Origin of the sequence: Agrobacterium sp. DE0009 (genome assembly GCF_007680755.1) — a bacterium.
Taxonomy (GTDB): domain Bacteria; phylum Pseudomonadota; class Alphaproteobacteria; order Rhizobiales; family Rhizobiaceae; genus Agrobacterium; species Agrobacterium tumefaciens_B.
The window spans coordinates 1,640,808-1,752,897 of record NZ_VEIU01000001.1 but is presented as its reverse complement, the minus strand read 5'-3'; the positions used below and the strand labels follow the sequence as shown (position 1 = coordinate 1,752,897).

The 112,090-nt window shown below is 58.5% G+C and carries 119 protein-coding genes and 1 tRNA gene (2 of these 120 only partly in view); 59 read left to right on the top strand and 61 right to left on the bottom strand.

The features are described 5' to 3' along the window. The 4 genes from dapB to mepA form a co-directional block, all read right to left on the bottom strand. On the bottom strand, window positions 1–586 hold the 5' portion of the coding sequence (dapB, locus tag FS804_RS08860; RefSeq protein WP_144576199.1) for a 4-hydroxy-tetrahydrodipicolinate reductase. 242 nt of this gene lie to the left of the window's left edge; 586 of the gene's 828 nt are visible here — the first part of the coding sequence; it begins with the start codon at window positions 584–586; its stop codon lies beyond the left edge, outside the window. 129 nt (window positions 587–715) lie between these two features. Further along, window positions 716–1,738 carry a glucokinase gene (locus FS804_RS08855; RefSeq protein WP_144576198.1) on the bottom strand — a complete coding sequence of 341 codons (1,023 nt, stop codon included), beginning with the start codon at window positions 1,736–1,738 and terminating at the stop codon, window positions 716–718. Between the two features lie 22 nt (window positions 1,739–1,760). Next, on the bottom strand, window positions 1,761–2,144 hold the full coding sequence (locus tag FS804_RS08850) for a methylglyoxal synthase (protein ID WP_063949794.1): 384 nt from the start codon (window positions 2,142–2,144) through the stop codon (window positions 1,761–1,763). Between the two features lie 99 nt (window positions 2,145–2,243). After that, window positions 2,244–3,299: a penicillin-insensitive murein endopeptidase gene (gene mepA, locus FS804_RS08845; RefSeq protein ID WP_144576197.1), complete on the bottom strand. Its 1,056-nt coding sequence runs from the start codon at window positions 3,297–3,299 to the stop codon at window positions 2,244–2,246. A gap of 201 nt (window positions 3,300–3,500) precedes the next feature. Here mepA and FS804_RS08840 point away from each other — a divergent pair, with 201 nt between their 5' ends. The 7 genes from FS804_RS08840 (at window position 3,501) to FS804_RS08810 (ending at window position 13,559) form a co-directional block, all read left to right on the top strand. Next, window positions 3,501–5,345 carry an extracellular solute-binding protein gene (locus FS804_RS08840; protein WP_144576196.1) on the top strand — a complete coding sequence of 615 codons (1,845 nt, stop codon included), beginning with the start codon at window positions 3,501–3,503 and terminating at the stop codon, window positions 5,343–5,345. Between the two features lie 142 nt (window positions 5,346–5,487). Then, entirely contained in the window at window positions 5,488–6,582 is a 1,095-nt protein-coding gene (locus FS804_RS08835) for a microcin C ABC transporter permease YejB (protein ID WP_144576195.1), read from the top strand. A 29-nt stretch (window positions 6,583–6,611) separates the two neighbouring features. Continuing rightward, window positions 6,612–7,727, top strand: coding sequence for an ABC transporter permease (locus tag FS804_RS08830; RefSeq protein ID WP_371417848.1), 1,116 nt, complete (start codon window positions 6,612–6,614; stop codon window positions 7,725–7,727). A 5-nt stretch (window positions 7,728–7,732) separates the two neighbouring features. Continuing rightward, entirely contained in the window at window positions 7,733–9,373 is a 1,641-nt protein-coding gene (locus FS804_RS08825; RefSeq protein ID WP_144576193.1) for an ABC transporter ATP-binding protein, read from the top strand. A 100-nt stretch (window positions 9,374–9,473) separates the two neighbouring features. Next, complete coding sequence (locus FS804_RS08820) at window positions 9,474–10,721, top strand: FAD-binding oxidoreductase (protein ID WP_144576192.1); 1,248 nt, start codon at window positions 9,474–9,476, stop codon at window positions 10,719–10,721. A 173-nt stretch (window positions 10,722–10,894) separates the two neighbouring features. Then, on the top strand, window positions 10,895–12,256 hold the full coding sequence (locus tag FS804_RS08815) for a glutamine synthetase family protein (protein WP_186376742.1): 1,362 nt from the start codon (window positions 10,895–10,897) through the stop codon (window positions 12,254–12,256). A gap of 1 nt (window position 12,257) precedes the next feature. After that, on the top strand, window positions 12,258–13,559 hold the full coding sequence (locus FS804_RS08810; RefSeq protein WP_186376711.1) for an FAD-binding oxidoreductase: 1,302 nt from the start codon (window positions 12,258–12,260) through the stop codon (window positions 13,557–13,559). Window positions 13,560–13,628: 69 nt separating this feature from the next. Here FS804_RS08810 and FS804_RS08805 read toward each other — a convergent pair whose 3' ends face one another. Then, window positions 13,629–14,117: a gluconokinase gene (locus FS804_RS08805; protein ID WP_186376741.1), complete on the bottom strand. Its 489-nt coding sequence runs from the start codon at window positions 14,115–14,117 to the stop codon at window positions 13,629–13,631. Between the two features lie 222 nt (window positions 14,118–14,339). On the opposite strand from FS804_RS08805, the gene FS804_RS08800 reads away from it, so the two are divergent. Further along, entirely contained in the window at window positions 14,340–15,056 is a 717-nt protein-coding gene (locus FS804_RS08800; RefSeq protein ID WP_144576190.1) for a 2'-5' RNA ligase family protein, read from the top strand. A gap of 195 nt (window positions 15,057–15,251) precedes the next feature. Here FS804_RS08800 and FS804_RS24930 read toward each other — a convergent pair whose 3' ends face one another. Beyond that, complete coding sequence (locus FS804_RS24930) at window positions 15,252–15,419, bottom strand: hypothetical protein (RefSeq protein WP_172801619.1); 168 nt, start codon at window positions 15,417–15,419, stop codon at window positions 15,252–15,254. 237 nt (window positions 15,420–15,656) lie between these two features. Here FS804_RS24930 and FS804_RS08790 point away from each other — a divergent pair, with 237 nt between their 5' ends. From FS804_RS08790 to FS804_RS08780, 3 genes are all read left to right on the top strand, one after another. Beyond that, window positions 15,657–16,004, top strand: coding sequence for an ArsC family reductase (locus FS804_RS08790; RefSeq protein ID WP_144576189.1), 348 nt, complete (start codon window positions 15,657–15,659; stop codon window positions 16,002–16,004). Between the two features lie 12 nt (window positions 16,005–16,016). Next, window positions 16,017–16,493: a Cys-tRNA(Pro) deacylase gene (gene ybaK, locus FS804_RS08785; protein WP_063949420.1), complete on the top strand. Its 477-nt coding sequence runs from the start codon at window positions 16,017–16,019 to the stop codon at window positions 16,491–16,493. Between the two features lie 88 nt (window positions 16,494–16,581). Next, complete coding sequence (locus FS804_RS08780) at window positions 16,582–17,820, top strand: aminopeptidase (RefSeq protein WP_144576188.1); 1,239 nt, start codon at window positions 16,582–16,584, stop codon at window positions 17,818–17,820. A gap of 3 nt (window positions 17,821–17,823) precedes the next feature. Here the strand turns inward: FS804_RS08780 and FS804_RS08775 are convergent, their stop codons facing one another. Then, complete coding sequence (locus FS804_RS08775) at window positions 17,824–18,687, bottom strand: EamA family transporter (RefSeq protein WP_144576187.1); 864 nt, start codon at window positions 18,685–18,687, stop codon at window positions 17,824–17,826. Between the two features lie 81 nt (window positions 18,688–18,768). Here FS804_RS08775 and FS804_RS08770 point away from each other — a divergent pair, with 81 nt between their 5' ends. The 3 genes from FS804_RS08770 (at window position 18,769) to FS804_RS08760 (ending at window position 21,343) form a co-directional block, all read left to right on the top strand. Beyond that, a complete protein-coding gene (locus tag FS804_RS08770) occupies window positions 18,769–19,269 on the top strand; it encodes a MarR family winged helix-turn-helix transcriptional regulator (RefSeq protein ID WP_144576186.1) in 501 nt (166 codons plus the stop codon). Between the two features lie 109 nt (window positions 19,270–19,378). Beyond that, on the top strand, window positions 19,379–20,086 hold the full coding sequence (locus FS804_RS08765; protein WP_144576185.1) for a FadR/GntR family transcriptional regulator: 708 nt from the start codon (window positions 19,379–19,381) through the stop codon (window positions 20,084–20,086). A 54-nt stretch (window positions 20,087–20,140) separates the two neighbouring features. Next, entirely contained in the window at window positions 20,141–21,343 is a 1,203-nt protein-coding gene (locus FS804_RS08760; RefSeq protein WP_144576184.1) for a mandelate racemase/muconate lactonizing enzyme family protein, read from the top strand. Here FS804_RS08760 and xseA read toward each other — a convergent pair whose 3' ends face one another. Beyond that, window positions 21,344–22,942 (bottom strand): exodeoxyribonuclease VII large subunit, encoded by a 1,599-nt coding sequence (xseA, locus tag FS804_RS08755; RefSeq protein ID WP_063949426.1) that lies wholly within the window; start codon window positions 22,940–22,942, stop codon window positions 21,344–21,346. A gap of 188 nt (window positions 22,943–23,130) precedes the next feature. On the opposite strand from xseA, the gene FS804_RS08750 reads away from it, so the two are divergent. Together FS804_RS08750 and FS804_RS08745 are read left to right on the top strand one after the other, a co-directional pair. Next, a complete protein-coding gene (locus FS804_RS08750) occupies window positions 23,131–23,373 on the top strand; it encodes a hypothetical protein (RefSeq protein ID WP_144576183.1) in 243 nt (80 codons plus the stop codon). A 12-nt stretch (window positions 23,374–23,385) separates the two neighbouring features. Further along, window positions 23,386–23,748 carry a hypothetical protein gene (locus FS804_RS08745; RefSeq protein WP_144576182.1) on the top strand — a complete coding sequence of 121 codons (363 nt, stop codon included), beginning with the start codon at window positions 23,386–23,388 and terminating at the stop codon, window positions 23,746–23,748. Here FS804_RS08745 and FS804_RS08740 read toward each other — a convergent pair. Next, window positions 23,745–24,728, bottom strand: a complete 984-nt coding sequence (locus FS804_RS08740) for a Gfo/Idh/MocA family protein (RefSeq protein WP_144576181.1) — start codon at window positions 24,726–24,728, stop codon at window positions 23,745–23,747. The genes FS804_RS08745 and FS804_RS08740 overlap by 4 nt on opposite strands. Before the next feature lie 180 nt (window positions 24,729–24,908). Between FS804_RS08740 and FS804_RS08735 the strand changes: the two genes are divergently transcribed. The 4 genes from FS804_RS08735 to FS804_RS08720 all read left to right on the top strand — a co-directional run bounded on the left by FS804_RS08735 (window position 24,909) and on the right by FS804_RS08720 (window position 27,953). Further along, window positions 24,909–25,469 carry a cysteine hydrolase family protein gene (locus tag FS804_RS08735; RefSeq protein ID WP_144576180.1) on the top strand — a complete coding sequence of 187 codons (561 nt, stop codon included), beginning with the start codon at window positions 24,909–24,911 and terminating at the stop codon, window positions 25,467–25,469. Then, window positions 25,469–26,452 carry a GlxA family transcriptional regulator gene (locus FS804_RS08730; protein WP_144576179.1) on the top strand — a complete coding sequence of 328 codons (984 nt, stop codon included), beginning with the start codon at window positions 25,469–25,471 and terminating at the stop codon, window positions 26,450–26,452. The genes FS804_RS08735 and FS804_RS08730 overlap by 1 nt, the downstream gene beginning before the upstream one ends. Before the next feature lie 105 nt (window positions 26,453–26,557). After that, window positions 26,558–27,508: an aldo/keto reductase gene (locus FS804_RS08725; RefSeq protein ID WP_144576178.1), complete on the top strand. Its 951-nt coding sequence runs from the start codon at window positions 26,558–26,560 to the stop codon at window positions 27,506–27,508. A 1-nt stretch (window position 27,509) separates the two neighbouring features. After that, on the top strand, window positions 27,510–27,953 hold the full coding sequence (locus FS804_RS08720; RefSeq protein ID WP_063949433.1) for a GNAT family N-acetyltransferase: 444 nt from the start codon (window positions 27,510–27,512) through the stop codon (window positions 27,951–27,953). On the opposite strand, the gene FS804_RS08715 is transcribed toward FS804_RS08720, so the two are convergent. Further along, window positions 27,954–28,844, bottom strand: coding sequence for a LysR family transcriptional regulator (locus FS804_RS08715; protein ID WP_144576177.1), 891 nt, complete (start codon window positions 28,842–28,844; stop codon window positions 27,954–27,956). It lies immediately after the preceding gene. Between the two features lie 116 nt (window positions 28,845–28,960). On the opposite strand from FS804_RS08715, the gene FS804_RS08710 reads away from it, so the two are divergent. Continuing rightward, window positions 28,961–29,962 (top strand): aldo/keto reductase, encoded by a 1,002-nt coding sequence (locus FS804_RS08710; protein ID WP_144576176.1) that lies wholly within the window; start codon window positions 28,961–28,963, stop codon window positions 29,960–29,962. Between the two features lie 52 nt (window positions 29,963–30,014). Here FS804_RS08710 and pheT read toward each other — a convergent pair whose 3' ends face one another. The 8 genes from pheT to infC form a co-directional block, all read right to left on the bottom strand. Next, entirely contained in the window at window positions 30,015–32,438 is a 2,424-nt protein-coding gene (gene pheT, locus FS804_RS08705) for a phenylalanine--tRNA ligase subunit beta (protein ID WP_144576175.1), read from the bottom strand. A gap of 47 nt (window positions 32,439–32,485) precedes the next feature. Further along, window positions 32,486–32,761 (bottom strand): DUF2442 domain-containing protein, encoded by a 276-nt coding sequence (locus tag FS804_RS08700; protein ID WP_063949437.1) that lies wholly within the window; start codon window positions 32,759–32,761, stop codon window positions 32,486–32,488. After that, window positions 32,742–32,978 (bottom strand): DUF4160 domain-containing protein, encoded by a 237-nt coding sequence (locus FS804_RS08695; protein WP_063949438.1) that lies wholly within the window; start codon window positions 32,976–32,978, stop codon window positions 32,742–32,744. The genes FS804_RS08700 and FS804_RS08695 overlap by 20 nt, the downstream gene beginning before the upstream one ends. Before the next feature lies 1 nt (window position 32,979). After that, window positions 32,980–34,062 carry a phenylalanine--tRNA ligase subunit alpha gene (gene pheS, locus FS804_RS08690; protein WP_063949439.1) on the bottom strand — a complete coding sequence of 361 codons (1,083 nt, stop codon included), beginning with the start codon at window positions 34,060–34,062 and terminating at the stop codon, window positions 32,980–32,982. Then, the gene (locus tag FS804_RS08685) at window positions 34,055–34,933 is read right to left on the bottom strand and encodes a lipopolysaccharide kinase InaA family protein (protein ID WP_063949796.1); all 879 of its coding nucleotides are present in this window, start codon (window positions 34,931–34,933) and stop codon (window positions 34,055–34,057) included. The genes pheS and FS804_RS08685 overlap by 8 nt, the downstream gene beginning before the upstream one ends. A 173-nt stretch (window positions 34,934–35,106) precedes the next feature. Further along, window positions 35,107–35,511, bottom strand: a complete 405-nt coding sequence (gene rplT / locus FS804_RS08680) for a 50S ribosomal protein L20 (protein WP_003507464.1) — start codon at window positions 35,509–35,511, stop codon at window positions 35,107–35,109. 40 nt (window positions 35,512–35,551) lie between these two features. Next, window positions 35,552–35,755 carry a 50S ribosomal protein L35 gene (gene rpmI / locus FS804_RS08675; RefSeq protein WP_003493355.1) on the bottom strand — a complete coding sequence of 68 codons (204 nt, stop codon included), beginning with the start codon at window positions 35,753–35,755 and terminating at the stop codon, window positions 35,552–35,554. A 189-nt stretch (window positions 35,756–35,944) separates the two neighbouring features. Beyond that, window positions 35,945–36,481 carry a translation initiation factor IF-3 gene (gene infC / locus FS804_RS08670; RefSeq protein ID WP_077224822.1) on the bottom strand — a complete coding sequence of 179 codons (537 nt, stop codon included), beginning with the start codon at window positions 36,479–36,481 and terminating at the stop codon, window positions 35,945–35,947. A 186-nt stretch (window positions 36,482–36,667) separates the two neighbouring features. Here infC and FS804_RS08665 point away from each other — a divergent pair, with 186 nt between their 5' ends. Both FS804_RS08665 and FS804_RS08660 read left to right on the top strand, forming a co-directional pair. Next, window positions 36,668–37,456 (top strand): carboxylesterase, encoded by a 789-nt coding sequence (locus FS804_RS08665; protein WP_144576174.1) that lies wholly within the window; start codon window positions 36,668–36,670, stop codon window positions 37,454–37,456. Window positions 37,457–37,575: 119 nt separating this feature from the next. After that, window positions 37,576–38,190, top strand: a complete 615-nt coding sequence (locus tag FS804_RS08660) for a transglutaminase-like cysteine peptidase (RefSeq protein WP_063949441.1) — start codon at window positions 37,576–37,578, stop codon at window positions 38,188–38,190. A 78-nt stretch (window positions 38,191–38,268) separates the two neighbouring features. On the opposite strand, the gene rirA is transcribed toward FS804_RS08660, so the two are convergent. Then, complete coding sequence (gene rirA, locus FS804_RS08655; protein ID WP_063949442.1) at window positions 38,269–38,739, bottom strand: iron-responsive transcriptional regulator RirA; 471 nt, start codon at window positions 38,737–38,739, stop codon at window positions 38,269–38,271. 218 nt (window positions 38,740–38,957) lie between these two features. Here rirA and FS804_RS08650 point away from each other — a divergent pair, with 218 nt between their 5' ends. Next, window positions 38,958–39,962, top strand: coding sequence for a Fe(3+) ABC transporter substrate-binding protein (locus FS804_RS08650; protein ID WP_246665863.1), 1,005 nt, complete (start codon window positions 38,958–38,960; stop codon window positions 39,960–39,962). 72 nt (window positions 39,963–40,034) lie between these two features. On the opposite strand, the gene FS804_RS08645 is transcribed toward FS804_RS08650, so the two are convergent. After that, window positions 40,035–41,531 carry a CoA-acylating methylmalonate-semialdehyde dehydrogenase gene (locus FS804_RS08645; RefSeq protein WP_006699765.1) on the bottom strand — a complete coding sequence of 499 codons (1,497 nt, stop codon included), beginning with the start codon at window positions 41,529–41,531 and terminating at the stop codon, window positions 40,035–40,037. 106 nt (window positions 41,532–41,637) lie between these two features. Here FS804_RS08645 and FS804_RS08640 point away from each other — a divergent pair, with 106 nt between their 5' ends. From FS804_RS08640 to pncB, 7 genes are all read left to right on the top strand, one after another. Continuing rightward, a complete protein-coding gene (locus tag FS804_RS08640; protein ID WP_144576172.1) occupies window positions 41,638–42,519 on the top strand; it encodes a LysR family transcriptional regulator in 882 nt (293 codons plus the stop codon). Window positions 42,520–42,631: 112 nt separating this feature from the next. Beyond that, window positions 42,632–43,549: a DMT family transporter gene (locus FS804_RS08635; RefSeq protein ID WP_144576379.1), complete on the top strand. Its 918-nt coding sequence runs from the start codon at window positions 42,632–42,634 to the stop codon at window positions 43,547–43,549. Window positions 43,550–43,840: 291 nt separating this feature from the next. Continuing rightward, window positions 43,841–44,947, top strand: a complete 1,107-nt coding sequence (locus FS804_RS08630; RefSeq protein WP_063949448.1) for a DUF475 domain-containing protein — start codon at window positions 43,841–43,843, stop codon at window positions 44,945–44,947. A gap of 356 nt (window positions 44,948–45,303) precedes the next feature. Beyond that, entirely contained in the window at window positions 45,304–45,648 is a 345-nt protein-coding gene (locus FS804_RS08625) for a helix-turn-helix domain-containing protein (RefSeq protein ID WP_063949449.1), read from the top strand. 15 nt (window positions 45,649–45,663) lie between these two features. After that, on the top strand, window positions 45,664–46,515 hold the full coding sequence (locus FS804_RS08620) for a C40 family peptidase (protein WP_144576171.1): 852 nt from the start codon (window positions 45,664–45,666) through the stop codon (window positions 46,513–46,515). Between the two features lie 92 nt (window positions 46,516–46,607). Continuing rightward, on the top strand, window positions 46,608–46,967 hold the full coding sequence (locus FS804_RS08615; RefSeq protein WP_063949450.1) for a hypothetical protein: 360 nt from the start codon (window positions 46,608–46,610) through the stop codon (window positions 46,965–46,967). Window positions 46,968–47,154: 187 nt separating this feature from the next. Beyond that, a complete protein-coding gene (pncB, locus tag FS804_RS08610; protein ID WP_063949451.1) occupies window positions 47,155–48,459 on the top strand; it encodes a nicotinate phosphoribosyltransferase in 1,305 nt (434 codons plus the stop codon). A 96-nt stretch (window positions 48,460–48,555) separates the two neighbouring features. On the opposite strand, the gene FS804_RS08605 is transcribed toward pncB, so the two are convergent. Further along, window positions 48,556–49,950 carry a M17 family metallopeptidase gene (locus FS804_RS08605; RefSeq protein ID WP_144576170.1) on the bottom strand — a complete coding sequence of 465 codons (1,395 nt, stop codon included), beginning with the start codon at window positions 49,948–49,950 and terminating at the stop codon, window positions 48,556–48,558. A 256-nt stretch (window positions 49,951–50,206) separates the two neighbouring features. Here FS804_RS08605 and FS804_RS08600 point away from each other — a divergent pair, with 256 nt between their 5' ends. Continuing rightward, window positions 50,207–50,917 (top strand): tetratricopeptide repeat protein, encoded by a 711-nt coding sequence (locus tag FS804_RS08600; protein WP_186376709.1) that lies wholly within the window; start codon window positions 50,207–50,209, stop codon window positions 50,915–50,917. A gap of 74 nt (window positions 50,918–50,991) precedes the next feature. Here FS804_RS08600 and FS804_RS08595 read toward each other — a convergent pair whose 3' ends face one another. The 9 genes from FS804_RS08595 to FS804_RS08555 all read right to left on the bottom strand — a co-directional run bounded on the left by FS804_RS08595 (window position 50,992) and on the right by FS804_RS08555 (window position 59,904). Then, window positions 50,992–51,978: a type II secretion system F family protein gene (locus tag FS804_RS08595; RefSeq protein WP_144576168.1), complete on the bottom strand. Its 987-nt coding sequence runs from the start codon at window positions 51,976–51,978 to the stop codon at window positions 50,992–50,994. A gap of 9 nt (window positions 51,979–51,987) precedes the next feature. Further along, complete coding sequence (locus tag FS804_RS08590) at window positions 51,988–52,992, bottom strand: type II secretion system F family protein (RefSeq protein WP_144576167.1); 1,005 nt, start codon at window positions 52,990–52,992, stop codon at window positions 51,988–51,990. A gap of 15 nt (window positions 52,993–53,007) precedes the next feature. After that, entirely contained in the window at window positions 53,008–54,480 is a 1,473-nt protein-coding gene (locus tag FS804_RS08585) for a CpaF family protein (RefSeq protein ID WP_063949456.1), read from the bottom strand. Window positions 54,481–54,513: 33 nt separating this feature from the next. Continuing rightward, complete coding sequence (locus tag FS804_RS08580) at window positions 54,514–55,797, bottom strand: CpaE family protein (protein ID WP_144576166.1); 1,284 nt, start codon at window positions 55,795–55,797, stop codon at window positions 54,514–54,516. Window positions 55,798–55,831: 34 nt separating this feature from the next. Further along, window positions 55,832–56,512 carry a CpaD family pilus assembly protein gene (locus FS804_RS08575; RefSeq protein WP_063949799.1) on the bottom strand — a complete coding sequence of 227 codons (681 nt, stop codon included), beginning with the start codon at window positions 56,510–56,512 and terminating at the stop codon, window positions 55,832–55,834. Between the two features lie 62 nt (window positions 56,513–56,574). Beyond that, window positions 56,575–58,164, bottom strand: a complete 1,590-nt coding sequence (locus tag FS804_RS08570) for a type II and III secretion system protein family protein (protein ID WP_144576165.1) — start codon at window positions 58,162–58,164, stop codon at window positions 56,575–56,577. Further along, window positions 58,161–58,967, bottom strand: a complete 807-nt coding sequence (gene cpaB / locus FS804_RS08565; RefSeq protein WP_144576164.1) for a Flp pilus assembly protein CpaB — start codon at window positions 58,965–58,967, stop codon at window positions 58,161–58,163. The genes FS804_RS08570 and cpaB overlap by 4 nt, the downstream gene beginning before the upstream one ends. A gap of 124 nt (window positions 58,968–59,091) precedes the next feature. After that, entirely contained in the window at window positions 59,092–59,604 is a 513-nt protein-coding gene (locus tag FS804_RS08560; RefSeq protein ID WP_144576163.1) for a prepilin peptidase, read from the bottom strand. Window positions 59,605–59,715: 111 nt separating this feature from the next. Then, entirely contained in the window at window positions 59,716–59,904 is a 189-nt protein-coding gene (locus tag FS804_RS08555) for a Flp family type IVb pilin (RefSeq protein ID WP_144576162.1), read from the bottom strand. A 439-nt stretch (window positions 59,905–60,343) separates the two neighbouring features. Between FS804_RS08555 and FS804_RS08545 the strand changes: the two genes are divergently transcribed. After that, window positions 60,344–60,727 (top strand): pilus assembly protein N-terminal domain-containing protein, encoded by a 384-nt coding sequence (locus FS804_RS08545; RefSeq protein WP_144576378.1) that lies wholly within the window; start codon window positions 60,344–60,346, stop codon window positions 60,725–60,727. A gap of 183 nt (window positions 60,728–60,910) precedes the next feature. Here the strand turns inward: FS804_RS08545 and FS804_RS08540 are convergent. Both FS804_RS08540 and FS804_RS08535 read right to left on the bottom strand, forming a co-directional pair. Continuing rightward, window positions 60,911–60,997, bottom strand: a tRNA-Leu gene (locus FS804_RS08540). A gap of 119 nt (window positions 60,998–61,116) precedes the next feature. After that, on the bottom strand, window positions 61,117–61,422 hold the full coding sequence (locus FS804_RS08535) for a SelT/SelW/SelH family protein (protein WP_063949463.1): 306 nt from the start codon (window positions 61,420–61,422) through the stop codon (window positions 61,117–61,119). Window positions 61,423–61,556: 134 nt separating this feature from the next. Here FS804_RS08535 and FS804_RS08530 point away from each other — a divergent pair, with 134 nt between their 5' ends. From FS804_RS08530 to FS804_RS08515, 4 genes are all read left to right on the top strand, one after another. Next, window positions 61,557–62,006, top strand: coding sequence for a DoxX family protein (locus tag FS804_RS08530; protein ID WP_144576161.1), 450 nt, complete (start codon window positions 61,557–61,559; stop codon window positions 62,004–62,006). 105 nt (window positions 62,007–62,111) lie between these two features. Then, a complete protein-coding gene (locus FS804_RS08525) occupies window positions 62,112–62,810 on the top strand; it encodes a type 1 glutamine amidotransferase (RefSeq protein ID WP_186376707.1) in 699 nt (232 codons plus the stop codon). An 86-nt stretch (window positions 62,811–62,896) separates the two neighbouring features. Further along, window positions 62,897–63,085, top strand: coding sequence for a YegP family protein (locus FS804_RS08520; protein ID WP_063949465.1), 189 nt, complete (start codon window positions 62,897–62,899; stop codon window positions 63,083–63,085). A gap of 178 nt (window positions 63,086–63,263) precedes the next feature. Next, window positions 63,264–64,361 carry a GH25 family lysozyme gene (locus FS804_RS08515; RefSeq protein WP_144576160.1) on the top strand — a complete coding sequence of 366 codons (1,098 nt, stop codon included), beginning with the start codon at window positions 63,264–63,266 and terminating at the stop codon, window positions 64,359–64,361. A 3-nt stretch (window positions 64,362–64,364) separates the two neighbouring features. Here FS804_RS08515 and FS804_RS08510 read toward each other — a convergent pair whose 3' ends face one another. Beyond that, window positions 64,365–65,240 carry a DMT family transporter gene (locus tag FS804_RS08510; RefSeq protein ID WP_144576159.1) on the bottom strand — a complete coding sequence of 292 codons (876 nt, stop codon included), beginning with the start codon at window positions 65,238–65,240 and terminating at the stop codon, window positions 64,365–64,367. Window positions 65,241–65,329: 89 nt separating this feature from the next. Between FS804_RS08510 and FS804_RS08505 the strand changes: the two genes are divergently transcribed. Next, on the top strand, window positions 65,330–66,751 hold the full coding sequence (locus tag FS804_RS08505) for a PLP-dependent aminotransferase family protein (protein ID WP_144576376.1): 1,422 nt from the start codon (window positions 65,330–65,332) through the stop codon (window positions 66,749–66,751). An 86-nt stretch (window positions 66,752–66,837) separates the two neighbouring features. Further along, window positions 66,838–67,155, top strand: coding sequence for a hypothetical protein (locus FS804_RS08500; protein WP_144576158.1), 318 nt, complete (start codon window positions 66,838–66,840; stop codon window positions 67,153–67,155). A 67-nt stretch (window positions 67,156–67,222) separates the two neighbouring features. On the opposite strand, the gene FS804_RS08495 is transcribed toward FS804_RS08500, so the two are convergent. Next, the gene (locus FS804_RS08495) at window positions 67,223–67,681 is read right to left on the bottom strand and encodes an Rrf2 family transcriptional regulator (RefSeq protein ID WP_144576375.1); all 459 of its coding nucleotides are present in this window, start codon (window positions 67,679–67,681) and stop codon (window positions 67,223–67,225) included. A gap of 148 nt (window positions 67,682–67,829) precedes the next feature. Between FS804_RS08495 and FS804_RS08490 the strand changes: the two genes are divergently transcribed. Continuing rightward, a complete protein-coding gene (locus FS804_RS08490; protein ID WP_144576157.1) occupies window positions 67,830–68,723 on the top strand; it encodes an NAD(P)/FAD-dependent oxidoreductase in 894 nt (297 codons plus the stop codon). Here the strand turns inward: FS804_RS08490 and FS804_RS08485 are convergent. Beyond that, a complete protein-coding gene (locus FS804_RS08485; protein ID WP_186376705.1) occupies window positions 68,720–69,496 on the bottom strand; it encodes an AraC family transcriptional regulator in 777 nt (258 codons plus the stop codon). The genes FS804_RS08490 and FS804_RS08485 overlap by 4 nt on opposite strands. 94 nt (window positions 69,497–69,590) lie before the next feature. Here FS804_RS08485 and FS804_RS08480 point away from each other — a divergent pair, with 94 nt between their 5' ends. Further along, window positions 69,591–69,998 (top strand): DUF2000 family protein, encoded by a 408-nt coding sequence (locus tag FS804_RS08480; protein ID WP_144576156.1) that lies wholly within the window; start codon window positions 69,591–69,593, stop codon window positions 69,996–69,998. Between the two features lie 60 nt (window positions 69,999–70,058). On the opposite strand, the gene lepA is transcribed toward FS804_RS08480, so the two are convergent. From lepA to FS804_RS08465, 3 genes are all read right to left on the bottom strand, one after another. Next, a complete protein-coding gene (gene lepA, locus FS804_RS08475) occupies window positions 70,059–71,885 on the bottom strand; it encodes a translation elongation factor 4 (RefSeq protein ID WP_144576155.1) in 1,827 nt (608 codons plus the stop codon). 72 nt (window positions 71,886–71,957) lie between these two features. Next, complete coding sequence (locus tag FS804_RS08470; protein ID WP_144576154.1) at window positions 71,958–72,827, bottom strand: carbon-nitrogen hydrolase family protein; 870 nt, start codon at window positions 72,825–72,827, stop codon at window positions 71,958–71,960. Further along, window positions 72,824–73,429 carry a GNAT family N-acetyltransferase gene (locus FS804_RS08465; RefSeq protein ID WP_186376704.1) on the bottom strand — a complete coding sequence of 202 codons (606 nt, stop codon included), beginning with the start codon at window positions 73,427–73,429 and terminating at the stop codon, window positions 72,824–72,826. The genes FS804_RS08470 and FS804_RS08465 overlap by 4 nt, the downstream gene beginning before the upstream one ends. 72 nt (window positions 73,430–73,501) lie before the next feature. Between FS804_RS08465 and FS804_RS08460 the strand changes: the two genes are divergently transcribed. From FS804_RS08460 to FS804_RS08450, 3 genes are all read left to right on the top strand, one after another. Continuing rightward, complete coding sequence (locus FS804_RS08460) at window positions 73,502–73,903, top strand: ketosteroid isomerase-related protein (RefSeq protein ID WP_144576152.1); 402 nt, start codon at window positions 73,502–73,504, stop codon at window positions 73,901–73,903. A gap of 95 nt (window positions 73,904–73,998) precedes the next feature. After that, window positions 73,999–74,580: a helix-turn-helix domain-containing protein gene (locus tag FS804_RS08455; RefSeq protein WP_144576151.1), complete on the top strand. Its 582-nt coding sequence runs from the start codon at window positions 73,999–74,001 to the stop codon at window positions 74,578–74,580. Between the two features lie 18 nt (window positions 74,581–74,598). Beyond that, on the top strand, window positions 74,599–75,117 hold the full coding sequence (locus FS804_RS08450; RefSeq protein WP_144576150.1) for a GNAT family N-acetyltransferase: 519 nt from the start codon (window positions 74,599–74,601) through the stop codon (window positions 75,115–75,117). Between the two features lie 5 nt (window positions 75,118–75,122). On the opposite strand, the gene FS804_RS08445 is transcribed toward FS804_RS08450, so the two are convergent. Further along, complete coding sequence (locus FS804_RS08445; protein ID WP_144576149.1) at window positions 75,123–76,196, bottom strand: alpha/beta fold hydrolase; 1,074 nt, start codon at window positions 76,194–76,196, stop codon at window positions 75,123–75,125. Between the two features lie 144 nt (window positions 76,197–76,340). On the opposite strand from FS804_RS08445, the gene FS804_RS08440 reads away from it, so the two are divergent. Further along, entirely contained in the window at window positions 76,341–77,435 is a 1,095-nt protein-coding gene (locus FS804_RS08440; RefSeq protein ID WP_186376703.1) for a helix-turn-helix transcriptional regulator, read from the top strand. A 7-nt stretch (window positions 77,436–77,442) separates the two neighbouring features. Here FS804_RS08440 and FS804_RS08435 read toward each other — a convergent pair whose 3' ends face one another. Continuing rightward, complete coding sequence (locus tag FS804_RS08435; RefSeq protein ID WP_144576148.1) at window positions 77,443–78,546, bottom strand: TRAP transporter substrate-binding protein; 1,104 nt, start codon at window positions 78,544–78,546, stop codon at window positions 77,443–77,445. A gap of 176 nt (window positions 78,547–78,722) precedes the next feature. Then, window positions 78,723–79,196 carry a group III truncated hemoglobin gene (locus FS804_RS08430; RefSeq protein ID WP_144576147.1) on the bottom strand — a complete coding sequence of 158 codons (474 nt, stop codon included), beginning with the start codon at window positions 79,194–79,196 and terminating at the stop codon, window positions 78,723–78,725. 137 nt (window positions 79,197–79,333) lie between these two features. Between FS804_RS08430 and mbfA the strand changes: the two genes are divergently transcribed. From mbfA to FS804_RS08415, 3 genes are all read left to right on the top strand, one after another. Beyond that, a complete protein-coding gene (gene mbfA / locus FS804_RS08425; protein ID WP_063949482.1) occupies window positions 79,334–80,317 on the top strand; it encodes an iron exporter MbfA in 984 nt (327 codons plus the stop codon). Between the two features lie 154 nt (window positions 80,318–80,471). Further along, on the top strand, window positions 80,472–81,515 hold the full coding sequence (locus tag FS804_RS08420; protein ID WP_144576146.1) for an AbrB family transcriptional regulator: 1,044 nt from the start codon (window positions 80,472–80,474) through the stop codon (window positions 81,513–81,515). Window positions 81,516–81,588: 73 nt separating this feature from the next. Next, on the top strand, window positions 81,589–82,500 hold the full coding sequence (locus FS804_RS08415) for an ABC transporter substrate-binding protein (RefSeq protein WP_144576145.1): 912 nt from the start codon (window positions 81,589–81,591) through the stop codon (window positions 82,498–82,500). Between the two features lie 235 nt (window positions 82,501–82,735). On the opposite strand, the gene guaA is transcribed toward FS804_RS08415, so the two are convergent. From guaA to FS804_RS08350, 13 genes are all read right to left on the bottom strand, one after another. Then, window positions 82,736–84,313 carry a glutamine-hydrolyzing GMP synthase gene (guaA, locus tag FS804_RS08410; protein WP_144576144.1) on the bottom strand — a complete coding sequence of 526 codons (1,578 nt, stop codon included), beginning with the start codon at window positions 84,311–84,313 and terminating at the stop codon, window positions 82,736–82,738. 82 nt (window positions 84,314–84,395) lie between these two features. Next, window positions 84,396–85,034 carry a 5'-methylthioadenosine/S-adenosylhomocysteine nucleosidase gene (locus tag FS804_RS08405; protein WP_063949486.1) on the bottom strand — a complete coding sequence of 213 codons (639 nt, stop codon included), beginning with the start codon at window positions 85,032–85,034 and terminating at the stop codon, window positions 84,396–84,398. Continuing rightward, window positions 85,031–85,480 carry a PaaI family thioesterase gene (locus FS804_RS08400; protein WP_144576143.1) on the bottom strand — a complete coding sequence of 150 codons (450 nt, stop codon included), beginning with the start codon at window positions 85,478–85,480 and terminating at the stop codon, window positions 85,031–85,033. The genes FS804_RS08405 and FS804_RS08400 overlap by 4 nt, the downstream gene beginning before the upstream one ends. A gap of 80 nt (window positions 85,481–85,560) precedes the next feature. Next, window positions 85,561–86,013 carry a TspO/MBR family protein gene (locus FS804_RS08395; RefSeq protein ID WP_144576142.1) on the bottom strand — a complete coding sequence of 151 codons (453 nt, stop codon included), beginning with the start codon at window positions 86,011–86,013 and terminating at the stop codon, window positions 85,561–85,563. Window positions 86,014–86,064: 51 nt separating this feature from the next. Next, window positions 86,065–87,159, bottom strand: a complete 1,095-nt coding sequence (locus FS804_RS08390; RefSeq protein WP_144576141.1) for a DUF1513 domain-containing protein — start codon at window positions 87,157–87,159, stop codon at window positions 86,065–86,067. A 4-nt stretch (window positions 87,160–87,163) separates the two neighbouring features. Then, window positions 87,164–88,285: an imelysin family protein gene (locus FS804_RS08385; protein ID WP_144576140.1), complete on the bottom strand. Its 1,122-nt coding sequence runs from the start codon at window positions 88,283–88,285 to the stop codon at window positions 87,164–87,166. Next, entirely contained in the window at window positions 88,285–89,808 is a 1,524-nt protein-coding gene (locus FS804_RS08380) for a di-heme oxidoredictase family protein (RefSeq protein ID WP_186376738.1), read from the bottom strand. The genes FS804_RS08385 and FS804_RS08380 overlap by 1 nt, the downstream gene beginning before the upstream one ends. A 59-nt stretch (window positions 89,809–89,867) precedes the next feature. Then, window positions 89,868–91,145, bottom strand: a complete 1,278-nt coding sequence (locus FS804_RS08375) for an imelysin family protein (protein ID WP_144576136.1) — start codon at window positions 91,143–91,145, stop codon at window positions 89,868–89,870. A gap of 155 nt (window positions 91,146–91,300) precedes the next feature. Then, on the bottom strand, window positions 91,301–92,590 hold the full coding sequence (locus tag FS804_RS08370) for an RsmB/NOP family class I SAM-dependent RNA methyltransferase (protein WP_144576134.1): 1,290 nt from the start codon (window positions 92,588–92,590) through the stop codon (window positions 91,301–91,303). Window positions 92,591–92,651: 61 nt separating this feature from the next. After that, complete coding sequence (locus FS804_RS08365; RefSeq protein ID WP_063949493.1) at window positions 92,652–93,020, bottom strand: septal ring lytic transglycosylase RlpA family protein; 369 nt, start codon at window positions 93,018–93,020, stop codon at window positions 92,652–92,654. A 425-nt stretch (window positions 93,021–93,445) separates the two neighbouring features. Continuing rightward, complete coding sequence (locus tag FS804_RS08360) at window positions 93,446–94,318, bottom strand: SDR family oxidoreductase (protein WP_144576132.1); 873 nt, start codon at window positions 94,316–94,318, stop codon at window positions 93,446–93,448. 3 nt (window positions 94,319–94,321) lie between these two features. Then, window positions 94,322–95,473 (bottom strand): tRNA epoxyqueuosine(34) reductase QueG, encoded by a 1,152-nt coding sequence (gene queG / locus FS804_RS08355; RefSeq protein ID WP_144576130.1) that lies wholly within the window; start codon window positions 95,471–95,473, stop codon window positions 94,322–94,324. 79 nt (window positions 95,474–95,552) lie between these two features. Beyond that, window positions 95,553–96,245, bottom strand: a complete 693-nt coding sequence (locus FS804_RS08350; protein WP_003520121.1) for a glutathione S-transferase family protein — start codon at window positions 96,243–96,245, stop codon at window positions 95,553–95,555. A 158-nt stretch (window positions 96,246–96,403) separates the two neighbouring features. Here FS804_RS08350 and FS804_RS08345 point away from each other — a divergent pair, with 158 nt between their 5' ends. After that, entirely contained in the window at window positions 96,404–97,210 is an 807-nt protein-coding gene (locus tag FS804_RS08345; RefSeq protein WP_144576128.1) for an undecaprenyl-diphosphate phosphatase, read from the top strand. 75 nt (window positions 97,211–97,285) lie between these two features. Here the strand turns inward: FS804_RS08345 and FS804_RS24925 are convergent, their stop codons facing one another. The 7 genes from FS804_RS24925 to dnaN all read right to left on the bottom strand — a co-directional run bounded on the left by FS804_RS24925 (window position 97,286) and on the right by dnaN (window position 102,494). Next, window positions 97,286–97,441 (bottom strand): hypothetical protein, encoded by a 156-nt coding sequence (locus FS804_RS24925; RefSeq protein ID WP_172801621.1) that lies wholly within the window; start codon window positions 97,439–97,441, stop codon window positions 97,286–97,288. A 333-nt stretch (window positions 97,442–97,774) separates the two neighbouring features. Beyond that, window positions 97,775–98,755, bottom strand: a complete 981-nt coding sequence (locus FS804_RS08335; protein WP_144576126.1) for a complex I NDUFA9 subunit family protein — start codon at window positions 98,753–98,755, stop codon at window positions 97,775–97,777. 121 nt (window positions 98,756–98,876) lie between these two features. After that, the gene (locus FS804_RS08330; protein ID WP_144576124.1) at window positions 98,877–99,164 is read right to left on the bottom strand and encodes a DUF1330 domain-containing protein; all 288 of its coding nucleotides are present in this window, start codon (window positions 99,162–99,164) and stop codon (window positions 98,877–98,879) included. A gap of 18 nt (window positions 99,165–99,182) precedes the next feature. Further along, window positions 99,183–99,890 (bottom strand): orotidine-5'-phosphate decarboxylase, encoded by a 708-nt coding sequence (gene pyrF, locus FS804_RS08325; RefSeq protein WP_063949499.1) that lies wholly within the window; start codon window positions 99,888–99,890, stop codon window positions 99,183–99,185. A gap of 4 nt (window positions 99,891–99,894) precedes the next feature. After that, entirely contained in the window at window positions 99,895–100,491 is a 597-nt protein-coding gene (locus FS804_RS08320) for a histidine phosphatase family protein (protein WP_144576122.1), read from the bottom strand. A 97-nt stretch (window positions 100,492–100,588) separates the two neighbouring features. Then, complete coding sequence (gene pmtA / locus FS804_RS08315; RefSeq protein ID WP_144576120.1) at window positions 100,589–101,182, bottom strand: phospholipid N-methyltransferase PmtA; 594 nt, start codon at window positions 101,180–101,182, stop codon at window positions 100,589–100,591. Window positions 101,183–101,375: 193 nt separating this feature from the next. Next, a complete protein-coding gene (dnaN, locus tag FS804_RS08310) occupies window positions 101,376–102,494 on the bottom strand; it encodes a DNA polymerase III subunit beta (RefSeq protein ID WP_063949502.1) in 1,119 nt (372 codons plus the stop codon). A gap of 315 nt (window positions 102,495–102,809) precedes the next feature. Between dnaN and rsmI the strand changes: the two genes are divergently transcribed. The 10 genes from rsmI to FS804_RS08260 all read left to right on the top strand — a co-directional run. Next, window positions 102,810–103,700 (top strand): 16S rRNA (cytidine(1402)-2'-O)-methyltransferase, encoded by an 891-nt coding sequence (gene rsmI, locus FS804_RS08305; RefSeq protein WP_144576118.1) that lies wholly within the window; start codon window positions 102,810–102,812, stop codon window positions 103,698–103,700. After that, window positions 103,690–104,058 carry a YraN family protein gene (locus tag FS804_RS08300; RefSeq protein ID WP_144576116.1) on the top strand — a complete coding sequence of 123 codons (369 nt, stop codon included), beginning with the start codon at window positions 103,690–103,692 and terminating at the stop codon, window positions 104,056–104,058. Before rsmI ends, FS804_RS08300 begins: the two co-directional genes overlap by 11 nt. A gap of 11 nt (window positions 104,059–104,069) precedes the next feature. Beyond that, entirely contained in the window at window positions 104,070–104,630 is a 561-nt protein-coding gene (locus tag FS804_RS08295; protein WP_144576114.1) for a sugar O-acetyltransferase, read from the top strand. Between the two features lie 107 nt (window positions 104,631–104,737). Then, window positions 104,738–106,036 carry an extracellular solute-binding protein gene (locus tag FS804_RS08290; RefSeq protein ID WP_144576112.1) on the top strand — a complete coding sequence of 433 codons (1,299 nt, stop codon included), beginning with the start codon at window positions 104,738–104,740 and terminating at the stop codon, window positions 106,034–106,036. Between the two features lie 83 nt (window positions 106,037–106,119). Then, window positions 106,120–107,088 (top strand): ABC transporter permease subunit, encoded by a 969-nt coding sequence (locus tag FS804_RS08285; protein ID WP_172801622.1) that lies wholly within the window; start codon window positions 106,120–106,122, stop codon window positions 107,086–107,088. 11 nt (window positions 107,089–107,099) lie between these two features. After that, window positions 107,100–107,942, top strand: coding sequence for a sn-glycerol-3-phosphate ABC transporter permease UgpE (gene ugpE / locus FS804_RS08280; protein WP_063949803.1), 843 nt, complete (start codon window positions 107,100–107,102; stop codon window positions 107,940–107,942). 10 nt (window positions 107,943–107,952) lie between these two features. Continuing rightward, window positions 107,953–109,053, top strand: a complete 1,101-nt coding sequence (locus tag FS804_RS08275) for a sn-glycerol-3-phosphate import ATP-binding protein UgpC (RefSeq protein WP_144576110.1) — start codon at window positions 107,953–107,955, stop codon at window positions 109,051–109,053. 108 nt (window positions 109,054–109,161) lie between these two features. Continuing rightward, window positions 109,162–109,674 (top strand): cupin domain-containing protein, encoded by a 513-nt coding sequence (locus FS804_RS08270; protein WP_144576108.1) that lies wholly within the window; start codon window positions 109,162–109,164, stop codon window positions 109,672–109,674. 242 nt (window positions 109,675–109,916) lie between these two features. After that, complete coding sequence (gshB, locus tag FS804_RS08265; RefSeq protein WP_144576106.1) at window positions 109,917–110,876, top strand: glutathione synthase; 960 nt, start codon at window positions 109,917–109,919, stop codon at window positions 110,874–110,876. A 180-nt stretch (window positions 110,877–111,056) separates the two neighbouring features. Beyond that, on the top strand, window positions 111,057–112,090 hold the 5' portion of the coding sequence (locus FS804_RS08260) for a YifB family Mg chelatase-like AAA ATPase (protein ID WP_144576104.1). The gene runs 499 nt beyond the window's last position; 1,034 of the gene's 1,533 nt are visible here — the first part of the coding sequence; its start codon is at window positions 111,057–111,059; the stop codon falls past the right edge of the window.

The window sequence follows — 112,090 nt, the reverse complement described above, 5'->3', positions numbered from 1 at the left end:
CGCGCACCCGCACGGAAGAGGCAGCGAGATCGACGTTGCGACCGGCGGCGGCCGCTTCGCCGAGCAGCAGTGCTGTGCCAGAGGGCGCATCCACCTTGTGCCTGTGGTGCATTTCGAGAATTTCAATATCCCAGTTCTGTTCGTCCAGCGCCTGCGCCGCCTGCTGGGTGAGAACGCTGAGCAGATTGACGCCGAGGCTCATATTGCCCGACTTGACGATACGGGCATGGCGGGACGCTGCCTTGAATTTTTCGTCGTCTTGCGCTGAGCAGCCCGTGGTGCCGATGACGTGCACGATGCGCGCCTGAGCGGCAAGGCCCGCAAAGGTGACGCTCGTTGCCGGCGAGGTGAAATCGATCACCCCTTCCGCATGGAGAAATGCCTGCAGCGGATCGCTGGTAATTTCGACACCGATTGGTCCGAGACCGGCAATCTCTCCGGCATCGCGTCCCACGAAGGCGGAGCCTTCACGCGCGACGGCGGCGTGCAGCTGAACGCCCGGCGTCTGGTGAATGAGGCGGATCAGCGCCTGTCCCATCCGGCCTGCCGCGCCGACCACCACCAGTTTCATGTCGCTGCCGCTCATGCTGTCACTCACTTCTCATGTCAGACGGATCGAAACCCGCCGGTATCGGATGATGGTTATTTTCCGCCATGACGTTAAAGAGCGCCTCTGCGCTTCGCAAGCATCAAAGCTGGCCGACCCTTGCAACGATCAGGCTCTCCAGCGCCGCCCGTCCAGCGACAGGCCGAAATCCGAAGGCGTTCTGGCGTAGGTGGCAAGACCTGAAAGCGCCGCCTGTGGATGGGTGACGACGAAGGTGGGAATGGTCCGCATCAGCGCGCTGTGCGGCGCCTTGTCTTCGAAAGCGGCGCGGAATTCCGGGCTCTTCAACGCCGGAACGATCTTCTGCGAAATGCCGCCGGCCAGATAAACGCCGCCCTTGGCCATGAAGATCAACGCAAGGTCACCCGCCACGCGGCCGAGATAGGTGCTGAACAGCGACAGCGTTTCTTTCGCCTGTGCATTCTGGCCGGAAAGGCCGTGCGAGGTGATGTCGGCGGGATCGGAGAAGACAGGCCCGATGCCGTCGGCCTTGCAGATGGCCCGATAAAGGTTGACCAGCCCGCGTCCGCATAGAATCTGTTCGCCGGCGACGCGGCCCTCGATGGTTTCGATATGCGGGAAAACCTCATAGTCACGCGCGCTTCTCGGGCCGATATCGATATGGCCACCTTCGCCAGGCACCGGGAACCACATATGGCGCGCATAAACCAGACCCGCCACACCAAGTCCCGTGCCCGGTCCAAGAACCACGCGAGAGGCCAGCACGTCTTTTTTGCCGGAGCCGATGGCGTCGCGGTTGTCGTCGTCAAGAGCCGCAATCGCGAGCGCCTGCGCCTCGAAGTCGTTGATGACGATGACATCCTTGAGCCCGAGATTGGCGAGCATGCCCTTCGGCTTGACGACCCAATGGCAGTTGGTGAGCGGTATCTCGTCACCTTCGATCGGGCCAGCGATGGCAAGAATGGTCGAGACGGGCTGAAGCGAGGTCTTGTCCAGAACCGCCTGCTGGATAGCGTCGTCAATAGTTGGGTATTCCGCCGTCTTCACTGTGGTGAGATGCACGGGCTCCGCAAAGGAATCGATCAGGATGGAAAAACGGGCATTGGTGCCACCGATGTCGCCAAGAAGGATTGGGAAGGACAGATATTCGGTATCGGACGTCTTCGGCATTGCCTGTTCCATGGTGGGAGGGTCAGTTGGCGACGTGGAAGTCGATGAGATTTTCGGCAGTGGCACGGTTGAGCGCCATGGGGATATCGTAGACCGTTGCCAGCCGGGTCAGCGCCTTCACGTCGACGTCATGCGGCATGGCCGTCAGCGGATCGGTAAAGAAGATCAGCATGTCGACTTCGCCTGTCGCGATCATCGCGCCGATCTGCTGGTCGCCGCCGAGCGGCCCGCTTTTAAGCCGAATGACTTCGAGGCCCGGGCAGGCTTCCTGCACGCGCCCGCCGGTGGTGCCAGTGGCGACGATCTTGAACTTGGCAAGCGCCTTCTGATGCTGACGGGCGAAGTCCGCCATATCGTCTTTTTTCTCGTCGTGAGCGATGAGCGCGATACAGCGTAGCCCTTCCATGATCCCAGCCTGTGTCATTAGAATTAAATCGATTTGAAGCCTTCTATAACAGCTTGCCGCCATTTGAAAAGGGAAGCTGTTGAATGCCTCAGTTCTGTTTCAGTTCAATGTCGGACGCTGGGTCGGGAGGGGAATATCGGATGGCGGCTGGATGGCCGGAGCACTCTGAATGACCTGTTCTACATTCTGCTGTCGCACGGCCTGTGCCGGAGAGGCTGAATAGGCCTGAGCCGCAATCCCCTCGGGATTGGCGGACGGCGCTGCCGCAACAGCAGCGCAGGCCGCCGGCAGATCGGAAACCATCACCTGGCGCGGCTTTACCGGCTTGGCATTGGGGTTCTTTTTCGGCGGCGCCCATGGCTCCTTGGTGAACCACCAGGCAAGGGACTTGTCGCAGCCATCGCCCTTGCCGACGGATGCCTGCGGTTTGCAATTGGGCGCGCCGGGCGGGCATTCCAGCCGAATGTGGAAGTGCTCGTCATGGCCGTAAATCGGCCTGATCTTGCCCATGAAGGTCCGGTCGCCAGTCCATGTCTGGCAGAGCTTCTGCTTGATGGCCGGGTTGACGAAGACACGCTCCACCTGCGGGTAACTTGCCGCCATCATCACCAGCCGGGCATTCAGCGGCGACCATTTGCGGTCGTCAACCGTCAGAAACTTGCTCTTGTCCAGCATCGAGATGAAGGGCACCGTCTCTCGCTGCTCCACCGTCAGCCGGGGAGTGGGCATGGGCCGCCACCAGACATCCACATCGAGACCGATCTGGTGCGAGGCATGCCCTGTCAGCATAGGACCGCCGCGTGGCTGGGAAATATCGCCAAGCAGCAGGCCCGGCCAGCCAATCTTCTGGGCATCCTGCGAAAATCGCTCAAGAAAGGAAATCAGCTGCGGCTGGCCCCAGCGCCGGTTGCGGGAAAGGCGCATGGCCTGCCAACCGGGGCCATCGGTAGGCATGGCGATGGCGCCAGCCTGGCAGCCTTTGGCATAAGAGCCGATCGGTTGGGAAGCTGCGGCGGAAGGCAGCGCCATGTGGCCGAACACTTCTTTTGCGGGCCTGTCTTCGGCCGATGCGGTCTCGATCTGCCATTGCAGCGCCGAGACGACCGACATCGTGAGCATCGCTGCCTTGAAAATTCTGGATGATCCCGCCGTCATGTAGCCGTGCCCGCCCGATCAGTTGATTCTCTACCTCTGAGGATAAACTGGAACGGGATTTTGTTGAAACCATGTTTCGCTTGGCCCGCGCAAAGCAGGATAAATACGTCGATAAAGAGCTTGTGAGACAGCGCATCTGTTTTTTGCCAATCTTTCTTTTATGCTCTCTTGAGCAAGTACAAGAACACGGACATTGACCCGATGATATTGGCACCACTGAAATCCCGCTTTCTCATTGCCCTCACGGCCTCCGCCCTGCTGATCCCGGCGGCGGCTTTTTCCCAGTCGGGCGATGTCTGGCGAAAGGGGATTTCGACGGTCGGGGAGCTGAAGCATCCCGATGGCTTCGACCACTTCGATTATGTGAACACCAATGCGCCCAAAGGCGGCACGTTGCGCCTCTCGACATCGGGCACCTTCGATACACTAAACCCGCTGCTGGCGAAGGGCGAGGCGGCAACGGGCCTGTCGCTCGTCTTCGATACGCTGATGAAATCGACGGAAGAGGAACTCTCGGCCTCCTATGGTTTGTTGGCGGAAGGCGTCAGCTATCCCGACGATATTTCCAAAGCCACGTTCCGCCTGCGGCAGGAGGCCAAATGGGCGGACGGCAAGCCTGTGACGCCCGAGGATGTCGTGTTCAGCTTCGAAAAGGCCAAGGACCTGAGCCCGCAGCTTGCGACCTATTACACCCACGTCACCAAGGCGGAAGTGAGCGGTGACAGGGACATCACCTTCACCTTCGATGAAAAGAACAATCGCGAGCTGCCGCAGATCGTCGGTCAATTGATGATCGTTCCCAAGCACTGGTGGGAAGGCACCGGCCCGGACGGGAAGCCGCGTGACATTTCGCGCGGCACGCTGGAGCCCGTCATGGGTTCGGGCCCCTACAAGATCGCTGCCGTCGCCCCCGGATCGACCATCACTTATGAACGCCGTGACGATTATTGGGGTAAGGACGTCAACGTAAACGTGGGGATGAACAACTTCAAAACCATCGCCTACACCTTTTTTGCCGATCAGGACGTGGAATTCCAGGCATTTAAATCGGGCACGATCGATTTCGCGCGGGAAGCTTCCTCCAGCCGCTGGGTCACGGGTTATGATTTTCCCGCTGTCAAAGACGGTCGGGTGAAGAAGGAGGAGCTGCCGAACATCTACCGTTCCGTCGGCATCATGCAGGCTTTTGTGCCGAACATGCGGCGGGAAAAGTTCCAGAACCCGAAACTGCGCAAGGCGCTGAACTATGCCTTCGATTTCGAGGAACTCAACCGCACGCTGGCTTATGGCCAGTTCCAGCGCATCAACAGCTTCTTCATGGGCAGCGAATTGGCTTCATCTGGCCTGCCGACGGGTCGAGAACTGGAACTGCTTCAGGAGCTCAAGGATCAGGTCCCACCTGAGGTCTTCACGACGGAATACAAGAACCCGGTGGCGGGCGATCCGGCCAAGCAGCGCGACAATCTGCGCGAGGCCGTCAAGCTGATGAAGGAGGCCGGTTACGAGTTGCGCGGCAACCGCATGGTCAATGCGATGACCGGTCAGCAACTCGATATGGAATTCCTGATTGATTCCGCCGGCATGGAACGAACGATCCTTCCCTATGTGCAGAGTCTGAAGAAAATCGGCATCAACGCGACGATCCGCACGGTCGATGCCTCGCAATTCACCAACCGCACCCGCAGCTTCGATTACGACATTATCGTCAAGCTCTGGGCGACGTCGGCCAACCCGGGCAACGAGCAAGCCGATTACTGGGGTTCGGCGGCTGCTGATCGTCAGGGATCGAACAACCTCGCCGGCATCAAGAACCCGGCCGTCGATGCTTTGGTGCGCAAGGTCATTTTTGCGCCCAATCGCGATGAGCAGGTCGCTGCTGCCCGTGCGCTCGACCGGGTGCTGCTCGCCAACAGCTATGTCATTCCGCAATTCTACCGTGGCGAGCTGTTCATCGCCTATTGGAACACGATTGTCCGCCCGGAAAACCTGCCCGAATACGGCATCGGATTTCCCGAAGCCTGGTGGTCCAGCCAGGCCGGAAAATGACGCCGGCCTTGCTTTCGCGATCAAGGCTTGATTCACATAGGCCAGGACGAATCGCTTGAAATGCGCACGACGCTGCTTTGAGGAAAGGACCGGGCTTGACCCAGACGAAAGACGCTGACCGAACGGCTGGGAGAAAAGGCTGATGGGCGCCTATATCCTCAGACGTCTGGCGCTGATGATCCCAACCATCATCGGCATCATGGGCATTTCGTTTCTCGTCATCCAGTTCGCCCCGGGCGGTCCGGTGGAACAGGTCGTCGCGCAGCTGACGGGGCAGGGCGACAGCGCTTCCGACCGCCTCTCTGGCGGCGGCGACCTCACGGGGCAGGGGGGCGGCTTCGATGAAAGCGGGTCGAAATATCGCGGCGCGCAGGGGCTCGATCCGGAGCTGATCAAGAAGCTCGAAAAGCAGTTCGGTTTTGACAAACCGCCGCTCACCCGGTTCCTTGAAATGATGTGGAATTACATCCGCTTCGACTTCGGCGACAGCTTCTTCCGCAATTCGTCGGTCATCGATCTCATCATCGACAAGCTGCCGGTCTCGGCCTCGCTCGGCTTCTGGATTCTTATCATTTCTTATGTGATTTCCATTCCGCTCGGCATCAAGAAGGCCGTTTCCGACGGCTCGACCTTCGATGTCTGGACATCGGGCATCATCATCATCGGGTATGCGGTGCCGAGCTTCCTGTTCGGCATCCTGCTCATCGTGCTTTTCGCCGGCGGATCGTTCTTCGACTGGTTTCCGCTCCGCGGCCTGGTGTCGGACAATTTCGACCAGCTGAACTGGTGGCAGAAGATCATCGACTATTTCTGGCACCTCACATTGCCGCTCATCGCGCTCTCGCTCTCTGCCTTCGCGACGACGACGCTTTTGACCAAAAATTCCTTCATCGACGAGATCAAGAAGCAATATGTCATCACCGCCCGAGCCAAGGGTCTTACGGAACGCAAGGTTCTCTACGGCCATGTCTTCCGCAACGCGATGCTGATCGTGATCGCCGGCTTTCCGGGCGCCTTCATCTCGGCCTTCTTCACCGGCTCGCTGCTCATCGAGAATATCTTCTCGCTGGATGGCCTCGGCCGGCTCGGTTATCTCTCGGTCGTCAACCGTGATTACCCGATCGTCTTCGGCACGCTGTTCATCTTTTCGCTGATGGGTCTCGTTGTCGGCCTGCTCTCTGACCTCATCTACACATGGATCGATCCGCGCATCGACTTCGAGCGGAGGGACGTGTGATGTCGCTTGCTCATCCCGCCGGAACAGAGATGCTGGTCAAGCCCAAGCGCCCGTGGTTTTCGCCAACCACAAAGCGCCGTTGGCAGAATTTCAAGGCTAATCGCCGTGGATACTGGTCCTTCTGGCTGTTCCTGATCCTGTTCTTCCTGAGCCTCATGGCGGAATTCATCGCCAACGACAAACCCATCCTCGCCTCCTACAAGGGCGAGATTCTCGTGCCGGTCATGGTCGATTATCCGGAGGAAAAATTTGGCGGTTTTCTCGCCCAGACCGATTACAAATCCTCCTTCATTCAGGACGAGATCAACGCCAATGGCTGGATGATCTGGCCGCCGATCCGGTATTCCTACCAGACGGTCAATTCCAATATTCCGCATTCCGCGCCCACGGCACCTTTCTGGCTGATGGATAAAAAGGAGCGCTGCTCGGCCTACCCGCAGGGCGATGCCGATCCCGGCTGCACGCTTGGCAATCTTAATTGGCTCGGCACCGACAATCAGGCCCGCGACGTCACGGCGCGGATGATCTACGGCTTCCGCATCTCCGTGCTGTTCGGTCTGACGCTGACCATTGCTTCTGCCATTGTCGGCGTCACCGCCGGCGCTATCCAGGGCTATTTCGGTGGCTGGACGGACCTGCTTCTGCAGCGTTTCATCGAAATCTGGTCGTCGATGCCGGTGCTTTACATCCTGCTGATCATCGCGGCCATCCTGCCGCCGGGCTTCTTCGTGCTGCTCGGCATCATGCTGCTGTTTTCATGGGTCGGCTTTGTGGGCATTGTCCGCGCTGAATTCCTGCGCGCCCGAAACTTCGAATATGTCCGGGCGGCCCGCGCACTCGGGGTCGGTAACTGGACGATCATGTTCCGCCACCTTCTGCCCAACGCCATGGTGGCAACGCTGACCTTCCTGCCCTTCATTCTCTCAGGGTCGATCACGACACTCACCTCACTCGACTTCCTCGGTTTTGGAATGCCGCCGGGATCGCCGTCGCTGGGCGAGATGATTGCGCAGGGGAAGAACAACCTCCAGGCTCCCTGGCTAGGCCTGACGGCATTCTTTACGATGTCCATCATGCTGTCGCTCCTGATCTTCATCGGCGAGGCCGTTCGCGACGCCTTCGATCCACGCAAGACGTTCCGGTGATCGCCATGATGGAAACAACTATTCAGCCGCTTCTCTCCGTCCGTGATCTCTCCGTCGCCTTCCATCAGGGCGGCGCGACCAGTGTCGCCGTCGATCACGTCTCCTTTGACCTGATGCCGGGCGAAGTCGTTGCCCTCGTCGGGGAATCCGGCTCCGGGAAGTCGGTCACCGCAAATTCCATTCTCAAACTGCTGCCCTATCCGGCCGCAAGCCACCCCTCCGGCAAAATCCTGTTCGATGGCAAGGATATGCTGACATTGCCGGAGCGCTCCCTGCGTGCGGTGCGCGGCAACGATATCACCATGATCTTCCAGGAGCCGATGACCTCGCTCAACCCGCTCCACACCATCGAGCGGCAGATCGGCGAAATCTTGGAGCTGCATCAGGCAATTACCGGCGCGGAGGCGCGTCAACGCACACTCGAATTGTTGTTGCAGGTCGGCATCCGCGAGCCGGAAAAGCGCCTGAAGGCCTATCCGCACGAATTGTCTGGAGGCCAGCGGCAACGCGTGATGATCGCCATGGCGCTCGCCAACCGGCCGAAACTGCTGATCGCCGACGAGCCGACCACCGCACTCGACGTCACGGTCCAGGCGCAGATCCTCGAACTCTTGAGCGATCTGAAGGCGAAACATGGCATGTCCATGCTGTTCATCACCCACGACCTCGGTATCGTCCGAAAGTTTGCCGACCGTGTCTGCGTCATGACCAAGGGCAAGATTGTCGAGACCGGCACGGTAGAGCAGGTGTTTACCGATCCGCAGCACGCCTATACCCGCCATCTTCTGGCTGCCGAGCCGAAGGGCGAGCCGCCGCACTCCGATGCCAGCAAGCCAGTGGTCATGCAGGGTGAAGACATCAAGGTCTGGTTTCCGATCAAATCCGGGTTGATGCGTCGCGTTGTCGACCATGTGAAGGCGGTTGACGGCATCGACATTACCCTGCGCGCCGGCCAGACCGTTGGCGTGGTGGGCGAGTCCGGCTCCGGCAAGACCACGCTTGGCCTTGCGCTCTCGCGGCTGATCGCGTCTGAGGGGCGTATCAGCTTCGTTGGTCAGTCGATCGACCATTATTCGTATGAGATGATGAAGCCGTTGAGAAATCGGCTTCAGGTGGTATTTCAGGACCCTTACGGCTCTCTCAGCCCGCGCATGTCCGTTGGCGAAATCATTGCCGAAGGCCTGAAGGTGCATGAGCGGTCGCTATCGGCCGTCGAGCGCGATACGCGTGTCGCCACGGCACTGGAGGAGGTGGGCCTTGATCCGGCCACCCGCTGGCGGTATCCGCACGAATTTTCCGGCGGCCAGCGCCAGCGCATCGCCATTGCCCGCGCCATGGTGCTGAAGCCCCGTTTCGTCATGCTTGACGAGCCGACATCCGCGCTTGACATGAGCGTGCAGGCGCAGGTGGTTGATCTGCTGCGGGATCTGCAGGCAAAACACGAATTGGCCTATCTCTTCATCAGCCACGATCTGAAGGTGGTGAAGGCGCTCGCCAACGATCTCATCGTCATGCGTCACGGCAAGGTGGTTGAAAGTGGCCCTGCGGCTGAGGTTTTTGCCAATCCGCAGCAGGACTACACCAAGGCATTGCTCGCCGCCGCCTTCAATATCGAGGCCGTGGAAACGAAAGCGGTGAGCCAGTAAGCCGCATCGGTATTTCGTTCAAGGCGATGACTTCCTGTTGCTTTGCGCAGCAGGCCGACCCATGTTGCGATAAAGGTGACATGGAATTGGATGGATTGCGATGGCAGCGGATGTGATCGTTTTAGGAGCGGGCATCATCGGAGTTTCGGTGGCCCTGCAACTCGCCCGACGGGGCAAGTCGGTGGTGCTGGTGGACCGGCGCGGGCCGGGGGAAGAAACATCCTTTGGCAATGCCGGCCTGATCCAGAGAGAGGGCGTGGTGCCCTACGGTTTTCCGCAGGACCTTGCGCTCTTGCTGCGCTACTCGCTGAACAACAGGATCGATGTCCGTTATCGCCTCTCCGCGCTTCCCAAAATCGCGCCGTTTCTCGGGCGCTACTGGTATAATTCAGCCGCCGCCAGGCACGCCGCAATCGCCCGCGCCTATACGCCTTTGATCGAACATTCGGTGTCCGAGCATAACATCTTGATCGATGAGGCCGGGGCGGGTGAACTGATTGTCAAAAATGGCTGGATGGAAGCCTATCGAACCGCAGAGAGGCGAGATGCCGATTATGCTTTCGCCGAGCGTCTTTCCCGCGAAAACGGCATTTCCCACACCAAACTGGATGCCAAAGAGCTTGCGGCATCCGAACCGCACCTCTCCCGGGATTTTGTTGGTGGACTGAAATGGAATGACCCGTGGTCCGTACTTGATCCGCACGGGCTGACGCTTGCTTATGTAAAGCTGTTCGAAAGCCTCGGCGGCAGCGTCGTGCGGGGCGATGCCTCGACACTGAGCCAGACCACAAGCGGCTGGACGGTGCGCACGGCGACAGGTGCGGTCGAGGGCGAGCAGGCGGTCGCGGCGCTGGGCCCCTGGGCCGATATCGTGACGCAACGACTGGGTTATCGCTTCCCGCTCGGGGTGAAGCGCGGTTATCACATGCATTATGCGCTGCAGGAGGGCGCCAGGCTCAATAACTGGCTGATCGATGCCGAGCGCGGTTATTTTCTTGCGCCCATGCGGAAGGGCATCCGGCTGACGACCGGAGCAGAGTTTGCCGAGCGCGACGCACCGAAATCCCCCGTGCAGATCGACCGCGCGGAGCGTGTGGCGCGCAGCATTTTCCCACTCGGCGGAAGGCTCGATGCTGAGCCATGGATGGGTGCGCGGCCATGCACACCGGACATGATGCCGATCATTGGCAAGGCGCCGCGTCACAAAACATTGTGGTTCGCATTCGGGCACGCCCATCATGGTCTTACCCTCGGGCCGATTACGGGCCGGGTCATAGCCGAAGCCATGCTGGGAGAGAAGCCGGTTATCGCGATCGATGCCTATCGCCCGGAGAGGTTCAATCCGTAAGAAGAGGAAACTGCTGGCCTTCCTGCAACAGGCCACGTAACATGTTCATATACAAAAGGGGAAAAAGGGCGAACGTCATCATGGTGGCGAGGTTTCTCATCTATCAGCAGCAGGACGATTTTCGTTAGCGAAACTCGCTGCGCATGAACGAGATGGAAACGGCTTGCTGGTGCATGATGGATGATATTGAAAACGCAAAGAAATTTTTCGCCGATAATCCCGATATCGAAATTCTCGAAGCTTTCGTCATAGATGCGAATGGCGTTCCGCGCGGCAAATGGATTCCGCGCGAAAGGGCAATCGACGTGCTCGAAAAGGGAATGGCCATCCCGCGCTCCGTCTACGCGCTGGATATCTGGGGCAGGGATGTGCACGCGGCCGGTCTGGCCGAGGGCACCGGGGATCCGGATGGGTTCTGTTTTCCGGTGCCCGGCACACTGTCGCGGGTGACATGGCTTGGCAGGCCGACCGCACAGGTTCTTCTAGCCATGAAAAACCCCGATGGAACCGGTTTTTATGGCGATCCGCGCCATGTTCTGTCGCAGGTTCTGAATGCCTATAACAAGGCCGGTCTAACGCCCGTTGTGGCGACAGAACTCGAATTTTACCTGATCGATCCCGTTCGTTCGGCGCTTGATCCGGTGCGCCCACCGCACAGCCGTGAGGGACGCTGGCACACCGGTCAGACACAGGTTCTGTCGATTTCCGAATTACAGGATTTCGAGGATGTCTTTCATGACATCGCCACCGCCTGCCGCGCACAGGGTGTGCTTGCTGATACCACGCTGCGGGAAAATGGTCCCGGGCAATATGAGATCAACCTCAACCATGTGCCGGATGCCCTGCAGGCCGCAGATTTCGCCGTCTTTCTCAAACGCATCGTCAAGGGCGTCGCACGACGGCACGATCTCGACGCAACTTTCATGGCGAAGCCCTATGGGCTCCAGGCTGGCAATGGAATGCATGTGCATTTCTCCGTTCTCGACAAGAGCGGCAGGAATATCTACTCCGGGGAAGAGGGACCATCGGACGCGCTGATGCATTCGGTCGGCGGTCTCCTGGAAAACATGGGGGAGAGCATGGCGATCTTCGCGCCCCATGCCAATTCCTATCGTCGCCTGACCCCCAGTGAACACGCACCGACCTACGCCTCTTGGGGCATCGATAATCGCTCGGCGGCCGTGCGCGTCATCGTTGCCAGCAAGGTCGCGACACGTATCGAACATCGGGTGGCCGGCGCCGATACCAATCCCTATCTGGTTCTTGCGATGATCCTCAGCGCGGCCCTCGCCGGCATGAAGGAGAAGCGCCAACCGGGTGGCGCGATTTCCGGCGACAGCCATGCGATCAACCACGAGCCGCTGCCTACCAACTGGGACTATGCGCTGCAGCGCTTCACGCGGTCGAGTTTTGCATATGCAACGCTCGGGCAGAAGTACCGCACGCTGTTCTCCGCCTGCAAACAGCAGGAGCTTTCCGAATTTTCCCTGCGTGTAACCGACGTCGAATATGACGCCTATATCAGGACGGTGTGAAATGGCTGAGGTAACCGATATTCCCAATCCCGGCCACACATCGTCGTGGTACGCGGCATCCGCCAATATCAAAACCGTGCGGCCGACGCTTGAGGGCGCGCTGGATGCGGATGTCTGCATCATCGGTGGCGGCTTCACCGGCATTTCAGCGGCGCTGGAACTGAGCGAGCGCGGTTACGCGGTCATCGTGCTGGAAGGTGTGCGGGTTGGCTTCGGCGCGTCGGGCCGCAATGGCGGGCAGATCGTCAATGGTTACAGCCGCGATCTCGAAACCATCGCCGGCCGCTACGGGCATGACAAGGCAGTAAAGCTCGGCGAAATGTCGCTGGAAGGCGGCGCCATCATCCGCAGCCGCGTCGCCAAATACGGGATCGACTGCGATCTCGTCGACGGCGGTATTTTCGCCGCCTTCACGCCGAAGCAGATCCGCGAAATGGAAGCCCATAAGGCCCACTGGGAAAAACACGGCCATGGCGGGCTCGAAATGGTCTCAAAGGCGGATGTCGGGAAATATGTGAAGACCGATCGTTATGCAGGCGGCATGATCGACCGCTTCGGTGGCCACATCCACCCTCTTAATCTTGTTCAGGGGGAAGCGGCGGCAGCCGAAAGCCTCGGTGCGCGCATATTCGAAAACGCGCGTGTCATTGCGGTGGAGCAGGGCGTCAATCCCATCGTGCGCACGGCAACGGGCAGCGTGAAGGCAAAATATGTCCTCGTCTGCGGCAATGCCTATCTCGGCACATTACTGCCGGAAATCGGCGAGCGAATGATGCCGGTCTCGAGCCAGGTCATGGCGACGGAGCCGCTCGATGCCGATCTGATCGAAGCCCTTCTTCCTGCCAATTATTGCGTCGAGGACGCTAATTACATTCTCGATTATTACCGCCGCACGTCTGACAACCGTCTGCTTTACGGCGGCGGCATCGGTTATGGCGGCAGCGACCCGGCCGACCTGACGGGTGTGATCCGGCCGAATATGCTGAAGACATTTCCGCAGCTGGAAAAGGCGAAGATCGACTTCGCCTGGAGCGGCAACTTCGCGCTGACCCTGACGCGCATTCCGCATATGGGCAGGCTCTCGCACAATATCTACTTCTCGCACGGCGACAGCGGTCACGGCGTCACCACGACCCATCTTCTGGGAAAGATATTGGGCGAAGCCGTTGCCGGCCACGCCGAGCGGTTCGATATCTGGAGTTCGCTGCCGAATTACCCGTTCCCGGGTGGAAAGACCTTCCGTGTCCCGCTCACCGTGCTCGGTGCCTGGTGGTACGGCTTAAGGGACAAGCTCGGCCTCTAGCGCATTCGAGTAAAGACGCGGCGTCGTTTACCTCACGCCATGTCTGCTGCTTCCGCAGCCCGGACAGTCCTAGAAGGTCACCGCCTTCAGTCCGGCAAGAGCATTTTTGGTGATCTCATCAGGTGTGGTGTCGATGCTGACGGTGACGACACCCGGTTCGCCGGTTGGCACTTCCAGCGTGGCAAGCTGTGTTTGAAGCAGCGAGAGTGGCATGAAATGGCCCTTGCGTTCGCCCATGCGCCGGCTGAGCAGCTCCAGGCTGCCGTCCAGATAAACGAAAGCAAGTGGACCGCCCGTGGCCTTGCGCAGATGGTCGCGGTAGATTTTCTTGAGCGCCGAGCAGGATACAACGACGCCACCGCTCGCGTTTCCCTTTTGCAACTCAGCACCGATCAGATCGAGCCAGGGCCAGCGGTCGTCGTCCGTCAGGGGAATGCCTTCCGACATTTTCTCGACATTGGATTTGGGGTGCAGCTTGTCGCCTTCAATGAAGGCAATGCCCAGCTTGTCTGCCAGCGCTTCCGCGACCGTGGACTTGCCCGACCCGCTCACTCCCATCACGACGATTGCCTGCGTCACGCCAACCTCTGATATTTCTGTTTCGACAGTGAGCCCCTAACATGTGCGGCAGGTCTCGTGAATACAAAAATGAGGGAGATTGCCTGCAGCCTCCTCCCAAATACTGCTCCGGGTCATCAAGTTCGTTCCGCTTTTGTTCTTTAAATTTTCCGGTGATGATGATAACGTCGAAACCTGGGCAAAACGCCCTGGAGTACCGCGGTGGGGTTCGATTTGGCAGACGCGAGGAATTTGGAGCAGCTATCCTTCGAGGGATGGGAGCCGGGGAAAGTACGGCGTTTTAATTCTCAATATACCACCAAGCTCTTGATCACCGTGAGACCGCCGGCAGCCCTGGCAGCACGGATTTTTGCCGATTCCTCGCACCACGCGGCGAAGCAAACGAAGCGCGAGGCTCATCCAGCAGCCGTTCTGCATATAACATTGCTTTGTGTTGGATGCTTTGAGGTTGTGCCGGAGGGGCTCGTTCATCGGCTGAAGAATACGCTCGGCGAGATCAAGGCCCGGCCCGTTCCGATAACATTCGATAAGAGCTCGCTGTTTGGCAATCGCGGCAGCCTCGCTTTGCACAGCAGCCATGAGATGCTGGAAATGCAGTCTTTATCGACGATGCTCCAACGTGCCCTTTGGCGGGCCAACCTGCCCTTTGTTGCGCCCTCCTCTTTTGCGCCCCATCTCGCGCTGATTACCGGATGTGGAAGAATTGAGCCGATGCCCGTCGAGAAACCATATAGTTGGCTTGCCGGAAGCTTCGAGCTTGTGTGCAGTCACGTGGGCGAACCGCAGCTTGAGTTACTCGCACGCTTCGCGCTTACCCCGAAAGCAGAGTGTTACGAGCGGCCTGAAAGCCAACTGCACTTACCAGGAAAAATAATCGGACACTCTAAACGGTCGATGCAGAGGGCATCGGCGCAATAACGGGTTAAAGGCTTACGAGCCAGGGGTATGCCAGGCTATGTTCACTTCGGTTGGTCCGACGATCGGTTTAATTGATGGGACATTGCAACAACGGCACAGCCTTCTTGTCCATTGGTCCACACTGAGCGCATCAACACCAAAAGGCGTCGATCGTGCAAGCGAGGCGATTTCGCCTCGCTGGAAGCAATGTGCAGCTTAGAGCTGGACCTTGTCAAATGCCTTGCCGTCGATGCCGAGGGCTTCGAGGTCGGCGCGGGCGGGCTTGCGATGTGCGCGAACTGCGGCCGAAACCGAAAGTGCTGCACCGAGAACGGCGAAAGTTTCACCGAAGAAGTGACGCGATGTCTTAGCAACCTGACGCATTTTTTCTCTCCATCTTTGATGCCCAGATAATGGGCATTCCGGCGTCGCTCTACAACGCCTGATGCAGCAGGGAAGCCATGCAGCTTTGCTCGCGCTCGTTTGGATATCAGTCAATTCATTTTTGCATGGCTCGAGAGCTTGAGCGGTATATTTGCGCAGGGCGTCGAGCCGGACGGGTTGAACGAGCCGGATAATTTGTTATGCCGGGATGCTGAGCGCGATGTAGAGGTGGATGGAATGACGGTCACGATTTACGGTATCAAGAACTGCGATACGATGAAAAAGGCCAGAAGCTGGCTTGAAGCCAATGGCGTCGACTATTCCTTTCATGACTACAAGGCCGCCGGCATCGACCGCGCTCATCTTGAGGCATGGTGCGATGCCGCAGGCTGGGAAACCGTCCTTAACCGGGCTGGCACGACGTTCAAAAAACTGGACGACGCGAAGAAGGCCGATCTTTCGCGGGAGAAAGCCATCGCATTGATGGTGGAGCAGCCCTCCATGATCAAGCGACCGGTGCTGGAGACGCGGGGCAAGATCACGGTCGGCTTCAAGCCGGACACTTATCAGGCCCTTTTTGCGTAAGCAGATTTAGCCATGTCGAAAACAACCCGCGCAACGCAAGTGTTGACGAAGGCCGGCATCGCCTTCACCACTGTCACCTATGACTACGACCCGACTGCCGATCGCATCGGTTTGCAGGCGGCGGCAGCGATTGGCGAGCCGCCCCATCTGGTGCTGAAGACGCTGATGGCTGAGCTCGATGGCAAGCCGGTCTGCGTTGTGGTTCCTTCGGATCGGGAAGTGAGCATGAAGAAGCTCGCGACCGCCTTCGGAGGCAAATCGGCCAGCATGATGAAGCCCGCCGAAGCGGAACGGGCAACCGGCTACCACGTCGGCGGTATCAGCCCTTTCGGGCAGAAGAAGCAGGTGCCGACAGCCATCGAATCCACTGCCATGGGCCATGATTACGTCTACATGAATGGTGGGCAGCGCGGCTTGCAACTGCGGCTTTCCCCGCGCGACGCGCAGACGGCATTAAACGCGATCGCCGCGCCGCTGGTCGCCGATTGAAGCGCGAGAGGCAGCGTTGAAAGCATTTGGCTTTCAGTTGGAATGGGCTATGGTCGGCGCCTCCGAATGAAATAGACGAAGGCAGATCATGACTGTTTCTCCCATCGATCCCGTCAAACTCGAAAAACTGGCCGAAGTCGCCATCAAGGTCGGCCTGCAATTGCAGAAGGATCAGGATCTGGTGATCACCGCGCCGCTGGCAGCCCTGCCGCTGGTGCGTTTTCTGACCAAACACGCCTATATGGCCGGTGGCGGGCTGGTCACCACCTTCTATTCCGATGAAGAAACCACGCTTGCCCGCTATCGCCACGCGAGCGACGCCAATTTTGACCGGGCTTCCGGCTGGCTCTATGAAGGCATGGCAAAAGCCTATGCCAATGGCGCAGCGCGGCTGGCGATTGCCGGCGACAACCCGATGCTGCTGGCCGAACAGGATCCGGCCAAGGTGGCGCGCGCCAACAAGGCCAATTCCACCGCCTACAAGCCGGCGCTGGAGAAGATTTCCAACTTCGACATCAACTGGAACATCATCTCTTATCCAAACCCGTCCTGGGCAAAGCAGGTCTTCCCCGATGTATCGGAAGACGACGCTGTCCGCAGGCTCGCGGATGCCATTTTCGCCGCATCGCGCGTGGATGTGGCCGATCCGGTTGCAGCCTGGGCGCAGCATAACGCCAATCTTGCCAAGCGGTCGGCGTGGCTCAATGGCGAGCGTTTTTCGGCACTGCGTTTCACCGGTCCGGGAACGGATGTCACGATCGGGCTTGCGGACGGGCATGAATGGCACGGCGGCGCTTCGGTCGCCAAAAACGGCGTAACCTGCAACCCGAATATCCCCACCGAAGAGGTCTTCACGACGCCGCACGCGTTGCGCGTGGATGGTTATGTTTCCAGCACGAAACCCCTTTCGCATCAGGGTACGCTGATCGACGATATCCAGGTAAAGTTCGAAGCTGGCCGCATCGTCGAAGCCAAGGCTTCGAAGGGCGAAGCCGTATTGAACAAGGTCCTCGACACTGACGAAGGCGCGCGGCGCCTGGGTGAAGTGGCGCTGGTGCCGCATTCCTCGCCGATTTCGGCAAGCGGCATCCTTTTCTACAACACGCTGTTCGATGAAAATGCCTCATGTCACATCGCGCTTGGCCAGTGCTACTCGAAATGCTTCCTTGACGGCGCTTCGCTGTCGCAAGAGCAGATCAAGGCACAGGGCGGCAATTCCAGCTTGATCCATATCGACTGGATGATCGGTTCCGACAAGGTGGACATTGACGGCGTGAAGCCGGATGGCTCCACGGTTCCTGTCATGCGCAAGGGCGAATGGGCCTGACGGCTATTTCGGCAACTGGCTGCGCTGGCTGAGCCAGATGCTGAAAAGCACCGCCATGAAGCCGGCGATCTGCGCTGGCGTGAGGCTTTGACCGAGCGCCAGCCAGCCCAGCAGCGTTGCCACAACAGGACTCAAGAATCCGAGCGAGGCTGCCGCTGAAGGTTCGATGCGGGCCAGCCCACGAAACCAAAGAACATAGGTGAGTGCCGCACCGATGAGCCCGAGATAGGCGATGCCGAGAATATTGGCCGCTGATGGCGTCGGCAGTGCCGGCTCCAGAAGATAGGCGAGCGGTAAAAGAAGAATGCCGCCCGCGGTCAGTTGCCATGCGGTGAAGGTGAGGTTCGAGACCGGCGGGCGCCATTTGCGGCTCAGTACTGTTCCAAAGGCCATGGAGACGGCACCCGCAAGGCCTGCGGCAATGCCGATGCCATCGAGCACCGCGCCCGGCGTCAAGACGAGTAGCGCGACACCGGCGATACCGAGAAAACCGGCGGCGATGGCCAGCGGTCGAATTTGGGTTGCGAGAAACAGTCGCGAAAGGCCGATCACAATGAGAGGCTGGACCGCGCCCACGGTTGCCGCAACGCCGCCGGGCAATCGATAGGCCGAAACGAACAGCATCGCCCAGAAAAACGCAAAATTCAGCGCGCCGAGGATGAAGCTGCGGTGCCACCAGATTCCCTGCGGCAGCCTGTGGACGATTAGCAGCAGCAGGATGCCTGCCGGCAAAGCGCGCAGCATGGCGACATGCAGTGGATATCCCTGCGGCAGGAATTCCGTCGTGACGAAGTAGGTGGTGCCCCAGATGACGGGGGCAAGCGCGGTAACCAGCACGTCGGCTGCAAAAGTCGGATTTTTCTTCATTTCAAGAATCTCTACATCAAGATAAATTGAGTTTAATGGAGTTTGTCTTGACGTCAAGATACCTTTCGCTATGCATAGGCGATGAGCAAGAATCCACCTGATCACGTCGACCATATTCTCGCACAATGGCGCAGGGAGCGATCCGATCTCGATGTCGGGCCCATGGGCTTGCTTGGCCGTTTACACCGGCTGACCACGCACCTCGGCCGCGAGGTTGAGGCGGTGCTCTTGAAGCACGGCCTCTCCTCCTCCGCCTTCGACGTGCTGGCGACCTTACGGCGCGCGGGCTCACCCTATCGGCTCTCTCCCGGCGATCTGCTGTCCATGACCATGGTCAGTTCCGGCACCATGACAAACCGGATTGACCAGCTTGAGAAAGCAGGGATGGTGGAGCGTATCCACAATCCACAGGACCGGCGCAGCGTCTTGATATCGCTGACGGAACGGGGCTTTTGCGTGGTGGAGGCGGCGGTCGCGGCGCATGTCGAAAACCAGCATCGGCTTGTCGCCTGTCTCACCGAAGAAGAACGAACGACTTTAGACGGGCTGTTGAAGCGGTTCCTGCAGGGGTTCGAGGAGTAATATGAAGCGTCACCGCCGGCCCCGCGGCAAGGGGTCTGCGGCGCTTGTTTCCTGAAGAAGAATCCTGTAAGCATTTTTTCATAAACCTGTACGACAGGTTGGAGGAAGAATGTTAAATCCAATTGCGCATGAGGCCGGTCTTGTCAGCAGCACGATCGGCGCGATCACCCGCCACATCAGAGAGAACGAGTTGGCGCCAGGCGCAAAGCTGCCGAGTGAACTTTCGCTCTCGCAACAGCTTGGTGTCTCGCGCACTGTCGTCCGCGAGGCTTTCCGATCGCTTTCGGCGATGCGGCTCATCGATGTCAGCGCCGGCAAGCGCGCCACAGTGGCCACGCTGGATCATGGCGCGATGTCGTTGATGTTCGAACATGGCATTCACACCGAGCAGATCAACATCCAGCAGATCTATGACGTACGACGCACGATCGAAGTTCGCACCGTGACGCTTGCGGCGCTGCGACGCACGGATGCAGAAGCGCTCATCATTCTGGAACATGCCAAGGCCATGGAGAGTGATTTTGGGAAGAACGACAAGGTCATGGAGCATGATCTGGCGTTCCATCTGGCAATCGCCAAGGCTTCCAAGAACCCTGTTTTCGAACTCATTCTTGGCGCGTTCCAGAACGTGACGCGTCAGACCTGGCCGATCGGCTGGAAAAGCCGCACATCCGACGCGCAGCGCCACGCCGCCGGTGAGCTACACATCGCCATCGGGCAGGCCGTTGCCGCGGGCGATCCGCAAACGGCCTCGACGCTGATGGCGCGGCATTTCGATGAAAGCGTGCACGCGCTTCTGGCGGCTGGCATCGCCTGATTTCTCAAACCCAGTTCCAGACGGAACACGACCTGCCTCTGGAGGAGACACTTCATGAAAATCACCAAACTTGAGACCGTTCGTGTGGCGGAACGGGCCAACCTGCTTTGGGTTCTGGTCCACACGGATGAGGGCATCACCGGATTAGGCGAAACCTTCTATGGCGCGGAGACCGTCGAGGCCTATGTGCACGAATACATCGCGCCGCGCGTGATCGGCCGCGACCCGCTGCAGATCGACCTTCTCGCGCAAGACCTTGTGGGCTATCTCGGTTTTCGCTCATCCGGCGCAGAAGTGCGCGGCAACTCCGCCTTTGACATCGCCCTCTGGGATATTTTCGGCAAGGCCACCAACCAGCCCATAGCCCAGCTGCTCGGTGGTTTCAGCCGCAGGGAAATCCGGACTTACAATACCTGTGCGGGCACCGAATATATCAAGAAGGCGACCGGGCAGCAGACGGCCAATTACGGCCTTTCCGGTGGCAAGGACTATGATGACCTGAATGGCTTCCTGCACCGCGCGGACGAACTTGCGCACTCGCTACTTGAGGATGGCATCACGGCCATGAAGATCTGGCCCTTCGATGCGGCGGCGGAAAAGACACGCGGGCAATATATCTCGATGCCGGACCTGAAAAGCGCGCTGGAGCCTTTCGAAAAAATCCGCAAGGCGGTGGGCGATAAGATGGATATCATGGTGGAGTTTCACTCCATGTGGCAGCTTCTGCCCGCCATGCAGATCGCCAAGGTGCTGACCCCCTACCAGACCTTCTGGCACGAAGACCCGATCAAGATGGACAGCCTTTCCAGCCTGACGCGATATGCCGCCGTTTCGCCCGCACCGATTTCGGCATCGGAGACGCTCGGCTCCCGCTGGGCCTTCCGTGATCTCCTGGAAACGGGCGCTGCCGGTGTTGTCATGCTTGACATCAGCTGGTGCGGCGGGCTTTCGGAAGCACGCAAGATCGCCTCCATGGCGGAAGCCTGGCATCTGCCGGTCGCCCCGCATGATTGCACCGGGCCGGTGGTGCTCTGTGCCTCCACCCACCTGTCGCTCAACGCGCCGAATGCGCTGGTGCAGGAAAGCGTGCGCGCCTTCTACAAGACTTGGTATCGTGATCTCGTCACGGCCTTGCCGGAAGTGAAAAACGGCATGATAACGGTGCCGCCGGGCGCCGGGCTCGGCATGGAACTGCATCCCGACATCGAGAAGAGCTTCACCGTCAGCCGCCGTTTTTCGGATGCGGCTTCGATCTGATCAGAACAGGCTGCCCTGGTTGCCCGGGTCCGATGAGGCTGGCTTGACCGGCTTCTTTTTCGGCGCGGCGGTGGCATCCGGGGAAGATGTGCCTTCTCCGGTTGTGATCGCCGAGACGCGGCCATCGGAAAATTCCATCGATACCACGGCACCGGAAGCAATGGCCGCAGCGCGGGTCAAAGGGCGGTTCTCCTCATCGCGGATGACAGCATAACCGCGCTTGAGCACGTTTTTGTACGAGAGCGATTGCAGGATACGGTCATGGGCGGCAAGGCCGGACCGGTTCTGCGCCATCCGGTGCAACACGGCAGTATCGGCCCGGCGCGAGGCAGTGGCAAGGCGCTCCTTTTGCCGCTCAACTTGGCCAAGCAGCCGGGCGGGTAGGGAGCGCAGGGATGAGTCGAAGGAATCGACACGCCCTTTTCCCTGCAGCAGCCGGCGTTCCACCAGCGTCTCCGCCCTGTGCATGCGCTCGGTGATCCTCTGCCTGTGGTGCTTAAGGCCATTCAACAGGGTTTCCGGTCTCAGTCCCGAGGCGGAACGCTCGAATGTCCGCCGCTTGTTCAGCGTCGTCAACTCCAGTCCACGCCCAAGACCACTCGCAGCCTCGTCGAACCGGCGGCGCGGCAAGGCGAGCAGCTGATCGAGCGACGGTAGCGCCCGCACCAGGGCGCGCACGCCTTGCCGGCGATTGTCCATCTGCCGCGAGACAGAGCCGGAAAGGCGGGCAGCGAGGCCGGAAAGCTGCGCCTCGAGTTCCGCCCGCACAGGCACCGCCATTTCGGCGGCTCCCGTCGGCGTCGGTGCACGGACATCGGCGGCGTAATCGATCAGGGTGGTATCGGTCTCATGTCCGACGGCGGAAATCAGCGGAATTTCGCTTTCCGCTGCGGCGCGCACGACGATCTCATCGTTGAAGCTCCAGAGGTCTTCCAGACTGCCGCCACCACGCGCAACGATCAGCACGTCAGGCCGTGCGATCTCGCCACCGGGCTGAAGCGCATTGAAACCGCGAATGGCGTTCGCCACCTCCTCGCCCGAACCTTCTCCCTGCACCTTGACCGGCCAGACAAGCACATGAACGGGAAAGCGATCCGAAATGCGATGGAGAATATCGCGGATCACCGCGCCCGTCGGCGAGGTGACGACGCCAATGACGTGTGGCATGAACGGCAGCCGGCGCTTGCGGGCCGGGTCGAACAGTCCCTCGGCCGCCAGTCGACGGCGCCGGTCTTCGAGAAGCGCCATCAAAGCGCCGGCACCGGCCGGTTCAAGGCTTTCGATAACGATCTGATATTTCGAGGAGCCTGGGAAGGTCGTGACCTTGCCCGTCGCGATCACTTCCATGCCCTCTTCCGGGCGGAACTTCAGCCGAGAGAAGGTTCCTTTCCAGATCACGGCATCGATGCGGGCGCGATCGTCCTTCAGCGAGAAATAGGCGTGGCCGGACGAATGTGGCCCGCGATAACCAGAAATCTCGCCACGCACACGCACCTGATCGAAGGCCGTTTCCACCGTTCGCTTGATGGAACCCGACAGTTCGGACACCGAAAACTCGGCAAGATTGCTCAATGCGGCATGGGAGAAAATATCGCTCATGCCTGCTTTTATCGAAAATGGCTCGATTCGGAAATGCCGGGGAAAGCTCGCAACGATTTAACGGCGGTGAAACCATATCCTCAACTACAGAGTTAGGAAAACGGGAGTTGGAGGTAAAAACAAGGGTTCGTTAGGGAAGACAGCGTTACGTCTGTTCCCGGCCCGGCAACCAAAGAGGAGGCGGCACCATGATTTTTCTCACCGCCACAGTGCTCGGCATCGCTGCCGTTGCATTACGTTCGGTCTTCAGCATCGTGTTCATCTGCATGATGATTATCGGAGCCTATGGCGTTGCGATGGCGCTTTCGTCCGGTGCTGTTCCGCTGACGTCTCTGCTTCAGGCGCTCGCGGGTTATAATTTCGGCGTCGTTGGCGTCGTCATCAGCCTTCTGGTACTGCAGCGCCCGCGGTCCACCCCGCCAACTCTCTAAAAGACCACGGCCTTGAGGCTTCGTTCCGTTGCACTCAGCGAGATTTGCGGTCTGGCGGCCGATATAGCCATCACCTGTCTGCTCATTTTCTTTCTCACGGTCGACCCGATCGCTGCGCGTTTGCCAGGGGCGGTGTCCGGGCTTGCAACAAGCTGGCGGCTGAACCGCTCAATGAGTGGCGCGCCAGGCGCCTTTCCGGCCGATGCCGTCACCCTCATTTCCCGCATTGTGAGCGTCGGACTTTTCTCGCTGCTGCAATGGCGCAACCCGCTGATCCAGCCGGTCGTGCCGCTTGCCTTTTCTGCGCTCGCAGCTCTGGTCCTCGCATGCTGCGGCCATTGGCGCCTTCAGAAACTGCGTCGGGCCAAGGGCTAAACCGTTTCCCAGCCCTCCTTATCCGCAGCGCGATAAATCGCATCGATGAAAAGCTGGTTGTTTTTGGAGCTTTCCAGCGTGACAACCTCTCCCTCACCCGTGACTGCGCGGGCAAAGGCCTCCGCTTCCAGCTTGTACTGGCGGCTATCCTGAAACCTGAAGATTTGCGACTGGTTGTGGGCCTGATTGGTCAGCTCGACTTCTTCCGCACCCCAGCGGTTTGCATTAAACGGCGATTTGACTTCGATGTAACCGTCCGTGCCGTGGAAAACCATCAGCTGGCGGGCGGCAAGCTGCGTTGCAAGATAAAAACTGAGTTCGAAGCTGCCGAAATCCGCCCGCACGCTGGAATAGATATCGGTGCCGAACTCTCTGTCACGCTCCACGGAGGCCTGCACGCGCTTGGGTTCTTCACCGGTGACGACGCGGGTCACGATCGTCGGATAAACGCCGATATCCGGCAAGGCGCCGCCGCCGAGTTCGGGAATGTTGCGCATATTCTGAGGATCGCGGTTGAAATAGCTGAAAGCGCCCTGCACATGTTTCAGCGTTCCGATCGCGCCCGAAGAAAGCAATGCCTTCACCTTGGCCCAGACCGGCGCATAGGTCACCATGAAGGCTTCCGAGATGATGACACCGTTGCGGTCCCGCGCAGCGATAAGTGTGTCGATTTCCTGCGCTTTCAAAGCAATCGGCTTTTCGCAAAGAACATGTTTGCCCGCATCGGCGGCCTTGATCGTCCATTCGACGTGCTGCGACGTTGGAAGTGGAATGTAAACCGCGTCGATGACATCGGACGCCAGCATTTCTTCGTAGGAGCCGAAAGCGTGGGGCGCGGAGAACCGATCTGCGACCGCGCGGGCCCTGGAAAGATCACGACTGGCGATGGCGCTGACCACACAGTTCTCAGCATCCTGTATCGCGGGAATGACGTGGTCCTGAGCGATCTTCGCCGTTGAGATGATTCCGAAGCGCAGCATTTAGTCCTCCCGATCTGACATATGCCGGAAACTTATCATTGTCATGCCGAGTGGCAACCCGTTGCTTCAAGATTAGAGAGATGATGGCTGGATGTGTCCGCTCTTCGTCAGGAAGGTTTCTTTTTTTCCGGGTTTTCATGACGAATTATGCTATGCATCAAGGTAACGGAGAAACATGAAATGTCCTCTTCCCATACAGCTCTAATGGTCATCGATGTGCAGGAATCCTTTCGGCACGCTCCGTATTTCGAGGATAGCGAATTGGCCGCCTATCTCGAGAAACAACAGGCGCTGATTGACGGCGCCAAAGCCGCTGGCATTCCCATCGTTCAGATATTTCATGTTGATGGCGACAGAGCATTTTCGAGCGAAAGCGGCTTTATTCGTCCGCTGGAAGGTGTGCGGATTTCCCCTGACGTGACCTTCCGCAAAAACCGGCATTCCGCCTTCGTGGGAACCGGTCTCGAAATCTGGCTGACGCAGAGGGGCATCAACCGGCTGATTATCTCCGGTATCCGTACCGAACAATGCTGCGAGACCACCACCCGACATGCGTCCGATCTCGGTTACGTCGTCGATTACGTCACCGAAGCAACGCTGACTTTCCCGATGACACATGCATCAGGCACTGTTTTCAGCCCGGATGACATCCGTCAGCGCACCGAGCTGGTACTGGCCGATCGCTTCGCACGGATCGTTGGCGTCGATGACGTGCTGGCGACGATGAAAGAGGCGGCCTGATGAATAAGGGCGACACGCGCGTTGTTCCTTTTTTTACGCTCGTGCCGCCGCATGCGCTTCTGCTGGACATTGCCGGTCCACTGGAGGTGGTTCGTTACGCCAATGCAGAGCAGCAGGATATCCACTTTGAGTGTCGGTACATCGCCGCAAGGAACGAACAACAATCCTCCATCGGCCTTCAGCTTTCCGCATTGGAGACCCTGCCGGCGGCGCTGCCGGAAAACGCTTTCCTTCTGATCTCCGGCAGCACGTCCGGCTTCGACGATGATCCGCAGACGCGACGGGAGCGGCGGGCCCTGGCAGCCTGGCTTCATGCGGCGGTGCGTGCCGACACGACCGTTATCTCCATCTGCTCCGGTGCCCTGCTGGCGGGCGAGGCGGGGCTTTTCGACGGGCGAACCTGCACGACCCATGCCGATTGTATCGAAAGCCTGCGACGCATCGCGCCCTTGGCGCAGGTGGCGGAAAATCGTCTTTTCGTGGAGGATGGCAGGCGTTTCTCGAGCGCCGGCATTTCCACCGGTATCGACCTGATGCTGCATGTAATCTCCGGGATGACATCGCCTGCCGTCGCGGCGCGGATTGCCAAGACAATGGTGGTTTATCTCAGGCGCAGCGGCAACGACGCGCAAATCTCTCCCTGGTTGACGGGCCGCAACCACATCCATCCAGCCATTCACCGGGTCCAGGACCGTGTCATGGCCGAGCCGGCGAAGGACTGGTCGCTCGAAGGGCTGGCCGATATTGCTGCACTGAGCGAAAGGCACCTCTCCCGTCTCTTTCGCGACCATACCGGTCTCAGCGTGATCGACTACGTCAACCTGATGAGGGTCAATCTGGCCCGAGATATTCTCGCCAATAGTCGTCTGGACATGGAGACCGTCGCAGAACGGGCAGGCTTTGCATCTGCACGGCATCTGCGCCGCGTGTGGCAGCAGCACAATCATTTACCTCCCAGCCATTATCGCGGTCTCCAAAGGTGAGTTTCCAACCTCACGGCTGCCTGATGAATGCCATCAAATGAATTCAATGGTTATGCCGGCGGCCAGTTGGTACCCTGTCGCCAGGATAGCAACAGGAGTATTCCCGTGGAAAAACGAAGCCTTGGCCGCACAGGCCTCTCCATCGCCCCGATCGTCTTTGGCGGTAACGTGTTCGGCTGGACAGCGGATGAGAAGACCTCCTTTGCCCTGCTCGATGCCTTTTTCGATGCCGGGTTCAACGCCATCGATACGGCGGATGTCTACTCCGCCTGGGTGGACGGGCATGTGGGTGGCGAGTCGGAGGCGATTATCGGCAAGTGGCTGAAGCAGTCCTCCGTTAAGCGGGAGGATGCAGTGATCGTCACCAAGGTCGGTTTTGACAATCGCGGTCAGAAGACCGGGCTGAGCGCCAAATGGATCGCAGAGGCCGTCGATGCTTCGCTGAAGCGGCTTCAGACCGACTACATCGACCTTTACCTTGCACATAAGCCTGACGCCGACGTGCCGCTGGAGGAAACGCTTGCCGCCTTCGCCAAGTTGAAGGAGCAGGGGAAAATCCGCGCCATCGGCTGCTCCAACTATTCCGCAAGCCAGCTCCAGGAGGCTCTTGATGTGGCTGCCAGGAACAATCTGCCGCGTTACGATGTGCTGCAGCCGGAATATAATCTCTACAACCGGGCAGATTTCGAAGGCCCATTAGCAGACCTCTGTGTGAAACAAGAGATCGGCGTCATCAATTATTATAGCCTCGCCGCCGGGTTCCTCACCGGAAAATACCGTGCCAAGGCAGATACGGAAGGCGTTGCCCGCAGCTATCGCGTGGCTGACTACGTCAATGCCCGCGGCCTCGCCGTTCTCGGCGCAATGGACGCCGTCGCGGTGCAGACCGGGGCAAAGCTCGCCGACATCGCGCTGGCCTGGCTGCTGCGCAAGAAGGCCGTAACAGCGCCGATCGCCAGCGCCACCAGCCTGTCGCAGCTTGAAAGCTTCAAACGCGCCGTCGAGCTGAAACTGACCGACGAGATGATGGCGCTTCTCGACAAGGCGGGGGCGTAAGATGGATCTTGGAATTCGTGATGCCGCACCGTCGGACCGGGCGGAGTGGCTGCGGCTGTGGAATGACTATCTCGCCTTTTATGAGGTCGATCTCGCCGCCGACGTGACCGAATATACCTGGGAACGCATCCTCGATCCCGCGTCCCGCGTCTCCATGCGCGTGGCGATGCTGGGTGAGCGCATGGCGGGCTTTGCCATTTACCACTTCCACGATTCCACTTGGGTGAAGACACCTGACTGCTATCTTGAGGATTTGTATGTCGATGGCGACATCCGCGGCAAGGGCGCGGGGCGGGCATTGATGGATGATCTGATCACTATCTGTAAGAAAATGGGCTGGTCGCGTCTTTACTGGAACACCGGCGAGGACAATCACCGTGCCCAGAAGCTCTATGACAGTTACGTGAAAAGCGACGGTCACATCCGCTACCGCATCACCTTCTGATCAACTCCGGAAACGGAAGAAATCCACGAAAGCCCTCAGCGCCGGACGCATCTGCCGGCGAGAAGGGTAGTAGATATAAAATCCGTCAAAGGGCGCACACCATTCGTCGAGCACGCGGATGAGCCGGCCTTGCCTGATATCATCTTCGACGCGCTGCTCGAAAACGAAGGCAAGTCCTGCTCCATCGATTGCCGCCCTTCGGATAAGGCTCTGGTCCGACAAAATAAGCGGCCCCTGCACATCCACAACGAGCGGCTTGCCGTCCTTTTCCAGCTCCCAGCGATAGATGAGGCCGCTTGCAAACCGCCGGCGTATGCAGCGATGCCGGATGAGGTCCCTCGGATCATGCGGTGGCGGGTTATCAGCGAAATAAGAAGGGGAGCCGACGATAGCCCCGCGCCATTCACCGCTCGCTTTCACCGCGATCATGTCTGCATCGAGATGCTCCCCGAGACGAAGACCTGCATCGAAACCCTTCGCAACGATATCTTCGAAACGATCATCGGTCGAAATCTCGAGAGAGATTTCGGGATAGAGCCGTAGGAACTCCCCCAGTCTGGGTACGATAAGGTCTTCGGCGGCAAGCCTCGGTAACGTAATACGCAAGGGGCCGGCCGGTCTGCCGCCCTGTTCGGCCAAGGTATCGATGACGGCGTCAATGTCGGCAAGGGCGGGGCCTAAGGTTTCAAGAAGGCGCTTTCCCTCCTCTGTCGGAGAAACGCTGCGGGTGGTACGGTGCAGCAGCCGCAAGCCGAGGCTGGCCTCCAGTGAGGAAACCGCGTGGCTGACGGCGGAGGGGGCGATACCGAGTTCGGCCGCGGCCTTGCGAAAGCTGCGGCCTTCCGCAACGGCGGAAAGAACGGCCAATTGGGAGAGCTGTACGCGATTCATTGTTCTAAATTATAGAACAACCCGCACGGATTTGCAGCGATTATTTTCGCCGCCGTCATTCGCTATGTTTCGATCACGCCCTGATGACGGGCGATTCCCGATGGAAGGACGAACTGATGAGAAGCAGAACCCTTGGAAACGATCTGACCGTTTCGGCACTCGGTCTTGGGTGCATGGGGATGACCCATGCCTACAGCCCGACAGGTGATGAAAACAGCGCGATCGCGACGCTTCATCGCGCCGTTGATCTTGGCGTCACTTTTTTCGATACGGCGGAGGTTTATGGGCCTTACACGAATGAAGTTCTCGTCGGCAAGGGGCTGAAGCCCTATCGCGACAAGGTGGTGATTGCCACCAAGTTCGGTTTCAAGATCGATGGTAGCAAACCGGCCGGGCAGATGATGGTAGGGACCGACGGTCGGCCGGAAAATGTCCGCGCTGTCGCCGAAGCGTCTCTCAAGCGTCTCGACGTTGACGCCATCGACCTCTTTTATCAGCACCGCGTCGATCCCGATGTGCCGATCGAAGAAACGGTCGGAGCGATGGCCGAACTGGTGAAACAAGGCAAGGTAAAGCATCTCGGCCTCTCCGAAGCCAGTGCAGAAACGCTTCGCAAGGCCCATGCCACCCACCCGATTGCCGCGATTCAGAGCGAATATTCGCTGTGGACCCGCGACCCGGAAGAAAATGGCGTGCTGGATACCTGCCGTGAGCTCGGCATCGGTTTCGTCCCCTTCAGCCCTCTTGGGCGCGGTGCGCTGACCGGAGCGCTGAAATCGCTGGATGGACTCGCAGCCGATGATTTCCGGCGCGGCTTGCCGCGTTTCCAAGGCGAAAACTTCGACGCCAATCTAGCGCTGGTCAAGCTTCTGGAAGACATGGCGGCAGAAAAAGGCGTGACTGCCGGGCAACTGGCATTGGCCTGGGTGTTGGCGCAGGGCGATTTCATCGTGCCGATCCCCGGCACCACGAAGATTGCCAATCTTGAGAAAAACGTCGCGGCGGCGGACGTATCCCTGACACGGCAAGAAGTCGAAAACCTCGGTTCGTTGCTGGCTCCGTCGAAGGTAGCGGGCAAACGATACCCTGAGCGCATGTCACAGATGGCCAATCGTTAAAAAACAAAAAGCCGCGGTGGTTGCCGCGGCTTTTTTCAATCTGTTTCGGATGTCAGGCGCGCAGAACGCCGCCTGTCGATTTTTCGACATTGCCGACGATCTTAGCCGTGAGCGCTTCGAAATCCTCATCCGTCAGCGTTTTATCGACCGGCTGAATCTGGACTTCGATGGCGACCGACTTGCGATTTTCTCCGAGCGATGCTCCCTCGAAAATATCGAAGACGTTGACACCCGTGATCAGCTTGCGATCCGCGCTGGTTGCCGCTTTGATGATGGCAGCCGCCTCGACCGATTTCTCAACCACGAAAGCGAAGTCGCGCTTCACCGCCTGGAACGGCGAAAGCTCGAGCGCCGGCTTGGTGCGGGTCGCCTTCTTTTTCGGCTCCTGCATGGCGTCGATATAGATCTCAAAACCGCAATAGGCGCCGGATATATCCAGCTCGGACAGCGTTTTCGGATGGAACTCACCGAAATAGCCGAGCACAACTTTCGGACCCATCTTGATGGTGCCGGAGCGGCCTGGGTGATACCAGGCGGGCGCCCCTGCTTCGATCTGGACATTGGCCATGGGCAGACCGCAGGCCTCAAGCACAGCCAGTGCATCGGCCTTGGCGTCATAGACGTCAACCGGCTTGCCACCGCCCTTGGCCGCATTCGACCACATGCGGCCGCTGCCCGCGAGCGAAGCCGTGCCGCGGCGAACACCACCGGCAACACGGCGCTGCGTATCGGGCGTATCGCCCTCATAGGTGCCGGAGACCTCGAAGATCGCGACGTCACCATAACCCTTGTCGGCATTGCGCTGGGCAGCGGTGAGAAGACCGGGCAGAAGCGAGGGCCGCATGTCAGACATATCGGCCGCGATGGGGTTTGCGAGTTTGAGCGCCGGTGAACCGCCGCCGAACAGCTTTGCCTGCGCTTCTGGAATGAAGGACCAGGTGACAGCCTCAAGCATGCCGCGGCTTGCCAGGGCCCGGCGCGCGGTGCGGGTGCGGATCTGCAGCGTGGTCAGGATACGACCATTGACGGCGCCGAGGCTTTCCAGCGGCTCCGGCTTGATATTGTCGACGCCATGGATGCGCATGACTTCTTCGACCAGATCGGCCTTGCCATCGACATCCGGCCGCCAGGAGGGCACGGTAACGGAAACGCGTTCGCCGGTTCCCTCGACACCAAAACCCAGACCCTTGAGAATGGCGAGGCTCTCTTCAGCCGAGACTTCGAGGCCTGTCAGGCGCTTCACTTCCGCAAGCGGGAAGTCGACGACTTTAGGTTCGTAGCCCTTGTAACCAACGACCCTGGCTTCGCCGGGAACGCCGCCGCAGAGCTCGAGAACCAGTTCGGTGGTGCGCTCCAGGCCCGGAACCATATATTCCGGATCGACGCCCCGCTCGAAACGATAACGCGCATCGGTGATGATGCCGAGGGAGCGTCCGGTCTTGGCGATATTGATGGGATCCCAGAGCGCGGATTCAATCAGCACGTCGACGGTGTTTTCATCGCAGCCTGAATGTTCGCCACCCATAACGCCGCCGATGGATTCGATGCCGTTTTCGTCGGCGATGACGACATTGTTCGGGCCGAGCTTATATTCACGCTGGTCGAGCGCGAGGATCGTCTCGCCCTCTACCGCACGGCGCACGGTGAGATCGCCTTTGACCTTCGCGGCGTCGAAGACGTGCATCGGCCGGCCCTGATCGAAGGTCATGTAGTTGGTGATATCAACAAGCGCATTGATTGGGCGCAGGCCGATCGCCAGAAGCCGCTGCTGCATCCACTTGGGGCTGGGGCCATTCTTCACGCCGCGCACGATGCGAAGTGAGAAGCCGGGGCAGAGCGCGGGATCGTCCAGATCCAGCTTCACGTCGACGGGCGTTGCGCCTTCCACCTTGAAGGAGGGTGCAGGCTTCGTCTTCAGCTTGCCGAGACCGGAGGCCGCGAGATCGCGCGCAATGCCGTAGATGGAGGTGCAGTCCGGACGGTTCGGCGTCAGGTTGATCTCGATGACGGGATCGTCCAAGCCGGCATAGCTGGCAAAGGACGTACCGACAGGTGCATCGTCAGGCAGATCGATGATTCCGTCGTGATCGTCGGATATGTTCAGCTCCTTTTCGGAGCACATCATGCCATGGCTTTCGACGCCGCGAATCTTCCCAACAGCGAGCGTCACATCGATGCCCGGAACATAGGTGCCGGGACGTGCCAGCGCACCGACGAGGCCCGCGCGCGCATTCGGTGCACCGCAGACGATCTGCACCGGCTTGCCGTCACCGGCATCCACCATCAGCACCTTCAGGCGGTCTGCCTCGGGGTGCTTTTCAGCGGAAACCACCTTGGCAATGACGAAGGGCTTGTAGGCCGCCTTGTCGTCAACGTCTTCGACCTCAAGGCCAATCGCCGTCAACCGCTCGCAAATCTCGTCCAGCGTCGCATCCGTATCGAGATGGTCTTTGAGCCAGGAAAGAGTGAATTTCATTCGTCTTGTCTCGCACTTAACTATAGGCACAAGGCCACATTGCGTTTCTATGCAGCCTTCTGCGGCGCTTTGGCGCCTGGCGCCTTCCAGCCGAGCAGCATTGATTTTACGGAAACACCCTCATCCATGTCTGGCCACCACACCCCGGAGAATTGCAGCTCCACGTGGGCGCGTTGTTTGGACGAAGCTTTTTCCAGAAATGGATACCACCATAGCGGGGCCCGAATTTGCCGACCATCTGCGAGCGTCACATAGACGAAGCTGGCATCGCATTCGGCTGCCACGGGCATCATGTCTTCGGTTTCAAACTCCAAAGAACTCATTCCACTTCTCCATCCAGCCGTCGCGATTTTCATCGACTTTCGAAAGAAATTCGGCCACTTCGCGACTATTGTAGCCGTGATTATAAGCCATTTCCATGCTCAGAAGCCAGACTTTGGCGGAGCACTTGTCCTTGATGATATGAATATGGGGCGGTTCCGGTCCGTCCGAAGCGTAGAACCGGAACTTGTAACCATGCCATATTAGCAAAGTCGGCATACTAGCTGCTGAGGCCTCCGAACAGCGTCGGCATGTCGAGCGGCCGGAAGCCGTAATGGGTCATCCAGCGGACATCGGCGTTGAAGAAGTCACGCAGGTCAGGCATGCCGTATTTCAGCATGGCGATGCGGTCGAGGCCCATGCCCCAGGCAAAGCCCTGATACTCGTCCGGGTCCAGCCCGCCGGCGCGCAGGACGTTCGGGTGCACCATGCCGCAGCCGAGGATTTCCATCCAGTCCTTGCCTTCGCCGAATTTGACGATAGGGCCGGAACGATCGCACTGGATGTCCACTTCGAAGCTTGGCTCCGTGAAGGGAAAGAAGGACGGGCGGAAGCGCATGACGACGCTGTCGACCTCGAAGAAGGTCTTGCAGAACTCCTCGAGAATCCAGCGCAGATTGCCCACATGCGCCTTCTTGTCGATGACAAGCCCCTCGACCTGATGGAACATGGGCGAATGGGTGGCGTCGGAATCCTGGCGATAGGTCTTGCCGGGAATGACGATGCGGATCGGCGGCTTCTGGCTCTCCATGGTGCGGACCTGTACCGGCGAGGTGTGCGTGCGCAGCACCTTGCGCTCACCCTTTTCATCCGGTGGCAAGAAGAAGGTGTCGTGCATTTCGCGGGCCGGATGGCCTTCCGGGAAGTTCAGAGCCGTGAAGTTGTAATAATCGGTCTCGATATCGGGGCCTTCCGCAATCGAAAAACCCATATCCGCAAATATCGCGGTGATTTCATCAACGATCTGGCTGATCGGATGAATGCGGCCGCGCTCCGTCGGTGACTGACGGACCGGCAGGCTGACATCGACGGTTTCCGCCTTCAGGCGCGCAGCGATGGCAGCATCCTTCAGCGCATTCTTGCGCTCGCCGATCAGATCGGTAATCTCGGTCTTCAGTTGATTGATGGCGGCACCACGGGTCTGGCGCTCTTCCGGGCTCATGCTGCCAAGCGTCTTCAGAAGCTCCGAAACCGAGCCCTTCTTGCCGAGCGCGGAAACACGGACGGCCTCGATGGCCGGCTCATCGGCAGCGGCGGCGATTTCCGACACCAGTTGCGATTTCAAGGTATCAAGTTCAGTCATCTTTTCCTGCCTTGCCGGTTTTTCTAACAGCGGCGTCGGTGTTCACAGCATTCATCAGATAGTCGGTCGCCATGATAAAGCGTCGCAGATCACTACCCATCCGCACGCGCCCGATCAACCGGGCAAGCGGTAAAAAACGCCCGAGAATGCGGGTCAGGCGGCTTAATTCGTCGACTGCCCGCGGCGGGGCGTTTTCGAGCCACCGCGAAAAGGCGGCGTTACGGGTTCCGTCGGCTTCACAGGCACGAGTGGCGACCTGCAAAAACAGCAGCCAGATATCGCGGGCCTGCGCTGTCGCAAGCGGCATCACATCCTGGGGGCGCTCCTCGAAATCCATGAAGCCAACCCGGCCATCGGCCAGAAAGAAGTCGCGGACATGCGGGCGGCCGTGGCAGAGGCCTGCAGCATGCAACTCCCCGAGCGCTTCCGCAGATTTGACCAAAAGGGCGTCATGCTCATGGGGATCGGACGCCTTCAGCGCATCCATTCGCTCCATCAGCGTCGGCCCCACGTCGCCCAGCACCACGGCCGTGCGGGATGAGTAGATCAGCGGCGGAACGGGGAAGCCGCATTGCTGGAACTGCTGCAAGGTTTCCAGTTCCCGCTGCATGAGGCCTGCGCCGTCAAGCGGCTCCGACGGGCGAAGAAAAGCATAGGGCAGTAGCTTCGACAGCAGCTTCTGCATCTTCATCCACCAGGTCACCCGTTCCGTGCCCTGCCGTTTTATCCAGACTGTCAGCTGCGAGAGTTCGAGCTTCTGGATGCGGCGGTCACTGTTCAGCAAAACGCGCATCAGCGCCGCGATATCGGCATCGTCAAGGTGAACGTAAAAACCCTCGGCCTTTTCAGCCTCATTTGCAGTAACCAGCATTTCCATCCACCAGACGATTTTCGGGGCAGAGGGGCTGGATACTCCATTTTTCTAATTTCCTAAATTAAAAACTACGGATTGAATGGACAGGGGACCGCGAGAGTTGAAAAACGAAAAACCCGCGCCGGTTTCCCGACGCGGGTTCGAATGACAACAGATTGTCCGCGCCGTAATCACTTGACGGCGGTTTCAAACTCGTTGGTAGTACCAGCATCCTTGAGGTACTCAAGTGCCTTCTTCGCTGCTTCAACGAGCGCGCCGAATGCTGCCGGCTCATGGATGGCCATGTCGGACAGAACCTTGCGGTCGACTTCGATGCCAGCCTTGTTCAGGCCGTCGATGAAGCGGCCGTAGGTCAGGCCGAATTCGCGAACAGCAGCGTTGATACGCTGGATCCACAGAGCGCGGAAGTTGCGCTTGTTGACCTTGCGGTCGCGGTAAGCGTACTGCTTGGAACGATCCACGGCAGCCTTTGCTGCGCGGATGGTGTTCTTGCGGCGGCCGTAGAAGCCCTTGGCTGCCTTGAGTGTCTTGGTGTGCTTGGCGCGGGAAGTTACGCCACGTTTTACGCGTGCCATGTCATGATCTCCTTAAAGTGTCCAAAAGTGCGGAAAAGTCTCAGAGACCGTTCGGCAGGTAGTTCTTGACGACCTTCTTGCCGTCAGCTTCGGCGAGAACCATGGTTCCACGCGCGTCGCGAATGAACTTGTTGGTACGCTTGATCATGCCGTGGCGCTTGCCGGCGGCGGCTGCAACGACCTTGCCGGTCGCGGTGATCTTGAACCGCTTCTTTGCAGCGGACTTCGTCTTCATCTTGGGCATTTTGCTACTCCGTTTTTGTATCGAAAAAGGCAGACGAGGCCTATTTCAAGCTATTCAGGAACGGCCACGGCATGCCCTGCCGGACCGTTCGGACGCGCGCTTATAACCGCAGTCGGCCAAAAGCGCAACGGGGAATGAAAATTTCCCCTCGCGGATCAGATATGCGCCTGTGATCGGGGCACGTCAGACTTATTTCGGGGCAAGAACCATCATCATCTGACGGCCTTCCAGCTTCGGCTCGGCCTCCACCTTGGCGATCGCCTGGGTGTCTTCCTTCACCTGAAGGAGAAGTTTCATGCCGAGTTCCTGGTGGGCCATTTCGCGGCCGCGGAACTTCAGCGTTACCTTCACCTTGTCACCTTCGTCAAAGAAACGGTTCATCGCCTTCATCTTCACGTCATAGTCATGCGTGTCGATGTTGGGGCGCATCTTGATTTCTTTGACTTCGACGATCTTCTGTTTCTTGCGCGCTTCAGCGGCCTTTTTCTGGGTCGAGTATTTAAGCTTGCCGAGATCGAGGATCTTGCATACCGGCGGCTCTGCGTTCGGCGAAATCTCGACGAGATCGAGACCGGCCTCTTCCGCCATTTTCAAAGCCTGATCCGTCGGCATGCTACCGAGGTTCTGGCCCTCTTCATCGATAAGCTGAACTCTGGGAACCCGAATTTCCCGGTTGGAGCGCGGCCCCTCCTTGACGGGGGCATCGGCTTTGAAAGGTCTGCGAATGGTCGTATTCTCCTGATCTGTTTCTGGATCACGTCAGCAAAAAACAGCTTGTTTAGTACAAGCGGCGGAAATGTCGTTATTGCTGTGGCGAAGTCAATAGCATATCTGGCCGAAAAGATCACCTGTTGTCACGGTTTTTGCAAAATACCGCCGTTATGGCACCAAAATCAGGAGAATTGCATATACATGACCGATCAAGCCGTTGAATTCCTGTCCGTAGGCCCCGACAATGACTGCCGCGAGATTGCTTTCCTCCATCGGCAGGCGACGTCAGTCGAGACCGCGCCGACAATAGTCTGGCTGGGTGGCTACCGCTCCGACATGACGGGAACCAAGGCGGTCGAGCTCGATCGCTTCGCGGCTGAGAACGGGCTTGCGTGCCTGCGGCTGGACTATTCCGGTCACGGCGCCTCCGGCGACGACTTCAGGAAGGGCACGATCTCGCGGTGGCTGGACGAGGCGCTTGCTGTCGTTCGGGCGAAGGCCCCGTCCCGTGTCGTGCTCGTCGGCTCATCCATGGGAGGATGGATTGCCTTGCGCATGGTTGAAGAGTTGCGCAAGGCGTGTGGCGCGCCTACCGTGGCGGGTCTTGTCCTGATCGCGCCGGCTCCCGATTTCACACAGGAACTGATCGAGCCCAGCCTTTCGGAGGCCGAGCGGCTTTCTCTCTCGGAAAAGGGGTATTTTGAGGAGCATTCGGAATATAGCCCCGAACCGAACATCTTCACCCGCGCGCTGATGGAGGATGGAAAGCAGAACCGCGTCTTACAGGGGATCATCACCACGGGGTGCCCGGTTCACATTCTGCAGGGCATGCGGGATCCCGATGTGCCGTATCAGCACGCTCTAAAATTGCTGGAACACCTTCCATCTGACGACGTCGTCCTGACGCTCATCCGCGACGGCGACCACCGGCTGTCGCGTCCACAGGATATAGAGCGAATGCTTGCGGCGGTGAAATCCCTTGCAATATAGGCATTTCCGCAACGGTCTTAACCATATTCAGCGAGTCTTGAGCGCGGCCGTTTGCTAATGATTGACTCGCACCCCCGATCCCTCTTAACTTTTCATTAAGAATTTAAGGGACGGGTTTCATGATGAACGCACCGCTGGCGCGTGCGCTGCTGTTTGCAGTTGCCGCCGGGCTAATGACTGCTGCCTCCGCCACCGCGGAAACCAAGGGAAGCCCCTCCATGGTGACGGGCGGGATTACGTCCCAGCCGATCGGCCATTACGAGTTCTGTCAGAAATATGCCGACGAGTGCAATATTCGCAGCAAGGTGACGCCGCCACCGCGCGTCACCGACTATGGCTGGAATGTCATTCGCGAGGTCAATACGACGGTCAATACCACCATCGTGGCGATGACCGACATGGAAATCTACGGCAAGGACGAAGTCTGGGAATATCCGACGACGGCCGGCGACTGCGAAGATTTCGTACTGCTGAAGCGCAAGAAGCTGGTCGAACGCGGCTTTTCCGTCGCCGATCTGCTGATAACGGTGGTGCGCAAGCCTGACGGTGAGGGGCACGCCGTACTGACGCTTCGCACGACGGATGGCGATTACATTCTCGATAATCTTACCAACGACGTGAAGCTCTGGACCGATACCAACTACACTTATCTGAAGCGACAGGCGTCCTTCAATACCGGCCGCTGGGTCTCCATCGAAGACGGTCGCGACGTTCTGGTCGGCGCGTTGCGCTGATCACGGAGGAAACCGATCTGACAAAAAAGCCCGCGTTTCCGGCGCGGGCATTTTTGTATTCGAATGGTGTCTTTATGATCAGGCAGCCGGAAGCGCGGCAACCTTTGGCATTTCCGTATCGAGACCAAGCAGGAAGTTGATCTGCGGGCGGGCCTTGACGAGATCGTCGATCGAATATTCCGTCAGAACGTCGAAGAATGCATTCAGCGCCTTGCGCAATGCCGAGTTCAGGCCGCAGCTATCCACGAGCGGACATTCAACGGCACCGTCCTCGAAACACTCGGCCATGGCGAAGCTGTCTTCGGTGACCTTCACGACGTCGAACAGGCTGATCTTCTCGGCCGGTTTGCCAAGGCGGACACCGCCATTGCGGCCACGCACGGTTTCAACCAGACCAGCCTTGTTCAGCGGCTGCAGGATTTTGAACAGGAACAGCTCCGATACGCCGTAGGCTCTTGCGATCTCTGGAATTCGGCTGAGCTTGCCTTCATTTGCGGCGCAATACATCAACATGCGAACGGCATAGTTGGTCTGTTTGGTCAAACGCATGCTGGTCTCCTAACTCTCAATGTGGAGTTATATAGTCTCTTTTTCAGTTTAGAACAATTCCAGAAACCGAAAAAACTCGCTTCCATTCGAGATTTCTCAAACAGCCTTGTTGACCGCCCGCATGATTCATGAACAAACAAGTCAAGAATCGGAATGTAATGGAGGCATTCACAATGGCAAGCCTGAAATCCTGCTTTTCCGCTGCCGTTTTCTCCGGGATGACACTGTTTTCCTGCACGCCTGCCGCATGGGCAGAGGGCGAAGTTAACGTCTATTCCTATCGCCAACCTGAATTGATCCAGCCGCTTCTCGATGCCTTTACGAAGGAAACGGGGATCGAGACAAACGTCCTGTTTCTCGACAAAGGTCTGGTGGAGCGTATTCAGGCAGAGGGTGTCAACTCTCCCGCGGATGTGCTTCTGACGGTCGATATCGCTCGCCTTGTTGAGGCGAAAGAAGGCAAGGTCACCCAGCCTGTCCTCAATGATCCCGTGATCGAAAAGGACATTCCAGCGAATCTGCGCGACCCCGACGGCGAATGGTTTGGGCTGACGACGCGTGGCCGGGTCGTCTACGCTTCGAGGGAACGGGTGACCCAGAAGGAGATCACCTATGAGGAGCTTGCCGATCCGAAGTGGAAAGGCAAGATCTGCATTCGTGATGGCCAGCACTCCTATAATATTGCTCTTATCGCCTCCATGATCGCCCATCACGGCGTCGATTACACCCGCACATGGCTGACCGGCCTGAAGAACAATCTCGCCCGCAAGCCTGATGGAACCGACCGCAGCCAGGCGAAATCGATCTTTTCCGGCGAATGCGATATTGCGCTCGGCAATACCTATTATGTCGGCCTGATGCTGACCAATGATCGCGAGCCGGAAGAGCAGGAATGGGCTCGCTCCGTGCGCGTGATCTTCCCCAATGCGGGCGATCGCGGAACGCATGTGAATATCTCGGGCATGTCGCTGACGAAATATGCGCCCAATAAGGACAATGCGCTGAAGCTGATGGAATTTCTGGCCTCCAGGCAAGCGCAGGAAATTTACGCCAAGCAGGTCTTCGAATACCCAGTGCTGCCCGGCGCAGAGCCTTCAGACGTGGTGAAAGGCTTCGGCCCGATCAACCCGGACAAGCTGCCACTGACGGACATTGCCGCCCATCGCAAGGAGGCTTCTGAGCTGGTGGATGAGGTCGGCTTCAACGACGGCCCGACCAACTGATTTTGCGAAGACTGATTGCAAAAGCCCCGCCGTGAAAACACAGCGGGGCATTTTTTTGGCTTATCGACTGGCTTACTTCATCGTCGGCATGACGAATTCTGCACCCGACTTGATGCCGGATGGCCAGCGTGAGGTGATCGTTTTGGTCTTCGTCCAGAACTTGATCGAATCCGTGCCATGCTGGTTGAGATCACCGAAGCTCGAAGCCTTCCAGCCGCCGAAGGAGTGGTAGGCAAGCGGAACCGGGATCGGAACGTTGATGCCGATCATGCCGATATTCACGCGGCTTGCGAAATCGCGGGCCGCATCGCCGTCACGGGTAAAGATGGCGACGCCGTTGCCATATTCATGCTTCATCGGCAGTTCCAGCGCCTCTTCATAGTTTTTGGCGCGAACGACCGACAGAACCGGTCCGAAGATTTCGGTCTTGTAGATGTCCATGTCGGGCGTGACGTGGTCGAACAGGCAGCCACCGACGAAATAGCCGTCTTCATAGCCCTGCAGCTTGAAATCGCGGCCATCAACCAGCAGCTTCGCACCCTGCTCGACACCACTGTCGATCAGCCCCTTGACGCGGGTCTGCGCTTCCTTGGTGACGAGCGGTCCCATATCGGCCTTGTCGTCGGTATAGGGACCGATCTTCAATGCCTCGATCTGCGGAATGAGTTTTTCAACGAGGCGATTTGCCGTCTCTTCGCCGACCGGAACCGCAACGGAAACAGCCATGCAGCGCTCGCCGGCCGAACCGTAACCGGCGCCCATCAGCGCGTTTACAGCCTGATCGAGATCGGCATCCGGCATGATGATCATGTGGTTCTTCGCGCCGCCGAAGCACTGCGCGCGCTTGCCGTTCATGGCGGCGGTGCCATAGACATAGCGTGCGATCGGCGTCGAACCGACGAAGGAGACCGCGCCGATATCGGGATCGGTGAGGATGGCATCGACAGCGCCCTTGTCGCCGTTGACGACGTTGAGGATGCCAGCCGGAAGACCGGCTTCGATCATCAGTTCGGCAAGGCGGATCGGCAGCGACGGATCGCGCTCGGAGGGTTTGAGGATAAAGGCGTTGCCGCAGGCGATCGCCGGCGCAAACATCCACATCGGGATCATGCCGGGGAAGTTGAACGGGGTGATGCCCGCGCCGATGCCGACCGGCTGGCGGATCGAATACATGTCAATCGCAGGGCCGGCGCCTTCGGTGAATTCGCCCTTCTGCAGATGCGGAATGCCGCAGACGAATTCGCAAACTTCGAGGCCACGGACGATGTCGCCCTTGGAATCCTCAACGGTCTTGCCATGTTCGCTGGAAAGCAGAACGGCCAGCTCATTCATGTCGCGGTTCAGAAGTTCGACGAATTTGAAGAAAACGCGCGCACGGCGTTGCGGATTGGTGGCGGCCCATTTGGGCTGTGCCGCCTTTGCGCTTTCAACGGCAGCGCGAAGCTCTGCATCGCTCGCAAGCGCAACGGTCGCCTGCACTTCGCCGGTGGCGGGGTTATAGACATTGGATGTGCGGCCGCTGGTGCCCGCCACATGCTTGCCGTTGATGAAATGACCGATTTCCTTCATGGGTGTTCCTCCAGAATAAGATGGTGCAGCATTACCTTTCGAATTGCACAAATCAATCGCCTCAAATAAGCATCCATTGTGCAAAAATAGGTATAATAGGCTCCTCATGAACTGGGATGATGTGCGTTTGTTTCTAAGCGTGGCGCGAAGCGGCCAGTTTCTTTCCGCCGCCAGAAAGCTTGGCATCAATCATGCGACCCTCAGCCGACGTATCTCCGCGCTTGAAGCGGCGATCGGTACGCAGCTGTTTTTGCGAAGCACCAATGGCTGCGAACTGACGGAGGAAGGGCAGCGGCTGCTTGTGGCGGCTGAGCGCATGGAAACCGAAATGCTGGGCGCCCAGGCCAATCTGGGTCGGGTTGATGCTGCCGTGGCCGGAACGGTTCGCATCGGCGCGCCTGACGGTCTCGGCGTATCCTTCCTCGCGCCAAGGCTTGGCAGGCTGACGGCCCGTTATCCCGAGCTCAAAATCCAGCTCGTGCCGGTGCCACGCTCTTTCTCCCTGTCGCAGCGCGAGGCCGATATCGCCATCACCATCGAGCGACCGGAACAGGGCAGGCTGATGTTTTCGAAGCTCACGGATTACTCGCTTGGGCTGTATGGTTCGGCGGATTATCTGGCTGAATACGGGACGCCTGATGATGTCGAGGCGCTAAAGCGCCACCGCCGGATCGGTTATGTCGAGGATCTGATCTTCTCCCCTTCACTGAACTTTACCGGCGAGATCATGCGCGACTGGGACGCGGCCTTCGAAATCTCGAGCGCCACCGGCCAGACCGAGGCGGTACGTTCAGGCGCAGGTATCGGCATACTGCACAATTACATTGCTGGCCAGTATCCGGAACTTCGGCGAATCCTGCCTGAGATCAGCATTAACCGATCCTACTGGACGGCCTATCATGAATCGGCCCGACAGCTTGTTCGCGTCCGCACGGTCGTTGATTTTCTTCAGGAACTCGTCGCTGACGAACGGCGGATCTTCGCTTGAGGCCTATTAGTAATATTATTTGCGCTAAGGGGCGTTTCCGGGCTTGACAATGGGCCGCCCGGTGGACGACCAATGCAGCTATTGGGAGAAATCGGAATCTGACATGTCGACTATGATGAAGAAGCTATCGCCGACTGGCCTCGGCGTGGCCGTAATGCTGCTTGGAATGCTGCTTTTTGCGTTGAATGACGCCATGGGGAAATGGCTCGTGTCGACTTACAGCCAGGGTCAGGTCATCCTGATCAGAAGCGCTGCCGCGCTTGTCATTCTCGTTCCGATCGTCTGGAGGGGCGGCGTTTCCGGACTCGTAAAAATCGAGCGGCCCGGCCTTCAGGCGGCGCGTGTTTTCTTCTCCACCGCCGAGCTTTTCTGTTTCTACTTCGCCGTCGCCGCCTTGCCGCTGGCTGACGTCATGACCTACTGGCTAGCCGCGCCGATCTACGTTGCCGCGCTGTCGCCATTTCTGCTTGGCGAAAAGGTTGGCTGGCGTCGCTGGACGGCTATTGCCATCGGATTCGTCGGCGTCCTCATTGCGCTGAAGCCCAGCTCGGCAAGCCTCACCTCCGCGGCACTCTTTTCCATTCTCGGCAGTGCAGCTTTCGCCTTCATGATGCTGTCCGGCCGGCAATTGCGCAACACACCGGATACGGTACTGGCATTCTGGCAGATCATTGGCGCGGGTCTGGCGGGTATCGTCGCGGTACTGGTAACACCGGCCGGATGGTTGCCGGTACAGTCCGGCTTTGATCTGGCATTTCTTGGCCTGCTGGGCGTTGTGGCCATGGCGGCCCATGTGCTCGTCAACCGGGCGCTCAAACTTGCCGACGCCGCGACGGTCGCGCCTCTGCAATATACGCTGCTGCTTTGGGCTGTCATTTTCGGCTGGCTGTTTTTTGGTGATGTGCCGCAGACGAGCATCGTTCTCGGTGCCGGCCTGATTGTTCTTTCCGGCCTTTACATCTTCTTCCGCGAAAACGCCCTCAAACGACGCCGCGATACCGCCGCAGGACTGGCTGCGGAGCAGGTTTGATCGTCGCCGTCAGCCAAGCTCACAATCACGGGACTTGACGACGGCGTGATCTTCAGTGAGTAAGAAGGGGCCCTGCGATGATTTGTCTCGCATGGGCAGAGGAAACGAAGGTGCCGGGCCCCTCTGGCGAGAGTTTTACGGCGCTCTCGTGATGTCGGTACCGCCTGCAAAATTGGCCGGCGGATTAAAAACTATGAAAAACCTGAATGTGCTTCGCGCGCGTGCTTTCTGCGTGCGGCCGGACGCCCTGCGTCGGCCCGCGACCGTCCTCGTCACGAATGGTGACCGGACATGAGCGCCGCCCAGAAAACCACGCTCTCCTACTTCAAGTGGGCTTTTATCGTCACTGTCGTCGGTCTGATCCTCGGCGGCTATCTTGGCTGGGAAATGACCGGCACGGTCGGCGGCACGGCCACGATCTTCTTCATCTGCGTCGTTCTGGCGGTGCTGGAAATTTCTCTTTCCTTCGACAATGCCATCGTCAATGCCAACAAGCTGAAGGACATGACGCCGGTCTGGCAGCATCGCTTCCTGACCTGGGGTATTTTGATTGCCGTTTTTGGCATGCGTATCGTCTTTCCGCTGCTGATCGTTGTCGTCGCCGCGAATGTCGGTCCCTGGACGGCGATCGTCATGGCAGCCACCCAGCCGGAACGTTATGCGGAAATCATGCGTGACGCTCACTTGCCGATCGCAGCGTTTGGCGGCACCTTCCTGATGATGGTCGGTCTCAACTTTTTCTTCGACCATGAGAAGGACGTGCATTGGGTGCGCTGGATAGAGGAAAAAGCTGCGACCTATTCTTCCGTCAAGGGCATTGAAATCGCTTTCGTACTTGTCGTGATGCTGATCTTTTCCCGCATCATCGGCGCCAGCGATAATCCTGAACTTGGTCCGGTCGCGGCCAATACCTTCTTCCATTCCGCGATCTGGGGTCTGTTGACCTTCCTTCTGGTGGAAGTGGTCGGCGGCATTCTCGATCGCAGCCAGGAAATGCTGGAAGGGGCGGCAAAGGGCGGCTTCGGTGCGTTTCTTTATCTCGAAGTACTGGATGCCAGCTTCTCCTTCGATGGCGTAATCGGCGCTTTCGCACTGACGCAGAACCTTTTCATCATCGCTATCGGCCTCGGCATCGGCGCCATGTATGTGCGCTCCATGACCATCATGCTGGTGGAGAAGGGGACGCTTGCCGAATACCGCTATCTGGAACACGGCGCCTTCTATGCGATCCTGATCCTGTCCGTCATCATGTACGTGCAGACCATGGTTCATATCCCTGAGGTCATTACCGGCCTTGGCGGCGCGACCCTCATCGGCATCTCGCTGTGGTCGTCCATCCGTTATAACCGGCAACAGAGTGCCGGTGCTGCGGATGCGGCCCGCGGCGCGGAAATCTGATCCGAACTATCGATGCCTTCCGCTGTTGCGGCGGAAGGCAGTATTTAAGCATTGAACCGCTTTTTGCCTGTTTTCACCGCATAATAAATATTGTGCAAAATTTCGCCGCACAGCGATAATGCGGCTAACAGACTGTTTTTACACGCTGTTCCTCCCTGAAATAAAACTGGCACACTTCCTGCTTCTTGCTTGCTAAGTCCAGAGGGGACGCATGGCTCGAAAACGGGTCAACGAACCGCCGCGCCGCGCGATCTTCGGGTCTGCGCCGTGCGGCGGTTCTGTTTGTACGGCATGGTTCTTGAGTTTTTCGTTCGGTTGAATGAAAACGGTGGCATAACGACTGGAAGGGGCAAGGCTTGCCTGCACATTTGTCGCCAACCGAGGCCCTTGGGCTCTGGCACCGCGTCTCCACGGCGCAGGTCATTGACGATCAGCCGGATTTGACCTTGCGTCAGACCGCCATCCTGCTGCAAATTTACCTTGTGACGCCGCCACACACCGTGAGAGGGCTTGCCGCGATCTTCGGGGTTACAAAGCCGGTCATCACGCGGGCGCTCGACAGTCTGGGGGCGCTCGGATTGGTCGATCGGGTTCGCGATGAGCGCGACAGGCGCAACGTCGTGATAAAACGCACCGTTGCCGGTGCGCTTTATCTGGAAAAATTCGGCGATCTGATTATTGATCAGGCACGCAAGATCTAACTTTTGGATGCAATCATGATGCTCGACCGCCGCCTCAACGTCTTCCGCCCCGACCTCGCTGACGAAAAATTGCAGGGTGTCGTCAAGGCCGACCGTTTCGTCAGCGGTTCGCCCGCGCAGATCACCGCACCGGTCATCGGCCTGCGGCCCAATCCCGATCTCGCGACCGGCATCGACACGGAGCTTCTCTGCGGCGAGACGGTGCGCGTTTTCGACAGGGCTGATGGCTGGGCCTGGGTGCAGGCGGATGTCGATGGCTACGCAGGTTATGTGCCGGAAGCGTCTATCGGCGACGTTACTGTAGCCACGCATCAGATCGTCGCGCCGCGCACCTTCCTTTATCCCTCCGCCGAGTTGCGCAAGCCGCCCGTCGCTGCACTCTCCATGGGTAGCCTCGTTCGCATCGTCGGTGAGGCGGAGACGCGGGGCACCCGTTACTTCATGACCGAAAAGGGCGAAGGTATCATCGCCGCCCATTGCCGGGCGGTGGATGCAGCGCTTGACGACGACTATGTGGCGGTGGCGTTGCGCTTTATCGAAACACCTTATCTCTGGGGCGGTCGCTCCGGCTTCGGGATCGATTGTTCCGGCCTCGTGCAGTTGTCCATGGCGATGACGGGCCGTCGCGTTTTGCGCGACACCGATATGCAGGTGAAGTCTCTGGGCGTTGAAATCGAGCGCGACGAATTGCGGCGCGGCGATCTTGTCTTCTGGAAGGGCCATGTCGGCCTGATGGAAAACGAGGAAACGCTGCTGCACGCCAACGGCCACACGATGAATGTCGCGCGCGAAAACCTCGATGCGGCCATTGAGCGCATCGGTTGGCTTTACGACAGGCCGACGGCTTTCCGCCGCCTGGAAGGCTGAGGGTGGTCCTCACGAAATTGTGGCCGCAACGCCTTTGTGTGGACCTTCCCGACAGCCTACATCAATAGAGTGATGGCACGGGACCGGTATCGATGAAGACAAGAACGGCAATACGATTGGCAGCGATCTTCTCGGTTGCATTCTGGGGCGTATCCGCTGAGGCACAGACCGTGTTTCAGAACGGTTTCGCCCCGGCGCCGGATGCCTATGTCAATCTGCCCGGTGTGAAGGATCCGAAGACGCTGCAACCGAAAGTGCGCTATACGTGCCATAGCGAACTGGGCGTGACGGGATATGCGCGCGGGCCCTATCGCACTGTCTTTGGCAGCCGTGGGCTTCCCGTTCAGGGCTACCGCTGCACCGACGAGAATGGCATTTCCAGCTTCGGCGGCAAAAATCCCGTCTCCAAGGACTGGTATCCAGGCATCAATCCGGTTGATCCAACATTCTGAACCGGTTTCACTCCCAAACCTCCGCACAGAACACCGGTCACCGTCAGGCTGCCATCAATTGCCGTTGCCGGTGCTCTGGACTTGTTGTTGCTTTTTCAGATAAATCTTTGGCATGACAGGTTCGCGCCTGCCGGGTGGGGGTGACATCGGCCAGTTCCGTGCGTGGCCGATATTGGGGAATGCAAGTATGACGAAGACCGATATAGCCACCCGCGTCCACAATCATACCTGGAAACTAGACCCGATCGTCCGCAGCCTGATCGATACGGACTTCTACAAGCTTCTGATGCTGCAGATGATCTGGAAGCTTTATCCGGAGGTCGATGCGACTTTTTCGCTGATCAACCGCACGAAAACCGTGCGGCTGGCGGAAGAGATCGACGAGATGGAATTGCGCGAACAGCTCGATCACGCACGCACCCTTCGCCTCTCCAAGAAGGAGAATATCTGGCTCGCGGGTAACACCTTTTACGGCCGCTCGCAGATTTTCGAGCCTGAATTCCTCTCCTGGCTGTCCAGCTATCAATTGCCGGAATACGAGCTTTTCAAGCGTGATGGGCAATATGAGCTGAATTTCCACGGCCGCTGGATGGATACGACGCTGTGGGAAATCCCGGCGCTCGCCATCATCAACGAGCTGCGTTCGCGCAGCGCCATGCGTTCGCTCGGATATTTCACGCTCGATGTCCTCTATGCCCGCGCAAAGGCCAAGATGTGGGAGAAGGTGGAACGGCTGCGGGAACTTCCCGGGCTGCGCATCTCCGATTTCGGGACCCGTCGCCGCCACAGCTTTCTTTGGCAGCGCTGGTGCGTCGAGGCGTTGAAAGAAGGCATCGGCCCAGCCTTTACCGGTACGAGCAACGTCCTGCTCGCTATGGATTCCGATCTGGAAGCTGTCGGTACGAACGCCCATGAGCTGCCGATGGTGGTTGCGGCACTCGCCCAGACGGATGAGGAGCTCGCTGCTGCCCCCTATCAGGTTCTGAAGGACTGGAACCGGCTTTATGGCGGCAACTTGTTGATCGTGCTGCCGGATGCGTTTGGCACCGCTGCATTTCTGCGCAATGCCCCGGAATGGGTTGCAGACTGGACCGGTTTCCGTCCTGATAGCGCGCCGCCGATCGAGGGCGGTGAAAAGATCATCGAGTGGTGGCAGAAGATGGGCCGCGACCCGCGCAAGAAAATGCTGATCTTCTCCGACGGTCTGGATGTCGACGCCATCATCGACACCTACAGGCACTTCGAAGGCCGGGTTCGCATGAGCTTTGGCTGGGGCACGAACCTCACCAACGATTTTGCCGGCTGTGCGCCCAAAACCATTGCCAGCCTCAAGCCGATTTCCATCGTCTGTAAGGTCAGCGACGCCAACGGCCGCCCCGCGGTGAAGCTCTCGGACAATCCGCAGAAGGCAACCGGAGACCCGGCCGAGGTGCAGCGCTATCTCAAGTTCTTCGGCCAGGAAGATCACAAGGAACAAAAAGTTCTGGTTTGACGCTTTCGCTGGAGGGCAAACGCAGCGGGCAGTCGATGCCTCGCGTCGCGATCGGACGCTCCTGATTTGGAGGCGCCCGACGAAGCGTGGATAGGATTACTTCGCGAAGTGTTGCGTGAGGTATCGGAAGAGCGCTCGAATGCCCTGTGCCTCACCGCCGATCGATGAGTGGTGCCGCTCGCTGAGCGACCAGCCGTAAATATCGAAATGGGCCCAGCGCTTTGTATTCGTCACGAAGCGCTTCAGGAACAGGGCGGCGGTGATAGATCCGGCCATGCCGCCGGACGGCGCGTTGGTGATATCGGCCGCCCGAGAGCGAATATCCTTGTCGTAACCCATGTAAAGCGGCATGCGCCAGAGCGGATCATCCGTATCGATGCTGGCTTCCGCGATATCATGCGCCAGATCCTCGTCATCCGTATAGAAGGGTGGCAAATCGGGCCCCAGCGCCACACGCGCCGCACCTGTCAGCGTCGCCATGTCGATCATCAGATCAGGCGCATCTTCGTCCGCATGGGCCAGAGCATCCGCCAAAACGAGGCGGCCTTCGGCGTCGGTATTGTCGATCTGCACGGTCAGCCCCTTGCGGCTCTTATAGATATCGCCGGGACGAAAAGCATTCGAAGAGATCGAGTTTTCAACCGCGGGTACGAGCACACGCAGATCGACCGGCAGTTTCGCATCCATGATCATCAACGCAAGACCAAGAACATTGGCAGCGCCACCCATATCCTTCTTCATCAGCGCCATGGAAGCGGCAGGCTTGATATCGAGACCGCCCGTATCGAAGCACACGCCCTTGCCTACCAGAGTGAGGCGCGGACTGCCCTTCTTGCCCCAGTTCATTTCCAGAAGCCGCGGCGCGCTTTCGCTGGCACGGCCTACGGCATGGATCAGGGGAAAGTTTTCCTTGAGCAGATCGTCGCCGGTGATGACCTTCACCTTCGCCTTGTAATGGGCGGCAAGCGCGCGGAATGCGATCTCAAGCTCATCCGGCCCCATGTCGTTGGCCGGCACGTTGATGAGGTCGCGCGCCATGAAGACACCGGCTAACACGCGTTTGATCTCACCATCTTCAGCGTCCTGCGGAATGAGGAGCTTTGCCCCGTTCGTCTTGGTGGTCTTGTATTTGTCAAAGCGATAGCTGCCGAGGCCGAAGCCGAGCGCGAGGCGATTGGCCGTCAGCGGTGCGGTTTCGATATGCCACTCCCCCTCAGGCAGGTCACGCGCGAGCTTGCCGGTAATGAAGGGTATCTCGGAAGGATTGCCACCCAACCCGAGAAGCGCGCCGCCGAGCGATCCGTCCGCGGAGGGAACGAGCAGGATAGCGCCGGCCTCGGCCTTGAAGCCAGCCTTTTTGGCCCAGTCAAGTGCGACGGGGTCGATGGCGCCCTGTTCGATATGGGCCGGCGTCACGGCAAAAACGGGCAACGTGCTGCCGGCCTTCGAGCTGAAAGAGGTAGCACGTTCGATGAACTGATAAGGCGCCATGGGATGTTTCCGTAACTCTCGTGAATCGGTGCGATTAACGCTCTGTTAGGGTTAACAGATTATTGCTTAAGCGAAAGTTGCGTCATGTGAGTCTGTCGTGTGTCGGGCGCAAGATCGATCATTCTTGGGCGGGGGCGCTGCCGTGACTGCATTTTCTTTGCTGACCAAAGGCCAAACAGGACTACGTCGGGGAGCATGTCTCGCGGCACTGGCTGTCGCGATTTCAGGATGCGCAAGCACGAACAAGCCGGACCGCATGTCAACCGGCTCCACCCCTGCCGCCACACGCTCCTATGACCGCATGAACATGGATCAGCTTCGCCAGGCCGAAGAAAGCGCTGGTAAAGCCTATGAACGCAATCCTAAAGACAAATCTGTCGGCATGAACTACGCCAGCGTGCTGATGATGACGGGCAAGAATACGCAGGCGCTCGCCGTGATGCAGCAGATCGCCATCGCCAACCCGGCGGACCGCGAGGTTCTTGCCGCCTACGGCAAGGCGCAGGCCGCAGCCGGCCAGCTGGAGCAGGCGCTCTCGACCATCCAGCGGGCGCAGACCCCTGATCGTCCCGACTGGCGGCTCTACTCCGCCGAAGGCGCCGTGCTCGACCAGCTTGGACGCTCGAACGAGGCTCGCTCCAGATATCGTCAGGCGCTGGACCTCAAGCCCAACGACCCAAGTGTCCTGTCCAATCTCGGCATGTCCTATGTCCTGTCGAGCGATCCGCGCACGGCCGAAACCTATCTGCAATCGGCCATCGCCCAGCCCGGCGCCGACAGCCGCGTCCGCCAGAACCTCGCGCTCGTCGTCGGTCTGCAGGGCAGGTTTGCGGAAGCGGAACGCATCGTGGTGCAGGAACTCTCCGCGCAGCAGGCCCAAGCCAATCTCAGCTATCTGCGTGCAATGCTCTCACAGCAGAATTCCTGGCAGCAGCTGGCGAAGAAGGACCCCAAGACCGCGGGTTGAAACGTGGGGTTGCTAAAGCAATCAAGGTTACGTTGGGACGTTGCATGCTGCCGTGATCGTTGGCGGCATTAATGTCAAAACGTGTCCATAACGCGGATGATCGCCGGTCCAAGAATGACGGCAACCAATACCGGCAGAAAAAATATGATCATGGGTACGGTCAATTTAGGCGGTAGCGCTGCCGCCTTTTTTTCTGCTTCATTCATTCGTTCGTCGCGCCCTTCCTGCGCAAGGACGCGAAGGGCCTGGGCGAGCGGCGTACCGTAACGCTCGGCCTGAATCAGAGCTTGCACCACGCTTTTCACCCCTTCCAGCTGGGTGCGTTGACCAAAATTCTCAAGAGCGACACGCCGGTCCTGCAAAAAGGAAAGTTCCGCCGTCGTCAGCATCATTTCTTCCGCAAGCTCAGGAGACTGTTCACCCATTTCCTCGGCAACACGTCGCATGGCAGCCTCCATCGAGACGCCTGATTCGATGCAGATGAGCATCAGATCGAGCGCATCGGGCCAGGCCCGCCTTATCGATGCCTGCCGCTTGTTCATGCGGTTCGAGACATAGATGTTTGGGGCGTAAAAGCCGATATATCCGAACAGCAGCACCGCCATCAGCCGAAATACAAACGCTTTGTCGGCGAGGTTCCCGAGAACAAAAACCCAGGTGAATGCCACGGCCAGGAAGATGAAGGGCAAGATGAATCGGGCGGCGAGAAAAGTGTTGAAGGCATTCTGCGAGCGCAGGCCGGCCGCACGCAGTTTGTTCATCGTATTCTGGTCGGCAAGCGCTTCGCGAAGATTGAATTTTTCAACGATGCGCCGGGCGGACTTGTTGTTGTTGCCACGAAGCGATGTCCTGCCGTCACGCGTGGCTGTCGAAAGCCGCTCGCGTTCGCGGCTTCGAATGAACTCCCGTTCCGACGAGACCGCTTTCATACGCTTGGCGAGGTCTTTTCGCTCCAGGAATGGCATGATCAGCGTGTAGAGCGTCGCAAAGACAGCCAGAGTGACGAGAGCAGCGACGATCGTCTGGGGATCGGTGAGGCTAGAAAGAAGATTTCCTGTCATGCCGCGACCTCAAATATCGAAATTGATCATCTGGCGCATGATGAATATCCCGATCAGCATCCAAAGCCCGGACGCGCCCAGAATGATGTGCCCGCGCAAGTCGGTGAAAAGGATCGAGAGATAGTCCGGCGAGGTGAAATGCACCAGCATCATGACGATGAACGGCAGGGCGCCGATGATAACCGCGGACGCTTTCGCTTCCATCGAAAGGGCGTTCACCTTGGCGCGCATTTTTTTGCGGTCACGCAATACCTTTGAGAGATTGGACAGCGCTTCCGAAAGGTTGCCGCCCGCCTGGGCCTGAATATTGATGACGGTGCTGAAGAAGCTGACTTCAAACAACGGCATGGTCAGCATCATGCGCTCTATTCCCTGCGGAATGCCGATGCCCACCTGTTGTGCGTCGACGACACGCTGGAATTCGGATTTGACGGGTTCCTGGCCATCTGACGCTATAAGCCGAACCGCGTCGTTTAGCGGCAACCCCGATTTGATCGAGCGGCACATGACATCCAGAGCATTGGGAAATTCCGCGAGGAATTTTTTTTGCCGCCGCTTAAGAATGAATGCGAGTGTCCATCGGGGTAGTCCCAGTGCGGCGACGAGTCCGATGAGTAGAGCGATGAGCGGGGACAGGTCATAAAGCAGAGCGACAAGCACAGAAAAGACAGCTGCGCCGATGGTCAGCATATGGAATTTTCGGGCGGAAATACCCAGCCCAGCCTGTACCAGCTTGTCGCGAAGGCTGACATCCTTTGCCTTCTTGGCCTTTTCGTTCTGCTTTTTCTCCATATCGCGCAGGCTGTCCTGCATGGATTTGCGCCGCTTGCTGAGTTCCTGCACACGGTCGCGCGCCGCCTTGATATTGGCGTGATCCGTCTCGGCGGCCTTCACGCGCTTGAAGCGGCTGCTCGTCTTTTTTTCGACCTCGATCTGCTGAAAGAGAAACGCATAAGCAAAGGCCCCCGCCGAGATGGCGACGAGTATTGCCAGTAATACGATCGTCGGGTCCATGGCCGTCGCTTCCCGTTAGGACATCTTTTCCATTTCATCGAGCGCGGCCGCCAACCGTTTTTCTTCACCGTAATAGCGGGCGCGATCCCAGAAATGGGGCTTGCTGATACCGGTCGAGACATGCCTGCCGATCAGCTTGCCGTTGGCGTCTTCGCCCTCGATCTCGTATCGCATCAGGTCCTGGGTGACGATAACATCGCCTTCCATGCCGATCACCTCGGTGATCTGCGTGATCCGACGTGACCCGTCTCGCAGACGCGCCGCCTGAACGACGACATCGATCGATCCCGAAATGATTTCGCGGACGGTCTTTGCCGGCAGCGTAAAACCGCCCATCGCAATCATCGATTCGATGCGGCTGAGGCATTCGCGCGGGGTATTGGCGTGCAGCGTTCCCATCGAGCCGTCATGACCGGTGTTCATGGCCTGCAGCAGGTCAAAAACCTCCGGTCCGCGCACTTCGCCGACGATGATGCGTTCAGGCCGCATACGAAGGCAGTTCTTGACGAGATCGCGCATCGTGATCTCGCCCTCTCCTTCAATGTTGGGCGGCCGTGTCTCGAGCCGCACGACATGCGGCTGTTGCAGTTGCAGTTCGGCGGTGTCTTCGCAGGTGATGACACGTTCGTCCCTGTCGATGAAGCTCGTCAGGCAGTTAAGAAGCGTTGTCTTACCCGAGCCGGTGCCGCCTGAGATGACGACATTGCAGCGGACACGGCCGATGATCTTCAGCAATGTCGCGCCTTCGGGCGTAATCGCTCCGAAGCGCACGAGTTGATCGAGCGTCAGCTTGTCCTTCTTGAATTTTCGGATTGTCAGTGCCGGACCGTCGATGGCAAGGGGCGGAGCAATGACGTTGACGCGCGATCCATCCGGCAGGCGCGCGTCGCAGATCGGGCTCGATTCATCGACACGGCGGCCGACCTGACTGACGATCCGCTGGCAGATGGAAAGCAGCTGCGCATTGTCACGAAAGCGGATATCGGACTCGATGGTCTTTCCACCCACTTCGATAAAGGTCTGGCCGGAACCGTTGACCATGATATCGGCAATGTCGTCGCGTGCGAGAAGCGGCTCCAGCGGACCATAGCCGAGAACGTCGTTGCAGATGTCCTCTAGCAACTCTTCCTGCTCGGCAATCGACATCGCAAAACTTTTGATCGTGATGATGTCGTTGACGATATCGCGAATTTCCTCACGCGCGCTTTCCGCGTCGAGTTTGGCGAGCTGCGAAAGGTCGATGGTATCGATGAGAGCCGAAAACACCTGGCTCTTGGTATTGTAATATTCTTCCGTCCGGGCGCGTTTTCTCTGCGCCGGGGATGCGGTTGCCGGGGCTTGACGCGTCACGGGTTTTTGGCCGGGTTCAAGCGTATCGATTGCCGCGGAACGGGGCTCAGGCGCCATCACCGTCTGCACGGGGACAGGCGCAACAAGATCCGGTTTCGTGCTTCTGACTGGGCCCTCAGGCCCGCGTTTTCCGAACATCGGCGTTTCCGTCTAACAACGCAGGCAAAAGACCTACTTGCGCTTGAGAATATTCTTCAGTTTTTCTAGGCCACCGCGTCTGCTTTTGCGCAGTACCGTGCGGCCAGTGATAGTGTGGGCGATCTGCGAAAACGTCTCCGCCGTTTGGGATTTTTCGTCCAGCTCGCTGATCATACGCCCACTATTGGCAGCGTTCCCGAACAATTGCGCGTCGAAGTGGATGACCGCGATCGGCTCGATCTCCAGGGGCTCGAGGAAGTCCGCGGGTGCGATTTCAGGCCTTTTCGGCATGCCGACCTGATTGAGGATGAGATGCGGTAATTTGTCGTTCGGCCGCAGCTTGATCAGGGCATCGAACAGGTTCTTGGTGTTGCGCAGATTGGCGAGATCCGGAACCGCGGTGATAACGACCTCGTCAGCTTCTGAAAGAACGGCTCTCGTCCAGTCGCACCATTGGTGAGGAAGATCGAGAACCGCGACCGGCGCGCTGCGTTGCAGGACCTCAAGGATCGGCAGGAACGCCTGGCGATCCAGATCGTAGGTCCTGTCGAGAAGCGACGGCGCCGCAAGAAGCGACAGATGATCGGAACATTTCGTCAGCAGGCGATCAAGGAAAACCTCGTCCAGCCGCTCTGGAGAAAAGACCGCTTCAGCCATCCCCTGCGCGGGATCCTGATCGAAATCGATATTGGCGGTGCCGTAGGCCAGATCCATGTCCGCCAGAATGGTTTCTGTCGAAAAAAGGCTCGATATGCCGAAGGCGCAATTATGCGCGATGGTGGATGAACCAACGCCGCCCTTGGCGCCGATGAAGGCGATGTTGCGCCCGAGCGGTTCCGCTTCAGGATCGACAAAAATAGCGGCTATCGACCCGAGCAGGTCGGCCATATTGATTGGCGCAACGAGATATTCGGAAATGCCGTTGCGGATAAGGTCGCGATAAAGTGTGATGTCGTTGTGACGGCCGATGATGATGACGCGCGTGGATGGATCGCAGACCTCAGCCAGTGGGGCAAGGTCATCGAGCAGCGAGGCGGGCGAGCTCGCTGTTTCCAGAACGATGAGATTGGGCGTGGGCGAAGCGGAAAACATGGTGGCCGCCGCGTTGATATCGCCCTTCGTCACCCGCAGGGTAACCTTGCTCATGCGCCGGTCGCTGGACAAGGCATCCATCACGCCCTGCATATTGTCGCTGACGCAGAACGCGTGAACGGAAATCCGCGGCAAGGGCCGCAGCCGATCCATGTCCGACCCGCGCAAGAGCAGTTCGGCTTCCTGTCCGCCACTTGGGTTGATATCGTATTCTACAGCGCTCATTGTCTTTCCTGCCGTGGCGAATTCTGGAGCCGCATCAATTTGTCGTCGCCGTGTTTTTACCCTGGCGGTATGTGTCGATAACAACCGCACGGCGCTCGGCATCGATCGGGCTCATACCGCGCGGGCCAACAAGATCCATCGGGTTTGCAACTTGTGCTGCGAGATTGCTTTGCGAGGCGCAGCCGAAATTGTACCAGTTCTTGTTGGCAAAGGTATTGTCCGAAAGATCTTCGGGCCATTGGCCGCACTGTCCGGTCATGGCAGTAACGGCGACATAGCTCAGGCGGATCGGCGCTGAATCGCCGTTGGGAGAGGCGGCGTAGTGCGTTTGCATGATCTTGCCCGGCGCCACGCCCGCACCGGAAAGAGTGGAGCGGATCTGTTTAGCCATTCGCGATGCCGCGGCGGAATTGGCCGAGCCCGATGGTATTTGAATATTGACGACGCCTGTCGACATGGAAGCATAGTTCTGCGCAAAGCCGCGCACATTGTCAGCCATCGCTGTGGTCAAGCGGCTATCACCGCCAGAAACGGGTATATCAAGCGAATGCTCTGCTTCAGAAAGCGTAATGGGGTGGCGGGTGCGATAATCATCGGGAATGGCGTTGGTCGTCATCGGGTCGCGCGCGCAGCCCTGCAGCAGCCCTGCGACAACTGCGACGACAGCCGCAAGACCGATCCGCCGTGCCAGATGGAGGTGAGTGTTTACGTGCATGATGTCACCTGCGCGGGCCAGATTTGCTGCGAAATCGGGTTGGGGATGTGTTGTGCTCGTCTTCATTTGTAGATGAACCCCACGGAGCCTTGGTAGGGCGCCGCCTGAACCTGGTCCTTGCGGCCATAGACCTTGTTGACGCGGTTCATGAAATACATGGCGGCATCGTTTTCTGGATTGAAGTTGTCATCGGGGCGCGCGATCTGGTTGCGGGCAACAGGCCGAACCAGATAGGGCGTTGCGATGATCACGAGCTCCGTTTCGTTGCGTAGGAAGTCCTTGCTGCGGAAAAGCGTCCCGAAAATCGGAATCTTCGACATGCCCGGAAGCCCGGACATTGCTTGACGGATATTGTCCTGAACGAGCCCCGCGATCACGATCGATCCGCCGGAAGGAAGTTCCACGCTGGTTGACGCTTCGCGCTTGCGGATAGACATGTAGGTGTTGCCCGGAATGCCGGGGGAGTTATTTCCGGTGACCACACCTGCCTCATACGTAGGCTCGGAAACATTTGTCTCGATCTTAAGGCTGATGCGACCTGGCGATAGAACGACCGGTCGAAAGTTCAAGGATATCCCGTAATCCACTGTATCCGTCCTACGCGTGACCGTAGGACGGCCAGTGTCTTTGTCGATATCCACCTCTTGTTCAGCAGCTAGACGAAACTCGCCGCCGACGTAAAATTTAGCCTGCTCGCCTGAAATGGCGGTAAGGCTTGGTTCCGCAAGCGTGCGCATCACCCCAGCTTGCTCCATCGCATTAATATAGGTACTCAGGACCATGCCACCGATTGATTTCGAGGCGAGCGGTAGCGCGCCGCCAATGCTGTTGGTGAAGCTTCCTGCGTTCCCGAGGTTCGAGGGATTCTGAAACGTTATGCCGTTACTTCCGTCAAAGGCTCGGCCACTAAAACCCAGCTGCTTCAGAACCTGCCGGCTGACTTCCGCCACGGTAACCTTTAGGGTTACCTGATCTTCCCCTTCGATCGTCAACATGTTGACAATTTGGGATTTCTGCCGGGCTTCGGCGAATATAGCCGCGTCGCCGCCATTATCGCCACCGGTGAGGGAGATATTGCGGGTCGTGGCCTCGCCGCCTTTGAGGAAGGCCTCAGCAAGCTGCACCGCGCGGGCGGAATCCTGCGGCGTCCTGACACTACCGCTCAGCACGATGTTGTCGGAAACGATCTCGACCTTGATGTCTGATTCTGGGATGAAGCGTCTAATATTGGCCTCGAGACCCGAGATGTCCCGTTCAACCTCAAGATCGAGGCTGACGATTTCGCGACCGCCTTCTCCGAAAATAAAAATGTTTGTCTGGCCGACCAGCTTGCCAAACAGATAGATGCGCCTTGATGTACGTGTAACCGCATCCGCGAGTGTCGGATCGGCAACAAGAATGTCGTGCGCGTCATCCGGAAGGTCGATGACCAGTGCTTTGTTGAGCCCGAGCTTCAGGCGTTTACGAATACCGTTGCCACTCTCTGTTATCCGCACGATGCTCGCACTCTGCGCCTTTGCCTCGGCCAACCGCAGAGCATCGGGCACATGAGGGCCGGGAATGCCCGAAAATGCCACGCAAAAAGCGAGGCCGCCCATAAAAGATGACCGCAGGTGCTCGGTGAGACGCTTAGACATGGTACCCCCGGTCATTGTGATGCTCCTTGGCCGCCCTTGATGATCGAGCCAGATTTGATGACCTGAATCTCCGGTCGACCAGAACCACCGTTGAGAAGATAGCCCGCCGAAAGCGTGTCGTTTTCCTGCGCGTCCGATACGGAGCGCAGAGCGAGGGTCAGGCGATCCGCCATCTGCTGCGCCACGGTTATGATCTTTGCCTGTTCAGGGGTCAGCTCCAGCGTCGCTGTGGCCCCCACGACGGCCGACGTTCCGTCCTCACCTTCCTTGATCTGTTGATCGATCGCGAGGACACGGACGTTGTTCAGGACGTTTTCTGTCAGAAAGTTGTTATTGTCGCCCTTGCGGACCATGATGACATCGACACGATCATTCGGAAGAACAAAACCGCCTGCTCCGGTTGCAACGGAAATTTCCGTGGCGACCGCGCGTTTGCCAGCCGGCAGGAGCGAAGACATGATGCGCGTGCTGGAATCGACGACTTTTTCCGGTCGGATAGGCTCACCTTCAAACAAAGGCAGCCGCACGACCGCGCCAGCAAGCTCGGTGATGGCGTCGGGCCTCTTCGCGTCCGTGATGAAACTATCAACGACATTGCCCTTCGGCCATGGTGTCCATCGCACGGAGCTATCGTTAAGCCGGCTACCGACCGGCAGATTGACGGAGGAGACAAGAACGTTGACCGTCGGCTCTTTCTGGATGATCGTTTCCGCTTTTTCGATAACCTGCTGGGTGCCTGTTATCTGCATGGCGACAACACCGGCGAGACCGGCTGCGGCCAAGGCAACGGAAAGAATGACAATGCGCGACGGCTTCATGCTCGATCCTTGAGGGAATCAGATTTTTCTGCTCTCAGGATGACGCGTGATTGGTATAATTATGGTTAATATTTTGCTTTCGATTACGGTTAAGAAGCCTTTAACAATAACCTGACGATGGTCTCTAGTGGAGACTTGCGATCGCAGCTTTTACGATCGGCGCCTCACCGAACGTCATCAGCCCGGCGACGGCAATCCCAATACCGTAAGGAACCTTTTTCGCAACAAGCAACGAATCTGGTATCGGCATCCCTGTCGCAATTATTTGCTGCGAGCGCGAGCGTAGAATCAGGATGCCGATTGTCAGAATCCCGCCAAGAAATGCCGTTCCAAGCAGGAATTCTAAAAGCGATAGATTGAAGCCATACCAGCACGCAGTTGCCGTAAGGAGTTTGGCATCTCCTCCACCCATGACATTTGCAGCAAATAACGCGAAGCAACATAAAAAGACTATTGCAGCGGCTAGCATACTCAACAGGAATGTTTGCCAGTCCATACCCGTAAAGGCTGCCACTGCTATAAAACTCAGAAGCAGTATCAGGGAAATACGGTTGGGTATGGTCATGCTGAGGAGGTCGTTCAGTGCAGCAAAGGTCAGGCACAAAGGCACGATCAAGAAAATTGCAGCAACAACCATTTCAAACTTCCACATAGGAACGGCATTCAAGCGGTGACCGGCTGTGCGTCTAAAAATTAAAATGCTAATAGTGGCCGCCTCTCATGGCGGCCACTATTAGAGATCATAGAATTACTGGCCAGACTTCGTCGCTGCGGTCGTCATCTTCGTGCCAATATTCGTGAAGAGCGTGCCGATCTGGCTACCGACAGTCGTCGCTCCGCCGATGATGGCAACGGAAATAAGCGCTGCGATCAGGCCGTATTCGATGGCGGTCGCGCCGGATTCGTCTTTGAGAAAACGAGTGAAAATCTTGGTCATGGGTCTCTCCTAACTCTTGTTTGGTTCAGCACGCCGACAACTGTTTTCCGTTGTTCGGTTGGCCTCAAGCTACAGCGGAGCGATTTCCAAGCGCTTAAAAAAAACACTTAATTCAAAGTAAACACCATGATGAGTTTCACGTGGTAAATAAATACAAAAAGTATTCTGTGCATTTTTATTTTTGCTGATAAATGAATATATTGCAGCGATGCTGAGGGTGTTCCTTGAAGCTCCTCCGCTCTTGCGCAACGCTTCAGCTGTACAGTTTTGAGGCGTAGCGGGATCAGCGAGGTGTCAATACATGACGCCAACCTCCGACTGCGAGCGGCAAGTACGCTTCATTTAACCCTTAATTCACTAAAAACACGCATTCTTGGAGTAGCAAAGTGGGGCATAAGCAGGGGCCGAAGGCGTGTCATACGGAAAACTGGCGAAAATCGTGGTCGGCGTGTCCGCCTTGCTCTCGGCATCACTGCAGCCTGCCCTTGCTCAGGACGAGATTTTGCGGGTTTCGATGAACCACGCCCGCGTTCTTCGTCTCGATCGCGCCGTCAGCAAGGTCATCGTTGGTAACTCCAAGGTCGCTGATGCCACGGTCGCCGATGCCACCACGATTGTTCTGACGGGCCGCAGTTTCGGCACGACCAATCTTGTGCTTCTCGATGCCGATGGTAATCCGATTGTCGATGAACGCATTCTCGTCTCCATCGACGAGGGTAATACGGTTCGCGTCTTCCGCCAGACGGAGCGCACCGTTCTATCCTGCACGCCAAACTGTGAGCAACATTCTCAAAACAGTGGCGATAAGGAAGCTCAGCCGTAACACGCTGATATCAACTGTAGCACTGACGGCAAACGGCCTTCCGACGACGAAGGAGGCTGTCTGCGTAACGATTTTGCGACGAGAGATAAGCCAAAAAGCAACATGCTTCCCGGCGTATGCCGGTGGGCTATATTTTGCTTTTTTTTGGCTAAGTATTTGATCTGGCTAAGATCAAAAATGGAATGGTGCCCAGAAGAGGACTCGAACCTCCACACCCTTGCGAGTACCAGCACCTGAAGCTGGCGCGTCTACCAATTCCGCCATCTGGGCGACGGAGAGCGATGTACGAGGGCAGCCGCTCGGTGTCAACAGGCTTTTTGAACTTTTATGACGATCGTTGATTTTAAAGGGAAAAAACTTGCTGGAGACTGTTGGAACATGTCGCCGGGTCAGGTGTCGAGGCCCTCACGATTCGTTCTGTCGACATGACCGAGATCGCGCTCCGGGTCGATGATGTCACGGATTCTCTGCTTGAGTTCTTTGGGGCCGGGAAAACCGCCATCGCGTTTGCGTTCCCATATGGTCGTCCCATCAGCGGTGATCTCGAACAGGCCGCCGGTCGAGGGTACGAGACTGACTTCGCCGACATCGGAGGCGAAGGTTTGCAAGATTTCCTGCGCCATCCAGCCTGCGCGAAGAAGCCAGTTACACTGTGTGCAGTAACGAATGATTATGCGGGGTTTGGTCTCGGTCATTCCTGGGCTCCTTCAGCACGATAATGCTCACGATAATGTCAACATTTCTACTCATGTTTTTACGGGCATGTGCTTGTTCTTATCAAGTGGCTTTGCGAACAGAGAAGCTGTCGAAGCCTGAACATGGAGATCCTATGGCCCAGTATGAGAATAATCGGCAGCGCCTTTTTGTGCCGGCGGTTGCGCCGCTTTATAATTCGACCCATGACCTGGTTGAGACCATTCTGCGCGTCGCGGCAGGACTTCTGCTCGTCACGCATGGGTTCGGCAAGATCGTCAATCCTTTCGGTGCCGTTGGCATGGTGGAGAGCCTTGGCTTTTACCCTGGTGTCTTCTGGTCGCCATTGCTGGCTGCCACCGAGTTTTTCGGCGGCATCCTAGTTGCGATCGGTCTCTTCACGCGCCCGGCATCTTTGGCGGCCATGATCGTCCTTTTGGTAACCGTCTATTTCCATGGAATCGTCAAGGCGGAAGGCTTGGGTGGGGCGGAAAAATCGATCCTTTGGGCTGCGATCTTCCTGTTCTTTGCTGTTCGCGGCGGCAACAGGCATTCGGTGGATGCCCGGATGGCGCGGGAATTTTGAGGCAGATCGCCATTCCATCGGCCTCCCACCTCGCGCCTCTTGAAAATCAGCTTTGGCCGTGATGAAGCTGCGCTCGATCCGTTTCTTCACATGCCAAGAGGTTTCATGCGCGTTGCTATCATCGAAAATATGGCGGGCACGCCATGGGGCCAACTGGGCGTCGCCTTGACGGAGGCCGAGGCCACGGTCGATGTCATCAAAGCCTATGCGGGTGAACCTCTCCCGCAGCATGCGGGAGATCATGACGCGCTTGTGGTTCTTGGCGGTGAACAGAATGCGCTTGACGATGCCTTCAGGCCCTATTTCCCGGATTTGACGCGGCTCATGAAATCCTTTGGAGATGCGGGCAAAGCGGTGATGGGCGTCTGCCTCGGTAGCCAGTTGCTGGCACGTGCCTATGGCGGCGAAAATATTCTGGCAGGCCCACCGGAATTTGGGTGGGAAGAGGTATCCGTCACTGAGGAAGGCGCGTCTGACCCGCTTATGGCCGGAATTGGGGAAAGTTTCCCGATTTTTCAGTGGCACTGCGATACGTTCACGCTTCCTGACGGCGCGACGCGGCTTGCGACCAACGCGGTCACGAAGAACCAGGCCTTTCGCGTCGGGCGCGCCGCCTATGGCACACAATTTCACTTCGAAGCATCCACGTCGGTTGTCGATGCGTGGAGAAAGACCTTTCCCACGTCGATCGAAAAAATGTCGCCGGGCTGGCTGGAGAACTATGACTCGCACCGCAGCAGACGGGCGGATGCGGCAGACGGGGCCGGACTGGAGATAGCCCGTGCCTGGGTTCGGCTGATTTAGTCCCTGCAATTATCCGTTGCGAAGTGAGCGCAAGGCTGCTCAAAATTGCCTCGTTCACCCCTGATTTGCACCGGAGGCGCAAAGACATGTACAAATTCGAAATCTACCAAGACAAGGCCGGGGAATATCGTTTCCGCTTCAAGGCATCCAACGGCGAAACCATGTTCTCGTCTGAAGGCTACAAGGCCAAGGCATCGGCTGTCCATGCGATCGAATCGATCAAGAAAAACGCGCCCGGCGCCAACACCGTCGACACGACGACGATGACTGCCTGAGCACCAATGCCACCTCAGACCTCGAAGCGGTGCGTCCCTGACAAATGAGGGGCGCATCGGCAGGTGCCAGCGTAAAGATAAGATTCAGTCTTTTTTGATAATCTTCCGTTAGCATTTGTTTTTCGAGGTCTCCGGGCGGCATCTCCATGTCCCCGAATTGTTTTGCGTACGGGTTCTCATGCGTTCATCGGCTGTGCCAGCACTTCTATTCGGTTGTCTTTTGCTCGGCGGCTGCACGTCCAGTTCCGGCCCGGAAAGCCTGATGGCTGGTTTGCCGTCCAAGGAAACCACGAGTTCGGTCAAGCCATCTGCGCCGGTGCCGCAAGCAAGCGTCGGCACGCAGCCGATTGCTGCGCAGCCGCGGCAGGAGGTTCTTGCATGGGGTGGCCCGGTGCCGGGCGAACCGAAGGCTTTTTCCGCCGTCACGCCCAGAGCTTCCGTGCCCGGCAACGCGCCTGAAATCCGCTTGCCGGTGCCGTCGCAGAGCGGAATGGCGCGGCCCGTCGAACAGCCAATGGAGCGCCCTGTCCAGCTGGCAATGGCTGCCGCACCGGCTGCAAGTGCCGGCGCGCAGATACGCTCTCGCATCTTCCGCTCAAGCTTCAGCGATGCAAAGCCGATCAACTTCGGCCGCGTCCAGCCCCGTCATTTCCAGGTTCACGGCGTGGATGTTTCCCGCTGGCAGGCCAACATCAACTGGCCGCAGCTGCGCACGCGCGGCGCCAACTTTGCCTTTATCAAGGCGACGGATGGCGGCGATCATCTCGATCCGATGTTCCGGACCAACTGGCAACGCTCGAAAGAAGCGGGTATTCGCCGTGGCGCCTACCATTTCTTTTACTGGTGCCGCAATGCAAGCGAACAGGCTGACTGGTTCATTCGCAACGTCCCGCGTGATCCGGACGCGCTGCCGCCGGTTATAGACGTCGAATATAACGGCGAATCCAGCTGCAAGATGCGCCTTTCCCGCGAGCGCGTCCTGGAAAAGATGCGCGTCTTCATGGACAAGCTCGAACGCCATTACGGCCAGCGGCCGATCATCTATACGGCGCCCGACTTCTACAAGGATAACCTTCAGGGCGAGTTCCTGGACTATCCCTTCTGGCTTCGCGCCGTTGCCCAGCATCCTTCGGTGGTCTATCCCGGCCGCAAGTGGCTGTTCTGGCAATATTCCGGCTCCGGCCTGTCGCACGGCGTCGATGGCCGCATCGATCTCAACGTCTTCAACGGCAGCGAGGAGGCTTGGCATCGCTGGGTGGAACGTCGTTCGAGTTGAGGATCAGCGCGCGAATTTCCGCGCGCCTGCCACACACAGAACGACAACCATCGTGACGGCGATCATTGCCGGGCTCACATCTTCATTGAGCAGGGTCGCGGCAAGCGCGAGGCCGAAAAAAGGCTGGAGCAACTGCAACTGTCCTACAGCGGCGATACCGCCAAGGGCCAGTCCGCGATACCAGAATATGAAGCCGATCAGCATGCTGAACAGCGAGACATAGGCAAGACCGCCCCATGCCTGCGGAGCGATGCCGGAAAGCGTATCTGGCCCGCTCACAAACGCAAGTGGCAACATGACTGGCAGCGAAAGCACCAGCGCCCAGGAAATGACCTGCCAGCCGCCGAGTTTGCGGGAAAGGGCCGCCCCTTCCGCATAACCCAGACCACAGACGATAATCGCACCGAGCATCAAAAGATCGCCGGTCAGCGACGTTTCGATTCCACTGGCGAATGAGTTCGACAGTGAAAATCCAGCGACCAAGGCGCTGCCAAGACAGGAAAACAGCCAGAAAACTGGGCGCGGGCGCTCTCCACCGCGCAAGACGGCAAAGATGGCCGTCGCAAGCGGCAGCAACCCGACGAAAACGATGGAATGCGCGGAGGTGACGTGCCGCAACGCCAGCGCCGTCAGGAGCGGAAAACCAACGACGACTCCGAGCGAGACGATGAACAGCGATGTCAGGTCATCGCGCGCAGGTCGCTTTTGCCGGAAGCGAAACAACAGTGCCAAGGCCAGTAGCCCCGCGATACTGGCGCGGGCGACAGTCAGGAAAACGGGGTCGAAACCCGTTACCGCCAGACGGGTTGCGGGGAGCGAGCCGCTGAATATCACCACGCCTGTCAGGCCGCTTAACCAGCCACTTGTCGCCTTGTCCATCGTCAACTCCTGCGTTTTGCCCTTCTTGATCCCGAACGGCTGGCGTGAACAGCGACAGTCATATACAATTTCAAAAAACTGTTGTGGTTATGGGAGCAATACAGTCGGGGACTAAGGTGGATCAGATCGCAGCCGGGACGCGCATTGAAAGAGTGATGGCCAATATCCGCCAGCGCATCGCTGCGCGCAGCCTTGTGCCGGGCGCGCGCCTTCCATCCGTACGGGCATTGGCCAAGACAATGCAGGTCTCGACCTCGACTGTCGTTGAGGCTTACGACCGGCTCGTCGCGGATGGTACGATCAACTCGCGCCCGGGCTCGGGTTTTTTTGTGTCAGGCCCGCTTGCGCCTCTCTCGCTTGCCAACATAGAACCGCAACTTGACAGGGCTGTCGATCCCTTGTGGGTGTCGCGACAGTCGCTGGAGGAAGGGCCTGCGCTCGCCAAGCCCGGTTGTGGCTGGTTGCCTGCCTCGTGGATGCCGCAGGAGGCATTGAAGCGGGCGATGCGGGGTCTTGCCCGGGCGGACGCCGGCTTGCTGACGGATTATGGCACCCCAATGGGCCTGTTGCCGCTGCGCCAGCTTCTGTCACGCAGGCTGGCCGAACATGGCGTGCAGGCGAATGTAAGCCAGATCATGCTCACGGAGTCCGGCACCCAGGCAATCGATCTTCTCTGCCGTTTCCTGCTGCAGCCCGGCGATGCGGTGATCGTTGATGATCCCTGTTACTTCAATTTCCACGCTTTGTTGCGGGCACATCGTGTGAAGATCATAGGGGTGCCCTATACGCCAACGGGGCCGGACCTGCCACTTTTCGAGCAGGCGTTGAGAGACCATCAGCCGCGGCTTTATATCACCAATTCCGCCATTCATAACCCGACTGGCGCAAGACTTTCCGCCGTCTCCGCCCATCGCCTGCTGATGCTTGCCGAACAGGCCGGGCTGACGATCGTCGAGGACGATATATTTGCCGATTTTGAAACGCAGCCATCTCCGCGGCTGGCCGCTTTCGATGGGCTGAACCGTGTCGTGCAGATCGGCAGTTTTTCCAAAACGCTATCAGCGTCGGTGCGGTGCGGTTTCATCGCCGCTCCCACGGCATGGGTGGACGCCCTGACCGATCTCAAGATCGCCACCACTTTCGGTGGAACACATTTTTCTGCGGCGCTCGTCCACACTCTTTTGACCGACGGCAGTTACCGCAAACACGTGGAGGCGCTGCGGCACCGCCTTGCAGACAAGATGACGGAAATGTCTGCACGTCTGAGGTCAATCGGGTGCGTGCCGTGGATCGAGCCGCAGGCAGGCATGTTCCTATGGTGCCGCCTGCCGGATGGGATCGATGCCGCTGATGTCGCGCGTCGGGCGCTTGCGCGACGGATGGTGCTGGCCCCGGGCAATGTGTTCAGCTCGTCGCAAAGCGCGTCTGGCTTCATGCGGTTCAACGTATCACAGATGGCAGATTCGCATGTCATGACGGTGCTGACAGAGGCACTCCTACAGCAGCCTTGATGCCGCGTTTTTGATGCGCTTGTCGAAAATCGGAACAAAATCCCGTGAACGTCGTTTTCTCCGCAGAATGAAGAGGAGGAAACACCATGACATTCGATCCCAACAATCCGCGTCCGGACCGCGATCTTCGTCCGGAACTGAATATCAGCAACGACACGCGTGCCCGTACGTCGTCGTCCTGGGTGCCGTGGCTGGCGATCATCGTCGTCGTTCTGGTCGGCGTTTTCGCCTGGTCGCAGATGAGCGGCCCGACCACCGACCCGGCAACGACGTCCTCGACCACGCCGCCAGCGGCGACTGACCAGGCACCGGCACCGATGGCTCCGACCACGCCGGCAACGCCGCCCGCAAACAATGCAGCACCGGCTAGCCCGGATGCCGGTGGCACGAAGACCCAGCCCTAAAGGGTCGAGCAATCAAAAAAGCCGTCTGCCCCGGGGCAGGCGGCTTTTTTGTGCGGCCATGGGCCCCTTAGAGCTTCTCCATCGCCGAAGGATTGTTTGCGAGCCTCGACCACCGATTGATGGATTCTTGTGCAAGCTGGGAAAGCGCGATGCTTCCAAAACGGGACAATAAGATTGTTTCGGCTTCCCGCATGGCATCGAAAAGGGCTGCATTCACCGCTTGCTCGATGACACAATCGGGATTATCGCCCGCAAGTCCGATCGAAAACAGTTCGGGCGCGCCGAGCGCTTTATAGATGTCGAGAAGCGTTATTTCACTAAGTGGCCGTGCCAACACCCATCCGCCGCCATGGCCCTTCTCTGAAGAGACATACCCATGCTCGCGCAAACCGGCCATGGTTCTGCGCACCACAACGGGATTGGTCTGAAGCATCGCTGCGATGCTCTCCGACGTCGCCGCTCCCTCATGTTTTTCCATGTGAATCAGAATATGCAGCACCCGCGAGAGGCGCGTGTCGTGTCTCATTGGTTGAATCCGTATTTCGTCCAAATTCTATCAGTTTTGCTATGACGTAACAATATAAGTTGCATGACCCTTGACGCCAAAAATCATGTAACAATATAAGTGTCATGAAATGGCGGCACGTTTGTCCGCCTGAACGGAGGGTGTGCCCATGAAATTCGACGTTATCATTATCGGTGGCAGCTATGCCGGCCTCTCCGCGGCCTTGCAGCTTGGCCGCGCCAGAAAGAGCATCCTGATTATCGACGTTGGCGAACGTAGAAATCGTTTCTCCAGCCATTCGCACGGATTTCTCGGACAGGATGGCAGGGCGCCGGGGGAGATCGTTGCCGAGGCGCGACACCAGCTCGAACGTTACAAAACCATACAATGGGCCGAGGGCAGGGTGACCGACGCCGCTGGGTCATTCGGCGATTTCGTTGTCATGATCGATGGCAACCGACAGGAAAAGGCGGGCCGGCTCATCCTCGCCACGGGCGTGACCGATGAGCTTCCCGACATCCCCGGGCTAAAAGAGCGGTGGGGCTCCTCCGTCTTTCATTGCCCCTATTGCCATGGCTATGAACTCGATCGGGGCAAGATCGGCGTCATTGCAGCTTCGCCCATGGCTATCCACCACGGGTTGATGCTTCCCGACTGGGGCGAGACGACCTTTTTCACCAACGGGATGTTCGAGCCGGATGCGGACCAGCATGCGCTTCTGGCAGCACGCGGTGTCCACCTGGAGGCGGTTCGGATCAGGGAGATTGCGGGGCATGCGGACGTCGTTCTGGCGGATGGGCGCAGCATGGCCCTGGCTGGCCTCTTCACACAGCCGAAGTTGCGGATCAGCGCCAACTGGATCGAAAAACTCGGCTGCAAGATCGACGAGGGGCCGATGGGATCGACCATCGTCACCGACCCGATGAAACAGACCACCGTCCGCGGGGTCTTCGCTTGCGGCGATGTGGCAAGAGCAGCTGGCTCGGTTGCGCTTTCCGTCGGTGATGGCGCCATGGCGGGCGCTGCGGCGCACCGGTCCATTCTGTTTCCAGAGATGAGTTAGCGTGAGACAAGGCTTAGCCAGCGGCCGGGCGGCATGCCGAAGGCATTCTTGAAATGCCGGGTGAAATGCGCCTGATCCGCGAACCCGCAGGCAAACGCCGTTTCTGCAAGCCCTGCACCCGTGCGCATCATTTGCTTGCACCTTTCCAGTCGCCGCATGATGAGGTAGCGGTGCGGGCTTGTACCCAACAGACACCGAAAATGCCGGAAGAGCGTGAAGCGGTCTATCCCGCTCACCTGTTCTAGTTCCTGTGACTCAACGGTCTCGGCGCTGTTCTCCAGCAGATAGTCCCGGCACCGCAGAACGGCGGCGCGGTCGATCCGCTTTATGGGCTTTGGGCTTCCGTTCGAATGTTTCCAGAGCAGATCCGAAAGCCGCGACTGCCAGTCAGTGAGAAGCAGGCTGTCAGGTTCGCTGGCGAGATTACCGAGTGCCTCCGTCAGGCATTGGCGAAATTCTTCATCCTCAATGACCGCACGTTTGGCAAACGGCAGCGTATGACACCCCGCCTGCGTCGTTTTCTCGGGCGGAAGGTAAAGCATGCGATAGTGAAGCCCTTCCTCTGTGCCTGCGCCGCCGTCATGGACCTCATCTGGATGCAGCACGATGACGTTTCCGGGCATGCTGAAATGCGACGTGCCGCGATAGGTAAAGGTCTGGACGCCGGAAAGCGTGACGCCCAATGCATAGGTATCATGCCGATGCGGCGCATAGGCGTTGCCATGGAATCGCGCATCGATGCGCTCTATGCCTTCGCTGGAGCGGGCTTGCACGATCCCTTCGAATTTGCACGAACGTTCAAGATCGTTGCTGCTCCGAGGCGCTATCGTTGCTTCTCTTTCGTAACCACAGCCAGATTGAGTTCGCATGTTTGATACCAAGATCGCCATTATTCTTCGCGATGACCTTGCCGTATGGCAGAAATTGAACGTCACCGCATTCCTCATGTCCGGCATCGTCGGCCAGACCCGAGAGATCATCGGGGAAACATACCGCGACGGAGCCGGCAACGTCTACAATCCCCTTTCCATCCAGCCCATCGTCATTATGGCGACGGATCAGGAGATGCTGCGCAAAATTCACCAGCGATCGCTAGAGCGGGACGTCACGACTTCGCTCTACATCGAGGAAATGTTTTCCACCGGCCACGATGCCGCCAACCGCCAGGTATTTTCGGAGTTTTCTCCCGATAACGCCAAAGTCGTCGGCCTGGCGCTACGCACGGATAAAAAGATCGTCGACAAGATTACCAAAGGTGCGAAGCTGCACGCTTGATCGCCAGACGCAAAAGGGAGGCCATGAGCCTCCCTCTAATTGCACTTGCGGAGTTGCCGCTTATTCGTCGTTCATCTTCAGAGCGGCGATAAAGGCTTCCTGCGGGATTTCAACCTTGCCGAACTGGCGCATGCGCTTTTTGCCTTCCTTCTGCTTGTCCAGAAGTTTGCGCTTGCGCGTCGCGTCGCCGCCGTAGCATTTCGCGGTCACGTCCTTGCGCAGCGCACGCACGGTCTCGCGGGCGATGACCTTGCCGCCGATGGCCGCCTGGATCGGGATCTGGAACATATGCGGCGGAATGAGTTCCTTCAGCTTTTCGCACATGCCGCGCCCGCGCCGGTCGGCCGCAGAGCGGTGCACCAGCATGGAGAGTGCATCGACAGGGTCGCCGTTGACGAGGATCGACATCTTGACGAGATCACCAGCGCGATAGTCAATGATATTGTAGTCGAAGGACGCATATCCCTTGGAGATCGATTTCAGACGGTCGTAGAAATCGAACACCACTTCGTTGAGCGGCAATTCGTAGGTGATCATGGCGCGGTTGCCGACATAGGTCAGCTCCGTCTGCAGGCCACGCCGGTCCTGACAGAGTTTCAGGATGCCGCCGAGATATTCGTCGGGCGTCATGATCGTCGCCTTGATCCACGGCTCGCGGATTTCCTTGATCTTCACCACGTCGGGCATGTCGGCCGGGTTGTGAAGTTCCTTTTCCGTGCCGTCCGTCAGCGTCATTTCGTAGACGACCGACGGTGCTGTGGCGACGAGATCGAGATTGAACTCCCGCTCAAGGCGCTCCTGGATGATTTCGAGATGCAGCAGGCCGAGGAAGCCGCAGCGGAAACCGAAGCCAAGGGCGGCAGACGATTCCATTTCGAAGGAGAAAGAAGCGTCGTTGAGGCGGAGCTTACCGACCGCCGCGCGCAAATCTTCGAAGTCGGCGGCATCGACCGGGAAGAGACCGCAGAACACCACCGGCTGCGCAGGCTTGAAGCCGGGCAGCGCCTGCGCCGTCGGGCGCTTGTCGTCGGTGATGGTATCGCCAACGCGTGTATCGGCCACTTCCTTGATCGAAGCGGTAATGAAGCCGATCTCGCCGGGCCCGAGGCTGTCGACCGTGACCATTTTCGGGGTCAGCACCCCGACGCGCTCGATGCCGTATTTCGCGCCCGAGCCCATCATGCGGATCTGCTGGCCCTTGCTCAGCACGCCATCGATGACGCGCACGAGAACCATGACGCCGAGATAGGTGTCGTACCAGCTGTCGACCAGCAGCGCCTTCAGCGGGCCGTTTTCGCCGACTTCGCTCTTCGGCGGCGGCAGACGGTTGACGATGGCTTCCAGAACGTCAGGAATACCAAGACCGGTTTTGGCCGAAATCATCACGGCGTCGGAAGCATCGATGCCGATGACTTCCTCGATCTGTTCCTTGATGCGGTCAGGTTCGGCTGCCGGCAGGTCGATCTTGTTCAAGACCGTGACCAGCTCGTGATTATTGTCGATCGCCTGATAGACGTTGGCGAGCGTCTGGGCTTCCACACCCTGCGATGCATCGACCACCAGCAGCGAGCCTTCGCAGGCCGAAAGCGAGCGGGACACTTCATAGGCGAAGTCGACGTGGCCGGGAGTGTCGATAAGATTCAGCACATAGGTCTCGCCGTTATTCGCCTTGTAGTGCAGGCGCACGGTCTGGGCCTTGATGGTGATGCCACGCTCGCGCTCGATATCCATAGAATCGAGAACCTGTTCCGACATGTCGCGTTCGGCAAGGCCGCCTGTCGACTGGATCAACCGGTCGGCCAGCGTCGATTTGCCGTGATCGATGTGGGCAACGATCGAGAAGTTGCGGATATGGTCCAGGGGCGTGCGGGTCGAATTTGTGCTCATGTTCCGCGCTATAGCAGGGGCTTGTCATGCCGCAAAGCGGGAATTTGGTTAAAAGCCCTTTAAAATGGGCTTTCAGACCGCAAATTGCTCAGGCCAGTCGCGGCGGGTGGCAACCTGCCCCTCGGTGCGGAGTCTTGCCACGGCGGCAAGATCGATATCCGCGATCAGCAGCGTGCTCTCCGTCACTGCATCGCTTTCGCTTTCCGCGATGATGCCCGATGCGGGCATGCCGTAGTCCGACGGCACATAAAGGGCAGCACGACCACGATTTTCGTCGACAGCCGGGGACCATGGCGCTTCGCCGGCCGTGGGAGATGACAGCACCGCATACTGATTTTCCAGTGCCCGCGCCTGCGCGCCGATGCGAACCCGATAGGCCCCGGCGAGCGTATCGGTGCAACTCGGCGCAAGGACCAGATCGACGCCGAGCTCGGCCAGCTTGCGGCCAAGCATCGGAAACTCATTGTCGTAACAGATGAGGATACCCAGCCTCCCAATCGGGGTCTCGAAGGCTTTCAGACCCTCGACGCCAGCTGCAATATTCCATTGTTCCCGTTCGAACCGGGTCATGATCTGCTTGTCCTGATAACCGATCAGCCCGTCAGGTCCAAATAGCCACGCCCGGTTGCGGAACTTGCCGTCGGGGTCTTTCACCGGCGCACTGCCCGGCTGGAAAAGGATTTGATGTTGCCGCGCCAGCTCTTCGCAAAGCTCCACCCAAGAGGGGATGAGCGGCTGTATCTCTTCGATGGAACGGTGCAGATCGGAGCGCGCATCGGGTGACAATTGCCCGGTCAGCGCCATCGCCGAATATTCCGGCAGCAGCAGCAGTTCGGCGCCCTTTTCCTTGGCCTCGCGGACGATGGCGGAAAGATGCGCGGCATAGGCCTCCCATGTCTCGATCAGTTCGATGGCATATTGGCTGGCGGCTAACCGGGTCATTCGTTTCCGTCTCCAGCAATGTTCTTCATCCAGAAGGACAGCGGTTTTGCGCTTTCGCTGTCCTCGTCGAGGTCCTGCCATGTGAAGCTGGTGCGCAATTCGGGGTGATGGCGATAGCCGCGCTTTTCCCAGAAGGCATTGAGCGGCACGTAATCTACTGGCCGGCGGGGATGATTGGCGGGCCGCTCGACCGCGCAGAAGGTGCAGTGGTCGAAGCCGAGCCTCTTTGCATGTGCCTCCCGCTCCTCGAAGAAGCGCACGCCGACGCCGTGGCCGCGATAACCGGGAAGCAGCACGCTTTCACCGAAATAGAACATCCGGTCCGGATCGTAACCTGCCTTGACGAAGGGAGCCTTCACCTCATCGGTCTCCGCCGCCATTGGCATGCCCGTGGACATTCCAACCACTCTGCCGTCATCGAGTGCCAGCACGAAAACCGCGCCGTCCGTATCGGCATAGGTCGAGAGATATTTGCGCTCGTAATCCAGCGAGCCGTCATAGAGGTAAGGAAAAGCGCGAAACACCTCGATCCGCAGGCGCGCGAGGTCATCGAAATAGGATGTGGCGTCAATGCCGGAAAGAGACTTGATTTCGACGATCATGGGCATTTCACTTTCGGTTGCACTGGTTATACCGTGGTGGAAAAGCCGCGCAAGCACTGAACGGAGACGATAATGACCGCTGCCGAAACCATCCGCGCCTATTACGAAGCCTTCAATCGTCAGGACATGAATGCTTTTCTGGCGCTGCTTCACGATGAGGTGGTGCACGACATCAATCAGGGCGAACGCCAGACCGGCAAGGCCGCTTTTGCCTCCTTCATGGAGCACATGAACCGCTGCTACCGCGAAAACCTCACCGAGATGGTGATCATGGCGAGCGAAGACGGCGCGCGGGCATCTGCGGAGTTCGTCGTTAACGGGGAATATCTGGCCACCGACGAAGGCCTGCCGGAGGCGAACGGTCAGACCTATGTGTTGCCGGCCGGCGCATTCTTCGAGTTGAAGGACGGCAAAGTCAGCCGCGTCACGAATTATTATAACCTGAACGATTGGATCGCCCAGGTTGGCGCCTGAGACGTTGTTTTGCCGCAAAGCCACCAGCGGCAAAGAAGATGATAGTTTCCATTATCGTGGATATTGACTCCATCATATGAGAGTGCAATTCTCATATGATGGAAAACGAAGATCATATTCTTGAGCGCTCTATCGGCGAGCGGATCAAAACGTTACGGGCTGAAAACGGCCTGACGCTGGACCGTCTCGCGTCCGAATCCGGCGTCAGCCGCGCCATGATCTCCCGCATCGAGCGCGGTGAGGCGAGCCCAACGGCCTCTCTCCTTGCCCGTATCTGCGCTGCACTCGGCCTGTCGCTTTCCGGTTTCTTCGCTGAAAATGAAGAGGCTGTTTCCCCGCTCATGAAAAAGCGTGATCAGCAGCTCTGGAAAGATCCGGAGACCGGTTATGTGCGCCGCGCCATTTCCCCGCCGCGTGTGGGATCCGATGTCGATATCGTCGAAGTCGAATTTCCGGCCGGCGCGCGCGTCGGCTTCCCTCCGCATGCGGCGAGCCGGGGGATGACGCAATATGTCTGGCTTTTCGACGGCGTGCTGGACATGACGAGCGGCGGAGAGGTTTACCGGCTAGAGACGGGCGACTGCCTGTTCATGCCTGTTGGAGAGGGGCATGTCTTCCACAATCCATCTGAAAAACCCGCCCGTTACGCCGTCGTGCTCGATCAAAGACAGCGTTGATTTACCCAAGGAGTATTCATGGCAACCATCCACGTGTTGAACGGGCAACAGACGATCGATGCCCTGCCTGAGCTTTGCGACGTCCTCGCCGCCTGCGTGAATGGCGGCGCGTCCGTCGGCTTCATGTTGCCTTTCTCGCCGCAGGATGCGGAGCCTTTCTGGCGATCGGTCGCGGAAAATGTAACGGACGGCAGCGCCATCCATGTGGTCGCTGAGGTGGCGGGCAAGGTGGTCGGCACCGTGCAGGTGGGTTTCGCTTCCAAACCCAATCAACCGCATCGCGGCGATCTCATGAAGCTTCTCGTGCATCCCTCGGCACGTGGTCTCGGCCTCGCACGCAAGCTCATGCAAAGGGTGGAAGAAGAAGCGGCGAAGCGTGGCCGCAGCCTTCTGGTGCTGGATACGGCCACGGGCAGCGATGCCGAGGCGATTTATCCTCGCCTCGGTTGGGAACGGGTGGGCGTTATCCCGGACTACGCCCTGTTTCCCGATGGCCGCTATTGCGGCACGACCCTGTTTTACAAACGGATCGGCTAAGGCCTCTATTGCTCCGGCTTCAGCGTCCGGTTGAAGGCGTCAATGATGATCTTCTCGAGTTCTGCGTGGATATCGGCACGGTCTCGCGGCCCGGCCGGTTCGCAGATCGGATCGCGCTCGCCGACGGATTTGAGAAACGCATCCGCATCGGGCTTGCACAGCGGCAGGAAGCTGAAGTGGTTTGCCCCGTCCACTCGATGGTAGATGGCGCCGGGCACATCCTCCGCGAGCTTGTCCGCCAGCACAGCCGCCGGAATTTTTCCCTTGCTGCCAAGATTGATGAAGGTCAGCGGAATGTCGACCTTCCGCAAGCTCTCCTGTTTGAAGGCCAACGCCAGACCGGGATCGACGAGTACGGCGGAGCGGATACGCGTGTCGCGGTTCTGCTGCTCGAAACGGGCTTTGTCCAGAGATCGCAGATCAAGCTTCGGCACGTTGACCGGTTCGTCGTTCTGGTAACCCCGTCCGCCAGCAAACCACTGGCAATCCATCATCGCGGCATTGTCTTCACAATATCGGACATAGGCACCAAGATCGGCGCGAGCGCCGGCAATCTCCATGGCGGTGCTGCCGCCCAGTGAAAAGCCGAGAACGCCGATTCTGCGCGCATCGATAGAGGCCGACCATTGGCCTTGTGTCGTGAGGGCGGTAAGGATGGTGGAGAGATCGTCAGTTCGCTCCCAGATTTTCGGCGTATCCGCGGGCGTGGAATTGCCGCTGGTCGTACCGGGATGATTAGGCCCGACGACAATGAAACCTTCGCTCGCAAGCTTTGTGGCGATCCAGGCCATGCCTTCCGCGCGCGATCCCGATCCGTGTGAAATCAGCACGACGGGAAACCGCCCCTCCTTTATCGATGCGCCTTTTTGTACGGGAGCGCCTTGGAAGATCCGATTATCACCGGAATGGCCAGCTGTTCCGTCGCCGGCGGCCGGATACCAGATCTGGACATCGAGATCCTTGCCACGAGCGGTCGAGGGAACAGTGATGGCCGCCAGCCCGACATCGTCGAAGGCGAAAGCCGGCGGCAGGAAAGCGAGATTGAGGAGGATGGCGGCAAGCGTCATTTTCGGCGTCATGGAAAGTGTCTCCGGTTTGCAAGTGCCATCAACATCTCTTAGTTTTTGCGCGTAGACGCGTCCTTGATCGTGTTTCAGGTCGTACAGAAACGCGATCTGGTCCATGAAAGGCAGGAGTGCCTTTGCCTTAAGGGATATTGATCCGTGCTGTTCATTCCGCTGCCTTTTGTCGTGGCGCTTCTGCTGATCGTCATGTTCATCGTCTTCCTGCGAAGCGGAGACGATGTGCGGACCAACCGGGCCTTTCTGGCGCTGATCATGCTTTGTGCCGTCCAGTCCATCCTTGTCGGCCTGCGCTGGGGGTACGGTATCAGCGAAATACGTTATGTTCTGCCGATCCTTGCCGCCTGCCTGCCGCCGCTCGTCCACATCGCCTTTCGCGGATTGATAGGGGCGGGGGCCGAAAGCCGCAGAACGATGCTCGCCAGTCTGCTCGTGTCGCCATTGTTGATCGTCGTGCTGGAATTTACCCTTCCCGCTGCGATTGACCTCGCCCTGATCGTCTTCTTTGTCGGCCATGCCGTCGCGCTCCTTCTTCTGGGGAGGAAGGGCCCGGATGGGCTTGATGAGGCGCAATTCGCCAACGTTGGCTCGGCGCATCGGGCGCTGATCATCGCTGCCGTTGCCCTTTGCGTTTCCGCCCTCATCGATCTTCTGGTGTTTTTTGATTTCCAGTGGGCGCGGGGCGAAAATGTCGCAGCCCTCGTCAGCAATGCCAATCTTTTTGGCCTGCTGTTGATCGGCCTCATGGCTGCTCTCGCCGGTAAAAGCAAAGCGCCACAAGCGGCCGCGGAGCCGGTTTCTGATTTGTCGCCGCCGGCAGAACCATCCGAACAGGACAGGGACATCGTCGCAAGGATCGACCGGTTGATGGAGGCACACGCGCTTTACCGCGACGAGAACCTCAACCTGTCCCGGCTTGCACGGCGCCTCGGCCTGCCAAGCCGGCAGATATCCGGTGCGATCAACCGCTTGCTCGGCATCAATGTCTCGCAATATGTCAACCAGCTGCGCATCCGCGAAGCCTGCCGGCTTCTCGAGGAAACGCAGCAATCGGTGACGGCGGTCATGTTCTCGTCCGGCTTTCAGACGAAGTCGAACTTCAACCGCGAATTTCGCCGCGTGACCGGAATGAGCCCGGTTGACTGGCGTGAGAGGGAGGTGTGGAAGCTGGTCTCGTCAAACAAAACGGCCACCCGGCAGATGCCGGATGACCGTCTAAAGATCGTCAGTAAATGATTGCGGTTCAGAGCGTGCCGTTGCGCTGCTGGATCATCATGTAGGTATCATAGGTATATTCGGCGATCTGGGCCCAGAGATAGGCGTCCTTCTTGAAGGCCTTCTGGCTTTCGTAGATCTTTCTGAAGCTCTCGTTCTTGGCTGAAATCTCCGCATAGGTTTCCTGCGCCGCCTTGTGGCAGACATCCAGGATTTCCTGGCTGAAGGGGCGCAGGATGGCGCCCTGTGCCACGAGTTCCTTCAGCGCCTTGGGATTGCGGGCATCGTAGCGCTCCAGCATGCTGGCGCTGCCGGCGGCGCAGGCGTCTTTCAGGATGCGCTTGTAGTTTTCGGGCAGATCGTTGAACTTCTGCAGGTTCACGAAGGCATGCACGGCCGGGCCGCCTTCCCACCACGCCGGATAGTAATAGTACTTCGCGACCTTGTAGAAGCCGAGCTTCTGGTCGTCATAGGGACCGACGAATTCGGTGGCGTCGATCGTGCCCTTTTCCAGCGCGGCATAGACATCGCCGCCGGCGATCTGCTGCGGTGTCACGCCAACCTTCTGCATTACCTGTCCGGTCAGGCCGGCGATACGCATCTTCAGACCCTTCAGGTCATCGATCGTGTTGATTTCCTTGCGGAACCAGCCGCCCATCTGGGCACCGGTATTGCCGAGCAGGATCGAGTAGATATTGTGCTGCGCCAAGAACTCATTGAGCAGCTCGTTGCCGCCGGCCTGGTTGAACCAGGCATTCGTCTGACGCGCATTCAAGCCAAAGGGAACCGAGGTGCCGAGCGCGAAGGTCGGGTCCTTGCCGACGTAATAATAGGAGCAGGTATGCGCCATTTCGACGGTTCCTGCCGTTACGGCGTCTGCGGCCTGTAGCGCAGGAACGATCTCACCACCGGCAAAGTGTTGAATCACGAAGTTGCCGCCCGAGGCCTCCTTCACATGATCGGCGACGATCTGGCCCGCACCAAAAAGAATGTCGAGTCCCTTGGTGAAGGACGACGTCATGCGCCAGGTGATCTTCGGGTTTTCCTGTGCGATGGCCGGGGCGGCCAGCGCGGTTGCGGTCACACCGGCGCCAACGGCGCCCGCCTTGCGAATAAATGATCTGCGATCCATGTCGATAAGCCCTGCTATGCTGCAAACTCAGGCGAACCGCACGGTACGCCTCCCGCTGGCTACTAAACATTTATCACAGTGATCAGCAAGGGGAATGTTTAGGACTGCATGATCTCTCGCGAGGCTGACAGCTGTTGGTTTGAGCGCGCATTTTTTGGTTGGTCGTGCGACGTCGGCTATGGCGTGACCGGCTTCAAGGCAGGGTCGTCAAGCGCAGGATTATAAAACAGCGAAAGCGTCAGGCTTTTCGCGATGCGCTCTGCCGTCTCCATGAACCAGTCATGAGCCTCTTTGCTGGGCGCGATATCATCAAGCGTGGCTGAAAACAGCGCGAGCCACTGCGGAAAAAGCCCTGCGGACATGCCCTTTACGCCCAGATGCGCCTGCACCGGTTTGCCCCCGTAATTACCGTCTTTGAAAGCAACCGCTGTCCAGAATTGCTTCATTCTGGCCATGTGTTCCGGCCAGCGTCCGGCAAGCCGCGCATCGAACACGGGGCCTAACGTGGGATGTTCAAGAACACGGCTGTAAAATGTCTCCACGAGCAGGCTGATGAAGGCGGCATCGACGCCGATATCAGCCATCGCCTTTTCGGCCTTCCGCTTGATGTCGGCATGATGGGCGGCACGCCCTGTGATCTGCTGCTGCATCGTTTTTCCTTTCAAGCGGATTTATACCCCGACAACGCCGGCTGCAATGCGACTTATCGTCTTTTGGAATAATTCTAAAATGTCTTGATCCTGATATAAGTCAGATGTATTTAGAATTATTCTAAAGAGGTCCCGCAATGTTCCGTAGTCTTTTCTCTCTTTCCAAACGCCCCTTTTCCTCCCTGAGCGAGCAGGAGATTCTCGCGCTTGCCATCTCCTCCGAAGAGGATGATTCCCGGATCTACCGGTCCTATGCCGATCATCTTCGCGGCCAGTATCCGCAATCGGCCAAAGTCTTCGACGATATGGCAGAGGTCGAGCAGCAGCACCGGAATGTCCTGATCGACATGCATCGCGAGCGTTTTGGCGAGACGATACCGCTGATCCGCCGTGAACATGTGCGCGGTTTTTACGAACGCGCCCCGGATTGGCTGGTGAAGAACTTGTCGCTCGACAAGATCAGGGCCCAGGCGGAATTGATGGAAGCGCAGGCCATCCGGTTTTATGACGAAGCGGTCAAGCGTACGACCGACGCCTCGACGCGCAAGCTCCTCGGCGATCTGGCGGAGGCTGAACGGGGCCACGAAGATATTGCCCATATGCTGGAGGAAAAACACCTCGATGAAAACGGGCGGACGGAAGAGGAGGAAACCGCCAAGCGGCAGTTTCTCCTGACGTATATTCAGCCTGGTCTCGCCGGACTGATGGACGGCTCCGTCTCGACGCTGGCGCCGATCTTCGCGGCGGCATTCGCTACGCAGGATACATGGCAGACCTTCCTCATCGGTCTTTCCGCTTCCGTCGGTGCCGGTATCTCCATGGGCTTTACCGAAGCCGCCCACGATGATGGCAAGCTTTCAGGACGTGGATCGCCGCTGAAGCGGGGTCTTGCATCGGGCATTATGACGGCTGTCGGTGGCCTCGGTCATGCGTTGCCCTATCTCATTCCCCATTTCTGGACCGCAACAGCCATTGCAGCCATCGTCGTTTTTGTGGAACTCTGGGCCATCGCCTTCATCCAGAACCGTTTCATGGAAACACCCTTCCTGCGCGCGGTGTTTCAGGTCGTCCTCGGTGGCTCCCTGGTGCTCGCGGCCGGGATCATCATCGGTAACGGCTAATGAATTGAGAACGCGACGGCGTTTGATCCCTAACGCCGTTGCTTTTTATGAGACACGCGTGAAACCGGCTATTTCTCGCCCGGCAGGTTGACGCGGCGATGCGAAGCGTGTGCATCTGGTGTGGAGCTTTTCAAAGCAACCAACCAATGCCGCAATGATCATTAAGCCTGAATTTCACACTTTTGCGCTCACCGCCCTCGTTGGCAGCATCGGCGCCCTGCTTGCCAGCCTTCTCGGTGTTCCCGCCCCGTTTCTGTCGGGGCCGGCGCTTGCGGTGACGCTGACCGGCCTTGCTGGCGTGAAACTTGGAATTCCCGTCGCCATCCGCAACGCCTGTTTTGTCGTCGTCGGCATTTCCATGGGAACGAGCGTCACGCCTTCGGTGCTTGACGCCGCGAAGACATGGCCGCTGAGCTTCGTTGTCGTGCTCGTTGCCGTCGTCATCATGCTTTACGTGGCCTATTGGATATTGCATTACGGTTTCGGCTACGACCGGACGACCGCGATGCTCGGCGCCTCTCCCGGTCATCTCAGCTATATCATCAGCCTTGGCGCAGAAACGAAAAGCGACCTTGCCACCGTCAGCATCGTGCAAAGCGTGCGCGTGTTGGCGCTCACACTTTCGGTGCCGCTGATCGTCGAATATTTCGATCTCGTCAGTACCGAGCCCCTGCTGACGAAGCCGCCAATGGACCTTCTCACTCTCGGCCTCACCATTGTGGCCTCCCTGGTAACCGGCTGGCTTTTCCTGCGCTGGAAGTTCCCGGCGGCGCTGTTGCTGGGCGGCGTTGCGATTTCCATCAGCACGCACATTACCGGCCTCACCGAGGGCGGCGTGCCGACATGGCTCAGCCTGCCGGTCTATGTCCTGATTGGCTGCCTGATCGGCACACGCTTCTCCAACGTGTCGCTGCTGGAGGTGCGGAAAGGCTTCCTTGCGGGTTTCGTGGTTACCATTGCCGTCATGGTGATCGCCGGCAGCATCGCCTGGTTCATCGCATCTGTCACGGGCGTTCCCCTCAACGCCGTCATGATCGCTTATTCCCCCGGCGGCCTCGAAACAATGGCGGCGATGGCCGTCATGATGCATGCAGATACGGCCTATGTCGGCTCTCACCATGTGATCAGACTGTTATTTCTTTCGGTGCTGATGCCTCTTGTCATGGGCAAGGGGGCACGGACGCGAGATGGCGGCTGACCGTCTTTTCGTGTTCTGCCGGGGTTGCAGTGACAATTTCATCTGAAGGGCGTTGAGGTATGGAGAACCATGTATGAAACGCTTGATGATGTTGACAGCGGCAGGACTTGCGATTGCCTTTTCAGCTACCGTTGCGCACTGCCAAGTGGTGGTCTCGTCGAAGATTGATGAGGAGAGCGCCGTTCTCGGCAACATCATCCTCGCCGTCCTCAAGTATAACAAGATCGAAACCACCTATCGTCTTCGCCTTGGAACCACTCCAGTTCTACGCAAGGCGATGATCGCGGGAGAGATCGACATCTACCCCGAATATACCGGCAACGCCGCGTTCTTTTTTTCCAGGGCGGACGATCCGCTCTGGAAAGTCGCTTCGACAGCGTATGAGGAAGCGAAGAGACTGGATTATGACGCCAACAAGATCGTCTGGCTGACGCCATCCCCTGCGAACAGGGCTTGGGCAATTGCGTTGCGCAAGGATGTTGCCGACAAGAACGAGCTAAAGACGCTGTCCGACTTCGGCAGATTCGTCGTCGAGGGCGGAACAGTGGTTGTTGCGGCTTCATCGGAGTTCATTCATTCGGCCGCAGGATTACCGGCCTTTCAGACCGCATACGGCTTTACCCTGAAGTCTGATCAGCTGACCACTACTTCCGACGGGAATACTGCGTCCACCATTGCTGCGGCAGCAAACCGGACGGACAACGCCAATGCGGCAATGGTTCATGGCACGGATGGCTGCATCTCTCGTTCCGATCTTGTTGTGATGGAGGATGACAAGCACGCGCAATCGGTCTATCAACCCGCGCCGATCATTCGCGAAGACGTTCTAAAAAAACACCCTTACATTGAGCAATTTCTGAAGCCCGTTTTCGCTGCGCTTGACCTTAAAGCGTTGCAGGAACTGAACGCGCGCGTTGAGCTTGGCGGCGAATCGCCGAAAGAAGTAGCGATCGACTTCCTGATCAGGAATGGCTTCGTAAAGTGACACTTGCAAGGCGCGCGGGGAGCTTTCGCGATGCTCGGTGCATTGAAGTGATCTGCGACTGCCGTTTATGACCCTCGGCGGGCGTGTGCAATTGCGATCTTTCGGTGGCCTCAATCCCCAGATGTTCCACCTCGCCAATCAGAACAGAAACGCCGCGAACCAGTCGCGGCGTTGTCTCTAAAGCGAGGTTTGACGCTTCATATTGAGGGACCACATCAACCGTGTCGATGTAACCTTACTCCCACTCGATCGTGCCAGGCGGCTTGCTTGTCACATCGTAAACGACGCGGTTGATGCCGCGCACTTCGTTGATGATGCGGGTTGCCGCACGGCCGAGGAAATTCATGTCGTAGGGATAGAAATCGGCGGTCATGCCGTCTACCGAGGTCACTGCGCGCAGGGCGCAGACGAAGTCATACGTGCGATAGTCGCCCATAACGCCTACGGTCTGCACCGGCAGAAGCACGGCAAAGGCCTGCCAGATGGTGTCGTAGAGACCCGCCTTGCGGATCTCATCGAGATAAATCGCATCCGCCTTGCGCAGAATATCGAGCTTCTCGCGCGTGATCGCGCCGGGGCAGCGGATTGCAAGACCCGGACCGGGGAAGGGGTGGCGACCGATGAAGCTTTCCGGCAGGCCGAGTTCGCGGCCGAGCGCACGGACTTCGTCCTTGAAGAGCTCGCGCAGCGGTTCCACAAGCTGCATGTTCATGCGCTCGGGAAGGCCGCCGACATTGTGGTGGCTCTTGATGGTGACGGATGGGCCACCGGAAAAGGAAACACTTTCGATGACGTCGGGGTACAGCGTCCCCTGCGCCAGGAACTTTGGTGCACCCTTGCCATCTGCAGCGATCTTGGCCGCTTCGGCCTCGAACACTTCGATGAACAGGCGGCCGATCGTCTTGCGCTTTACCTCAGGATCGGAAACGCCAGAGAGTTCGCCGAGGAACAGGTCGGAAGCATCGACGTGAACGAGCGGAATATTGTAGTGGTCACGGAACATGCCGACGACCTGCTCGCTTTCGCCAAGCCGCATCAGGCCGTGGTCAACGTAAACGCAGGTCAGCTGATCGCCGATCGCCTCGTGGATCAGGATAGCTGCAACCGAGGAATCGACGCCGCCGGACAATGCACAGAGCACGCGACCGTTGCCGACCTGCTCGCGGATCTTGCGGATCATCTCGGCGCGATAGGCCGCCATCGTCCAGTCGGATTTGAGGCCGACGATCTTATGCACGAAGTTGGAGAGCAGCTTGCCGCCATCGGGCGTGTGCACCACTTCCGGGTGGAACATGGTGGAATAATAGTGCCGGGTCTCATCCGCTGCGATGGCGAAAGGCGCGTTCTCTGACGTCGCGATGACCTCGAAACCATCAGGCAGTTTCGTCACGCGGTCGCCATGGCTCATCCAGACGGGATAGCTCTTGCCCTGTTCCCAAAAACCGTCGAATAGCGGGCTTGCTTTCTTGATGTCGATATCTGCACGGCCAAATTCCGCCGCATGCCCACCTTCGACCACGCCGCCGAGCTGCGTGCAGAGAGTTTGCTGGCCATAGCAGATGCCAAGGATCGGAACCTTGCTGTCGAACACTGCCTGCGGTGCGCGCGGGCTGCCTTCCGCCGTAACCGATGCCGGGCCGCCAGAGAAGATTACGCCCTTCGGCTGAAGCTTCTCGAAAGCCTCTGCGGCGTTCTGAAACGGATGGATTTCGCAATAGACCCCGGCTTCGCGGATGCGGCGCGCAATCAGCTGCGTCACCTGGCTGCCGAAATCGATGATGAGAATGCTGTCGGGATGGGCTATCTGGGTCATGGCGAGCCTTTAAAGAAAATGACGGCTTTAGGCAACCCGCATGGGAGCGGCAATGGGCGGAAATTTGCGAAAATCGCAAGGTTTAAAGGGCGATCGAGCCGTCCTTGATGGCCCGCGACAGGCGCTCGACAACCTCCGCCAGCTTTTCATCGATGATATCAAGATATTCCGTCCAGTCATCGACATGCTTCACATCCGACTTGCCATCGGAAATGCCACGCAGAGCGACGAGCGGAACGCCGTAGCGCTGGCAGGCGCGCAAAACCGCAAACGTCTCCATGTCCACCATATCGGCGTCGACCAAACCGTAGGCGGCACCGGAAACAACGTTGGCGCCGGTGGAAAGCCTTGCCTCCGCAACATCGGGGATTCGCAGTGGTAATGGCACCTCGACTGGCAGGTCCAGAAACGGCGTACGCCCCTTCTCGAAACCGAAGGCGGACGCATCCATATCGCGGTAGGACACCGACACCGCCTGATAAATGCCCGTTTGCTCCAGGGTTCGCGACCCGGCAGAGCCGAGCGAGACGACAAGATCGGGCAGGTGATCCGCGGCATCGAGGCCGGCAAGAACCGACGTCACTGAACTTGCCGCTTCGACCGGGCCAACGCCGGTCATCAGTGGGGCAATCCGTGTCTGAAGGTGAGGGCCGTATTCGGCGGAAGCAGCCATGACGAAAAGAACGGATTTATCCGCGACATGCAAAAGCCGGTAGCTCATCCGGTAATGTCCTCACGCCCTTTCACCACCATCATGGTGCCCGTCATAGAGGCGATCAGCTTCGCGGGCCCATCTGACAGCGCGTAGGCGCGACCATCGGCAACGATCAGATTGTTGCCGGGCTTGATGATCTCACCACGAAACAGAAACCGCTCACCTCGCCCCGGCGACATGAGGTTCACCTTGAATTCGATTGTCAGGAGTGACGCCTCCGGCTCGATGATCGTGTAGGCGGCATAGGTGCAGGCTGTATCCAGACCGGCAGCAATAACGCCCGCATGCAGGATGCCGTGCTGCTGCGTCAGCTTATCGTGGAAGGGTAGCTCGATTTCCACCAGTCGGTGTTCGATCCGGCTGATCTCGGCATTGATCGCCTGAACGACACCTTGCCGTGCAAAGCTGCTTTCTATCCGCTGACGAAAATCGCCGGGATCCGTGATCTCCATGGCTTACCCTGCCTGCTTCTACCTGATCGCAAACTGACATGGTGCGCCGCGTCAGGCAAGGCAAGGGGAATAGCGGCTTTTTAGTTCAACACGACGATGCTGGCGTTCAAGGCAGTGGCAAAAGCGACCCACAGCGCGTAGGGCGCGAACAGCAGGCTCGACAGCCGGTCGCGGCTAAAAGTCAGAACCATGAAGGCGATGATGCAGATCAGCATGGGAATGATGATGACCAGTGCGCCGACCGGGCTTTGCATGCCGAAAAAGATGGGCGACCACAGGAAATTGAGGACCATCTGTGTGAACCAGAGGCGCATCCGCGTACCCGTGGGCCTTCTGATCCAGGTGCGCGCACCCGCGATGCCGATCAGCACGTAAAGCGTTGTCCAGACTGGACCAAAAATCCAGTTCGGTGGATTGAAGAAGGGCTTTTGCAGCGACTGGTACCATTCACCAGGCACATTGTTGACGCCGATGAGAGCTCCGATGGCGACAACGGCGACGATAAAAACAATGTAAACGGTGAGGTTTTTCATGACGCTTCCAATGCGCGGCCCATATTTTTGTTCCCAAGCCTTTTCAATATTTTAGCCCGCGATGCGCACGATATGCTGGTCCCACGCGACGTCGCTGCGAATGGTTCCGAAAAATCCATCATAGGAGGAAACCGCGATACCCTTGGCGGCGGGGGCCACGCCTGCAGCTTCGCGCAGGCTCGTCTCGGAAACGACACGACCGGATTTCGCATCGAGCATCACCGCGGCGTTGCCATTGGGCGAGGTGAGGCCCACCAGCCCTTCGTGTCTGTTGACCGCGATGGCCCCGACATAATTGGCAAGGCGTATCGTCGTTTCTTCCGGTAGATCAAGGAAGATTACATCCTCTCCCCTGGAGAAGTGGCCGACAAGCGGCGGACGATCGTTGCGCGGCCCCTCATATTGGCATGCGAACCAGATACGGCCATCGTCACCAAGATCGACATGGCGGGTGGAAAGCTGCCGTAGTTTTTCCGGCATAGCGTGTTTCTGGATCAACCGGCCCGTTGCGGCGTCCAGCAGCACGAGGGAAGGCTGCATCGCGTCGATATTGAGTTTCGTGCGGCCGAAATCCGGATGGGTTTCGATGCCGCCATTGGCGATCACGATCAGCCGACCATCATCGCTGACCGTCATATCGTGTGTGCCGATGCCGTGCGCGTCATATTCGCCGATGCGGGCAAAGCCGTTGCGTGCGTCATAAAGGCCGATAACACCGCGATTGCCATCGAAATCGTTTTCGCTGGCGTAGAGGATCGAACCATCCGGCGAGAACTGGCCGTGACCGTAGAAGTGGCGGTTCTCCGGCGTATGCATCACGACAGGTTCGCGCCGCCGCGTAGGGTCGAATGCCATGAAAAATGTGCCGGGACGGCGCGAAAAGGCCACAATCATGCCGGTCGCGTGGCTGGTCGCCATGCCATGGGCCCGAGCGGGAAGGGTGACCCGGTCGATGATCTCGCCCGCTTCGCTTACCGTTGCAATGCCGTAGGAGCCATCGCGGGCGCGGAAGGCGGAGGCAAAGACAGCGTCGGTTCTCTCCAGTGCATGGAGTGACCGTGGAGCAAGAGCAGCGAGAAAGGGAATACCCGCCGCCTTGATGAAGCTGCGCCGGTCTATCAGCAGCGGTCGACGATCCGGTGCCATCGGTTCAATCCCCGTCGGCGAAGGAGAAGCCGGAACTGAGGCCGATTGCCCCGCCATATTGGTCGTTCAGGCGGTAGATTAGATCTTTGCCATTGAGCAGCAGATAATCCACCTTAGCGCGCTGGTCGTCCTGATCCAGTGCCTTCTGCACATCCGTGTCGATGGTTCCGGCGACGCGGACCATCGATTTGGCGATGAAGTCGATGGAGTTGACGATGGAGCGCTGGTCGGGCGGCACGAGTTCGACCATATCCGCCGTGTGCAGCAGCGTCTGAACAGCTTTGATATTGGCGGAGATGCTCTTCCAGGTCAGGCCGGATCGCCAGTAAATGGCGGTTCGGGGAAAGATCGCCTTGTCCGGTCCCTTGTAGAAGGTTTCGATCCGCTGGTCGCGGATTGCCTCTGCGCCGTGCACGAGAATGCCGAGCAACCCGACGAGCGCCTCGCGCTCGTCGCGGAAGACGGGGTTGTCCGGTCCCGGCTGTGTCCAGTTTTTCTGTGCACCATCAGGCGCGTTCCAGCTGTCGGAAAGCTCTGTCGCCACATTGGCGATATTACCGGCGATGGCGGCGCCGAAGCGGCAGCGGAAGTCACCTTTCTTGTCGAGCAATTCTTCCGCGCCCGTGCCGTAAAGCACGAATTCCAGCGCGCCAAGCCCCTGTGCCGCGACGCTCTTGCCTTTCAGGCCATCGGCGGTGGTAACGCTTTCATCCTTTTCCGAAAGGTAACGCTGCACCTGCTTCAGGCCGAGACCCTTCTTGTCGGGGTAATAAAGCACGCGTTCGAAACGGTTCTTCTCGATGACAGGTCCAACCCGCACGATTTCGATGGTCGACCAGCTTGATACGGTATCGGCAAAAGACGCCTTGGCCGCTGTTTCCGTCACCGGGGAGGGAGCTTCGCAAAGGGCTTTCATGCTGCCCTCGAGTTTTTCCGCGGCCCCCCTGAAGTGGTCGTAGCCGGGGCGGATAAATCCATTCACGGCCTTTTCCATCACGCTGCGCACCTGCACAGGGTCAAGCGGCGGTGGTGGCAGCAGTTCCACATCCTGCGCCCTTGCCAGGGGCGCAGCAAAAAGCAGAAAAACGGACAGGACACTGGATAATTTTCGCATGGCAAGCTTCATCAAAGGGACTCCAGAAAGGCCAGCAAAGCCTGCCGGTCGGATTTTTGCAAGGCGGCGAAGGCGTCGCGCGCCGTCTGCCCTTCGCCACCGTGCCACAATATCGCTTCCGGCAGGCTGCGCGCCCTGCCATCGTGCAGGTAAAAGCCGTTACCGTTCACGCGCTGCGTCAAGCCGATACCCCAGAGCGGCTGGGTGCGCCAGTGCCGCCCGCTGGCTTCGCCCACCTGCTGACCATCGGCAAGATCCTCTCCCATGTCGTGCAACAGGAAATCCGAATAGGGCCAGATCAACTGAAAGGAATGCATGGGGTCGGCAGTATCGCGGCGGGTGACGAATTTCGGCGTGTGGCAGGCCGTGCAGCCGGACGTATAGAAAAGTTGCTTTCCGTGGAGGACGACCGGATCATCAACATCTCGGCGGCGAGGGACGGCGAGGTTTTCGGTGTAGAAAGTCACGAGATCGAGTATTGGATCGGGTGCTTCCACAGGCCCAAGCCGGGGTTGCACGCCCGTCGGCATGGCAAGACAGTTCTTCTGTGCAGAAGTGCAATCGCCATAGGCATTCGGCGCATCCGGCGTGGAAATGCCGATATCGTGGGAAAAGGCGCTGGCGCTCTGGTCGCGCACGCTGGCATTCTGCGCTTTCCAGCCAAACCGGCCAAGCTTCGTCTCGCCGGTGCGGTGATCCTTCACCCATGCTGGACGCCCGGAAATGCCGTTGCCATCTTTATCGTCAGGGTCGGCATTGGCCAGAATATCGGCCTGCCCAATCGCTTCGATGAGACCAAGCCCGAGCGTGGGCATGGCAATGCGCGCTGACAGCGTCGTGTCAGCGCCGAGGGGGCCATAACTCAAATCTTTAACGACGTAGGCAGGCTTGCGCAGCATTATCACTTCACCATCCGAAAGCTTGACCGGCGCTTCAGTGTAGGTGATGACCGGTTTGCCTTCGGCTGCGAGCCCCGGGATAGCCAGAGTCTGCAACTGCCGGCCATAGGTCTCATCGGGAAAATTCAGCACCTCATGGCGCGCAATCGCGGCCCGTTCCTCCTCGCTACGGGCGGGTCGCGCCAGACGCAAAAACAGCGAAACCGGGTCTTCGCCAGCCCGCGGCGGGTGGCCCCTGCCGTCATTCAGGTGGCAGGTCTGGCAGGATCGCGCGCTATAGAGAGGGCCGAGCCCATCCGAGGCCTGTGTGGAGGAGGGCGAAGAAACCCAAAGCTTCTGAAACAGCGCGTTGCCAAGCTTGAAATCCTGCTTTTGTTCGAAAGGCATCGTCGCGAACGGATGGGAAAATGCGGTTCCATCGGCCTTGCCGGTGCTGGTGGTCGCGCCGCCGGACATGGCCTCGAAGGGCTCCGGCCTCGTGAAATCGGTCGTCGGCGCAGTGACAGCCAGCACGCGGCTTCGGTCGTCCTCCGTCAGGTCGTCACGCAGCGGCGCGGCGAGCGTCACCGACGCCACCAGGCAGGCTGCCCCGGCGACGAAAAACGGCTTGCGGATCGGAGGCGGCGACATTTCCATGACGGTGGGAAAGCACATTTGGTAGGCGGGCCGCAATGGATTGCGGCCCGCCCGAATGATTATTTGAAGACGGTGGTCGGATTGTCCAGGCTGTCCGAACCCTCAAGCTGGATCTTGCCAAGATCGAGTGCCGCAATAACGCGTTCGACCGTCTTGGTCTGGTCGATCAGGCCATCAATGGCCGCCTGAACCACGGCGTTTCCTTCCTTGTTGCCTTCGCCGATCATCTGGTCGTAGGCCTCGACCGTCTGGGCACGCTTTTCCATCGCATGCATGGCGTCGAGCGTCTTGTTAAGCTTTGCCAGCATCTCGTCGTTCAGCGCTTTGTCCTTGGCACCGACGAGTTCCGACAGCGACGCACCGGTCATCTTGGTGCCGTCCACGCGGGTGTAGTCCCCCGTATAGGCGGCCGCGATGCCGATCGCGTCGTTGAGATGCGAATTATAGGTATTGTCGGAGAAGCAATCATGCTCCTCTTCCGGATCGTGCAGCAGCAGGCCAAGCTTCATGCGCTCGCCCGCAAGCTCACCATAGGAGAGTGAACCCATGCCGGTCAAAATGGCGGTGAGGCCCGCTTTCGGATCGGCTTCCACCGTCTTCGTCGCCTCACCCTCCGGTGCCCAGGCATCCACCATTTCCTGAAGATCCTTGATCAGGAGAGTGGAGGCTGATTTCAGGTAATCTGCACGGCGGTCACAATTACCATTCGTGCAATTCGCCTTGTCGTAATCGGTGTAAGGGCGGTTGCCGGCGCCCGGACCGGTGCCGTTCAGATCCTGACCCCAGAGCAGGAACTCGATGGCATGGTAACCGGTCGTCACATTGGCTTCGACGTCGCCCGCCTCGTGCAGGCTTTCGATCAGCTCCGGGGTGATCTTGGAGGCGTCGACGTCCTCACCGCTGATCTTGATCTTCGGATTGGCAATGATGTTGGCAACGTAGAGCTCGTTCTCGTCGCTTTCCGTACCGTAAGAGGGGTCGACATAATCGATCAGACCCTCATCCAGCGGCCAGGCGTTGACCTTGCCTTCCCAGGCATCGACAAGCGGATTGCCGAAACGATAGACTTCCGACTGCTGATAGGGAACGCGCGCCTTGATCCAGGCTTCGCGCGCGGCTTTGAGGGTCTCTTCGCTCGGCGTTGCGATCAGCGCGTCGATAGCCTTGTCGAGCGCCTTCGCGGTGGTCAGCGAATCCTCGTATTTGGCATGGGCCACATCCGCATAATGCTTGATCACGGCTGCGGCGTCGGTCGCTGCCCGTGCAGGCGGCGCGGTGAAGACCGCCGATGCGGCCAGAAGCGCGAAGGACGCGCTGAGAATTGTCTTGCGGATCATGAGCCCTCTCCTTCGGCAGACACGACATTACGTTGCGCTGCGGCAGGCGAGTTCTGACCCAATCACAAACTTGTGTCAAACATTCTAGTTTAGAACGCTTTGAAACAACGCCGCGTCGCGCTCCTCAACTAAAATCGCTGCGTGCAAAACCTGTTTTATGCTTCGCGTTTCATCACGCAGAAGAAGAATCCATCCGTATCTGTGGTTGCAGGCGTCAACGTTACTGTCTTGCCATCGGAAGAATGCGGTTTATTCGCTTTGCCGCCGAAAATCGTCTGCCAGCGCTCAATCGCGGACTCAATGGCAAATTCAGGGTTCTCCTCACAGAAGCGGCGCACCTGCTGTTCGTTTTCTTCCGGCAATACCGAACAGGTGACATAAAGCAGCTCGCCGCCCGGTCGCACGAAGCTCTTCGCCTGCGAAAGCGCCTCGCCCTGCTGCTGCACACGCTCTTCCAGATTGCGAGCCGTCAGCCGCCATTTTGTATCAGGGCGGCGGCGCCATGTTCCGGTGCCGGTGCAGGGGGCGTCGACCAGGACGCGGTCGAATTTTCCCTCGAACGGCGCAAGGCCGGAGGCGCGGTCATGCACCTGCACATTGCGTGTACCGGCCCGCTTCAGCCGCTCGATGATCGGTGCGAGCCGTTTGCGATCAGCATCGAAGGCGTGAACCTGGCCCTTGTTGTTCATGCTGGCCGCCATGGCCAGCGTCTTGCCGCCGCCGCCGGCGCAGAAGTCCAGGATCTGTTCGCCTTCATGGGCACTGGCAAGATCGGCGACGATCTGCGAACCTTCGTCCTGCACCTCGAACCAGCCCTTCTGGAAGGAAAGTTCGGCTGTCACGTTTGGCAGGCGGGAAGGCCCTGTGCCGGCCGGTATACGAACGCCCTGCCGGGCAATCTGCGTGGCTTCCGCGCCGCTCTCCTCCAGCGCCTTCAGCACCTTGTCGCGCGTTGCCTTCAGCGTGTTGGCGCGAAGATCAAGCGTGGGGCGCTCGTTCAGCGCCTGCGCCTCGGTGAGCCAGCGCTCTCCAAATGCCGTCTCAAAGGAAGTTTGCACCCATTCGGGAATATCGCCCTGAATATAGGCCGGCGCCTCGGTGAGCGAACGGGATAAGAACGCCTGCTGCTTTTCCGCATCGGGTGCGGCGGGGGCGAACTTGTCGCCTTCGAATTCCGCCGCGAGCGCCTCGAAGCTTTTGCCCCATTGCCGCAGCAAAACCGCGTAGGCGAGAGAGGAAGCGCTATCATCATCCATCAGCCAGGCGTGCGAGAGCTTCATGCGCAGCGCGTCATAGACGATGTTGCCGATGGCCGCCCTGTCGCCGGAACCAGCGAAACGATGGGCAAGGCCCCAATCCTTCAGAGCATCGGCGACGGGACGTCTGCGTCCCTCAATGTCCGCCAATACTTCGATCGCTCCGGCCAAACGTCCGCCTAAACGCATTGTCTACCTCGTTCTTCTGATAAGCCCGGTTGGTAGACGCGAAAGGCGGCGAGGGCAAGGCTCAATCGGCCTTGACGACCTCATAGCAGACCTTGGCGGTGCCGGAACTGATCATGCCGATGTTCTTGGCGGCAGCCTTGGAAAGATCGAGAACGCGGCCCTTGATGAATGGCCCGCGGTCGTTGATGCGCACCACAACGGCCTTGCCGTTGCGGGCGTTGGTAACCTTTACCTTGGTGCCGAACCGCAGGGAGCGGTGAGCGGCTGTCAGGTTGGCAGCGTTCATACGCTCGCCCGAAGCAGTCTTGGAGGACAACGCATACCACGATGCGCCTCCACAACCATTTGCCGCATTCGCCTGAAGAGGCGCGATGATGGAACAGGCGGCTATAGTTGCAGCGGTGAAAGTTATACGACGGATATTCAACAAACTGTACTTCCCTGAAAATCGGCCCCGCGCCGATTGATTGTGCCCTTGCTAAACGGCCATTTACTGGCCTGAACGCCTTTTGATGCGAGATTGTAGGGCGAGGGAAAAATGGCGAAAAAAAGCTGATCTCAAATCACGAACTGTTACAAATTGTAACATTCGTGATAGTCAGCGGGAAGGGCGTCCAACGACACCCGACGTAAAACTCGCAAAAAATAATGCAGAATCAAGGATCAAGGGGAATGCTATTGCAAGTCATCGCTTCGTGAATCCTCTTCACGAAATGTGAGTGAAATATTTTTCCAATCAGTAGTATTTTAGCGATTCGGCGTAGTTAATTAAGTCTTAATTCGCCTGATTTCAACGAAAACCATCCGCTAAAATGCGATTGGATGGATTTTTCATCGTTTCCGGATCACGCATATTCAGCCTCGCCAAAGGCCGCTTTCCCAAAGTTGGCGCAGGGACTGTCGGTATTCCGGATAGGCAAAATCGAAGCCGAGATCCCGCATTTTGGCATTTGAGACACGCTTGTTCTCGCCATAAAAGGAGCGCGCCATCGGCGTTAGATCGGCGGTGTCGAAATCCTGCTCCGCGGGTGGTTCAACGCCCATCACTCCAGCTGCAAAGCTCACCACATCCTGCGGCGGGCATGGCTCGTCGTCGGTAACGTTGAAGATGCCACGTTCATTTAGACGTGCCAAAAAGGCAGCGGCCGCGCCGATATCCTCCACCCTGATGCGGTTGAACACCTGGTCCTTCTTCACCAGCCGCCGCGCTGTCCCCTTCGCGAAGTTGATGAAGGTGTTGCGACCCGGACCGTAAATTCCGGAAAGACGGAGAATGGCAAGCGGCACATCCGCTTTCTCAGCTGCTTCGGTCCACGCAGCTTCCGCCGCCACGCGCTCCACGGACCGTGCGGAAACGGGACGGCAGGTTGTTGTCTCATCAACCCAGGCGCCCTGATGGTCGCCATAAACGCCAACGGTGGAAAGGTAAGCCAGCCATTTCAGATTTGGCAGCAATTTTTTGAGATCGTCGCCGAGACACGCAAGTAAGGGATCGCCTTCCTTGCCTGGCGCGACGGACTGTACGAGATGCGTCACATCGGCCATGGCGGCGATGAGCGCATCATTGAGCTGCGAGCCGTCAAAGATAAACGGGGCCATGCCTGCAGCGGCAAGGCTCGGGAATTTATCGGTGCTCCGCGTGGTGCCCGAGACGGTTGCTGCATCTATTTTCAGCGCGGTTGCGATGGCTTTTCCTGAATATCCCGCGCCGAAAATCATTACATGCATGCGTTACGCCTCTGCCCGTTGCCATTCCATTTCCGCCTCCGGATCAGTCTCCGGCGCGCGACCGGCAGAGTATGTACGGAATTCGTCCCTGTCCATAAGGCGCGATAAAGCCCAGACGGCCATGCCGCGCACGTCTGCGGAAGAATCGTTCTGCGCAAGTGTCTTGCACTGCTCGACAAATTGCCGGTCGGCAGAATTTCCAGCTGCAATCAGTACATTACGGATGAAGCGATTGCGGCCAATTCGCTTGACGGGCGAGCCGCTGAAAAAACTTCGGAAGGCGGCATCGTCGAGGGTCAGCAGGAAGGCGATGGACGGCTCCTTCAGATCCTCGCGCGCCTGCAACTTCATTTCGGAGGCGCTCGCCGCAAACTTGTTCCACGGACAGGCGGCAAGACAGTCGTCGCAGCCATAAATGCGATTGCCGATCATCGGCCGGAATTCGTGCGGGATCGGTCCTTTGTGCTCAATGGTAAGATAGGAGATGCAGCGGCGCGCATCCAGCTGATAGGGGGCAGGGAAGGCCGCTGTCGGGCAGGCGTCGAGGCAGGCGCGGCAGGAGCCGCAATGATCCTTCTCGGCCTCATCGAGACAAAGCTCGGCCGTGGTGAACATGCTGCCGAGAAACAGCCAGGAGCCATGGCTGCGGCTGACGAGATTGGTATGTTTGCCCTGCCAGCCGAGACCGGCCGCGGCAGCAAGCGGCTTTTCCATTACCGGGGCAGTGTCGACGAAGACCTTCACATCCTCACCGGCGCGGGCAGCAAAGCGTGTGGCGATCTCCTTCAGCCGCCCCTTGATGATGTCATGGTAATCGCGGTTGCGGGCATAGACCGAAATGGCTGCCTTGTCCGGTTTCAGAAGCAGGTGGCGCGGGTCTTCCTCCGGGCCGTAATTGAGACCGAACATGACGATGGAGCGCACATCACCCCAGAGCGTTTTGGGTTCCGCCCGACGCGCCTCGGTTTCCTCCATCCACGCCATGGTGCCGTGGTAGCCATTGTCGAGGAACTGCCGCAGCCGCTCCGGTGCAAGCGGAATGCTGTCGGGTACCGTGATGCGACAGAGATCGAAGCCGAGCGAAATCGCCTCCCGACGAACGAAATCCGTCAGTTTGCGCGCGCGTATCCGCTGCTTGTCGTCGGCAACGTCGATCGTCTTTCCTCCAGAGGCCTATTGTGCGGCATATATAAGCTGAGGCGCACGCCACAGCAAATAACAGGGAGGACAGCCCTCAGAAATCCAGATCGGCGTAGTGCGAGGAGGGGGCAAGACGCGGGATGCGTTCGCTGAGAAACGGCCGGAATGACGGACGGGATTTCACCCGCTGATACCACTCCTTGGCAATAGGCGCTTCAAGCCAGTTGATCTCACCGAGATAATCCAGCACCGAAACGGCGGCGGCGGCGGCGAGATCGGCATAGCTCAACCGGTCACCAGCCAACCACGTGCGCGAGCCCGCCAGCCACTCCAGATATTTGATGTGCTGGCGGATGTTGTTGCGAGCCGTGCGCAGCAGCTTGGAATCCGGCGGTCCGCCACCCTGCGCCGCCGTCATCTGCAATTTGTAAACCCGTTCGCGCACCAGCGGCCGGGTCACGTCATTTTCCATCTTTTGCAGAAACCACTCCGTCAGACGGCGGATTTCCGCGCGCTGGAATGGGTCTTCCGCCAGAAGCCGCCGGTCGCGCTTCAAAACCCCATGCGTCTCGTCCAGAAATTCGGCGAGCACATAAGGGCCACTCAACGAGCGCATGTTGTCATCGAGATAGACCGGCAGGGTGCCGGCCGGATTGAGCGCCAGAAACTCCCGCCGCCTTTCCCACGGCTGTTCCTCGACGAGATCGGTCTGGAAGCCGTATTCCGCGAGAATCAGACGAACGAACCGGGACGCGGTCGACATCGGAGAGTGATAGAGAGTTGGCATTGGTACTCAATTTTTACGATTGGTTGGTATGATCGGCATTTGCCGGAAAACTTTTTCAGTTTCGCTTCATCAAGACGCTATAAGAGCTTGGCTAATTTAAAACAAGTTTAACGCAATTGCCTTCCATCGCCACTTTCCCCTGAAAAGAAGGATACCCCATGGGTGACCAGTCGATCATCAGCGCGCTTTTGCTGGGCATTATCGAGGGGTTGACGGAATTCATTCCCGTGTCCTCCACCGCGCATGTGTTACTGGCTGGTCATTTCCTCGGTTTCAAATCGCCAGGAAACACCTTCGCCGTTCTGATCCAGCTTGGCGCGATTCTCGCCATTCTTCTCGTTTATTTTCATAAGCTTGTCTCGATCGCTCTGGCGATGCCGACAAGTGAAAAGGCACGTCGTTTCGTCCTTGCCGTCGCGCTGGCCTTCCTGCCCGCGGCCGTCATCGGTGCTCTGGCGCATGACTTCATCAAGACAGTGCTGTTTGAAACGCCGATGCTGATCTGCGTCATGCTCATCGTCGGCGGGGTTATTCTGCTCGCCGTCGATCGCATGCCGCTGAAGCCGAAATATACAGACATCATGGAGTATCCGCCGTCGCTTGCGTTCAAGATCGGCCTTTTTCAGTGCCTTGCGATGATTCCCGGCACCTCGCGCTCGGGTGCCACCATCGTAGGCTCCCTGCTGATGGGCACGGACAAGCGTTCGGCGGCTGAATTCTCTTTTTTCCTGGCGATGCCGACCATGCTCGGCGCGTTTGTGCTGGATCTCTATAAGAACCGCGATGCGCTGAGCTTTGATGACAGCGCCCTGATTGCCGTCGGCTTTATCGCGGCCTTTGTGTCCGGCCTCTTCGTGGTGAGATCACTGCTGGATTTTGTGTCGCGCCGCGGTTTTGCGCCGTTTGCGTGGTGGCGCATCGTCATCGGTGCGCTCGGCCTTGTCGCACTACTCGTTGTTGGCTGACCCGCCGACGACCGCACAATAAAAAAGCGCCCCGGAAAACCGGCGGCGCTTTTTCTTTTAAAGCTGTAGGGCTGATCAGTTCGCGCTGATCGAAGCCGTTGCGCAGGGGTCGACGCCGTAAGCCGGAGCACAGCCGGTCTTGCCCGCCGCAACCGTGCCCGGCGCCATGAAAGAACCCGCCAGAACCACCAAAGCCGCACACGCAAAAAAGAGTGCGATAGATCTGCCCATTTTATGATTGCCTTTCAGACGTTCGTTCGTGCGGATCGCGCCGCCGTGTGTGAATTGAGGGTTCGGGATATGTTTGGAATGTGGCGAATATCAATAAAGCAGCTTGCTGAATACCGGGTTAATGCGAAGTCTTTTCCACAGTTGCGCTTGTGCCACGCTTACCTGTTCCAGCACGTCGCCATTAACCAAACCGTCTGCTCTGCCGCTTCGTTTTGATTGGTCCTCCCCACCCCATCTTGCGGTGGAAATGCGCTGAAAGCGGTTTGGTTGCGATTTAAGGCACAAAAAAAGCGGGGACGTTGCCCCGCTTTGATGTTGGACGATGTGCGAGCCTCAGGCGGCCTTGCCGGCATTCGCGAACTGGCCGTGCTGACGGTATTGCACCATGTAGGACGGCAGAACGGACGAGACCCGAACGGGCGTGATGCCAATGCCTTCGAGCGTCAGCCCGTTCTTTTCGGCGTCCGCGGAAACGACATTGTCTTTCTTCAGGAGGGTCACCTGATCAGCGGTCAGCGGCGGAGAGATCAGCGGTACCAGCGACGCGACCTTGCCGATCATCGACGCAACGCCGAAAGGCAGATTGACGAAAGGACGTTCGCGATAGGTCGCGGCGAGAACCGCCTCAAGACAGTCGCGGAAGGTCATAACGTCCTGACCGCCGAGTTCGTAAATGGCGCCGGGCTTCAGCTTGCCGTCGACACTGCGGGCAACGGCCTCGGCAACGTCCTCGACGTAGACAGGCTGGAACCTGGTTTTTCCGCCGCCGATCAGCGGCAGGAATGGCAGCCTGCGGGCCATCTTGGCGAATTTATTGAAGAAGTCGTCTTCCGGTCCGAATATGATCGAGGGACGCAGGATAACGGCTGCAGGCAGGACAGAATGGATCGCAGCTTCGGCGCGGCCCTTGGTCCGGCCGTAACCGGTCGGCGAATTGGCTTCTGCACCGATGGCGGAAATGTGTGTGAGCGTTGCGCCGGCATCGCGGGCCGCTTCGGCAATCGCTTTCGCACCGAATTCCTGCACGGCGTCAAACGTATTGCGCCCGCTCTCTGTCAGAATGCCGACGCAGTTGACGACATGATCCGCATCGGCGATGGCGCTGACAATGGAATCGCGATAACGCAGGTTCGCCTGCGCAAAGGAAATCTGGCCGACATTGCCGAGCGGCTGCAAAAAGCCGGCAAGATCCGGACGGCGCACGGCGACGCGGATGCGATAACCGCGCTTGGCAAGCACTCTGACGACATGCCGCCCGACAAAACCCGAACCGCCAAAAACGGTAACGAGGGGGGGAAGGTTGGCCAAGGTCATGGGAGGCTCCTCAGAAGCTGTCGAAGAAATGTTTTTCAGTCTCTTAGCCCAAAGCTGCGCGCAGGTGAAGGGATGTTATGGCGGTGCAGTGGCGGGTGCGCCAAAATGCGTCGGCTGATCGTCAAATCCCCTCGACGATCATCATTTCTGCATCTGCGACTTCCTGCCGAATTTTGGCGGCCGCCTGGTATTCCGGCGAATTATAGCAGTCGATCGCGTGCTGGACCGATGGGAATTCGATGATGACGTTGCGGGCACGTGCCTTGCCCTCAAGCTCCGTCACGGCGCCGCCACGCGCCAAAAAATTGGCACCGAAACGCTCGAAGGCGGGTTTTGCTGTCGAAACATAGTCTTTGTAGCGTTCGCTGTCGCGCACATCGACGCGGGCGATCCAGTATCCCTTGGCCATGTCATTGCCTCCCATATCTTATTGGTTTGCCGGGTAGCTGGCCCGCAGCATGTCATCGAGAATGGCGCGGGCCGCCGCTTTCGGATCTTCCGCCCTGACGATCGGGCGGGCGACCACCAGATGGCTCGATCCTGCCTTGATCGCGTCGAAGGGCGTCATCACCCGCTTCTGGTCGCCAAGATCGGCACCGGCGGGGCGGATGCCGGGAGTAACGACGGCAAGGTCAGGGCCGAGAATTTCGCGCACGGCCGTCGACTCTTCCGCGGAGCAAACGATACCGCCCATGCCCGCCTCCCGTGCCTGTTCCGCGCGGCGCAGCACGAGCGAACGCGCGTCGGAGGCATAGCCGGCCTCGGCAAGGTCGCTGTCGTCCATCGAGGTGAGTACGGTGACACCCAGCAGACAGAGGCCGGAACCTTCCGCCGCCTTGACCGCCGCGCGCATGGCTTTGGGATAGGCGTGGAGCGTCAGCATCGACATACCCATGCGGGCAATGTTCTCGACGCCGGAAGCAACCGTGTTGTCGATATCGAGCAGCTTCATGTCGAGAAAGACCTTCTTGCCGCTCTGGACAAGGTCACGCGCGAATTCCAGACCACCGGCAAACACCAGCTGATAGCCGATCTTGTAGAAAAGGACTTCGTCACCGATTTTCGAAACGATGTCTTCGGCCTGCTGCACAGTCGGAACATCCAGCCCGACGATGAGTTTTTCGCGCGCGGTCATTGTCTTATCCCTGCCATGTTTCCATTGCCGTCCAGTCGCATGTGGGGGAGGCGGCTGCAAGCAAAAATTGGGCGACTGAGAATCGGAACAGGTTGCCGCCGCCCGGCGGCTGGTCCTCGGCGCGGCTGATGCCGCGGCCTTCGATATGGCATTTCAAAAGTGTACCCACGCCGCCATGGCCGATAAAGGCAACTGGCTGCTGCCCGTCGTGTCGGCCGAGAACGGCCCGGACAGCGCCGACGATCCGCGCCTGCGCGTCGATCGCCCGCTCCCAGCCCTGAAAACTCCCCTCAGGATGGGCAAAGAACCAGTCCGCTGCCCTCTCGAAATCCCTCGACGGCAGAAAACCGGTGGCGGACCGGTCGTTTTCATGCATCGCCTCGACGGTTTCTATCGTTGCACCGGATGTCTCGGCGAGGATACGGGCAGTCTCGATCGCCTTGGTTTCAGCACTGGAAACGATGCGGCACAACGCCCGCGCCCAAGGCAGGTGGCTCGCCTGCCTTGTCCGTTCTGCACCCTTTTCAGAAAGCCCCCATTCAGGAACGGGGACGGCCGCATCGATCTTGACCTGTGGGTGGGTGATGTAGAGCGCGTAGATGGATATCGGTCCTCAAAAGGCGATGGTTAGGGGAAATCGGCGCCCTAACCAATCGTTGCGACCGGAAATGCCGGCCCTGTCCAGTCAACGGGGCCGATCAGGCGCGCGTATAGGTCCACAATTGCGCCGGCGGAATATTGCGCACGATGAAATCGAAATGCCGGATATGGTAGAGATGTGGCTGCGCGACGATCGGGGAAATGGGGCCGTAGGATATCTGTACCACGGGGCGACCATGCGGCACGCGCTTCAGCAATTCATCCAGAAGCTTGATGCGGGCGGCCATCGGAAAATTCAGCATCGGAACCGCCGAGATGACGCTGTCGAACATCTGGTCCTTATGCTCGCCAAGAGTCGCATCGAGATCGAAGGCGTCGCCGTTGACGAAGTTGACGCCGGGATAGCTTCTGAGCAGCTGCTGGTAGAAGTCGGTGGAATATTCGATCGCTGTCAGCTTCTCCGGCTTGATGCCGCGCGCCAGGATGGCCTTGGTGATGACGCCGGTGCCGGGACCGAGTTCCAAAACAGGCAGACCGGAATGGGGGTTGATGACACTCGCCATTTTTTTCGCCGTGATCGACGATGTCGGGACGATGGCGCCCACTTTTTTCGGCTGGCTCACCATGCCTTTGAAAAAGCGGATTTCTTCCTCGAATTTCTGTTCAAAGCGGCGTTTCAGGTTAAGTGCCATAATTCCCCTCAGATAAATTTAGTCATTGTCAAAAAACTGTTACCGCAATGTTGATCCCATTTGGCGCAAAAACAAGGCGAAATGTCGTAACTGAGAAAATTCGCCTGGAGAACCTTGTCGCGCCCTCTCGAATCAAAAACGCCGATGAACTGGTCACCGGCGCTTCCTTGGAAATATCGAAAAATAGCAGGTGTCAGACGCGCATCGGCATCAGAACATAAAGCGCATCGTCGCCCGCCGTGTCGCGGACGAGCGTCGGCGAGCCGGCATCGGCCAGCAGGAAAATCGCGTCGTCACCGGAGAGTTGCGACGTGATGTCGAGGAGATATTTGGCGTTGAAGCCAATTTCCATCGAATCATTGTCGTAACCAACAGCGACTTCTTCAGTAGCGCTTCCCGAGTCGGGATTGTTGACGGTTAGCGTCAGCTGGCCGTCAGTCAGCGCCAGTTTCACTGCCCGGCCTCGCTCCGAAGAAATCGTCGAAACACGGTCCACGGCACGAGCGAAGGTTTGGCAATCGACGCGCATCTCCTTGTCGTTGCCGGTGGGGATCACGCGCTGGTAGTCGGGGAAAGTGCCATCGATCAGCTTCGAGGTCAGAACGACCGTGCCGACGGTCAGGCGGATTTTCGCATCAGAAACTTCCACCGTGACTTCCAGTTCCGGATTGTCCATCAGCTTCTGCAATTCGCCGACAGTCTTGCGCGGAATGATGATCCCCGGCATGCCTTCGGAGCCCGCGGGCGCATCGACGTCGGCGCGCGCCAGACGGTGACCGTCAGTGGCGACGGCACGCAGCTTCAGTTCGCCATTGCTTTCGATCGTGTGGAAGAAAATACCGTTCAGGTAATAACGCGTCTCTTCGGTCGAAATCGCAAACTGTGTGCGGTCGATCAGCATCTTCAGATCGGTCGCCTTCAGTTTGAAGGTGTGGCTGAAGGTGCCGGCGGTCAGATCGGGGAAATCCGCTTCCGGCAGGCATTGCAGTGAGAATTTCGAGCGACCGGAGGCGACGGTCATGGTGGAACCGTCAGGATTGGTCGCCAGAAGCACTTCCGAACCATCCGGCAGTTTGCGGACGATTTCATAAAGCAGGTGCGCCGGAACGGTGGTGGCGCCCGCCTGCTCTACCATAGCAGGTGTCGCTTCGGTGATTTCGAGATCGAGGTCGGTCGCCTTCATGTCCAGATTGGCGCCTGAGGCGCGCAGGAGCACGTTGGACAAGATCGGGATCGTATTGCGACGCTCGACGACCCGGTGAACGTGGTTCAGCGATTTCAGAAGGTTCGACCGCTCAAGAGTAATACGCATGGACGCTACCGCTTTCAACCGTTGCGACCCGGCCACCGCCGGATCGGCAAGAAGAGTCTTCACCGGCAAATGCCGGACAATGTGGACGGGCAAAATGGCAGAGTTATTGCAGAAAATGCAAGAGCGGAGTGCATCTGCCGCGCTTCATTTTGCTGCTATACAGCATGATCCACAGCCTTCCGCCGGCCGCTGCCCTTGTTCACCGCGTCTCTATTGCCCATAAAGAGCAAAACAGCAGAGAGTGGCTGGTCTTGACCGGTCCCAAAGATTGGAAGCCCTGTGAGGCAGGAAACATCAAATAGCGACGCCAGACAGATGGCGAAGGAATTCAGGATTGGCACCGCCACCGTTCCGGCGCGGCCGCTGGAGCCGGCGCTTTATCTCGTGGCGACCCCCATCGGCAATCTCGGCGATATCACCATCCGCGCGCTGGAAACACTGGCCTCGGCCGACGTTCTCGCCTGCGAGGATACGCGCGTCACCCGCATCCTGCTGGAACGTTACGGCATTCGCACCCGCCCGCTTGCCTATCACGAGCACAATGCCAATGAAGCCGGGCCAAAGCTCATTGCCGCGCTGGAATCCGGAAAATCCGTGGCGTTGGTGTCGGATGCCGGAACGCCGCTTGTCTCCGATCCCGGCTATCGGCTGGGCCAGCTCGCGCTTGAGGCCGGCCATCGCGTGGTGCCGATTCCCGGTGCCTCCGCTCCGCTTGCGGCCCTTGTCGGATCTGGAATGCCGAGCGACTCCTTTCTGTTTGCGGGCTTCCTGCCAGTGAAGGACCGCGGCAAACGCGACCGCTTTGCCGAACTGGCAAAAATACCGGCGACCCTCATATTCTTTGAATCGCCCCATCGCATCGGCGCCTCCGTCAAGGTCGCGTCCGAAGTGCTGGGCCGCGATCGTCGCGGTGTGGTCTGCCGAGAGCTGACAAAGACATTCGAGGAGTTCCGGCGCGGCACCCTTGGCGAACTCTCGGATTATTATAATGACGACCGGGTGGTGAAGGGCGAGATCGTGCTTCTGGTGGAGCCGCCATCCTATGACGAGATTCCCGATATTGAGGATGTCGAGAAGCTTCTGAAAGATCTTGTCGCCACCATGTCCGCCGCAAAGGCTGCCGGCGAAGCCGCGAAGCTGACAGGCCTGCCGCGCAAGGAGCTTTATCAAAGGTTGCTTGATATGAAGGAAACGGATGGGCGCTGAAGGGCCAAGCAGCAGAAGGCGCAAAGCCGAGCGCCGCGGCCATGTCGCCGAATATTGGGCGGCGTTTTATCTGCTGTTGAAGGGATATCGCATTCTCGCCATTCGCTATCGAACCCGGCTTGGCGAAATCGATCTCATCGCTCGCAAGAAAGACCTTATTGCTGTCATCGAGGTAAAGGCGCGGCCTTCGGGCATGGGCGCGGTGGACGCGGTTGGTGTCCAGTCGCAACAGCGCATCCGGGCGGCGGCAGACCTCTGGCTTGCCCGCCGAAAGGACGCCGAACGGCTATCCCTGCGCTTCGACATCATTGCCATCATGCCGAGGCGTCTGCCGCAGCATTTCATCGACGCGTTCTGAGGAGGGAAACAATGTCCACCGAGCTGGAAAAAATGGCTGCGGGCGATTGGTACAGCTGCATGGACGCTGAACTCGACAGGCTGCGCTGGAATGCGCGGCGGGCCGTTCATGAGCACAATACCATGCAGCCGGATGAGCGCGGCGCCATCGGATCGCTTCTGCGCGCCCTTTTTTCTTCCGTGGGTGAAGGCGTGTTCATCGAAGCGCCATTTCATTGCGCCTACGGTTTCAACATCTCGTTCGGCCGAAATGTTTATCTCAATGCCGGCTGCACCATCCTTGATTCCGCCCGCGTCACGATCGGTGACGGGTCAATGCTGGGCCCCGTGGTTCAGATTTATTGCGCGGAGCACCATCTGGATCCGGGACCGCGCGCGCAAGGCATTGAAATTGCAAAGCCGGTCACGATCGGGCGCAAGGTCTGGATTGGTGGCGGAGCGATCATTCTGGCTGGCATCAACGTTGGCGATGGCGCGATCGTCGGCGCCGGTTCGGTGGTGACCCGGAATGTCGCGCCGGGTGCGACCGTTGTTGGAAATCCGGCACGGCCTATAGAACGCATAGCCGGCTGAGATACTCGCCAGCCGCTGTTATAAATCTGACATGGAACTGTCAAAGAGGCGTCATTGAACCCCTCTATTCGCATCCTCACCCCAATAAATGGTGGAGAGGATTTGATATGTTCAAGAAGTTTTCCATGGCCGCTGTGGCTGTCAGCATTTCGGCGACCTCTTCCATGGCGGCTACCAACATCACCTGGTGGCACGGCATGGGCGGACGGAACGGCGAAGTCATCAACGAAGTTTCGCAGAAGTTCAACGAAGCCCAGAAGGAATGCGCGCTGACGCCGGTTTCCAAGGGCTCCTACGAAGAAGCGCTGGCTAGCGGCATCGCGGCTTTCCGTTCGGGCGAACAGCCGAACATTCTTCAGGTTTTTGATGCCGGTGCCGCCACCATCATCAACGCCAAAGGCGCCGTCATCCCGGCTGAAGACCTGATCACCAAGGCCGGCTACAAGTTCGACCGTGACGCCTTTATCAACGGCGTACGTTATTTCTATGCTGCCGCTGACGGTAAGTTTGTCGGCATGCCGTTCAATTCCTCCGCGCCGATCATGTACATCAACGACGAAGCCCTGAAGAAGGCCGGCGTCGAAGCGCCGAAAACGTGGGAAGACTTCGAGAAGATCGCACCGAAGCTGAAGGAGGCCGGCTACATCCCGCTGGTTCAGTCGCAGCTGACCTGGCAGTTCACGGAAAACTTCTTCTCCCGCAACAACATCCAGTTCGCCACCAACAACAACGGTTACGACAGCGTCATCGACACCAAGCTCAAGGTGACCGACCCGAACCTCGTCATGATGTTCGAGAAGCTGAAGGACTGGAAGGACAAGGGTCTGTTTGCCTATTACGGCGCTGGCTGGAACGATAACCAGAAGCCATTCGAAGAAGGCAAGGTTGCTCTCTGGGTCGGCTCTTCGGGTTCCTTCGGCGGCCTCCAGAAGACGGCGACGATGCCATTCTCGGCAACCTTCCTTCCGTATTGGGGCTCCATCAAGGGCGCCGGCACCAACTCCTTCATCGGCGGCGCTGCTCTCTTTGCAATGTCGGGCAAGTCGGAAGCCGAAAACAAGTGCGTGGCCGACTTCTTCCAGTTCCTGACCTCGCCTGAAATCCAGGTCTTCTACCACAAGGCAACCGGTTACGTCGCCATCACCAAGGCCGCCTACGAAAAGGCCAAGGCAGAAGGTTATTACAAGGAAAAGCCGGTCGCCGAAGTCGGCATCCAGCAGCTGTCCCTGCCGGGCGGCGAGTGGTCCAAGGGTTATCGCCTTGGCTTCTATCCGCAGATCCGCGCCGTCATGGAGCGCGAATATAACCGCATCTTCTCCGGCGAAGTGACCCCGAAGGCTGCCTTCGAGATCATCGAGAAGGAAGGCAACGACCTTCTGGCCCGCTTTGCCAAGACGGCTGGTTGATCAACCGCGTTCGAAATCAAAGATCGTTGCCGAGCCTCCTTTCCCCGGAAGGGAGGCTCGCTTCTGGAAAAGGAAGCGCAAGCGTGGCCTACACATCTTCTCAACCCGGCACCTTTTTGGCTGGCCGTTCGAACAAGACGGGAAAACCGGCGAAGGCTGCTGAAGCTGGCATGAAGCGTGTTCAGTTTTCTGCGTCCTACGTGCCTTATCTGTTCCTGGCACCGCAACTCGCCGTTATCTTTGTTTTTTTCTACTGGCCATCCGTTCAGGCCATACAGTCGTCTTTTTACATTGAAGATCCGTTTGGCTTCGGCGCCTCCTTTGTCGGCTTCGCCAATTACACGGATGCGATCTTCAGCCCCGAATATGTCAGCATCGCCAAATTCACGGTGGTCTTCACCATCTTGGTCACTTTCTTTTCGCTGGCGCTCGGCCTGCTGCTCGCCGTCAAGGCTGATGCGGTCATTCGCGGCAGTTCGACATACAAGACGCTGCTGATTTCGGTTTATGCCATCGCGCCGCCCGTTGCCGGCCTCATCGGCATGATGTTTTTCGACCAGCACATCGGCCCCTTCGTAAAGATGGCCGCGTTTTTAGGCTGGGACATGAAGGTCGGGCTCAATTATTCAGACACGGCTTTTGCCATGATCGTTGTCGCGGTCTGGAAGCAGATCCCCTACAATTTCATCTTTTTCCTTTCCGGTCTTCAGAGTGTGCCCGTCTCCGTGCGGGAAGCTGCGGCGATCGACTGCCGCTCGGGCTTTCGCCGGTTCTGGACCGTCATCATGCCGCTTCTGGCGCCGACCGCCTTCTTCCTGCTGATCATCAACATCACCTATTCGCTTTTCGACACCTTCGGCGTCATCGACGTGATGGTGAAGGACAAGGCGGCGAATAATCCCATCACCCTGGTCTACAAGGTGTTTCTCGACGGCTTCCGCGGCAATGATATCGGCGGCTCGTCGGCCCAGTCCGTCATCCTGATGCTGGTCGTCTTCGTCCTCACCATCATCCAGTTCCGCTTCATCGAGAAGCGCATCCATTACAATTGAGGGATATGACGATGTACAAGACAAAACCCCTCGATCATCTGGTTCTGATCATGGGCGCTGTGTTCCTGATCCTGCCGGTCATTGTTGCCTTCATGACGTCCACGCATACGGCCGCGGAAATTCATCGCGGCGGCCTGGCTATCCTTCCCGGCGACAATTTCCTCGAGACCTACGAAAAGGTGCTGACACAGAAGGGCGGATTCACCGGTCAGGTCACGGGCCTCAACATGGTGCTGAATTCGCTGATCCTCGGCATTGGTTTCGCCGTCGGCAAGATCGTCCTGTCGATGACGGCGGCCTATGCAATCGTCTATTTCCGCTTCCGGTTTGCAACCCTCGCCTTCTGGATCATCTTCACCACGCTGCTGCTGCCGCTCGAAGTGCGCATCATGCCGTCCTACGAAGTGATGAGCAAACTGGGCCTTTTGAACTCTTACACCGGTCTCATCGTGCCGCTTCTCGCATCTGCCACGGGTACCTTCTATTTCCGGCAGTTCTTCAAGTCGGTCCCGGAGGAACTTCTGGAGGCTGCCCGCATCGACGGGGCGGGGCCGGTGAAGTTCTTTATCGATGTGCTCGTTCCGCTCTCGCGCACGATGATGTCGGCGATCTTCATCATCATGTTCGTTTATGGCTGGAACCAGTATCTCTGGCCGATGCTGATGACGACGGATGAAAGTTTCTTCACCCTGATGCGCGGCATCAAGTCGATCCTGCAGGTCTGGGTCGGTTCGCAAATTCCCGATTACAACGAAGCTTTCGCGCTCGCCGTGCTGGCCATGCTGCCTCCGGTGCTGATCGTCGTCATTTTCCAGCGCTGGTTCATCAAGGGCCTGACCGAAAGCGATAAATAAGGAGACCAAAATGGCCGCTATAGACATCCGTCAGGTCTGCAAGGATTATCATGGCGGCGTGCGTGCCGTGCACCACGTCGACATCGACATCAGGGATGGCGAGTTCATCGTTCTCGTCGGCCCCTCCGGCTGCGGCAAGTCCACGCTGTTGCGCATGGTTGCCGGCCTTGAGGATATCTCCGAAGGCACGGTCAGGATCGGCGAGCGGGTGGTGAACCAGGTTGATCCCGCCGATCGCGATATTGCCATGGTGTTCCAGAACTACGCGCTTTACCCGCATATGTCGGTGCGTGAAAATCTCGAATACGGCCTGAAGAACCGCAAGACGCCAAAGGCGGAAATCGATTCACGTGTGGCCGAAGCCGCGCGCATGCTGCAGCTCGAACCCTATCTCGATCGAAAGCCGCGCGCCCTGTCCGGTGGCCAGCGGCAGCGTGTGGCCATGGGTCGCGCCATTGTGCGCAAACCGGCGGCCTTCCTGTTTGACGAGCCCCTGTCCAACCTTGATGCCAAGCTGCGCGTTTCCATGCGCGGCGAAATCAAGCGTCTGCAAAAGCGTCTTGGCACCACGTCCATCTATGTCACACACGACCAGCTAGAGGCCATGACGCTGGCGGATCGCCTTGTGGTGCTGAATGGCGGGCGGATCGAGCAGATCGGCGCGCCGCTGGAGGTTTATCACACCCCGGCCTCCATCTTCGTTGCCAGCTTCATCGGCTCGCCGGCCATGAATCTGCTGAATGCGGAGTTGCATGGCGACAGTCTGGCTGTCGGACCGTCGCTCTTTGCACTTAATGGGTTTGCCCCCGCCTCCGGGCCGGTGACGGTGGGCATGCGGGCGGAAGATTTTCGCCTCGCGGCAGCTGGTGAGCAGGGCTTCTCACTGCGGGTCGATTACATCGAGGAGCTGGGCTCGCAGCGCCTTATCCACGGCATGATCGGCGACCAGAACCTGACCGTGGCTTTCCCGCCTGAAATCGACATTCCCGCCGTGCTTTTGGTGACGATCAGCCCTGAAAAGCTTCACTTCTTTTCCAGCGAAACGGGCAAGCGCATCGGCGGAAACGCCAAGCAGGTCGCCAACCAGCCAGCCCAACTGGCGACCGTGTAATATCCGCGGTGAAATCGGCGCAATTCGTAAAATTGCGCCGATTGTCTGAGATGCTTTTTTACAATCCCGGTGCTAGAAGACTCCAATATTTCATGGGGGCTTTCTAACATGTCTTTGAAAATGATGTTCGCTGCCGCGGCAACCATGGCGGTCCGAACCATTCCGATATTGCCGGTCTATCTGCGGCGTAACAAAGATGAGGGCGTCGTCAGCGCCTCCTGCACCGATCTGCGGCTTCAGCCCGCCCCCATCAACCCGGACTGGATTGTATCCGGCAACCCGCAGGCCCGCGCGGCCGATCACTCCCGCAGTGGAGACCGTGCGTCCAGCACTGCCATGTGGGATTGCACGGCCGGCGAATTCCGCTGGTTTTTCGGCTGGGACGAAACGGTGTATATTCTGGAAGGCGAAGTGCATGTGACCGCAGAAGACGGTTCGGTCAGCATCCTCAGGGCAGGCGATGTCGCCTATTTTCCGGCCGGAACATGGGCCACCTGGCGCGTGGACGACTATGTCCGCAAGGTTGCCTTCATGCGGCGTCCCTTCCCCAAGGCACTTGCTCTAGCTTACCGCGTCAAGAACAAGCTGTTTGCCGGCCGTTCCTACAAGCTCGCGGCGTGAACCCATAGAACCTGACCCGAGGCGGCACCTCGATAGCGCCGCCCTGGATTTGTGAAGGTTCAATAAAACTCACACCAACGACGCCTTGCAGCAGTTGCCTTTGAATGGGCGCTGCCCTACATCTCCTGAGGTTTTCTGAAGCATTTCCGGTTCTCCTCCGGTCCTGCCGGGGAGCCTGAAAAGACGGGACAATGGGCATGGCGGGGCCGATGACGCTCTCATGCTGCAAGAGGAAGATGCGCATGGCGAAGATCAAGAACGTCGCGATCCAGATGGATCATGTTTCCGGTATCAACATTGCCGGTGACTCCACCTTCGCCATCAGCCTTGAGGCGCAGGCGCGCGGCTACCGGCTGTTCCATTATACGCCTGAGCGCCTCTCCATGCGCGACGGCAAAATTTACGCCACCGTCGAGCAGATGGAGCTGCGCGACATCAAGGGCGACCATTTTTCCCTGTCTGAACCGCAGCGTGTCGATCTTTCGACCATGGATGTCATCCATCTGCGTCAGGATCCGCCCTTTGACATGGCCTATATCACCTCGACTCATCTGCTTGAGCGCATTCATCCAAAGACCTTGGTCGTCAACGACCCCGTCTGGGTCCGCAACTCTCCCGAGAAGATCTTCGTCACCGAATTCGCGGATCTGATGCCGAAGACGTTGATCACCAAGGATGTGGAGGAGATTGCCCGGTTCCGCAACGAGATGGGCGACATCATCCTGAAGCCGCTCTACGGCAATGGCGGCGCGGGAGTGTTCCATTCCGCGCGTGACGACCGCAATTTCTCCTCACTGCTGGAAATGTTCGGTCAGATGTTCCGCGAACCCTATATCGCCCAGCAATATCTGCCTGATGTCCGCAAGGGCGACAAGCGCATCCTGCTGGTCGATGGCGAGCCGGTTGGCGCCATCAACCGTGTGCCTGCGGAAAACGACGCCCGCTCCAACATGCATGCCGGCGGCCGGCCGGAGCCGACGGAATTGACCGCGCGCGAAAAGGAAATCTGCTGCCGCATCGGGCCGGCGCTGCGCGAACGTGGCTTCCTGTTCGTCGGTATCGACGTCATTGGCGACTACATGACGGAAATCAATGTCACCTCTCCAACGGGCATCAGGGAAGTGCGAAAATTCGGCGGTGCCGATGTTGCCAGCCTCTTGTGGGACGCGATCGAGAAAAAACGCGACGCTCAGGATTTCTGACGCGAGGGTAACGATCCAGCTTTGTTCCACTAGTACAACTAGATACAACTAAAATACATCGACAGCGAGAAATGGTTCGCTGGATGTTCTTGTTTTATTCTTTGGCCTGTGGCACGTTGCTTACCAGTAGCTGCAGAGAGGGCTCACCCCTCTCAAACAGCCGGTTTGCGGGGGCGGGCCATGGTCGCAAGGGTCAATACGGTTGCATTTCAAGGAATAGAGGGCGTGCCCGTTGAGGTGCAGGTCATGGTCGCGCCCGGGCGGGTCGGCATCCAGATCGTCGGCCTGCCGGATAAGGCGGTCGCCGAAAGCCGCGAGCGGGTGCAAGCTGCGCTTCACGCCTCTGGTCTTGCCCTGCCGGCCAAAAAAATCACCGTTAATCTCGCGCCTGCGGATCTGCCAAAGGAGGGATCACATTTCGATCTTCCCATCGCGCTCGGTCTTATGGCTGCCCTGGGCGCTATTCCGGCGGAAGCGCTCGCAGACTATGTGGTCCTCGGCGAACTTAATCTTGACGGCACCATTGGGGTGGTTTCAGGTGCCTTGCCAGCTGCGATCGGCGCGAATGCGCTCGGCAAGGGACTGATCTGCCCTGCCGAAAGTGGGCCGGAAGCAGCCTGGGCGGGCGCCGGTATCGATATTCTTGCGCCTCGAAGCCTTATAGCGCTTGCCAATCATTTTCGCGGCACGCAGCGCCTTTCGCGTCCCACGCCAGCCATCCGTCCCAATCCGGTCAATCTGCCTGATCTCGCCGATATCAAGGGACAGGAAAGCGCCCGGCGCGCGCTTGAGGTAGCGGCTGCCGGCGGCCATAATCTGCTGATGGTCGGTCCACCCGGCTCGGGCAAATCCATGCTTGCTGCTCGTCTGCCGTCCATTCTGCCGCCGCTGGAGGCGGCGGAATTGCTGGAAGTGTCCATGGTTCACTCCATAGCCGGCCAACTGTCCGGTGGTAGGCTCTCCGACCGAAGGCCGTTTCGCACCCCACACCATTCCGCGACCATGGCGGCGCTGATCGGCGGCGGTCTTCGCGCTAAGCCGGGCGAGGCCTCGCTCGCCCATCACGGCGTGCTTTTTCTGGACGAGTTTCCCGAGTTTGCGCCGCAGGTGCTGGATGCGTTGCGCCAGCCGCTCGAAACGGGCGAGTGCATCATTGCGCGCGCCAATCACCGCGTCAGCTATCCCGCAGAAATCCAGCTCGTCGCCGCGATGAA

Coding starts and splice junctions, on each gene's coding strand:
- pmtA (WP_144576120.1), bottom strand. CDS start 101,182: ATGGCACTTAACCTGAAACGCCGCTTTGAACAGAAATTCGAGGAAGAA.
- FS804_RS08855 (WP_144576198.1), bottom strand. CDS start 1,738: ATGCCGAAGACGTCCGATACCGAATATCTGTCCTTCCCAATCCTTCTT.
- FS804_RS08635 (WP_144576379.1), top strand. CDS start 42,632: ATGATGAAGAAGCTATCGCCGACTGGCCTCGGCGTGGCCGTAATGCTG.
- rplT (WP_003507464.1), bottom strand. CDS start 35,511: ATGGCACGCGTAAAACGTGGCGTAACTTCCCGCGCCAAGCACACCAAG.
- lepA (WP_144576155.1), bottom strand. CDS start 71,885: ATGAGCACAAATTCGACCCGCACGCCCCTGGACCATATCCGCAACTTC.
- dnaN (WP_063949502.1), bottom strand. CDS start 102,494: ATGCGTATTACTCTTGAGCGGTCGAACCTTCTGAAATCGCTGAACCAC.
- FS804_RS08400 (WP_144576143.1), bottom strand. CDS start 85,480: ATGGAGATCACGGATCCCGGCGATTTTCGTCAGCGGATAGAAAGCAGC.
- FS804_RS08370 (WP_144576134.1), bottom strand. CDS start 92,590: ATGCGTTTAGGCGGACGTTTGGCCGGAGCGATCGAAGTATTGGCGGAC.
- FS804_RS08570 (WP_144576165.1), bottom strand. CDS start 58,164: ATGACCGGGGGTACCATGTCTAAGCGTCTCACCGAGCACCTGCGGTCA.
- FS804_RS08490 (WP_144576157.1), top strand. CDS start 67,830: ATGAAATTCGACGTTATCATTATCGGTGGCAGCTATGCCGGCCTCTCC.
- FS804_RS08405 (WP_063949486.1), bottom strand. CDS start 85,034: ATGAGCTACCGGCTTTTGCATGTCGCGGATAAATCCGTTCTTTTCGTC.
- FS804_RS08735 (WP_144576180.1), top strand. CDS start 24,909: ATGTCCTCTTCCCATACAGCTCTAATGGTCATCGATGTGCAGGAATCC.
- FS804_RS08460 (WP_144576152.1), top strand. CDS start 73,502: ATGACCGCTGCCGAAACCATCCGCGCCTATTACGAAGCCTTCAATCGT.
- FS804_RS08520 (WP_063949465.1), top strand. CDS start 62,897: ATGTACAAATTCGAAATCTACCAAGACAAGGCCGGGGAATATCGTTTC.
- FS804_RS08535 (WP_063949463.1), bottom strand. CDS start 61,422: ATGACCGAGACCAAACCCCGCATAATCATTCGTTACTGCACACAGTGT.
- FS804_RS08805 (WP_186376741.1), bottom strand. CDS start 14,117: ATGGGAGTGAGCGGGTCGGGCAAGTCCACGGTCGCGGAAGCGCTGGCA.
- FS804_RS08275 (WP_144576110.1), top strand. CDS start 107,953: ATGGCCGCTATAGACATCCGTCAGGTCTGCAAGGATTATCATGGCGGC.
- FS804_RS24930 (WP_172801619.1), bottom strand. CDS start 15,419: ATGCGTCAGGTTGCTAAGACATCGCGTCACTTCTTCGGTGAAACTTTC.
- FS804_RS08300 (WP_144576116.1), top strand. CDS start 103,690: ATGGGCGCTGAAGGGCCAAGCAGCAGAAGGCGCAAAGCCGAGCGCCGC.
- FS804_RS08600 (WP_186376709.1), top strand. CDS start 50,207: ATGTCAACCGGCTCCACCCCTGCCGCCACACGCTCCTATGACCGCATG.
- FS804_RS08470 (WP_144576154.1), bottom strand. CDS start 72,827: ATGACCCGGTTAGCCGCCAGCCAATATGCCATCGAACTGATCGAGACA.
- FS804_RS08505 (WP_144576376.1), top strand. CDS start 65,330: ATGGGAGCAATACAGTCGGGGACTAAGGTGGATCAGATCGCAGCCGGG.
- FS804_RS08500 (WP_144576158.1), top strand. CDS start 66,838: ATGACATTCGATCCCAACAATCCGCGTCCGGACCGCGATCTTCGTCCG.
- FS804_RS08335 (WP_144576126.1), bottom strand. CDS start 98,755: ATGACCTTGGCCAACCTTCCCCCCCTCGTTACCGTTTTTGGCGGTTCG.
- FS804_RS08750 (WP_144576183.1), top strand. CDS start 23,131: ATGATTTTTCTCACCGCCACAGTGCTCGGCATCGCTGCCGTTGCATTA.
- FS804_RS08840 (WP_144576196.1), top strand. CDS start 3,501: ATGATATTGGCACCACTGAAATCCCGCTTTCTCATTGCCCTCACGGCC.
- ugpE (WP_063949803.1), top strand. CDS start 107,100: ATGTACAAGACAAAACCCCTCGATCATCTGGTTCTGATCATGGGCGCT.
- FS804_RS08455 (WP_144576151.1), top strand. CDS start 73,999: ATGATGGAAAACGAAGATCATATTCTTGAGCGCTCTATCGGCGAGCGG.
- rpmI (WP_003493355.1), bottom strand. CDS start 35,755: ATGCCCAAGATGAAGACGAAGTCCGCTGCAAAGAAGCGGTTCAAGATC.
- rirA (WP_063949442.1), bottom strand. CDS start 38,739: ATGCGTTTGACCAAACAGACCAACTATGCCGTTCGCATGTTGATGTAT.
- FS804_RS08450 (WP_144576150.1), top strand. CDS start 74,599: ATGGCAACCATCCACGTGTTGAACGGGCAACAGACGATCGATGCCCTG.
- FS804_RS08580 (WP_144576166.1), bottom strand. CDS start 55,797: ATGAGCGCTGTAGAATACGATATCAACCCAAGTGGCGGACAGGAAGCC.
- FS804_RS08765 (WP_144576185.1), top strand. CDS start 19,379: ATGTTAAATCCAATTGCGCATGAGGCCGGTCTTGTCAGCAGCACGATC.
- FS804_RS08700 (WP_063949437.1), bottom strand. CDS start 32,761: ATGAGTTCTTTGGAGTTTGAAACCGAAGACATGATGCCCGTGGCAGCC.
- FS804_RS08395 (WP_144576142.1), bottom strand. CDS start 86,013: ATGAAAAACCTCACCGTTTACATTGTTTTTATCGTCGCCGTTGTCGCC.
- FS804_RS08770 (WP_144576186.1), top strand. CDS start 18,769: ATGAGCAAGAATCCACCTGATCACGTCGACCATATTCTCGCACAATGG.
- rsmI (WP_144576118.1), top strand. CDS start 102,810: ATGGCGAAGGAATTCAGGATTGGCACCGCCACCGTTCCGGCGCGGCCG.
- FS804_RS08810 (WP_186376711.1), top strand. CDS start 12,258: ATGGCTGAGGTAACCGATATTCCCAATCCCGGCCACACATCGTCGTGG.
- FS804_RS08510 (WP_144576159.1), bottom strand. CDS start 65,240: ATGGACAAGGCGACAAGTGGCTGGTTAAGCGGCCTGACAGGCGTGGTG.
- FS804_RS08685 (WP_063949796.1), bottom strand. CDS start 34,933: ATGCTGGTTACTGCAAATGAGGCTGAAAAGGCCGAGGGTTTTTACGTT.
- FS804_RS08555 (WP_144576162.1), bottom strand. CDS start 59,904: ATGACCAAGATTTTCACTCGTTTTCTCAAAGACGAATCCGGCGCGACC.
- FS804_RS08825 (WP_144576193.1), top strand. CDS start 7,733: ATGATGGAAACAACTATTCAGCCGCTTCTCTCCGTCCGTGATCTCTCC.
- FS804_RS08720 (WP_063949433.1), top strand. CDS start 27,510: ATGGATCTTGGAATTCGTGATGCCGCACCGTCGGACCGGGCGGAGTGG.
- FS804_RS08290 (WP_144576112.1), top strand. CDS start 104,738: ATGTTCAAGAAGTTTTCCATGGCCGCTGTGGCTGTCAGCATTTCGGCG.
- FS804_RS08760 (WP_144576184.1), top strand. CDS start 20,141: ATGAAAATCACCAAACTTGAGACCGTTCGTGTGGCGGAACGGGCCAAC.
- FS804_RS08525 (WP_186376707.1), top strand. CDS start 62,112: ATGCGCGTTGCTATCATCGAAAATATGGCGGGCACGCCATGGGGCCAA.
- FS804_RS08430 (WP_144576147.1), bottom strand. CDS start 79,196: ATGCAGCAGCAGATCACAGGGCGTGCCGCCCATCATGCCGACATCAAG.
- FS804_RS08345 (WP_144576128.1), top strand. CDS start 96,404: ATGGGTGACCAGTCGATCATCAGCGCGCTTTTGCTGGGCATTATCGAG.
- FS804_RS08730 (WP_144576179.1), top strand. CDS start 25,469: ATGAATAAGGGCGACACGCGCGTTGTTCCTTTTTTTACGCTCGTGCCG.
- FS804_RS08515 (WP_144576160.1), top strand. CDS start 63,264: ATGCGTTCATCGGCTGTGCCAGCACTTCTATTCGGTTGTCTTTTGCTC.
- FS804_RS08445 (WP_144576149.1), bottom strand. CDS start 76,196: ATGACGCCGAAAATGACGCTTGCCGCCATCCTCCTCAATCTCGCTTTC.
- FS804_RS08575 (WP_063949799.1), bottom strand. CDS start 56,512: ATGCACGTAAACACTCACCTCCATCTGGCACGGCGGATCGGTCTTGCG.
- guaA (WP_144576144.1), bottom strand. CDS start 84,313: ATGACCCAGATAGCCCATCCCGACAGCATTCTCATCATCGATTTCGGC.
- mbfA (WP_063949482.1), top strand. CDS start 79,334: ATGTTCCGTAGTCTTTTCTCTCTTTCCAAACGCCCCTTTTCCTCCCTG.
- pncB (WP_063949451.1), top strand. CDS start 47,155: ATGACGAAGACCGATATAGCCACCCGCGTCCACAATCATACCTGGAAA.
- FS804_RS08660 (WP_063949441.1), top strand. CDS start 37,576: ATGATGAACGCACCGCTGGCGCGTGCGCTGCTGTTTGCAGTTGCCGCC.
- FS804_RS08715 (WP_144576177.1), bottom strand. CDS start 28,844: ATGAATCGCGTACAGCTCTCCCAATTGGCCGTTCTTTCCGCCGTTGCG.
- FS804_RS08415 (WP_144576145.1), top strand. CDS start 81,589: ATGAAACGCTTGATGATGTTGACAGCGGCAGGACTTGCGATTGCCTTT.
- FS804_RS08495 (WP_144576375.1), bottom strand. CDS start 67,681: ATGAGACACGACACGCGCCTCTCGCGGGTGCTGCATATTCTGATTCAC.
- FS804_RS08350 (WP_003520121.1), bottom strand. CDS start 96,245: ATGCCAACTCTCTATCACTCTCCGATGTCGACCGCGTCCCGGTTCGTT.
- FS804_RS08640 (WP_144576172.1), top strand. CDS start 41,638: ATGAACTGGGATGATGTGCGTTTGTTTCTAAGCGTGGCGCGAAGCGGC.
- FS804_RS08390 (WP_144576141.1), bottom strand. CDS start 87,159: ATGGCACCGGATCGTCGACCGCTGCTGATAGACCGGCGCAGCTTCATC.
- FS804_RS08615 (WP_063949450.1), top strand. CDS start 46,608: ATGAAGACAAGAACGGCAATACGATTGGCAGCGATCTTCTCGGTTGCA.
- pheT (WP_144576175.1), bottom strand. CDS start 32,438: ATGAAATTCACTCTTTCCTGGCTCAAAGACCATCTCGATACGGATGCG.
- FS804_RS08420 (WP_144576146.1), top strand. CDS start 80,472: ATGATCATTAAGCCTGAATTTCACACTTTTGCGCTCACCGCCCTCGTT.
- FS804_RS08780 (WP_144576188.1), top strand. CDS start 16,582: ATGACTGTTTCTCCCATCGATCCCGTCAAACTCGAAAAACTGGCCGAA.
- FS804_RS08585 (WP_063949456.1), bottom strand. CDS start 54,480: ATGTTCGGAAAACGCGGGCCTGAGGGCCCAGTCAGAAGCACGAAACCG.
- FS804_RS08820 (WP_144576192.1), top strand. CDS start 9,474: ATGGCAGCGGATGTGATCGTTTTAGGAGCGGGCATCATCGGAGTTTCG.
- FS804_RS08530 (WP_144576161.1), top strand. CDS start 61,557: ATGGCCCAGTATGAGAATAATCGGCAGCGCCTTTTTGTGCCGGCGGTT.
- FS804_RS08385 (WP_144576140.1), bottom strand. CDS start 88,285: ATGAAGCTTGCCATGCGAAAATTATCCAGTGTCCTGTCCGTTTTTCTG.
- FS804_RS08645 (WP_006699765.1), bottom strand. CDS start 41,531: ATGAAGGAAATCGGTCATTTCATCAACGGCAAGCATGTGGCGGGCACC.
- FS804_RS08605 (WP_144576170.1), bottom strand. CDS start 49,950: ATGGCGCCTTATCAGTTCATCGAACGTGCTACCTCTTTCAGCTCGAAG.
- FS804_RS08380 (WP_186376738.1), bottom strand. CDS start 89,808: ATGGAAATGTCGCCGCCTCCGATCCGCAAGCCGTTTTTCGTCGCCGGG.
- xseA (WP_063949426.1), bottom strand. CDS start 22,942: ATGAGCGATATTTTCTCCCATGCCGCATTGAGCAATCTTGCCGAGTTT.
- FS804_RS24925 (WP_172801621.1), bottom strand. CDS start 97,441: ATGGGCAGATCTATCGCACTCTTTTTTGCGTGTGCGGCTTTGGTGGTT.
- FS804_RS08330 (WP_144576124.1), bottom strand. CDS start 99,164: ATGGCCAAGGGATACTGGATCGCCCGCGTCGATGTGCGCGACAGCGAA.
- FS804_RS08465 (WP_186376704.1), bottom strand. CDS start 73,429: ATGATCGTCGAAATCAAGTCTCTTTCCGGCATTGACGCCACATCCTAT.
- FS804_RS08375 (WP_144576136.1), bottom strand. CDS start 91,145: ATGATCCGCAAGACAATTCTCAGCGCGTCCTTCGCGCTTCTGGCCGCA.
- FS804_RS08695 (WP_063949438.1), bottom strand. CDS start 32,978: ATGCCGACTTTGCTAATATGGCATGGTTACAAGTTCCGGTTCTACGCT.
- FS804_RS08435 (WP_144576148.1), bottom strand. CDS start 78,546: ATGGATCGCAGATCATTTATTCGCAAGGCGGGCGCCGTTGGCGCCGGT.
- cpaB (WP_144576164.1), bottom strand. CDS start 58,967: ATGAAGCCGTCGCGCATTGTCATTCTTTCCGTTGCCTTGGCCGCAGCC.
- FS804_RS08360 (WP_144576132.1), bottom strand. CDS start 94,318: ATGCATGTAATGATTTTCGGCGCGGGATATTCAGGAAAAGCCATCGCA.
- FS804_RS08830 (WP_371417848.1), top strand. CDS start 6,612: ATGCTGGTCAAGCCCAAGCGCCCGTGGTTTTCGCCAACCACAAAGCGC.
- FS804_RS08590 (WP_144576167.1), bottom strand. CDS start 52,992: ATGGACCCGACGATCGTATTACTGGCAATACTCGTCGCCATCTCGGCG.
- FS804_RS08295 (WP_144576114.1), top strand. CDS start 104,070: ATGTCCACCGAGCTGGAAAAAATGGCTGCGGGCGATTGGTACAGCTGC.
- mepA (WP_144576197.1), bottom strand. CDS start 3,299: ATGACGGCGGGATCATCCAGAATTTTCAAGGCAGCGATGCTCACGATG.
- FS804_RS08270 (WP_144576108.1), top strand. CDS start 109,162: ATGTCTTTGAAAATGATGTTCGCTGCCGCGGCAACCATGGCGGTCCGA.
- gshB (WP_144576106.1), top strand. CDS start 109,917: ATGGCGAAGATCAAGAACGTCGCGATCCAGATGGATCATGTTTCCGGT.
- FS804_RS08850 (WP_063949794.1), bottom strand. CDS start 2,144: ATGGAAGGGCTACGCTGTATCGCGCTCATCGCTCACGACGAGAAAAAA.
- FS804_RS08710 (WP_144576176.1), top strand. CDS start 28,961: ATGAGAAGCAGAACCCTTGGAAACGATCTGACCGTTTCGGCACTCGGT.
- FS804_RS08480 (WP_144576156.1), top strand. CDS start 69,591: ATGTTTGATACCAAGATCGCCATTATTCTTCGCGATGACCTTGCCGTA.
- FS804_RS08665 (WP_144576174.1), top strand. CDS start 36,668: ATGACCGATCAAGCCGTTGAATTCCTGTCCGTAGGCCCCGACAATGAC.
- pyrF (WP_063949499.1), bottom strand. CDS start 99,890: ATGACCGCGCGCGAAAAACTCATCGTCGGGCTGGATGTTCCGACTGTG.
- FS804_RS08620 (WP_144576171.1), top strand. CDS start 45,664: ATGATGCTCGACCGCCGCCTCAACGTCTTCCGCCCCGACCTCGCTGAC.
- ybaK (WP_063949420.1), top strand. CDS start 16,017: ATGTCGAAAACAACCCGCGCAACGCAAGTGTTGACGAAGGCCGGCATC.
- FS804_RS08650 (WP_246665863.1), top strand. CDS start 38,958: ATGACACTGTTTTCCTGCACGCCTGCCGCATGGGCAGAGGGCGAAGTT.
- FS804_RS08815 (WP_186376742.1), top strand. CDS start 10,895: ATGATGGATGATATTGAAAACGCAAAGAAATTTTTCGCCGATAATCCC.
- pheS (WP_063949439.1), bottom strand. CDS start 34,062: ATGACTGAACTTGATACCTTGAAATCGCAACTGGTGTCGGAAATCGCC.
- FS804_RS08775 (WP_144576187.1), bottom strand. CDS start 18,687: ATGAAGAAAAATCCGACTTTTGCAGCCGACGTGCTGGTTACCGCGCTT.
- FS804_RS08790 (WP_144576189.1), top strand. CDS start 15,657: ATGACGGTCACGATTTACGGTATCAAGAACTGCGATACGATGAAAAAG.
- FS804_RS08630 (WP_063949448.1), top strand. CDS start 43,841: ATGAGCGCCGCCCAGAAAACCACGCTCTCCTACTTCAAGTGGGCTTTT.
- FS804_RS08560 (WP_144576163.1), bottom strand. CDS start 59,604: ATGGTTGTTGCTGCAATTTTCTTGATCGTGCCTTTGTGCCTGACCTTT.
- FS804_RS08740 (WP_144576181.1), bottom strand. CDS start 24,728: ATGCTGCGCTTCGGAATCATCTCAACGGCGAAGATCGCTCAGGACCAC.
- FS804_RS08595 (WP_144576168.1), bottom strand. CDS start 51,978: ATGACAGGAAATCTTCTTTCTAGCCTCACCGATCCCCAGACGATCGTC.
- FS804_RS08835 (WP_144576195.1), top strand. CDS start 5,488: ATGGGCGCCTATATCCTCAGACGTCTGGCGCTGATGATCCCAACCATC.